Origin of the sequence: Dyadobacter sp. CY345 (assembly GCF_021502725.1) — a bacterium.
GTDB lineage: Bacteria > Bacteroidota > Bacteroidia > Cytophagales > Spirosomataceae > Dyadobacter.
The window spans coordinates 576714-692056 of record NZ_JAKFFS010000003.1 but is presented as its reverse complement, the minus strand read 5'-3'; the positions used below and the strand labels follow the sequence as shown (position 1 = coordinate 692056).

Sequence of the window (115343 nt, the reverse complement as noted above, 5' to 3'; positions counted from 1 at the left end):
GGCAGCATCTTTTGAAATAATCGCTTCGGAGTGACTTGATGAGAAATTATAGATATGATCAATTGCGGCGTCTAGTCCGTCGACAATTTTTATAGAGCATTTATAATCAAGAAATTCTCTTCCAAAATCTTCCGGTTCCGCTTTCTGTAAAAATGGATATTCTGCTTTTTGAAGAATTTCGAACGAAGTTTCATCTGCGAAAACTTCTATGTTCCAGTTTATAAAATCCTCTTTTAGCGTTGGTAAAAACGCAGCAGCAACTTCTCTGTCTACTAATACTGTATCCAGCGCATTACAAGCCGACGGGCGGGAAACTTTTGCGTTTACCACAATATTCTTCGCCTTTTCTAGATCAGCTGTTTTATCAACATACGTATGACAAACACCAGCTCCGGTTTCGATGGTTGGTACCAGGGAATTTTTTCGAACAAACTGAATAAGTCCTTCCGAACCGCGTGGAATAATGATATCCACGTATTTTGTTGCAGTCAAAAGTTCATTGACAAATTTCCGGTCAGTCGGCAAAAGCATCACCGCAGCCTCATCAATACCCATTTCAGCAAGACTTTCATGGATTAAACCTACCAGATAAGTATTTGAAAAATGCGCTTCTTTTCCACCTTTCAAAACACAGGCATTTCCTGAACGCAAACAAAGCGACGCTACGTCAAGCGTAACATTCGGCCTGGATTCGTAAATAACGCCGACCACGCCAAGCGGGACAGTCAATTTTTGTAATGACATTCCCTGCTCTATTGTTTTTTCCAACAAAACTTCTCCCGTCGGATCCGGCAAAGCGGCCACATCACGTAAACTTTGGGCTAAATCAATAATCCTTTTTTCATTCAAAAGCAGTCGATCTTTCTTGGGGTCGGCATCATCCATTAACACCAGATCCTTTTGGTTTTCTGAGATGATGTTAGCTTTATTTGCCAAAACTTTGTCCGCCAAAGCATTAAGCAAATCCGCTCTCTGTTTGTCAGATAATTTCCGAACCGCCACCGAGGCATCTTTCGTTGCTTTTAAAAGAGGTATTATAGATTCCAATTTCATTATAATAAAACGATATCGTTGGCGTGTGCCACTTCAAAATTCAATGTTTTCAAATTCACTTTTATAGCACCAGAAGTTTCTCTTGCACGTGCTACTGCGATCATTTCCTGCTCCGGAGAATAAATTTCAATTATTTCTCCCGCTTCAAAATCTCCGGTTACTTCTGTGACACCAACGGCCAATAAGCTTTTTCTTTTCAATAATGCCTTGGTTGCGCCTTCGTCCACCTGCAATCTTCCTGAAACCAATCCTCCGCTTCCTAGCCAGCGGTTTCTTGCGGATAATGTACTTTTTTCAGGACTCATTTCCGTACCGGCTTTTCCTTCCAACGCTTTCAATAATTCGTCCTGTTGTTTCATTCCAAAAATGAAAACCTTGATGCCCATACGGGTAGCAAGTTTGGCGAAAGTCAATTTGGAAGCCATTCCGCCTAAACCAAGAAAAGATTTATCAGTTCGTACGAATTTAAAAACCTCATTAACATTGGATACGTTCCCGATAATTTTCCCCTCTTCGTCCAGCAATCCGCCAACCGAAGTACAAAACATCAATGTTTCAGCTCCAAAACCAACGGCTAGTAAAGTTGCCAACTCATCATTATCCGAAAATTTCAACTCACGATCACTGACAACGTCATTCTCATTAACAATGGGAATAATATTGTTTTGCCACAATTCTTCAAACGTATTTTTCAACTGCAAAAACTTATTGCGGTTGGCAAAATGCTGACGTTCACAAAGACTTTGCGCAATAAAAATGCCATTGGGCGCGAAATAACTGGCATATAGTCCAACCAATAACGGATTTCCGACAGACGCTGCCGCTTTCCGCTGCGTCATCGTTCCTTTATAATCATTGATATAAGCTTTTCCGGCCCCCACCGCTCCTGATGAAACGATGATGATGCGATAGCTGGGATGTAGCAAAGAAACCTGACGGGCAACTTCTGAAATAATCGTAACATCGGGCTCACCGGAAGGAAGCGTGATAGACGCCGTCCCGAACTTGATAACAAGAATTGATTTTGACACTTTGAGAATACTTAAAATACTTCTTACGCCAGGAACGGCTTTTCAGGCTAAAATTACTGAGTTAGCCGGTTATTAAAAAGCGGAATGTTTGGGCGGTGAGGTTTGCGGCGGATTCAAAAGGAATTTCCTGTTCAGTTGCAGCGCTTTTTTCAGCTTTTCCATATAGTCGGTTCGCGGAATTTCGATGGCGCCGTAGCGCAAAACATTATCGTTTATGAATTGCGTGTCCAGTAATTGATACCCGTTCGCCCGAAGAATTTCGATCAGATAATGAAAAGCAACCTTGGAAGAATTTGGTTCGGTATAAAACATGGATTCTCCAAAAAATACGCCACCTATTGATACACCATATAAGCCACCGACCAGTTTATTTTCCCGGTAAGCCTCAACACTGTGTGCATAACCGAGTTTATGTAAATTGGTATAAGCAAAAATGATGTCGTCAGAGATCCAGGTTCCATCTTCCTGGGAACGAGGCGCTGCACAACCACGCATAACACCTTCAAAATCAAAATCGACCCTGATTTCAAAAGTTCTTTTATTAATGACTGATCTCAGTGACTTGTGTGGTTTGTAAGAGTCTATAGGAATAACAGCCCTGGGATCGGGGGAATACCAATAGATTGTTCCATCCGGCTCAGCCATAGGGAAAATTCCATTGATGTATCCGTAAAGAAGGTCGTCAGCTGTCAGGGTTGTCATTCCAAAAATTCATTCAAAATTATAAGACCGATGCAAGCTAGAAAATTTGTTGTTATGCCCGAATATTTTTTCCATAGGACGAACTATAAAAATATAATGCATGTTTCTTTCAAGTAACATTTTTTTTTACAAAATTTGCATCCTCTTAGACGGACCAACCAAGTCAAATGAATAGCAACGGAATACATACTGTTCTTCATACTACACCTTTCAGGTTTAGGTCCCCCAGGACCGTCTAACTCTTGTTTACCTATGTGGTAAAACTTCTATCCCCGTCTTTTTTAAATTTTTGAAACGTCCCATCGTAGTTTTCTGGGAATTTAATTTTTGTTTCGAACAATTTTTCGTCAGTACATTCATAAATGAAAAATACCGAAGTAGTAGGCTGTAAGTTTATTGTACAAGCTGCCAATGAAAATCATCTCCATTTTGCCGAAACTATTTGTGCAGAAATGGAAGAGAGTGCCAAAAAACGTGGTACTGGTATAGCAAAACGCTCTCCTGTTTATATCATGGAAAAAATGGTAGAAGGAAAAGCGATTATTGCCACTACTGACACGGGAGAATGGGTAGGTTTTTGTTATATCGAAACCTGGGAACACGGCAAATTTGTCGCCAATTCCGGTCTGATCGTACATCCGAATTTCCGTCAGAGCGGGATGGCAAAAGCGATTAAGCAAAAAGCATTTGAACTTTCACGTAAAAAATACCCTGATGCCAAAATTATTGGTATCACCACCAGCTTGCCGGTAATGAAGATCAACTCCGATCTGGGTTACGAACCTGTTACTTTCAGCGAACTTCCTGCGGATGACGCGTTCTGGAAAGGCTGTGCGAGCTGTGTAAATTATGATGTACTGAGTCGTACGGGCAGAAAACACTGCTTGTGCACCGGCATGATGTACAATCCTGAAGATCACAAGGAAGTCGAGGCGAAACATGAAAAAGATTCATGGGATTTCTTGAAAGAATCGAGTCTTTACGAGCGCTGGATGCGTATTAAACAACGTATTTTGCTGCGAAGGGAAGAACGTGCCAAAAAGAAAAATGCCGAGGCGATGCTCGTACACTAAGTACAGCACTCATATTATTGATTATTATATCATTCTAAATACCTCGCCCGGCAGCTTTTAAACTCCGATGCGAGGTATTTTTCGTTACATACTGAATTAAAATAGCGATAAAGGAATAAGCTTTTCCCAATTCGGGAATACTTGAGTACTTTTACACACACAAAATGAGAATTTTTACTAGAAGCACACTTAGAGATTTTTGGGATAGATCGCCAGATGCAAGGCCTGCTTTGGAATTTTGGTACGATACCATTGAAAAAACGCACTTTAAAAGCCCTAATGAGGTAATTAAGTTTTTCAAAAATGCCGATACAATTGGAAATGGAAGAATAGTATTTAATATAACTCATAATAAATACCGACTGATTGCCAAATTTGAATACGATAAGCAGTTTGTTTTTGTTAGGTTCTTAGGTACTCATATTGAATACGATAAAATTGAAAATATTAAGAACATATAATCATTCAAAGCAATATGAAAACACTTGCAATAAATTTGGATGACATTGTTATCAGACCAATTACCAATTCAGTAGATTTTGAGGAGGCATCTAAAATAATTGATGCTTTAATAGATGCTGACCTATTGGAAGATTTGAAACTACGCAAAAGAGCCTTGGATATTTTAGAAGCAGTTACGGTTTTGGCTATTGACTATGAAAAAAGGCATTTCCCAATTCCAAAACCAGATCCAATTGAAGCAATTAAGGAACGAATGAGTCAACTGCATTTGACGCGGAAAGATGTTGCTCCTTACTTCGGTGGGGAGAATAGAGTTTCTGAAGTATTGAATAAGAAAAGGAACCTGACAATTAAAATGATTAGGGAATTAAATAAGAACTTAGGAATACCCGTAGATACGTTACTAACAGTTAGTTAGTCAACAATTAATGAAAATTTAAAATAGTACAAGAATCATATTAATAAATATAATGTCACAGCCCAAAGTAGTATTAGCGTTTAGTGGAGGATTGGATACCTCATTTTGTGTAAAGTATTTAGCCGAAGATAAAGGCTATGAAGTTTATTCAGTTTTGGTTGACACCGGTGGTTTCACAGAAGAAGACCTTAAAACTATTGAAGGGAATGCCTATTCGTTAGGTGTGAAAAGTCATGCTACTATATCAAAAACAACAGATTACTACAACGATTGTATTAAATATCTGATTTTTGGTAATGTTTTAAAAAATAACACGTACCCACTTTCTGTAAGTGCTGAGCGCATTTTTCAGGCCGTTGCTGTTGCTGAATACGCAAAAGAAATTGGTGCTACGGCGATTGCGCACGGAAGTACCGGGGCCGGAAATGACCAGGTTCGTTTCGATATGGCGTTTCGTATAATCATTCCGGAAGCTGAAATTATCACACCGATCCGTGACCTAAAACTTTCACGTGAGGCTGAAATTGAATATCTGACTAAAAAAGGAGTTGGTCGCGAATGGGCCAAAGCTGCATATAGTATCAACAAAGGTCTTTGGGGAACTTCGGTTGGTGGTAAAGAAACTTTGACATCCGAAAAATACCTTCCGGAAGAAGCATGGCCAACGCAGGTTTCTAAAACTGAACCTGAAACGATCACGCTGGAATTCGTTGAAGGTGAATTGAAAGGTGTTGCTGGCGAATCTTTTGAAAATCCGGTGCAGGCAATTCAGAAATTGGCAGCCATCGCGCAGCCATTTGGAATCGGCCGTGATATTCATGTGGGTGATACGATTATTGGTATTAAAGGTCGCGTTGGTTTCGAAGCCGCTGCTCCTTTGATTATCATTAAAGCACATCATACGCTTGAAAAACACGTTTTGAGCGAGCAGCAACTTTACTGGAAAGAACAACTTTCTAATACTTACGGGACGCTACTTCACAAAGGACAGTTCACGGAACCCGTTATGCGTAATATTGAGGCGTTTTTATCTGATACGCAATCTCATGTTACCGGAAAAGTACACGTACATCTTGCGCCATACCGTTTCTACGTAGAAGGAATCGAATCTCCATTTGATCTAATGTCTTCGAAATTTGGGAGTTATGGTGAAATGAATAATGCCTGGACAGGTGACGACGTAAGAGGATTCTCAAAAGTCGCTTCGAATCAGGTGATGATTTATCAGAAAGTTAGCGAGAGTAATGGTTAAGGGTTAATTGTTAAGGGTTAATTGTTAAGGGTTAATTATTAATGATTGGGAAGTGAAAAAATCAAGTATTGCTGAAAAGTAATTTCCATAATGGGTTAAAACGCATTTCAGCAATATTTTCTAAATACTTTTAAGATGAGCAAGAGCGAACTTCAAAATGAGATTGTTAAAGCAACCGAAGAATTACCAGAATTGCTGGTAAAGGAAATTCTTGATTTTGCAGAATTCTTGATAAACAAGCAAGCAAAATCGTCCAATGAACAAATAAGATTGGAACTAGATAGCTTGTCTCAATCAGAAATCTCTCACTTAGAAGAGGAATTCACTGGATATAAATTAACTTATCCCAAAATAAATGACTGACATTCCTCGGGAATATGTTGCCGATACTATGGCGGTAGTAATTTGGTTAGAGCAAAGAAAATTACCGCTTACAATTACCGAAATATTTGAAATGTCAAATCATATTGATAGTAACATATCAATTTGGATTCCAGCTATTGTCTTGGCAGAAATTGGATATTTGTTTGAAAAGGGAAGAATTGAAACTTCGCTTAAAGATGTCCAGTCGCTAATAGAATCTTGTAATAGCTTTAAAATAGCTGAGCTAACAAATGAAATTATTCTCAAATCTTTTGAAATAAAAGATACTCCGGAACTGCACGATCGGCTGATTGCTGGAACGGCATATACATTTAATTGCCCTTTTTTAACAAATGATCCTAAAATTGAAAAATCGTCATTTGTAAAAACAATGTGGAAATGAACAAATTATGGACAAAAAAATAAATATAGGCATCATCGGTGCTGCTGGTTACACAGGAGGAGAATTATTGAGAATTGTCATAAACCATCCGAATGTAAATATTGCCTTTGCGCATAGTAAAAGCCAGATCGGGAAGCCGGTTTATGCAACGCATACAGAGTTATTGGGTGATACAGAGCTGACTTTTTCAGGAGAGGATATTCAAACCTTATTGAATCAGGAAAGTCTGAACGCGATTTTCTTGTGCTCAGGTCACGGAGAATCAAAGAAGTTTTTGGATGAATATAACGTTCCAGAAACTGTAAAAATCATTGATTTGAGCACTGATTTCCGTGATGAATCAAATGGGTTCACGTATGGTTTACCAGAACTTCAAAAAGAAAAAATAAAGACTTCGACCAAGATTGCTAATCCTGGTTGTTTTGCGACGAGTATTGAGCTGGCGATTTTACCGTTGGCGAATGCTGGTTTATTGAAGGACGACGTCCATGTAAGTGCTGTGACAGGAAGTACCGGTGCTGGTCAGTCGCTAAGTGCAACGACACATTTTTCATGGAGAAACAATAACCTGTCTATTTACAAGGCTTTTAGTCACCAACATTTGACTGAAATAAAAATGAGCCTAAAGAAATTGCAGGCTGGTTTTGACAAGGCAGTGAATTTCGTTCCTTATCGCGGTGATTTTACCCGTGGAATCATGGCTAATGTTTACACGCCGTATTCAGGAACAATTGAAGAAGCGAAAGAATTATATAAAAACTATTACGCAGAACATCCATTCACGCATGTAAGCGATTCGCCTATTGATGTAAAGCAGGTTGTTAATACCAATAAATGTTTCATTCATTTGGAAGTTCATGATGGTCAATTGTTGATCAGCAGTATCATTGATAATTTAACAAAAGGTGCTTCCGGACAAGCGGTTCAAAACCTGAACCTGATCTTCGGATTACCTGAAGATGCAGGATTAAGGTTGAAGGCACCATCATTTTAAGAAATTTTTGTTATTGCAGGAAGTTGAAATGATTAATTTTCATTATTATGAACGATTTACTCCTGGCCTATAACCAGCTTGACGAGATTCAGCGGAGGCAATTAATTACTTATGCCGATACCTTATTGGCGCAGCAGAAAGCCAAGCAGTCCGAGGGAAACCTTGCAGGATGGAAGGAAAAAATTAAGTCTGTTTCAACCTGGAATGATGATGAAATTAAGATTATTGAAGAAAATAGTAAAAAATTAAATCAATGGGAAATTCCGGAATGGTAATCGATACCGGCATATTCATTGAATATCTTAGGAAACAAGATAAGTCAAAAACAATTTTAGCGTCTTTACCAAACAACGCGGTGCTTTTTGTATCAGCAGTAACTGTTTATGAATTAATGATGGGAGCAACCGATTTGCAAAAGAAAAGTGACGTTGAAATATTATTAGATGGTGTATCGGTGTTGCCATTTACAGCCGAAGTTTCATTAAAAGCTGCTGAAATTTACCATAGCCTGCGAAGGCAAAACTTATTGATTGAGTTCCGGGATATTTTCATAGCAGCAACTGCCTTAACTTTTCAATTACCTGTAAAGACCTTAAATCAAAAACATTTTCAAAGAATCGATTCTTTGGAATTGATCTGATAAACAATATTACTATGTCACACTTATTTGATGTATACCCCCTTTACGATATAGAACCTGTAAAAGCTGAAGGCAGTTATTTATGGGATACGAATGGTACAAAATACCTGGATCTTTATGGCGGTCACGCTGTGATTTCCGTTGGACATTGTCATCCGTATTATGTCGATATGTTAAGCAAGCAGCTTCATGCGATTAATTTTTACTCGAATTCTGTAAAAATTTCTTTACAGGAAGAATTGGCTGAGAAACTTGGAGACCTTTCTGGTTATCCGGATTACAAACTTTTTCTGGTAAACTCTGGTGCAGAAGCGAATGAAAATGCTTTAAAATTGGCGTCATTTCATACAGGTCGTTCGAAAGTAGTTGCTTTTACAAAAGCGTTTCACGGACGTACCGCCGGCGCTGTTGCGGCAACTGACAATCCGTCGATCGTTGCTCCTGTGAATTATAATAAACATGTTACTTTTCTTCCTTTCAATGATATTGAGGCATTGGAAGAAGGTATTACTGACGAAGTTTGTGCAGTAATTGTGGAAGGAATCCAGGGTGTTGGCGGAATTCAAGTTAGCAGTGATGAATTTCTTCAGGCTTTGCGTAAAAGATGTGACGAAACCGGAGCTGTTTTGATTCTGGATAGTGTGCAGTGTGGTTATGGCCGTACCGGGAAATTCTTCTCGCACCAGTTCAGCGGAATTGATCCGGATCTGATGACAATGGCGAAAGGTATGGGTAATGGTTTTCCAATCGGTGGTGTTTTAATTTCTCCGAAATTCAAAGCCAGCTACGGTTTGCTTGGTACAACTTTTGGTGGAAATCATATGGCTTGTGCAGCGGGAATTGCTGTGCTTGACATTATGAAAAACGAAAACCTTTTGGATAATGCTTCCGAGATTGGCGAATATCTGATGAATGGTATCAAGGAAATTGGTGGATATAAAGAACTCCGCGGCCGAGGTTTGATGATCGGAATTGAATACGATTTCCCAGTGAAAGATCTTCGGAATAAATTGTTATTTGAGCATAAGATGTTCACGGGCGTTGCGGGAGCTAATACGATTCGGTTGTTGCCTTCGCTTGCACTTGGTAAGGTCGAGGCTGATTTGTTTTTGGAAGCTTTAAGAACAGAAGTAACTAGCCTTTCTTAACCGCAATAGGCGCAATAGGTGTTCGCAATGGACGCAATGGATATTTTTGAGAATAGAATTGCAAAACAAATCTATTTTTGTGCCCTGAAAGTACATAAGACATTGGGGCTAGGTTTACTGGAATCTGCTTATGAAGAATGTCTATACTATGAAATTAAAAAAGAGGGGCTTTTAGTTAAAAAGCAAAAAGCACTTCCTCTTTTATATGAAGATATCAGACTTTAAGTCGGATATAGAATAGATTTATTGGTAGAGAATTGTGTAATCGTTGAAATAAAAGCTGTTGAAGCATTGAACGATGTGCATGTTGCTCAATTATTAACTTATCTAAAACTAACGAATTGCAAACTCGAACTATTGATTAATTTCAATGTCGCATTAATAAAAAACGGTGTCAAAAGATTGGCAAACGGATTATAATTTATTGCGTCCATTGCGAAAACAATTGCGTCCATTGCGGTTAAATACAACATTAATGAAACATTTCCTTTCCTTTGCCGACGTCTCAGATCTGAATCAGCTCATCAACAGTGGGATTGAAGCGAAACGTAATCCCTTTGCTGACGAAACACTTGGCAAACACAAGACCATCGGTTTGATGTTCTTCAATTCAAGTTTACGTACCCGTATAAGTACCCAAAAAGCGGCGGCGAACTTAGGCTTGAACGTCATTGTCATGAATGTTGGGCAGGATAGCTGGGGACTTGAAATGGAAGAAGGTGTCATCATGAATGGTACCAAAGCCGAACACGTAAAAGAAGCAGCAGCAATTATGGGTCGCTACTGCAACATCATCGCTATCCGGTCCTTTGCCGAGCTTGAAGATCGTGATAAGGACTACGCAGAAACTGTTTTTCAACAATTCAAAAAATACGCCGAGGTTCCGATCGTAAACCTGGAATCGGCAACACGCCATCCGCTGCAATCTCTGGCCGACTGTATCACCATTGAAGAATTCAAGATTAAAGAACGTCCAAAAGTAGTTCTAACCTGGTTACCCCATTTTAAAGCACTACCCCAGGCCGTAGCAAATTCCTTCTGCGAATGGATGAATCCTATGAATGTCGAACTGGTGATCACGCACCCGGAAGGATATGATCTTGACCCTAAATTTGTTGGTAAAGGACAAGTGATTTATGACCAGGATAAAGCCCTGGAAGGAGCCGATTTTGTTTATGGAAAGAACTGGTCGTCCTATACATATTATGGTCAGGTTTTAACCCAAGACCCTTCCTGGATGATCACAGAGGCAAAAATGGCCCTAACAGACAATGGAAAATTCATGCACTGCCTTCCGCTGAGACGTAACATGAAAGTGGCTGACGAAGTACTGGACAGCCCTCGTTCACTGGTTATTGAGCAGGCAGCCAACAGAGAGTGGTCGGCTCAGGCTGTTTTGAAAGAAATTTTATTGGGCCTGAACGTATAAAAAAATATCATCCCCTGAACTTTGTAGACGCAGGATATAGTTATATAATTTAATAACGAATCCCGCTGTAAAACATATAAAAATGAATACCGAAACGCTGACAACTCCATCTTTATTAAAAGAAAAACCTGTTGGAAAAACAGGCGTTTTGATTGTAAACCTGGGCACACCGGATAGTCCTTCCGTTCCCGACGTAAGAAAATATCTGCGTGAATTTTTAATGGATGAACGTGTAATTGATATACCTTATCTAAATCGCTGGTTACTGATCAATTTAATCATCGCACCTTTCCGCGCACCAAAATCCGCAAAAATTTACCAGGAACTTTGGACACCGGAAGGATCGCCGTTGAAGATTTATGGAGAGTCTGTTGAAAAAAAATTACAAAAGGTTTTGGGTGATGACTTCGTGGTGAAACTAGCCATGCGTTATCAAAGTCCAAGTATTGAAAATGGTTTGAACGAGCTCAGAAAACTTTGTCTTTCTGAAATTATCGTTGTTCCTTTTTTCCCTCAATATGCTTCCGCTTCAACGGGTTCTGTTTACAAGAAAGTAATGGAAGTTGTGAAAGACTGGGAAGTTTTACCAGAAATTAAATTTATCAATCGTTTTCTGGATCATCCAAAATTTGTTGAGGGTTTTGTGAATCTTGGCAAAAAATATATGGCCCAGCGCGAATATGATCATTTTGTTTTTAGTTATCACGGCATCCCCGAAAGACAAATTACAAAAGGCGATGTCGCTAATTATTGTCAGTTCGGTACTTGCTGTGATACTCTAAACGAGAAGAACCAGCATTGTTATCGAGCTCAGTGTTACGAAACAACCCGACTTTTTGTAAAAGGTATGGGAATTCCGGAAGGAAAATATACTGTTGCTTTCCAATCCAGACTTGGAAAAACGCCTTGGATCAAACCTTATACGGACGAATTGATTCCTGAGCTTGTGAAAAAAGGAGTAAAAAGTGTACTCGCATTTTCCCCGGCTTTTGTATCCGATTGCCTGGAAACAACGATTGAGGTTGGTGAAGAATATAAAGAGATCTTTGAAAAAGAAGGCGGCGAACACTGGCAATTGGTGGAAAGTCTGAACGATAGTGATATCTGGATTGAGGCGTTGGAGGATATGGTTCGGAAGGCGTAATTTTCCTGGTCAGGTTTTGTCAGGAAATTGTCATTTGTTGTCAGGGGTTGTCGTGGCTTGATTGGTGATTTGTAGGATAAATATTTCAAAAAGAGTCTATAAAGAAAAAGAAGTCAACTTTGGGGTTGACTTCTTTTTGTTTATAGTCTTAATTATTTTATCAGCTTTTACAGCATAACCGATTCTTTACGGTAAAGTTCTGCTAGTGTTTCCACTGCATAATCAACTTCTTCTGCTGTATTATATTTTCCGAAAGAAAAACGAACATTTGCTCTATCCGGATTGATCTGGATTTCGGTTAAAACGTGAGATCCAACATCTGTTCCGCTTGCACAGGCACTTCCCCCGGAAACTGCTATGCCGGCAATATCCATATTGAAAAGCAGCATATCACTTAATCCCGAAGGAGGTAAACTGACACTTAAAACAGTATATAAACTTTCATCAAGTGACGACGATTTTCCGTTGAATGAAACACCTTCGATATTTTCACGAAGCTTGTGAATCATTCTTGTTTTAAGGTTTTCAATATGCGCACGATGCTGATCCATATCCCGGTAAGCTATTTCAAGTGCCTTCGCCAAACCTACAATTCCGTATACATTTTCAGTACCGCCTCGCATGTTACGCTCCTGAGCACCGCCGTGTACGAATGGAAAAATCTTAGTTCCCGGTTTCACGTATAGAAATCCGATACCTTTTGGACCATGAAACTTATGAGCCGAACCAACGATGAAATTGGTTTTCAATTGCTGCAAGTCATGTTTATAATGACCCATGGTTTGTACCGTATCACTATGAAATATCGCGTCGTAATGTTTGCACAAATCACCAACAACATCAAGATCAAGTAAATTTCCAATCTCATTATTTCCATGCATTAAGGAAACAAGTGAGCGGGAATTTGTTTGCAAAAGTGTTTCCAGATGTCCCAGATCCACATCGCCTTTTTCATTCAGATTGACAAAACTTAATTCAATCTGTCCGGATTTTGCCAAATGCTCCAAGGTGTGAAGCACGGCATGATGTTCAATTTTCGAAGTGATGGCATGTTTCAGGCCAAAAGTTTCGATGCTTGAACGGATCGCTGTGTTATCTGCTTCTGTTCCGCCGGAGGTAAAAAATATTTCGGCAGGTGCTGCATTTAATATGCCTGCTACACTTTTCCGTGCTCTTTCCACCGCGGAACGAACTGCACGTCCATAAGAATGGATTGAAGAAGGATTACCATAAGTCTCTGTCATCAGAGGCAACATGGTTTCCAAAACTTCCTGATCCAGACGGGTCGTGGCAGCGTTATCAAAATAGGCTTTCATTATTTGTTTTTCGGTTCTGAAATTATTTCCTTGATATCGGAAATGATTTTATTTGCCAGATTAACAGCCGTTGTCAATGTTTCTGATTCTGAATAGATACGGATAATCGGTTCTGTATTCGATTTACGCAAATGAACCCATTCCCGGTTAAATTCAATTCTTACTCCATCAATAGTACTCAATGGCTGCTTGGAATATTTTGTCTGAATACGGCTCAGAATATTATCAACATTAATATCCGGCGTTAATTCAATTTTATTTTTTGAAATATAATAACTTGGATAAGATTTCCGGAGTACAGATGCAGTCTTTCCAAACTTGGCTAAATGCGTTAGAAATAATCCAATTCCTACCAGAGCATCCCGGCCATAATGACTTTCAGGATATATAACTCCGCCATTTCCTTCACCGCCAATGATTGCATTATTTGCTTTCATTGTTGTAACCACATTCACCTCACCGACAGCAGAAGCAAAATATTCGCCTCCCGCTTTTAACGTGACATCTTTTAAAGCCGCCGTAGAAGATAAGTTTGAAACTGTATTTCCTGGTGTATTTTTAAGAACGTAATCAGCAACTGCAACCAGAGTATATTCTTCACCAAACGGCGATCCATCCTCACATATCAGAGCCAGACGGTCGACATCAGGGTCAACGACAATACCAAGATTAAACGCACCATCCTTTAATTCTTTGCTGATATCCCGCAAATGTTCGGGGAGTGGTTCTGGGTTATGTGCAAAATTACCCGTTGGCTCACAATGTAACTTTTTAATATTTTTTGTTTCAACACCTAATGCTTCAAGCAACATCGGAACCACAATTCCCCCTGTTGAATTCACAGCGTCGACAACTATTTTGAAATTGGCAGCCTTGATCGCTTCAACATCCACAAGTGATAATGAAAGGATATGATCAATGTGTTTTTGAAGATAAGTATCGTCGGCACGATAACTTCCGAGTTTTTTAACATCAGGAAAAAGAAAATCTTCTTCATCAGCGATTCTCAAAATCTCTGTTCCTTCTTCTTCCGAAATAAATTCTCCGTCGTGATTAAGCAATTTTAAAGCATTCCACTGAATAGGATTATGGCTTGCGGTAAGGATAATTCCTCCCGCTGCTTCCTCGGCCGTAACCGCAATTTCGACCGTAGGAGTCGTGGAAAGCCCTAAATCGATAACGTTAAGACCTACACCTTGTAGGGTACCCGCCACCAAACGGCTTACCATTTCGCCCGAAAGCCTGGCATCACGTCCGATAACTACTTTTAAATTTTGTGGATTTGTCCTCCTCAACCAAGTGCCATATGCAGCAGCAAACTTAACAACATCAATTGGAGTCAGTGCATCTCCGGATTTCCCTCCTATTATCCCTCTGATTCCTGATATAGATTTGATTAACGTCACGATCTAGTATTCCTCTGTTTGTTACGATACAAAAATAACAAATTTCCCGCGGTCTACCGGATTATTTGACAAAACAATCCAAGATTTGACTACCGGATTTATTTAAATTATACCAACTCAATGTCTACATGGGTTACAAGCGTCGACTGAGCCGAACCTCTGAAAAATCCCATAACCGGTGCCAGCTGATTAAAATCCGCAGAAGCGCCCAGACTGATATGGTTATTAGCAATTACTTTTCCCTCCGTCGGATCAAAACCACGCCACCCGGCGCCAGGCAGATATACTTCAACCCAGGCATGCAGTTCGTGGGCCTGCATTAGATTTCCATACAGATAACCGCTCACAAAACGGGCTGCTATCCCCAAACTTCTGCATGCCGCAATAAACAGCCTGGAATAATCGCGGCAGGAACCAATTTTATCTCTTAACGTAGCATCTGGCGGATATGCCACTCCGAATTCCCTGTTTTGGTACGTAAAAGTTTCTGCGATAAATTTACTGAGTTCCACAAGAAAAGGAACCGTTTCCCAGTTCACTTCAGCTGCTATTTTTCGGGCGAACTGTTCCACATAAGTTGTGACATCGTCGCGATTCAGGTAAGGAATCAGATATTTATAAATTCGATTATCATATAAAAACGGAATGTTTTTTGTGATAAATGGGAAAAGTACAAAATCGAATACGTTAACGAAATCAGAACAAACCGTCATCTCAGCCTGTACCGTCAACCTGTTTACCGATCCCTGGAAAAAGTGAACTACCTGCTCAACATTTCCTTCCGCGTCAACATTTTTTATAACGTTGGAGGGAATAGGATTTATCACCAGCGAGTAATTCAATACGCGCTGGTGGGGATATGCCTTGGGATATAGATAAAGTGTATGAGAATCCAGTTCAACTGGGAAATCGTAACTATAATCAAGTGAATGACGAACTTTAAGATTCATGGAGTTTTCCGGATTATAGCAAAAAAGACAATGCTATGAAGTAATTATAAAACCCCTGACCAACTGCGATTGGTTCAATTCATCCACTGGCTTTTGAAATGGCCGGAAGTCTGGCTCATTGACTGACTCTGTGACTTTTCCGTTTCGAGTCCAAAATACATGTCAAAAATAGCTTTGTCTACTTCATTATTATTTGTCTGAAAACGATCCAGATACTTATGAAGGCCCATTTTAAATACATCTTCAACCTCGGTGAATTCCAATTCGCTGCGCATTTTGCTTAACGCCCGCTCAGCAGCATTTGTGTGTCCGCGTTCAGGAATAGAACCTGCAATCGCATACAGAGAAAGCTCAGCCTGACGAACAGAATATGCTATGGAACGCGGAAATAATTTATCAAGAATTAAAAATGCAACAATGTTCATTGGCGTCAAAGCGCGGTGTGTCTGGCGATACATGTTGTAGGCACTGACCGACTTCAAAACTGCCGTCCACATCATCAGGTCCAATGTTGAACCGTTTGTTCCGTTATCCTGTAAAAGTGTAAAATATTTTACGTCAAGAAATCTCGAGCATTTATCTGCGCGTTCAATATGGCGGCCTAAGCGACCAAAATGCCATGCTTCATTACGCGTGATGGACGAATCCACGACACCGTGAAAAAGCTGGCAATTTTTACGAATATCCGTAAAAAAGGATTGCATGTGATCCATATTCCTGAAATCATCAGGTGATGTTCCACGGATTGTCAGATAAAATGTATTAATACTTTCCCACATTTCCTTTGAAATTGTCTCACGAATCGTCCGGGCATTTTCCCTTGCTTCATATAAACAACTTACGATAGAATTCGGATTGCGCTTATCGAAAGTCATGAAATGGATCACATCTTCCTTCGTTGGCTTATCATAATGCTTGTAAAAAAGAAAGTGGTCGGCAGTGGCAATAAGAAGCGGCTCCCATTGCTCATCCACGTCAGGAGGAAGGTCAAGTGCTAGGTTAAAATTCACTCCGACAAAACGGGCATAATTTTCAACCCGTTCCATATAACGATTCATCCAATAGATTGAATTAGCAACTCGACTAAGCATAGGCGGCAAATAATTGTATTTAAATTAAGTTATTTCAGAATATTAGCATAGTGTTAAAGTCAAAATACCTAATAATATTTCGCAAAAACAAACTACTACGAAAAATAATAAAATTCCTTGACAGAGTAATATTTTGCTATAAAATTCACCAAGCAGGCGTATAGTCCCAGCAAAATATTTAATTTTAGTAAATTAGACCATTATTAACAATAACTACATACACCTGTGTCAAAAAGAGAGCAATTTATAGCGGCAATCCAGAAATCGTATAAAACCGATAAACCGGCAATACATCTGGGTTCGGCGATTCTCGACGGAGAAATAATTACTGAGGCAAAAGTTAATTTGCCGCTGCGCATGATGAACCGACATGGATTGGTTGCAGGTGCGACGGGCTCAGGAAAAACACGCACACTTCAGGTCTTGGCTGAACAGCTTTCGGCGGCCGGCGTTCCGGTTTTCATGTCGGATATTAAGGGGGATTTATCAGGCATTGCGAAACCAGGTACTTCAAACGCTGCGATTGAAGAACGCTCGGCTATTTTGGGAACTCCATTTGAAGCAAAAGGTTTTCCGGTTGAGCTTTATTCTTTGAGTGGCGAAAAAGGTGCGCAAATGCGGGCCACAATTCTTGAATTTGGCCCGATCTTACTATCAAAAATATTTGAATTGAATGATACCCAGTCGGGAGTTCTGGCAATTCTTTTTAAGTATGCAGATGACAAGAAACTGCCGATGGTCGATCTTAATGACTTAAAAAAAGTTTTAAGTTATCTTTCAGAAGGGCCTGGCGCTGCTGAAATTAAATCCGATTATGGCTCAATTTCTTCATCAACTGCCGGCACAATTCTACGCAAAATCGTTGCTTTGGAGCAGCAAGGCGTAGGGACTATATTCGGAGAAAAATCTTTTGACATCTCAGATCTGATCAATAAGGTCGACGGCCAGGGCATAATAAGTCTTTTGAATATTTCGGATGTGCAGGATAAACCTGCGCTCTTCTCAACATTCATGCTGAGCCTTCTTGCGGAATTATACCAAACTTTGCCGGAAGCAGGAGATCTTGACAAGCCAAAACTGGTATTTTTCCTTGATGAAGCACATTTATTATTTAAAGATGCGCCGAAAGCATTTTTGGATCAGATCGAGCAGGTTGTACGTCTGATCAGGTCAAAAGGTGTAGGTATTTTCTTTTGCACGCAGATGGCGCAGGATATACCAGTTTCTGTTCTTTCTCAATTGGGAAACCGTGTCCAGCACGTTCTTCGTGCTTTTACGCCGCAAGATGCCGATGCATTGAAACAAACTGTAAAAACTTATCCGCGATCAGATTATTATTCAATAGATCAGGTTCTGACAACTTTGGGTATCGGCCAGGCGCTAATTACTGTTTTAAATGATAAAGGTATCCCAACGGAAGTGGCCGCAACACATTTACTTCCGCCAACGTCGGTAATGGGACCATTAACGCAGGCTGATTATGAAAATCATGTTCGTCAGTCGGATGTTTATCTGAAATATAAAGATCCGATCGACCCTGAAAGCGCCTATGAAATTTTAACCAAACGCCTGGAAGAACAAACAAGACAGGAGGCTGAGCTAAAAGAACAAACAACTGTTGCTAAAACGGGTGGAAAGCAGGAAAAAGGGATGTTTGAAGAGGCTCTTGCGTCTCCTTTGGCAAAACAGATCGGCCGCGAAGTAGTGAGAGGCGTATTCGGTATGCTCTTCGGTAAATCAACTTCAAGATCAAAAAAAGGAGGCCTATTTGGTTTTTAAACATATAGTTTGCTACCATCTAAGACATATTAGGAAAGCTAAGTTTATTTAGACAAGTTTTTGGATTCGAACGCAGACGATGACTGTATTGTCATTTTTAAAATCTAAAAGCTAAAAATTTGATACACATTTTTTAATTGAAGGTGATGCTAGTATCGCTTTCAATTAAAAATGTGCACAAACTAAAACTTAGCTTTTCTTATATGTCTTAGGTGGTAAATGATAATATGGTTACCAGCCAATGACGCATCTTTGGGTAGCGAGTTTATCCAGATTTTCGTCCAGGGCGATACGGTTCTTCTCGTTGTCGAACGCGTCTTTATATTGTTCTCTAAGTTCCCTGCGCTTCATTGCCTCCAGAAACCGTCTTGCGTCTGCTTCGCTTTCCAACAGTAATGGCGGAACTACGGCCGGTTTATCATCATCTCCTTTGGCAACCATGGTAACATATGAGGTATTGGTATGGCGCTGAATGCCGTTTCTGACATTTTCAGCAATCACTTTAATACCAATAACAAGAGAAGTGCGGCCTACATAATTGACCGAGGCCATCAGTGAAACGAGATCTCCCACTTCCACAGGCTGTAAAAAATCCACTCCATCTACCGAAACAGTAACGCAATACGTGGCTGCGTGCCTTGAAGCACATGCATATGCAACCTTGTCGATCAGAGAAAGTAAAATTCCGCCGTGGATTTTCCCACCAAAATTGGCGTAAGACGGAATCATTAGTTCCGTGAGCGTAGTTTGGGAAAAGCTGACGGGTTTTGGCGCGGGCGAAGAGGGATCTTTTTGCACTGATATGTATTTAAAAAATTATTTTAACATGACTGTCTTTCCGGATTTGGCGGACGCTTTTGCGGCTTCCAAGATTTCTACTACCGTCACATTAACCGGCAACTCATATAAATCGTTTTTATCCATTGTCAATCTACCCTGTACTACATCTGACAAAACTGAAAAAGGATCTGTAAAAGGAGCAGGCCTTGGGTCTATCTTTTTTCTTTCTTCGGGCGTTTTTTCCTGAAGACGTTCTCTTATTGTCGTTGGATCAACTGCTATCGCATATCCTTTTGTTCCGTATACCTCCATGTCTTTTCTAGCAAAAGACCAGTTCCATGAACCTTGGATGATACATTGCGCTTTCGGGTATTGCAAGATTATAGATGCTTCGTCGTCTACTTTTTGGTAAATGTCCGGTTTGTTCTGGTGAGTTACAGCGGTTACAGAAACTGGTCTTTCTCCCTTCATTAACCAGGTCATCAGGTTTGCCCCGTAACAGCCAAAATCAACCAAAGCGCCAGCTCCGTTTTTTGCCGGATCCGTAAGAATATCGAAAAACTCCTTTCCTACTCCAATTTCTTTTGGCCCCTGATGTCCGTCATTCACCATTACTTTTCTGATTTCACCAAGTTTCCCTTCCTGCACAAGACCGTTCACATATTGATTACTGGCGTACCATGAAGTTTCAAAATTGGTCAAAACCTTTATATTATTTTTCGTCGCAAGCGTTTGAATTTCCTTTGCATCCGCGAAAGTTGTTGCCAACGGCTTTTCAACCATCACATGAATTTTCCTTGGTGCACATGCTCTGACAATTTCTATATGCTCACTTATCGCTCCAAAAGCAGATACGGCGTCCGGTTTGGTCTGGTCCAGCATTTTATTCAAATCAGTAAAAAACAGTTTTTTGTCTAATTTGTATCGCGTTGCAATACGATCGGCGAGTTCCTGATTGGGCTCGTAAATCCCGACAATTTCAGTGTCTTTTTTATCCTGACGACTGAAAGCCCAGCCAAAATGTCCGTGGCTAAGTCCGGCAATGGCTAGTTTCATTGGCGTTTGTGAACTTGCTGAGTTGACAAAAAAAGCACACAATAATAAGCTTAAAAGATACTTCATTTGTTAGCGGTTTTGTTAAGGTTTTAGTTAACAGCGGTTATCAAAATTGTCTTTACAAACCTTTATAATATCAAGAATTGATTTGGGTAATTCCCTGAAACATTTACTTCACACTAAAACTTATCGATCAAATCTTTGATAACCTCCTGGAAATATACTCCGTTATAAGGCCCGAACCAACTCATGGTTGTTGTCTCATACAGGTCTCTATCAAAGAACTTATCATTGGTAATATACCCAATATAACCGCCATTGAAACTTGTAACCATTAAATGCAAACCTTTTTTTGCAGCATAGGCTGTCAGCTCAGGCATCAATTCGCCGGAAAAATCACAGGGAACGCCAACCATTAAAACATTGCCGACACGAAGGGCTTTTACGTAGGAAGGTACGTCGCCAAATGCCCAGCGAAATACCCAGCTTCTTAATGCAAACTTAGGTGTCAATTTCGGTGTTGGATCCCTGAGCGGCAACGGAACAGTAATGGAACGAATGATATCCGGCTGTTTCTCAAATGATCCAAGGATAGATTGAATCGCTTTTTCGATACCGCCAGCCTGGTTTTTAACTTCATCAAAATCATCCTGGCCCTTTTCAATCGGTCCCATACTACCGACTGCGCCAGCCATATAAACAGCGAAATTTGCTTCTCCATTTTCCAGATCATCCACCAAAGCACCGGCATAATCCCGCGACAACTCCATGGTTTTTGCATTCAGGACCGTTGAATGTGCAGCATAAGAAGTAATTAAGGCTTTCTTTCCGTCTGTTTTTACAAATTCAATATTTCTGACCCATGGATCAAGAATTCCCTCCGCGCCAACCAGACGGTTTCTGATATCCAGCGTGTCTTTTACTTCTCCAAATCCAATTGTGGCAGGTTGAATATTTTTCTGCGCCTCTCCTATTGATTTAATGATAGCCTGCGAAATCCTCTCGACCGTTTCGGCATCATAAGTGCCTGCAAAAAGTTTTCCGGTGATGGTATTATACCACCCGCCCAAACTATTATGACTATGAATGGCCCCAAAATAAACCTGGTCAAAAGTGAAACCAACTTTCGGAAGTAATGATTTTACGCGCTCGGTAATATTTGGCGGTACGATAAGCATGTCAGCCGTGATGATCGCAGCTTTTGAAATTCCGTTATCAACCACAACAGTCCTTATATAAATCGAATCATGAACTGCTTCGTAATGCGCTCCCCGTCTTTTTCCATAACCCGCCATTGGCCCAGGCGTTTCCGGGGTAATATTTACTTTTGCCCATCCCGCACTTAAAGTTTTTGAAGTAGTATCAGAAGCAGGTTCGTTACTGATCTGACCAATATTTTCTTTCCATTGTTTATAATAAGCCATTTCCTTATACGGAGTCCGGTCAACTGTGGTAACCATCGTCGCGACCATTATTAGTAAAATAAATAATATCGAACCGATGATGTAAAGAAAAATTTTGAGGAATTTCATGAAGACGGAATGGATGATTTTAAGCGGTAAATATATAGTAAATCGATTGGAATCAACTACCGTTATGATGCAGCATTTTATTTATCCTCAACAAATCCAGATCAAAAAATATGTGGATTGTCCGAATCTTACGGCCGAAAAATGGTGGTAGTATAACTGTAAGATGACTGAGGCGCTCCCTTTATACCGGTAATTTTAACTGCATAGGAAACATCAGCCGTATCCGTCAGGCTTATAGTTGGCTGGTAAACAATAGTGTTATCACCATATCCATTAACGTTCGCTGAGACAATTGAGACAGGGACATTGCCTGAAATACCTGCAACTGTGACCGACGCATTGCTAAAATCTGCTGCTGGAATACTAAACGACCAACGCTCAGGAACCAAAGGATGTGGCATATACCCCTTTGCAGGGTAGGCTATAAATTCAGGAATTTTGGTATTGTTATCCTGAGAAAAAACATAAAGTGCCATAGCGTTAGCAGTGCTCCCATAGCTGAATTTTTGTTTTGTTGAATGTAAAATCCATCGTCTGTGACCAACATCCGCATTATTACTCCCATTGTCAAACATAAACAAAGTAATTGCCGAGGCAGAACCTGCGCCTAATGCAATGTTACTGGTTCCAGCGCCTGATTTGCCAGCTGAGGTATAACATTTCCAGGATGCAGGCGGGTTATGACTTAGCTGATTGTTTGCAGTCATCATTAGCGCAGCTTCCTGTAATTGAGAAAACATGGATGGTATCAAAACGCAATCATCATTCAAACCCACTAAGTGGCGGAAATAATTTATCCTTTTAATGACAGCGTCATGCGATGCTTGCGAAACGGTGCCTGGCAAACAATTTTGACTATTCCCAGTCCATTGCGGATTAGAAATATTACTAGCCAAGTATTGGTTCTTATAATTTTCAACCGCTGCAAGTCTTTCATTTAAATCCGGGGTATCGGGTTTGATTTGCTCAACAAGATCATCTTTACAACCAAAAAAGAAAAACACTGAAAATAAAAAATAGGCACATTTTGTAGAATAGAAGGGCTTCATTAAAATTAAATTAGGTGATCAATCAATCAGAGCAAAGATCGTCCTTTTATCGTAAATACAAATTCATTATATCTACGTCAGCGTCACAAATCTCTACAAAATCAAAGTGTTAACAACACGCGGTTGTTGGTTTTTGGGCTTTAAAACAGGTTTAATAAAAAAATGCCTGTTATGCTTAAAGGCTTAACAGGCATTTCGGTCAAAATCTGTTTTATTAACTCTGTTTCACCAACTGAATATTTGCCATTAACTTAACATCCTCTCCAATAAGCAAACCACCGGTTTCAGTTAATTGCATATAATTCAAGCCAAATTCCTGACGGCTAATTCTACCTTCTACTTCAAATCCGATTCTGATATTTCCTTCCGAATCTCTTTCTGATCCTCCATATTCCGCATCAAGCTCAATCGGTTTCGTAATGCCTTTCAAAGTCAGTAAGCCCGAAAGTTTATAATTGTCTCCTTTAGCTTTATGGAAATAATTCGACTGAAAAGTAATATGCGGAAATTGCTCAGCATCGAAGAAGTCAGCCGATTTAAGATGTGCATCACGCATATCCTGATTGGTATCAATACTATTCACATCCAGCGAAAAATGAATTTCAGCATTTTCAAAGTTATTCAGATCAGACGTTGCCCCTCCTTCGAAGTTGTTGAAAGAACCCGTGATCGTCGAAATCACCAGATGCTTGATTTTGAATTGTACCTCAGAGTGTACCGGGTCTACTATCCACTTTGTAACTGCCATAAGAATAATCTTTAAATTTTAACCACTTGACAAAAGGACATTAAAATCTTGCGAAATCATGCCTTTTTGTATTGACAAACGGAAATCTAGTAAAATTAGATCATGTCTCAAAGAAATTAATTTTAATCTAATATGCGCCGGTTCCGAACGCTGATTTTCGGTAGAATATGAATTTATTGATTACTAATTTAAAGTAATTGATGATTCTGTCCGGTTCTTCAAAAACGTATCACACGCTATATTAATCTGGCACAGTTGTTTAAGAGGCCATATTAAGAATTTTTTAAAATTCATTTTTGGTACTGAGTTCCGACAGGAAAGCTTTCTATCTTTACTAAACTTTACTTAAACGATTATTACATGAAAATGAAGGGACGCAGCATATTTACGTACGACGTATATGCGCCCACAACAGTGACAACAATGCTACGTCCGCGGCGTCAGGAAGGACAATCGATTATCAGGGAAGGTTTTGATATTAATCCTCCTGTATCATTTTCAGAATATACAGACATTTACGGCAACCCTTGCCAACGTACGATTTTGCCAGTAGGCCAGGTCACAATCACGACAGAGGTTGAAGCTCAGGTTAACCCAACCAAAGTAATTCCAAATCCGGCTCCGAAATTTATGCTTGTCGGCGATCTGCCTGATGATATCATGCATTACATTTTGCCAAGCCGTTATTGCGAATCAGATTTGCACGAAATTAATATGCTGGCAATGGAAATTGCAGGAAATCTGGCTCCGGGATATGAGCAGGTGGAAGCGATCAGAAGCTGGATACACAAAAGCATAAAATACCAATATGGCGTTACCGATGCCAGCACGACGGCTTTGGATGTTGCTAGAAACAGGATTGGTGTTTGTCGCGACTTTACACATTTAGCGATCGCGCTTTGTCGTAATCTTTGTATCCCAACGAGAATGACGGTCGGGTATTTGGATAAATTAAAAGAAATGGATCTGCACGCCTGGTTTGAGGTTTATATCGGCGGCGATTGGTATACATTCGATGCCGTCCAGGAAAAAACGGAAGGTTATCGTATCGAAATCGCGCATGGCCGTGATGCAGCCGATGTTGCTATGATCACGCAATATGGTAATGCAACCTTACAGTCTCTTCACGTAGAAGTACAGCTTTTAGAGCCAGAGCCAACGCAGCAAAATAATCAGTAGTATAAAATTTATTATAATATAGAATAAGCCGGACACTGTCAGTATCCGGCTTATTCATTTTTACCAGTAAATTTTACTTGATCACGCCTAATTCCTTACCCACTTTCGTGAAAGCGGCAACTGCTTTTTCAAGATGCTCCTGCTCATGTCCTGCCGAAATCTGAACACGGATCCGCGCTTTTCCTTGCGGAACAACCGGATAGAAAAATCCAATGACATAAATACCTTGATCCAGAAGTTTAGCCGCAAATTCCTGAGCCAATTTTGCATCATACAGCATGATGGGCACAATCGGATGTTCTCCCGGAAGAATATCAAACCCGGCTTTGGTCATTTCTTCGCGGAAATATTTCGTACTGTTTTCAAGTTTGTCACGAAGTGCTGTCGAACTCGTCAGCAAGTCAAGCACTTTTATAGAAGCACCCACGATAGATGGCGCAAGTGTGTTTGAGAATAAATAAGGACGGGAACGCTGACGAAGAATTTCAACGATTTCTTTTTTTGCAGCTGTGAAACCACCCGAAGCACCACCCAAAGCTTTTCCGTACGTACCGGTAATGATGTCAATTCTTCCCATGACATTACGGAATTCATGTGTTCCACGACCTGTTTTTCCTATAAATCCAGAAGCGTGACATTCATCGATCATAACCATTGCGCCGTATTGGTCCGCCAGGTCGCAGATCTTATCCAGCTGTGCGATCGTTCCATCCATTGAAAAAACTCCGTCCGTTACAATCAGAATACGACGGCTGCCCTGTGCATCCTTCAATTGTTGTTCGAGGTCTTCCAGGTTGTTATGCTTGTAACGAAAACGTTTTGCTTTACACAAACGAATACCATCAATCAATGAAGCATGATTTAATTCATCGGAAATAATAGCATCCTGTTCTCCAAGCAACGGTTCGAAAACGCCTCCGTTTGCATCAAAAGCTGCCGCGTACAAAATACAGTCTTCGGTACCCAGAAACTCAGCGGTTTTGCGTTCAAGTTCTTTATGAATGTCCTGCGTGCCACAAATAAAGCGAACTGACGACATCCCAAAACCATGCGTACGGATCGTTTCAATACCTGCTTCAATTACGTCTGGATGTGAGGACAAACCCAGATAATTGTTCGCGCAAAAATTTAATACTTCAATGCCATTTGCTGTCGCAATCTGTGCTGCCTGGGGCGTGACAATGATACGTTCCGTTTTGTAAAGTCCGGCTTCTTTTATTCCGTCAAGTTCGCCTTGAAGTTGTTCTTTAATATTTCCGTACATCTTGTTTTAATTTGGATGAATTAATGAAGAAGATCAGCTTCTAACTATTTCATATTTTTTTCTCAATTCCTGAATCATTTCCTGTGTCATTTTATCCAGAGAATATGCCGGCCGCCATCCCCAGTCTTTTCTGGCTTCGGAGTCATCAATTTCTGACGGCCAGGATTCTGCTATTGCCTGACGATAATCCGGATTATAACTGATCTCAAACGCTGGAATAATTTTGCGGATGCTGTTATAAATTTCCTTTGGAGAAAAGCTCATACCAGCCAGGTTATATCCCGTTCGTACACTTATCTTTTCCGAAGGCGCTTCCATCAAACGAACTGTTGCATCGAGCGCATCACTCATATAGATCATTGGAAGCGTTGCGTCTTCTTTCAAAAAACAATCGAAATGTTCGCCTTTAACGGCTTTGTGATAAATGTCTACGGCGTAATCCGTCGTTCCGCCACCGGGCAAAGATTGGTAACTGATGATTCCCGGATAACGCAGAGAGCGGATATCCATTCCATATCTCATAAAATAGTAATTCGACCAGTTTTCCCCAGCAGCCTTACTAATTCCGTATACCGTAGAAGGATCCAGATATGAAAACTGGTTCGCAGCTCCCTGCACATGAGCTCCGAAAACTGCGATGGAACTCGGATAAAATATTTTTTTAACCCCGTTTTCACGTGCCGTTTCCAGTACATTAAAATAAGTCTGCATATTGATCTGCCACGTATTCAGAGGGTCCTGCTCTCCTTTTGCCGATAATATTGCAGCCAGATGATAAATCTGAGTTATTTTATGACGCTTTACAATCTGCTGTAAAGCTTTTCCATCCGTTGCATCAAGCACTTCAAAATAATCCTGACGATCCGGATTAACCCGAAGATCCGACGCAATCACTTTGTTATCACCATAAATACCACGCAAATATTCTACCAGAACGGACCCGATCTGACCATTTGCTCCGATAACTAATATGCTTTCAGTTTTCATTTCACAAGGCATTTATAAAGTATAAATCACTTGCAATTTTGCATTTTAAGACAATTATTTAAATATTTACAGACAAAGTCGATAAATATTATTGCCATTTAGCAAATCCTAAGTAAAATTTACTTTTCAACGACATTCTGTTTTACAAAAGCAGGAAATATTAGGCCACCATGGAGGAGATAGATAAAATTGACACTAAAATTCTGCGCATTCTGCAAAAAGACGCGAAGAAAACGACCAAAGAAATTGCCATATTATTAAATCTAACCATTTCTCCAATTTACGAGCGGATCCGACGCCTGGAAAATCTGGGTTTTATAAAACAATATGTAGCAATCCTGGATAAGAAACTGATCAACCGGCCCATTACGACGATATGCCAGGTATCCATGCGTTATCATAACGAAGCTTTTATTGAAAAATTTGAGCAGGAAATCCAGAACCTGGATGAGGTGCAGGAATGTTATCACATGGCCGGACAAGTAGATTTTCTTCTAAAAATCAATGTAAGAAGCCTTGACGAATATCATGATTTTGTAAAATATAAATTATCCAAAATAGATAACATCGGGGTTTTGAACAGCACTTTCGTTTTGAAAGAAATTAAACATACGTCTGAGTTTTATATATGAGGTAAAAAAAGAAAAACCCGAAGAAGAATCTCCAGGTTTTCAAATTGGGACATAGCACTGCACTATGTTTGGGTGGACGACACTGTAAGATCTATACTTATAAATTTCTGCGTGTTACCTCAAAACTAAAAGTTTTACTGCCAACCAAACCATTTTTAGTCATTCCCTGCACTATAACCCTGTAATGTCCTACCTGATCGGATGTATAAAAACTAATTTGTGACTTACCCTGTGCGTCTGTTTTTACGTCCGGAGCCCAGTGCAGCAGATTCCTGAAATCAGGTATTCTGCTTTGCATATTTGCCGGCGTATCATACTTTGGCGCGTAGAACTCCCGCTTGATCTGCGGTCCTTCATATGGCATCACTAAGATACGAGGATCCAGCTCAAAACCAGCAAGATCGCCCCGATAAGTTGATAAACTTACAATTCCTGTAAATACTCCAAATCCCAGAAAATAGCGGGCGCTCATTAATTCGATTTTTTTGACTTTCAAAGGATCGAAGGCCATAATCTTATCGGTATTAAAAATAGGAATACCGTCGAGCAAAATCAAAGGATCGTCGTTAAAAAATGTTTGCGGAAATAACTTGTCCATCATGATAAAATGAAATTCCTTTTGGCGACGCCTTACCATAACACCCCGCACATATTCCCGCATGACTTCCTCCATCGTTGGGAAACGGGTGAAATCGTCCAGGAAATACTTTTCATCAGGCACTCCGAAAAAAGCCAGAGAATCAGAAAATACATATTTTGTTTCTTTATACCATTTCGGCAAAAACGCATTGGTCGTCTGCATGTTTACAGAGCGGGTTAACAGCGTATTTTCAAGATTTTTATCAAATTTGAAAGAAGACAATCCAGAATTCAAAGGTGATTTGGAAAATGGATTCGCCATTTCGAAACGATACGTACTATCCTGGCGAAGGTTTGTCTGGACTGTAACTTCTTTTGGCCCAAAAAATTCTTTCACCTCAAAACGAACTAATCCTTTATCATCGCTTCTTGCAAAATATAGTCTGGCGGGAGAATCGGGAGCTGCCAGATAAGCACCAATATTTTCCGCCGGTTCGCCGGTTACGGTATTGATCATTTTTCCGAAAATAAAATGACCATCAAATTCCGGCAGATTTGGAAATGTAGTGTTTTGTTTAAAAATATTGTCCCACTGAAATCTCCGCCACCCATGGGTTAGCATAAGATTATCCAAGTCAATATCAACCTGCTTGTTATTTCTCTGCGCATAATATTCCGGCGACTCGACGTTTCCTTTTAAATCCGAACTTAAAAACAAATAACTGCTGATACTTTCCTGATCTTTCGTCTGTATAGAATCGGCAAGAAAAACTGAAACCGACAAGTCTGAAAATGCTTCAATTCCGGCATCAGAACTTGTGCTCAGGTCCATCACCACACGGTCGCGCGTGGCGTAATTGTCCTTACTAACTTTTCCATCAATCGTCAAATCTTTCAACGGACGTTTAAAATATAAACGCTCGCAAACTGGATTTCCGGAAGCACTGAAAACAGTGATATGGCTGATTCCATCTCCCAGTTTATTTTTATCAATCTTGAAAGTAGCTTTTCCGTCAACCAAAGTTTTTGTTTCGGTATATCTGTTTTCCTGACGTGTGTGCATGAAAATACTGACATTTTCATTTCCTGCACCTGCAACCGAAACTTCAATTTCAGTCGCAGAAAGATCTTTTACCTGCATCACATAACCATTTTCCATAATTTCCGGAAGTTGGTATGTGCTTTGTTTTCCTTTCTGATCCCTGATAACTGCCTTGTAAGTATTTCCTGGTTCCGGTTTAAATGTAAAATTTCCTATACCAAATTTTCGTGGCTCAAATCTTGCCAAAGTATCGTTATTCTGATTAATCAGCGCACCCTTGAAATCAAACCCCTTTCCATCACTTGCAACTGCACGGAATCCAACTTTGCTTTCTATATTTTTAACCAAATGACCGCCTTCCGGAAAAAATTGAACATCGTAAGTCAATTCAGCATTTTCGTCCGGATTTGGATCAAATTTTACAAATGGGTTAACAACTGAAATCTCTGTTTCAAAGAAAAAGTCTGAGCTGAAATTTTTCATCCAGTTGGTATAACACCGCACTTTGTAGTTTCCGCTTATCAACGCCGATGGCAACACCAGCGACCCGTTTCCTTTCCCATCCAGCAGCGAAAACTTAGTTTGAACCAGCGCATTTTGCTCCTTATCCATCACTTCCAGATAAGCAACTTTGCTCAGATCCATATACTTATTTGTCCCTGCATTCACAGAATAAGCCTTATACCACATGGTTTCACCGACCAGGTAAAAACTGCGATCGATATGCAGATATAATTTTTCCTGCACAGCCCGCTGACTATACTGCTGGAATTTTTGAGAAAGGGCATCCGTGGGATTATTTTGCGCCTGTCCTGCTGTTGTCGCAAAAACAAATCCGATCACAGATAGTATCCTGCGGCCGAATTTTAGGATTTCGTGATATGGATTCATATTCTTCATTATTCCCAGAAAGAAGGTTTCGAAATAGTACCGCCCTGAGCTCTGCAATCGGCACAAAACTGGCTTGTTGTAAGCACAAATTCAGATCTCGGCCCGAAATAATTTGTAAGTATCGAGCCAGGAACTTCCAGAGCCTCGGCAATTGTAAGTGTATCGGGCGCATTACACCTCGGAAAAGTGCCGAGATTTGGAGTTAGAAAAATTCTCTTTTTTTGCTCAACAGATGCGCTGAAATACCCAAAAACCAAATCTTGAGCATCAGTGGTATTTTTAATATTTCCCGTAATCTGAGAGGGTAAAGGATCAAATAAGCTACCGGTTCCCTCGGTTGTTTTGGCCAGGCCTGTCCAATATTCAAAAGCATCCTGCGTCAGCCCATATTGTTTGACCAGAATACTGTACTTAATATATAACTTGTTCGAAGCAATCGGAACCGCAGTCAGCGGTAAATCCTTGATGACATCCTGAGAAAGTTTTACTGTTGAACCAAGCAATATGTTGGCAGATTTCAAGGTCCGCCAGCACAGATTTACATCTTCTCTGCGGGATACAATCTCATACCCCTCACCTACCGGCTTTTTTACAATTTCGATACTGGAATAAAAAGCTGATCTGTATTGCCAGGTTTCTTCAAATTTCCAACGGTAAAAACGTGTCTGATTTGCCGGATCATGGGTGTTGACCTGCATAACCATCGCATCCTGCCGAGTATCTACTTTTCCTTCAATGTTATCGATTGGAGGAGTATCTTTGACTTCCACATAATCCGAAAGATATTCTTTTCCAAAAGCTGTCTTTACCCGCAGCCGGTATTTTGAAGTCTTGTTAAATTGTTGAGGCGGCAAAAAGTAAGCTCCATTTCCACTTTCAACGAAGTCGTAAGTTACTCCATTTTCTTCCTCAACACTTACCGCTGCCGACGATTCTTTTATCACAGGCGTTGTCGCATTTGCATTCTGCGTATGGCTCAGCTCAATTCTGCTCGTGTCGGTGCCTACATTTAGAAATCCGTCAATAACAAGATAACCTTCGTCCGTATTGACTTCGGGAGGAGAAAATGGTTCTACACACCCGTTTATAAAAAACGCGAAACACAAAAACCCAGCTATTATTGCACAATATCGTTTCATAACAATTCCATTAAATCACTACCAAAAAGAAGGACGTTTCAGAACGCCTCCCTGTGCCCGGCAATCGGCGCAGATTTCACTGGCAACAAAAACCGAATCCGGTCGTTCACCAGAAAAATTTAGTAGTATAGCCGATGTCTTCATAGCATCAGATAAACTAATCTTTTGAGATTCACAATAGGGAAAAGAGCCCAAACCTGGTGTAAAGAACACGCGTTTCTTCTGTTCAACCGCAGCACTGAAATACCCAAAAACTAATTCCTGATTATCAGTCACACATTTGATATTGCCAGTTACCTGTGATGGCAGCGGATCAAAAAGACCTCCTGTCCCTTCTGTTGTTTTGGAGAGGCTTGTCCAGTATTCAAAAGCATCCTGAGTCAACCCGTATTGTTTTACCAATAAGCTATATTTAATGAGCAGCTTCCCGGTACTATACTGAACGGTTGTCAAGGGCAAATTTTTAATAACATCCTGCGTCAGTTTAATCGTAGAACCCAGCAAAATATTACCAGATTTGACTGTTCGATAACAGGTGTTAATGTTTTCTTTTCGGGATACGATCTGGCCATTGACCAATTCGAGCGAAGAATACAACGGTGCGCGATATTCCCAGGTTTCTTCAAATTTCCACCGGTAAAACCGGGTTTTGTTTTGCGGATCATGGGCGTTGACCTGCATCATTGCCGCTTCCTGCCGGGTATCCACGACAAGTGCTACGCTATCAATCGGAGGCGTATTTTTAGCTTCTACAAAATCTGAGAGATACTCTTTCCCATTTGTTGTGTTAATTTTCAACCGGTATTTCCCTGACATATTTAACGTTACGGGTGGCAAAAAGTAAGAACCATTTCCCTTTTCCGTGAATGTAAAAATCGCACCGTTTTCCTGCTCGACAGTAATTTTCGCGCCTGGTTCCATGACAACACTTGTTTTGACACTGGCGCTTTGGGTATGACTTAATACGATCGTACTGGTATCAGCACCCATATTCAAAAATCCATCGACAACGAGGTATCCCTCATCTGAATTTACTTCTGGCGGCGAAAACGGTTCAACGCAAGCATAAAGTAAAAGCGACAAAGTGAAAAAACTTATCACCAGAAGACAGAACCCGTTTCTCATCTTATCCTAAAATCTAAAATTGTATGTGATTGTCGGTATCGGCTGTCCGAAAATAGAAAGCTGGTAACCGTTCACCATTCCGTTCTGCGTCTGAAAATATACTGACGACGGATTTTTTCTCCCCAGAAGATTATATACCGCCAAAGTCCAGGAGCTATGCGCCAGTTTTTTAACCCTGTGATTTCCTTCTATATTAACTGCCAAATCGGTCCGGTAATAATCCGGAATTCTAAACTGATTCCGGTCGGCGTAATAAACCCGTTGCGCACCATCGATGATATATTTCCCGATCGGCGGTGTATACGGGCGGCCAGTACTGTAAGTAAAATTAAATGAAATGCTGAATCGATGCGATAAGCGATAATTTGTGATCATCGTGAAGTCGTGCGGCTTATCATAATTGCTTGGATAATAATTTCCCTTATTCGGCGCGTCAGGCGACTCCCGGTCCAGCGCGCGAAGAAGTGTCCGCGAATAAGTATACCCAAGCCAGCCGTTCAGTTTTCCTGTCAATTTTTTAACCATAAACTCCACGCCATACGCTTTGCCTCTTGTTCCCAACACGGCTGCTTCAATACGCGGATTCATGATTAGCGAGTCGCCTCCTTTGTAGTCAAGGAAGTTTTGAATGTTTTTATAATAACCTTCCAGCGAAACCTCAATTTTATTCCCACGAAGATTTTTATACAATCCGACCGAAATCTGATCGCCCGTTTGTGGCTTGATAAACTGATCGCTCAATTTCCAGATATCGGTTGGAGAAACCGTCATGGTGTTGGTCAGTAAGTGAATATACTGCCGCAATGTGTTGTAACTGACTTTAAGAGCCAGATTATCATAAATGGTATAACGAAGTGAAAGACGATACTCGGGTCCGCCATAACCTTTGATCTTCTTCCCTGCGGCGTATTCCTGTGTTCCGTCTTCATATATTTTATCAATCGGAAAACCAGGCACATATTTATTTACCGTTCTTGGCCCTAGATATTGATAAAATGAATACCGTAAACCAGCCGTAATGGAAAGTCTGGGATTTACTTCAAATTTATCTTCCAGGTAAATTGCGCTTTCAAGAGCCTGTTCCTGCTGCAATTCCTCCTGGATCACCAGCGACTCCCCGCCTTTTGGCGAAAAAAGTCCTGGGTGCAGTTTGTAATAAATTGAGCTTACCCCGAAATCCAGCGTGTGTTTTGGGTGCAGAACATAATTAAAATCCGCTTTGAACTGCGACTGGTTGATATCAAATTTCAGATCAAAAGCATTCAACGGAAGTCCCTGGCTTTCCATCTGGTAGTTATATTTACTATGAGATGCTGTAAACTCCCCATATAACTTCGTATTGAACGTATGCTTCCATTTTATTGAAGCGAGCTGATTTTGGTAAGAATAAGTGGTATCACCAAACAATTTAAATCTGTCTTTGCTCATGTACCCTGTCAGGTATATGCTGTTTTTTTCATTTATCTCGTGGCTTATGTTGGCATTAACATCATAAAACGACGCTGAACTATTATTGTATTTAGCATCGTCCAACCGCCCCAGAAGCCAGCTTGAATAGGTTGACCGCCCTCCGATAATGAAGGAAGTTTTGTCTTTGATAATTGGGCCTTCCACAGTAAGCCTACCCGTGACAAGACCGATACCACCAGACGCAACGAATTTCTTTTTATTTCCATCCCGGCTGTTTATATCCAGAACAGATGACAATCTGCCGCCAAATTTAGAAGGAATTGTACTTTTATATAATTCAACATCTTTCAGGATATCAGGATTAAAAGCGGAGAAAAAACCAAAAAGGTGGGACGGATTATAAATGACCGCATCATTGAACTGAATAAGATTTTGATCTGTCGAACCGCCTCGAACATTTAATCCTGTACTGTTTTCCCCGACAGATTTTACACCAGGAAGCGTCAAGACCGTTCTCAATAAATCAGTTTCTCCAAAAACCGTTGGTACCTGTTTGAGATCTTTGATCGTTAACTTTACCTGCCCCATCTGCGTACCTACAACGTTTTTATCCATACCAGCCTTCACCGAAACTTCTTTCAGTGCGATCACACTTTCGCGCATCTCAATATCCAGTTTGCCATCGGAATAAAGTATGACCTGGCGTTGCGTTTCCCGCATACCAAAACTTTTGATTTTCAGTTTTTGCTTGCCCCGCGGAATCGTTAAAGAGTAAAAACCCAGCGCATCGGTTGTTACGCCGATAGACGGTGACTCAATGAAAATAGCCGCGCCGACAACTGGCTCGCCTGTAACAGCACTTCGGATATAACCTGTGATCGAAGAATTTCCTGGCGTGATCTTGTACCGTTTTATTCCAATGTCATGAACCTTACTTTCAGCTGTGGAAAGCAATTTTTCTTGCGCCGCATTATCCGGAGTGGCGTACGTTATTGCCTCATTTCCGTCACCGCTGTTCGGATTAAATAATCCAGGTTGAAATTGCGTAATAATTTTTTGTCCTTCTGTGATGTATACACGCTTGTACGCATCTATGGCATACGTAAAGTCGGAACCTCGAAAAACCTGCTCCAAAACGGTACGGATCGTTTGATCTTTTACTTCCAGATCAATGGTAAGGCTATCAAATCTTGCTGCGTCGTAGTAGAAGAAATAACCGGTTTGCCTTTCTACATCCTTCACAAAATCATTGAAACGTGCAGAATCCAGGCGCATGGAAATACGTGGCTCCGTGACAGATTGTCCCCAGCTTAACTGTGATAAAAGAACGAAAGAAAGTAGGAGCGTAAAGTTTCTGAATATTTTCATTGTTTAGTTAGTTCATCATAACGGGCAACCATGGTAATGATAGCAGCTTCACGATTCTTACGGAACTTGATCCTGTTTTCACGTAGTTCTTTACGCAGTTCTTTTTTCTGTTCCGGAAACAAAGCAAAAAAAGACTTCTTGGAATGTACCGAATAGTACCTTCCGTCCTTTTTGACATAGTAAAAATTCTTTCCGGGAAACAACGCTATAACTTTTTTCTCAACAATTTTCTCCTGCCGTTGTTTGATTCGCCGTACCAGTATTTTTGTTTTTCCGGTATATACCTGATCATAAAATCCTGTTTTCATGTCAGCATTAATTTCCTGACCGGACTCAAAACGCTTAAAATTATGATCATGAAGCGAGAAGTATTTTACCTTGGGAGATTGCAGTAAAATATTTTCATAACCATTCGCATGCGTTATTACCAATTCATCGGAAACAATGTCATACATCATTGGAATGTTTTCATATCGCTGTCCATCGTAATATACGGTCCCCTTTACCAACTTCCGGCTATCAAAAAATTGAAATTCTTCTTCCCGGGAATCGTAGATATTGTAAAGTCTTCCGTTATATAAATTCTGCGCTTCAAAAGTTGCTTCTTTGTAGAGCGACAGCGGATATTCGGGAACATTGTCGGGAACTGTATTTTTGGCATCAGCGACCTGCCCGAAACCATTGCCGACGATACCTGCAAGAAGAAAAAAACAGGGAGTAAAAAATCTCATATGTGATTCAGGAATTTTAACTCTGTACGAACAAATACAAGTGATCGTTGCAAAGAATCTACTAGGTGTTAAAGTTACCTATTTTAGTTACTTACTATATACTTGTAAAGTTTATTTCAGCAAATAGTTAGCGTTTGGTGATTTTAGACCGGTTACATTAAAAAACAACAAGTTATCCCATCAAATTTGCTGAATGATCCTAACTTTGATCTTTCAAGCGGACACACATTCACTCAATCTTTCATATACTCAAATTTATCCATGAAAATTCTTATTACCGGTGGTGCCGGATTTGTTGGATCGGCTTTGGCGATTTCACTAAAATTAAATTATCCTGATTACCAGATTTTCGCATTAGACAACCTGAAACGTCGCGGTTCTGAACTGAACCTGAGCCGTTTAAAAGAAGCCGGGGTTGAATTTGTCCATGGTGATATCAGAAATAAAGAAGATTTTGACGCATTTCCAGCGGTCGATACGGTCATTGAGGCTTCGGCAGAACCGTCGGTATTGGCAGGTCTGGACGGAACGCCGGATTATCTGATAAACACAAATCTTGTCGGGACAGTGAATTGTTTAAACTATGCTTTGAAACATAAAGCCGGTTTCATCTTCCTCTCAACCAGCCGTGTTTATCCTATAAAAACAATTGAAACACTTAATTTCGTTGAAGAAGAAACCCGCTTCTCACTGGCTGATGATCAACCAGTTCCAGGCGTTTCATCAAAAGGAATTGCAGAAGATTTCCCTTTAAATGGTGCTCGTTCATTATACGGAACTACGAAGCTTGCTTCTGAACTGATCATTCAGGAATACAATGAATTTTACAATTTACGCACGGTTATAAATCGTTGCGGCGTGATCACCGGTCCATGGCAAATGGGAAAAGTGGATCAGGGCGTTATGGTGCTCTGGATTGCTAAACATTATTTTGAGCAGCAATTAGGTTACTTTGGATATGGCGGAACAGGAAAGCAAATGCGCGATATGCTGCATGTTGCCGATCTTTACCGTTTGATCGACTGGCAGCTTCACAACCTTGACAAAGTAAACGGAGAAATTCTGAATGCCGGCGGTGGTTTGCAAAGCAGCGCTTCGTTGCAGGAATTGACAAAAATTTGCCAGGAAGTAACCGGAAAGACGATTCCAATTAAGGTTGTTCCGGAAACACGTACGGCTGATATACGTCTTTATTTGACAGACAATACGAAAGTTACGGCAATGACCGGATGGGAGCCAAAAATTGGTATCCGTCAGATCGTTGAAGATATTACTGCCTGGCTTGCTGAAAACGAAAAGGATCTAGCTCCGATTTTAAAGTAAATTATTCAGAGCTTATCAGATGATGTTCAACAGAAAATTATCTGGTAAGCTTTGTTTTCAATCTCCACTCATAGCATTTTGTAATCCAATTGCCTATGAAACTCATCGAATGTCCCCGCGATGCCTGGCAAGGCCATCACCCGTTTATCCCAACGGAACAGAAAATTGATTATCTGAACAAACTGCTTCAGGTCGGTTTTGACACCCTTGATTTTGGAAGTTTTGTTTCAGCTAAAGCCATGCCTCAGGTAAGCGATACAGCTGAGTTGATTCCCAAACTTGATCTTTCCGCAACTTCAACCAAATTATTAGCAATCATTGCCAATGAGCGCGGGGCAGAAGAGGCTTGTGCTTTTGAACAGATTACCTATTTAGGTTACCCGTTTTCAATTTCTGAAACATTCCAGTTGAGAAATACGAATGCAACGATTGAGGAATCACTGAAACGGGTAGACGCCATTCAGTCTTTATGCAGAAAAAACAATAAGGAGCTGGTCATTTACATCTCGATGGGCTTCGGCAATCCTTATGGAGACTTATGGAACACTGAGATTGTTTTATATTGGGTAAAGAAATTATCTGAGTCAGGAGTACAAATATTTTCATTATCAGATACTGTTGGTCTGGCAAAAAATGAAGACGTTAAATCGCTTTTCGAACATTTAATTCCGGCATATCCCGGTCTGGAATTTGGAGCTCATTTTCATACGAAACCTGAGGAATGGAGAATCAAAATTGAGGCGGCTTATCATGCAGGTTGCCGCCGTTTCGACGGTGCTTTGCTCGGTTACGGCGGCTGCCCGATGGCGCAGGATGACCTCGTTGGAAATATGCCCATGGAAAAACTGCTTGATTTCGTAAAAGAAAAAAACGAATTGACTTTCCTGGATATGGATGCTTCTAGCGAGGCAAGAGCAATATTTCTAAACCTTATCAAAAATTGAAAATAATTTTATTTCAATCGTTTTTCTTTTTATCCCAAAAAATATAACCCAGAGAAACGTGATGCGACCATCCTAATTGCGGATGTGTATGCATTGCATAATCGAGATGGAATTGATTTCCTTTAAAACCTATTCCAAAATGATTGGTCTGAGGTTTTGAATTTATTCCGGTGCGAATGAAAAATCTTTTCACAATTTCATATTCCAGACCTACTCTGAGCGTCATTGGATATGCGGTTATTTTTTCAACTTCTGCACTCAATTCGACGGTTTTTGAAGGTTTATATAAAAATCCCGTCCGCAAAGAGGTATCCACAGTTTCATTCGAGGCGTCTGAATAAGAAGACTGCGTAACGTTATACATATGCGCGCCAAAATAAAGTTTTGAAGATATCATGACAATTCCTCCAAACTCAACAACAAACGCTTTTTTGCTAAAACTGATGGCGGAAGAATGAATAGCGGTTTGAAGATAATTGAGTTTTAATCCAAGACTAAATCTCCCGATTCTATGTCCGGCGCCCGCTCCTGCCGATATCTGGTTATAAACCTTATCTCCAAAGCGCTGAATAGTAAGGCCTATACCCAAATCATCAGTTACCGGCATTGCGGCACCGATACCCAAAGTATTTATTCCATCAAAATTATAATGAGAACTATATGTGGAGAACATGGCAGCGGTTTTTATTCCACCCAGTCCTGCAACATTATTGCCGGTTGCGTAATAATCAAAACGTGCGATTGTAGCATTTGCAAGGCCCCAGTTTCTTGCGCCGACGGGAAACGGAGTCCCGTCGGCGAAGCTCTTGGATGATATTATCAGAAAGATAACGAAAGATCGAAGGAAGTTTTTCTGTCGAGATAAATGTCCAGATTGCTCTTTCATTTAACCGCCAGTATGTTTATTTCAAAATTTATCTCACGATGTGAATTTGCGTTTGACAATCGCCAGCAAAGCCTGAACAGCTTCGCCATTTACATCCCAGGCATATTTAGAGGCGTAACGATGCCAGATTAAATTTTCAGCTTCTTCATAACTTTTCACAAGGTCCAGTTCATAAATCGCCTTATCAAAATGCTCGGCATTTTTACTGAAAAGCTGGTTAACAAACATAAAGCGCTGCCCAAGTGGAATAGAGCCGGCAATGTTTTCAACTTTCACCTGAACATTTCCATAACGATTTTCCTCAGAAGCTTTTGGAATGTCAACTTTGAACCGGTTGTTCAGCGTTTCTTTTTCCGTCGAATTTGTTTTTGAAACAATTTCTGAAAGAATCGCCAATCCGGGTTCAGCACGCTGAGGAACGGACGGCGCAGTCGGAATTGAAACCGGCTTCTTGGAATCGATTTCTGAAAATGCCGAATCAAAGAAAGATTTTGGCTCATTTTTACCTGTCGCCTGCGACGCAAAACTTACTGTCGGCGTTACAGGAAGCAACTCAGATGATTCCAAAGTTAGTACTTCCGAAAACTGGCTGACAAACGGCGTTATGTCGTCCATCAACTCTGAATTATTTTTTATTTCATACAACCAGCCGATAACCTGCGTCATATAAACAGAGTCGGAGCCGCTATCTTCCAGCCTCTGCGACAAAGCCTGGGCAATACCGTTATGAATCTGGGTATATTTAATCAGCTGCTGAGCCTTTTCCGCCGTAAAAGTTGACTCCGGCATTGCTCTAAGCTTTTCTTCAAAATAGCTTTCCGGCGTATACAAAAGTGTGATCGTATCTTTTACCGATTCAATAAAAAGCGGTTCAAGATCGTTGCGTTTGACGGCGATATGCTGAGATACCGTATTCATGAAATTTTGAAGCGATGTTTTCACCTCTTCACTTTCAAAATCAAAATATATGCTTCGAAAAGCTAAGGCTGAATTTTTCCATTGGTCAAACAGACGGTTCAGGATACCAAGATTTACCTGACGAACTGGTGTAAGTTTAAGTAATTCAGGACCTTTTATAACAGCTTGGTTACGATACGCTTCATTCAGGACGGTAGCCGTAAATCGCGCTGCATATTGGTTGAGTGCATTTGTGTTCAAACTATTCGGCATAACGAATAAGAGCTTTGTAACAAGAGTGTTTAAAAAATGTGTTTGTTTTGTAAAGATAATTAAAAAATGGCTGTTCAGGCAGTCGAATACAGATTCACTTATTTCACGGCTATCATGTTCATTGAGCCTTCTCATACAAGAAACAACCAATACCCTCGCGCCGGATGGATTGAGGTGATCTGCGGATCCATGTTCTCCGGAAAAACCGAAGAATTAATTCGCAGACTCAACCGCGCCAAAATTGCCCGCCAAAGAATAAAGATCTTCAAACCTGCTTTGGATAAACGCTATCATGTTGAGAACATTGTTTCGCACAACGAGAATTCCATCGAAGCAATCCCGGTTAACTCATCATCTGAAATTATTTCATTATCAGGAAACGCCGAGGTTATCGGGCTTGATGAAGCCCAATTTTTCGATGAATCAATCATGTCCGTATGTGATGCGCTGGCAAATTCCGGAAAGCGCGTGATCATCGCCGGTCTTGATATGGATTATTTGGGCAAACCTTTTGGATACATGCCGCAACTGATAGCACTTGCAGAATATGTCACAAAAGTTCACGCGATATGTATGGTTTGCGGAGAAGTTGCTTCGCACTCTTACCGACTATCTGCTTCAAACGAAAAAGTACTTTTAGGAGAAACCGATCTTTATGAAGCAAGATGCCGCAGGTGTTTTAATTTGGGAGAGGAGGCATATGATCAGCCTTGCTAAAACAAAGTTTTCAGTCTGGCAAAGCAAATAACAGGAACCGATGAAAATCAGACTTTCACTTTTTATTTCATTGTTGTTCAATATTGTCTTCCTGTTCACCTGCGCCTATATTTTCCGGGATAAGCTGCTTCAAAAATTCGTATCCATGAAAGGTGATTCAAAAATTGTCATGTTCGGAAACTCTCTGACGGCTCAGGGGAAATGGGTTGAATTGTTGGGAAGAACGGACGTGCTCAACAGCGGTTTTCCAGGACTTTGCACCTATCATTTTTTAGGTTTATTGCAGACACATGTCATCGACAGGCACCCTGAAATTTGTTTCGTCGAAGCGGGGATCAATGATATTACCGTCGGTGTGTCGCAAGAAAAGATTCAAAAGAACTATCAGGTTATTTTGGAGACACTTTTGAAAAATAATATAACGCCCGTTGTGACGCTCACTTTATTCGAACAAAACGATCCTTTCAGCAAAGCCGAGGTAATAAAATTAAATGATTTTCTGATCGGGTATTGTCAGCAAAACAAAATAGATTATCTGGACTTAAATCAACATCTATCAGATTCTACGGGTCTCAAAAATGAATTCGCAATTGACAAAACGCATTTAAATTATAAAGCGTACCAAATTTGGGCAAGAGAAATTGCTCAGGTGCTGACGAACAAAAGTATCTGAATATTTCGTATGATTTAACTTATTGACAAAAGACGAGTAATTCAAAAGCGCATTTGTAAAAATTACACCAAAAACGGGGCACCTTCATCAAGAAAGTGCCCCGTTTATATTTCAAAAAATCTATCAACAATTAAGCGTTGATTTGATTCATAACTTCTGTTTGTTTACGGATAGACTCCATGTGAACCAACTTGAAAAGCTCGTCAACAAGGGCTGGGTAAAGATTTAAGCTTTTTCCCCATGCCGCACGTGTATCCAATACTTCACGGAAACGATCTACCTGGTAAGCTGCAACGTTATTATCACGTTTGTACTCAGCAAGTTTTTCAACCAATGACATACGGTTTGCAAGATTTTCAAGCAATTCACGGTCAAGGTTATCAATTTTACCGCGAACTACTTCCAGTTGAGACTGGTAGTCTGTTGGGTAAGATTCCTTGCGAACGTGAAGTTCATGCAACATTTCAGCCAAAGCAGGAGGTGTCAATTGCTGCGAAGCATCAGACCATGCTTTATCCGGGTCACGGTGAGATTCAATGATCAAACCGTCATAGTTCAAGTCAAGCGCGCGTTGTGCAATTTCAAACAACAATGAACGCTTTCCAGCCATGTGGCTAGGATCGCCGATCACTGGAAGTTCAGGGAACAAAGTTTTCAATTCGATCGCAATATTCCACATTGGAGAGTTACGATATTTTGTTTCCTGCGCGTTAGAAAATCCACGGTGAATAGCACCCAATTTCTTAACACCTGCCTGGTTCAAACGTTCCAAAGCACCAATCCAAAGCTGCAAATCCGGGTTAACAGGATTTTTTACAAGAACAGGCACATCCACACCTCTAAGCGCTTCTGCCAATTCCTGAACATTGAACGGGTTAACCGTAGTACGGGCACCAACCCAAAGAATATCTACACCATATTTCAACGCCAATTCTATATGCTGAGGATTTGCAACCTCAATAGCAACAGGCAATCCAGTTTCTTTTTTCGCAGCCTGCAACCATGGCAAAGCAGCTTCGCCCATCCCTTCAAAACTTCCAGGACGAGTTCTTGGCTTCCATATTCCCGCACGTAATACGTGTGCAAATCCTTCTTTCTTGATCTGGCTTGCGGTTTCCAACATTTGTTCCTCGGTCTCTGCACTGCAAGGTCCGGCGATTACTAAAGGTTTCCCTTCAGTATTAATCCAACTACTTAGCGGAAGGATATCTAGAGAAGCATTCATATTCAAAAACTTGTCCTTAATAAAACAATAAGATAACTATAATATTTCGACTTGGTATTATGCGTATTTAACGGATTGCCGTACATTTGGTCCTCCAAAAGCAAGCGGCACAATGTTTGTATTACTTTTGTCCAATTAGGTTTACTTAAACCTGTGCGGAAACCCACTTATGATAAACTTAAAAAATGGCTTACGCGTCACAAAAAGATCAAATACCTGTATTTTTTGAAGACACTTCGATAGCATTTGCTTCAAAATCCAATTCTCAGCTCAGGAAAACATACTGGCTATTCAGCTTAATGAATCAGGCTCGGATGGTAAATTTAGGCACTTTTTTTATAAAGATCGCTCTAAAGCTTCACTTACCTATAAAAAATCTTATTCGGGCTACCATTTTCGAACAATTCTGTGGCGGTGAGACGATTAGTGACTGCCAGCATACCATTTCTACATTGGCCAATTCAGGCGTCGGAACGATACTTGATTACTCGGTTGAGGGTGAAGACGATGAAAAAAGTTTTGATTCAACGGCAGACGAGATTTTACGGACTATTCAAAAAGCTTCCGAATCAAAAGATATTCCCTTTTCAGTTTTTAAGGTTACCGGAATTGCTTCTACGGATCTTTTAGAAAAAGTACAGCGCAAAGATGAATTGTCTGAATCAGAAACCGCTGCCTATGTACGTGTAAAACAACGCCTTGAAAAACTTTGCTCACTTGCGCATAAACTTAATGTCCGCATTTTCGTTGATGCCGAAGAGAGCTGGGTCCAGGGCGTTATTGATGATCTTGCGTATGAAATGATGGAAAAGTACAATAAGGAAGGAGCCATCGTTTATAACACCTATCAGTTTTACAGACACGAAACGCTGGCAGCTTTAAAAAGTGCTTATCTGACTGCAAGACAAAGAGGATATGTACTGGGCGGAAAACTTGTTCGTGGTGCATACATGGAAAAGGAACGAATTCGTGCGCGAGAGCAGGAATATTTCAATCCGATCCATACTTCGAAAGAGGCTACAGACAAAGATTACAATGCTTCCATCGACTTCTGTCTTGAAAATGTGGAGCATATATCGATTTGCCTCGGAACCCATAATGAGTACAGCTCGCAATACTGTACTTGCAAGATGAAAAAACTCGGAATCAAAAATGACGACAACCGTATCTGGTTTGCCCAACTTTTAGGGATGAGTGATAATATTTCTTACAACCTTGCAAAGGTCGGATATAATGTTGCGAAGTATGTTCCTTATGGCCCGATTGATGCGGTAATGCCCTATTTAATTCGCCGTGCAGAAGAAAATACTTCCATTGCAGGTCAAAGCAGCAGAGAATACCTTCTGGTAAAAAGTGAAATGCAGAGAAGAGGATTGAGTTCTTTGTAAGGAACTTCCTATTTTTGCAGTCACATCGATATTAATTGTAATAATTCCGGAATGAATCAACCAAAAAATCCTAGTCGGTATTTATTGTTCAGTATTTTTTTAATTGCAGTTGACCAGGTGTCAAAACTTTTGGTCTATAAATATATGGAACCAGGTTTTTCGGGACAAATCCCGCTAATTGGAAACTGGTTGAAACTGCATTATGTACTGAATCCCGGCATGGCTTTTGGCATGCAGCTCGGCCACGAATATGGCAAGTTATTCCTGACATTGTTTCGTCTTCTGGCGATGTGCGCTATCGGCTGGTATCTGGTACATCTGGCACGTAGCGGTGCTTCAAAAGGTTTGTTATGGGCGCTGTCCATGATTCTTGCTGGCGCAGTTGGAAATGTCATTGACAGTACATTTTACGGCGTTTTTCTTGACAATGCTCCCTACGGCTCGCCAACGCCTTGGTTTCACGGTCAGGTTATTGATATGATTTTTGTCGATTTTTGGGAAGGATTTATCCCGGAATGGGTACCTCTCTGGGGCGGGCAATATTATTCTACGCCAATTTTCAACATTGCTGATTCCTGCATATTTGTAGGTGTGTGCAGTATATTAATCTTTCAGGGGCATTTTTATAATCTTGAAGACGAGACACATCAGACAACGGGTAAGTCGTCTGATGATTCCATTGATTCCGGCAATAACCCTGAGCCACATTTACCACTCGATACTGAACCGTCGGTTCCAACGCAAATAGTACCAGAAAATCAATTCGATGATTCAGGCGACTTTGCCGTATCGGACACACACGGAGAAAGCGATTCACAAGATACTTCTCCGCCACCTATTGATCCAATTAATTCTGATATCAGTGAGGAAGAAAACAAAAAAGAGAGCCTTTAAGCTCTCTTTTTTGTTTATCTGTTACTATATAATTCCTACTAAATTATTCATCCTTCTCCAATGGCATAAAATCTTTAAATGCCTTTTTGATCGCAGCGTCTATCTTCTTATCATCATAACCAGCTGCCTTCTTATTTTCCCAGTTTGCGTCAAGTTCAAGTGCAACCAAACCACTAAGATTCATCAGCGCTTTAAATTCATCCAGTCTACGAACAAAATCTGGTGAACGTCTGGCGGATTTCTGAGCATATTCACGGGCAAAAACATCACCCTTGTTCTGCAATTCATTTTTCTTCTGCATTACATAATTGAAGCGGTCAAGCAAGCCATTCGTAGACTTACCGATAACCTCAGTTGCTTCCAGCGTTCCGAGCGTCGCAACCGTTGTTCCGCCTAAGGTTGTAATATACCCGCGCGTATCCTGGTTCGTTTTGGCAATTACAGGCGCAAGACCAGTTGTTGCCCCAAGAGAAGCATTGATCAACGACCGGCTTCTCTTTCCTCTTTTAGCTCTGCCATATGCTTTTTTGAGCTCTCCTTCCTTTTCTTTCATTTGTTCCAACAAACTCCATGCGTTAATCAATCCACCGCGGTAGAGGCCGTAGACGTATGCATCTCGCTCTGCCTCATTTACCGTGTTTTCAATCAAAAAACGTAAGGTTCTTTCCTTCTTGTTTTGGGCTTTGTCCAAGACATAAAAGGTAACGTTAAAAGCAAGTGAATCGAAAGGATCTTTTACAAAATCATAACCCGGTTCCCAGATAAATTCATAACTCGTCGGCGCATTTTTAACAAGAGCGGACGACGGTACATTTTTATTCTCTGAAACAAATCCAAACTCTGCGATATCATCGTCTCCATTTGGATCAGACAACGTAAATTTCAGATTTATACGATTATTTTCTTTGCTACGAACCAGTTGGTTCTGTGGTACAATCTTAAAATCCGGCTCCAAATCCATCTGCGTTACTTCAAGCTTCAGGCGACCTTGTGTGCGGGCTTTTGAAGGCTGATCTTCCACATAGAATTCAATATACCTCGGACCCTTCTTCAATAAATTAAACTGCGTTATGGAAGGATCCCATATAATTTCCCCTCCTGCTGTCATTTTCATTGTTTCCGGCATTCCATCCAAAACTGGAATAAACACAACCGGATCTCCGTCCAGATCGCGAATAGAGTTCATATCGATCTGATACGTATTTTGCGTTTTGTATTGAACGTAAAATGGTTTCAGTTCATCAACTTCCGGCGCACGGTTAACATGCATGATTTTAAAAGCGACTTGCTGGGAAACTGTCTCTCCAGCTTGATTAGTTGCCTCAAAAACAATCGGCCAGAGTTTTACTGTGTTAATACGATCAGCCATTTCAAAGGTTGGCGTCCACACAAAATGACCGAGGGAATCAAACTTCATATCTTTTCTGTATCCGCTGGAAATGCTGTACCGAATAGAATCGTTTTTCCCTCCTTTAACCTGTAAATGAAAGTTTATCTCCTTACCCTCCTCCAAAGTGTTCCACTCGGCTTCCTTTGGAAAGACCAGTTGAAACGACGAACTACTTCCATTATTCTGTGCATTATCTTGTGCTACAACCGGATAAGTAAAGAACGCAGCTAACGAAAATATGAGAAAGTAAGAGATATTTTTAAAAACCATAATCGCAGAAATATAATTTATTTTATGAGCTTAGGGATGTCGATTCCATAACGCAAATTTAACAAATCCTGTATGCTTAACGTTCTGAATACTTATGTTTTTTTAAATGCTCGTTTTTTGGGCCTTACATCCTTGTCTCCGTTTTGCATTTTTTGAATACGAGCACAATTAAAAGCGTAAAAGTCATTTGGACGGAACCAGAATAGTCAAACCTGTTAAAAAAAATACCGGGGAACAATCCATATAAGACTATTCCCCGGTAGCAAAAATTTCAAAAACCTCTAAACTATTTCTTTTTAGGAGTAGTCGCAGGCGTTGTTGCAGCTGGCTTGGTGGCTGCTGGTGCCGCAGTAGTTGTCGCTGGTTTAGCAGCAGGAGCAGCAGCTTCTACTTTGTCAGGATCAACTCCCAATTTTCTTAAAATCAAATTGGTTGCATTGTTTTCTTCAGACGCAGCGAACAAAATGATAGGTGTTGTACCTTGTCCGGCATCCATATTCAGGATATAAAGAAATCCGTTTTCTTTTCCTACATCCTGGATTGCAGTATTAACCTTAGTCAAAATTGGCTCTAGCAATTGCTGTTGTTTTGTCTGTAAAGACTGCTGTGCATTTGTTTGCATTTCCTGAATACGAGTCTGAAGGTTTTGCAACTCTTTTTCTTTATCAGCACGGATTACGTCAGTCATCTGAGCTCCGTTTTTTTGATAAGCCTCGTATTTTTCCTGAGCTTCTTTATAGGTTTCGCCAATCGCTTTGTCAAGCTGTGCTTTTGTTACTTCAATCTGGTTTTGCATTACTTTGCTCTCAGGCAATTTGCTGATCACGTAGTCTACATTGGTGTATCCAATTTTAGTAAGACCGCTTGCAGCAGGAGTTGTTTGTGCTAAAAGAGGCGTACTAAGCATGGCCATTGCGACCATAAACACTATTAATTTTTGTTTCATTGTTTTGTTACTATTTAAGTTTATTGGTTGTACTTTTTTGTTTAGGGGAGCTCTCTTTTGGCGCTACCGTGGTTTCTTCTTTCACTGTCTTTTCCTTCGCAATACCTTTTGCAGGCTGGGCGTCAATTCCCAATTCCTCCATTATGTAGTCGGAATAATCATGCTTGGGATTTGAATAAATCATGCCGACATCGCTGGATTTGTCAAACATAAAGTCAAGCCTTTTTTGCATACAGATTTTTGAAACTGCCCTTTGCACTTTCTCCATCGCGGGTTTCATCAGCTCCTTTTTCTTCTGGAAAAGTAAACCTTCCATACCGAATATCTTGCTGTTGTATTCTCTTGCTTCCAGCTCTTTTTCTTTAATCTCCGACTGGCGTTTTCTTTTCAGATCATCCGTCAGCAAAACTTCCTCGGCCATATAGGCACGCTGCATTCTGTTGACTTCTGCAAACTTGTCCTGAATTTCTTTCGCCCACTTCTCGGAAAACTTTTTCATTTCCGTCTGTGCCTGCTGATATTCGGGCATTTTACTGGTAATATACTCCATATCGGTATAACCGAATTTCTGAGCCATCCCCTGTCCAATCGAAATAACGGACAAAACTAGTAAAATTATAATGTTCTTCATGCCAAGCCGCTAATAATTTAAACAGTTTTAACGAAAAGCGATCTATAATATTATCTTATCTGCTGACCGATTGTAAAGTGGAATTGTGCACCACTTTTTTGCGTCGAGCCCTGGATGGTGTCAAATCCGTAACCCCAGTCGATACCTAAAAGACCGAAAGCAGGCATAAAGATACGGGCACCCACACCAGCAGATCTCTTCAGATCAAAAGGATTAAACTCTTTATAGTCTCCCCAGTTATTACCCCCTTCTGCAAAACCAAGAATAAAGATCGTGGCCTGTGGATTCAGAGAAACCGGATAACGAAGCTCCATTACATATTTATTGTAAACGATACCTCCACCTGATGCCGGGTAACCAGTCGAAGTTAACGGACCAACTTTTTGATCCTCATAACCACGAAGACCGATAATATCCTGATCAGCCAGTGAGAACGAACCTTGTCCCGCCAAACCTGAACCACCGACAATAAAACGTCCGAACTTACTGTAATCAAGTTTTTTGTTATATCTACCCAGATAACCCATGTGTGTTCTTGCGCTCAATACCAATTTCCCGGTAATGGTAGCATAGTATGTCGCATCAAACATCCATTTATGGTATTCTACCCATCGGTATGTATCGCTGATATCCTTGTAATCATTCTTGCGAAGTGCAGAATAAGGAGGCGTCAACGTCATACTTAAAGAGATATTCGAACCGCTTCTCGGGAACTGGAAATCACTTAATGTATTTCTTGAAATCGTGGTATTGAATGATACGTTGTTCGAAACTCCATTGTTATAACCAATACGGAAGATATCCAAACTATCCAGACGATAACGCTGGTATGACAAAGAATGCGTCAAAACAAGGTTACGATCCGGCTCTTTCAGACGGCGGCCCAGAGAGAATGTTACACCCGTATTGTAATAACCTCCACGGTAACTCACATTTCCATTTCCGCCGGATGAATAAATACTGTTAAAATTGGCTACCCGATAAACCGTGTGCTGCAAAGAAACACCAAAATTGATTGGTTTTTTCCCTCCAAGCCATGGCTCACTGAACGACATCGAATAAGTTTGATATTGCTTACCATTTGCCTGGAAACGAAGAGATAATTTCTGTCCGTCACCCGATGGAAGCGGCCTCCATGTTTCTCTATTAGGAATGTTACGCAACGAGAAGTTATTGAAAACAAGACCCAGCGTACCTACAAAACCAATGTATCCACCCCAACCTCCGGAAAGTTCGATCTGATCAGACGGCTTTTCCTCCACATTCCATTCGATATCCACTGTTCCATCCTGAGGATTCGGAATCGGATTTGGAGCAATTTTCTCAGGGTTGAAATAACCCATCTGAGATAACTGACGCTGCGTGTTGATAATTTCTGTTTTACTGAATTTCTGACCAGGCAAAGTGAAAAGTTCACGCAATACTACACGGTCACTTGTTTTAGTATTACCATTCAGAATAATGCGGTTAATCGTCGCCTGCTTACCTTCGAACATTCGAAGTTCAATATCAATAGAATCACCTTCCACCGCTTTTTCAGTCTGCTCGATACGGAAATATAAATAACCGTCATCCATATATATGGAGCTGATATCATTACCCGGGATTCCGTTAATTTTCTTGTCAAGTTCTTCCGGATTATAAACATCACCTTTGTTGATACCTAACTTTTCTCCCAATGCTTTTGAAGGATATAAATAGTTACCAGTCCAGGTAATGTTCCGATAATAGTATTTTTTACCCTCATCAATTTTCATGTCAATACTGATCGTTTCTCCGTTACTTTTAATCGTATCGAATTCAATCGTCGCATCACGGTATCCGTTTTTACGGTAGTAAGCGATAAGTTTTTCCTTATCCTCGTCGTATTTTTTAGGGATATATTTTGAAGGATTAAACAAACGGCCAATACGTTTCTGCTTGGTTCCCTTCATTTTACGTTTCAGCGTGGTGCTGCTGATATCCGTATTTCCCTCGATATTAATCTTTTCAATTTTAACCTTACTTCCTTTGTTAATTGTAAAGTTAAGCGTTGCTTGTCCACGCGTAGAGTCAGGAATTTGCACCACCTTTACCTTGGTGTTGTAAAAACCCTTATCCATATAATATTTCTTGATAACCAGCTGCGTATTTTTAATAACAGTAGGCGTAATTACGCGCCCTTTTATCAGCTTAACTTTATCGTTCAGTGTTTCTCTTTCTCCTTTACGAACTCCGGAAAAAGACACTTTGTAAAGTCTCGGGCGTTCTTTGATATGAATATTCAGCCAGATTTTTTCTCCTTCTACTTTGGTTGCAGCAATTTCCACATCATCCAAAGTACCGAAATCCATCATTCTTTTGATCGAAGACGGAATTGCCGGACCCGGAACTCGGATTTTGTCACCAGGTTTTAATCCTGAGATAGAAACCATAGAATTCGGATCCAGAAACTGTGTTCCTGAAACCGTTACTTCTGCAATAGTATATTCTTTTGGATTGGCAGGATCGATTCCTAAATTGGCCGATGAAGGAGTAGGTTTCGCATTACTTCCTAATCCTATTTTTTGCGCCTCAACCGAAAAACACCAGCATAACAAAACGCCTGTTAATGCCCAATTACTCTGTACGAATGTTTTAATAAAGTTTCTCACCAGGTTCATATTATTCTACTTAGCTCCATTCGCTTTTACTTGTTCACCGGTTTTACCAAAACGTCGTTCCGTTTTCTGGTATGCCAAAATTGCCTGATAAAGATGATCCTTGCGGAAATCGGGCCAAAAAAGGTCTTCATAAAAATACAACTCTGCATATGCGAGCTGCCACAACAGGAAATTACTTATCCGGTGGTCGCCACCAGTCCGCAACATCAGATCCACTTCTGGCCTGTCTTCTGTGGAAAGATTTTTATTCAACAAAGTTTCGTTGATGTCTTCCGGCTTAATATTTCCGTTTTGTACCTCCGCCGCGATTTTTCTGGTCGCCTGCAAAATATCCCATTTTCCACTGTAACCCAGTGCGAGAATAAGATTAAGCCCTGTATTTTGACGGGTGGCGTCGATTGCCTCGGCAAGTTGATTCTGACAACTTCCCGGCAAGCTCGCCATATCACCAATGGTATCCAGGCGCACGTTATTTTTCTGCATGGTTGGAAGCTCATTACGGATAGACTGTACCAGCAATTCCATTAAAGCGCGAACTTCAAACTGAGGACGAGCCCAATTTTCCGTTGAAAATGCGTAAAGCGTCAGATAAGAAACTCCGAGCTCTGCACAACCTTCGGTAACCTCTCTCACTGCCTTAATCGCGTTACGATGGCCGAAAACACGTGCGGCACCCTGGTTCTGTGCCCACCGGCCGTTACCATCCATGATAACGGCTATGTGCTTCGGCAGATTGCCCGAATCAATGAGTTCTTTCATTATATCTGAACTCTTTTAACCTTTTTTAACAAAAACAAACGAACCATTATACGCCGATCTTATAAATTCTATTTGATGTTTTTTCAAATTCGACATGTAATGCATACCATCTGCTCCACTCAGGTACGCAGTTTGTGATGCAATTGTGTCGAGAAATATTAAATTTCAACAACAAAAATTTGAGCTTAGAACACAAATGTACTGATAAACAGTACATTAAAGCAATTACTCAGACGTCGGATTTTAACAAGGGCGCAATTTAGGAATAAGTAAGCCGTCTTCAAAATCAATATTCTAAACAGCACACCCGGTTGCAAGGTTATTAATTATCAAGAAGATGGCGAATTACTTCGCCATAAGTGCTCCCGCTTTGAAGCTGAGACACCTTCTTATCACGCATTACGACTACAAATTTTCCGTTAAAATGTTTCTGGATTTCTTTGATATGGTGAGAATTTACGATGCCTGCGCGGCTGATTCGCAGGAAATGCGCAGGCAATTTCTCTTCGAGCGAAGTCAGCGTATAAATTAGGAGATACTTTTGGCCGTCCAGTGTATTAAGAAAAACATACTTTTCCTCAGCCTCGAAATGTGTAATTTCAGTAAGCGGGATCAGTAAAATTTTGTCACCTGATTTAACAGATAAGGAGAATATTTCTTTTTTCGGCTTCATCTCTTCAAGCAGGCGCAGTAGATTGTCCGAGTAAGGATTATGACTTTCTCCCGTTTTGAAACCAGCATGAAGAATATTCCTGATCTTTTCAATTGTTTTTAAAAGGCGTTCATTCTCAACGGGCTTCAATAAGTAATCAACTGAATTTTCCTCAAAAGCCCGGATCGCATATTGATCGTAAGCAGTTGAAAATACGACGAGCGGCATTTTGGTTAACTTTGATAACATTTCAAAACCGTTCAAAAGAGGCATTTCAATATCCAGAAAAATCACATCCGGATTGTGTTTATCAATTTCAAGCAATCCTTCTGCACCGTTTTTTGCTTCGGCCACAATGACAAAAGTATCCTGATGTTTTTCAAGTAATCTTTTAAGCCGACTTAACGCCAAAGGTTCGTCGTCGATCAAAATTGTTTTAAGAGGGAAATTCATTTTTTAGTAATATTTCGTAACAAAACGATGTGTGGAATTAACAATTATTTTACACCCTGAACCCTAAATTTCGGACTATTCAGTCTGCTCAGTGCCTTTTTCAATAACAGCTTTCAAGATTGAAATGTTGACTGATTTGCTCGGCTCATTATGCAGTTCAAGTTTGGCGTCGTCAGCATATAACAGTTTTAGCTTTTCCTGAATGCTGCGTATGCCATAACCCGCGCCCATGGTATCGGCAAATAAAGGACCATTGTCATGAACGCAAAGATGCAACCAACCTTCCTCCTCATAAATTTTCACAACAATTTTCCCCTGATCAGCCAGTTTTGCAATTCCGTGTTTAATCGCATTTTCAACAATCGGCTGCAAAATAAATTTCGGCACCTGAAGATTTTTCAGTTCTGGATTTGTTACTGCTACTTCAAATTGCAGCCGGTCGCCAAATCGTACCTTTTCAACTTGCAGATAAGTCTGCACCATTTCCAGCTCATTGTCGATCGTATCAAAATAATCACGGTTTTTCCGGCCCGTGGTATATCGGAAAAGTTTGGATAGAAGCAGCGTCATTTCCTCTGCTTTGTCAGGATCCTCATGCACGAGACTGGCGATACTGTTGAGCGCATTGTATAAAAAGTGTGGGTTAATCCGCGCTTGCAATGCATCCAGCTCGGCGCGGGTTTTCATCTTTTCAAGGTTCAGAAGCTGAAATTCCTGATCTGATATTTTCCGGGACAATTGGCTTCCTTGTCGGGCGATATAGTAAAATACGTTTGCAACAATAATTGGCCCGATCGTATACCAATACCAGGCACTGTTTTGAGCTGCTTCCATTGGATACTGGATTCTCAGTGCGCCAAATATTTTATGACCCACAAGAAAATACATTCCAATTGATAAGCCGAGATAGAATAAAGAAATAATGAAACTGAGTGCAAGATGGCGCAGGAAAATTTTTTCAATCATCGTATCGAGCCAACCACCCATATGCTGAACGATCAATACTGTAAATACGCCGCCAATGATATTTTGAGCAATCAGATACTGGTTGAGCTGAACACGTACCGGATTTGAAGTATAAACGATTTCTAGCGTAAAATATAAGATCGCGCTTGTCCCGTACAACATGAGCGCGCCGATGATCACTGCGACCAGCGTTCCGACCCAGCTCTGGCTCTGGATCAAACCGATCAGTTTTAAGTCCTGCCAGTTAAATGATTTGCCTTGTGAAGAAAAACTGAAATTTGCACCTTCAATTTTGGCACCAGTCATGTCCGTATCCGTCAGACTGCTGAAACTCATATCAGCATTCCTCAGATCAGCATTTCGAAACGTGGCTTTTTCAAGTGTGGAGAAACGAATTTTTGCGTTACGCAAATTCGATCCGTCAAAATTTATTCCTTCGAGACTGGAAAAACTAAAATCAGCTCCTTCCAGATCCATATTACTAAAATCTCTTCCTTCAAGCGAAGTGCCCGTCATCCGCAAAGGCTTTTTCTTGTCTTCCATGGGTTATTCAAAAATCCTTTGTTTCCGTTAATTTGTTTGTGAAAGCATCCATTCGGCTTCCATTTTCCCCCACTGCGGAGAAATCGAACTTTGTGGCTTGAAGGTCGCAAATTTTGCAACTGCTTTTTCTAAAAAAGGTTTTGCAGCTTTTTTACCTCCGCCATACTCTTCCGGCGTAAAAAGCAAACTTGAACCTTCAAGATAATAAATTCGCGGATTATCAGCATTTACCGCCTTGGCAGCCTCAATATTTTCAGCGAACAAAGCTCCATATTTCTGCCAGCGATTCATACCATCAGCCGCCAGCCTGATTTGCGCAGCGTATGCTTTCATGATCAGTATTTCGTCAGAAGGTTTTCCAACCAGGTTTTCAGATTCTTTTATCAAGCCGTCCGCTTTGTCCAGATATTTGTCCTTTTCAACGATTGAATTTCCTGACAGTCCCATCAGGGTATAACAATAGGCTGCATAATATCTAGGAAGCCATTCCTTGGTCTCAGCGGTGGCAATACGTTCAAAACGGTTTGCGATTCCCTGCAACTCGACAGGATCATTTTTTGCTTTGTCCACTTTATCCAAAAGCGCTATTGAAGAAGTCATGGCCTCTACATATTTTTCATTTTGTGCAAAAATACTTGCCAGCGAAAGCAGTGTCAGAAGGGATGTTGTCAGCAGTTTTTTCATAATATAGTTTAGTTTTAATTGATCAGGAAAGTCGTTTTTATTAAAGATCGTTTTTGTCAACTTTTGCCTTTTTAGATAACATAATCTGGGTACCCACGAAGAAGCTGCGGTAATTCTGCGGCCCGACAGCATATCTGGTTTTTCCATCTGCTGTGTAGCGGTAGGTGAAGACATTTTTAGTGTTCAATATATTGTCGACCGAAACATAAAATATGACAAGATTTCCTTTGAAACTTGTGAGCTTACTGGACTGAATACTCACATTATGTACAGCGGGCGTGCGATCCGCCAGAAATATTTTGTTGTCTGGATTGTAATAAGGCCGGCCGCTCGTAAATGCATACGTCATATTAAAACTGGTCTGGATTTTATCAAACCAGTTTTTAGTAATCAGGCTGACGTTATGATTAGAAATAAAAGTCGGCGTGGCGGATTCGCTAAACTGTTGAAATAATCTTTTGGAATCGACATAACTGTATGTTATCCAATAATCGAAATTTTTAATTGTTTTCTGATCGCGCCAGAAAAAGTCAAAACCTTTTGCATAACCATCGCCGCCATTATTTGTGGTTCCCCAAGGAAAACGATAGGGATCAGCGTCAAATGCAATCCCGGTAAATTCACGAACGAGTTGTGCGTAGTTTTTATAAAATGTTTCAAAACGGAAAGTGCGTTGATTTTTAATAATCTGATAATTCAGGATTAAATGATCTGCTCGTTCAAAATTCAGGTTCTTGCTCAGATAGGAATACCGATAATCCGGATTTTGATAGAACTGCCCCGCCGCGAGAGAAACCTGACTAAATTTTCCTGTTTTGTAAGCAAAGGATAATCTTGGTGCAAAATTGAACCGGTTCAATAAAGAAGAATATTCACCGCGCACACCAACGCGCCCCGCAAGCAGCCGGGTCACATAAATTTCACTTTCCGCAAAAACCGCGGTATAGCGGTCTTTTAAGTAATACAACTTTCCATCAACGCCATTTTGAAGATTGATTGCATGTGCCTCACCACCGAAAAGAACAGAATTATTACCTGAAAGCACTCTGGTCAATACCAAACGCGCTTGTGTTCTTTCATCAAAACGATCAAAATTTATGGCATCGAAAGTCATGTTGTCTTTATTCCTGCTGTAAGAGAAGCCGGAATTCAAAAGCCATTTCCCATCAGCCGATTGATCGGTGTAGGTGCTTGTCATAAAAGCATTACGGTTATTCAGATCGAGTTTTGTAGTTCCTGACTCAGTCGATGGATTTTTTGAATTCATGCTTAGGCGACTATCGGAATACATGCCATACACTTTTAGAACGCCATTTTTTGTCGGTCTCAAACGGTATGTAAGTGATGAACCCTTGAATTCCGGTTCGTGCAGCCAGTCTACATTTTGTTTCACTAACGCAAATAGAGGTTTCAGATTTCCGTAATATGCAACGGCTGAAATGGATTGATTTTTCGTAGCATAATCATAATTCAAACCGGCACTAGCCAGGTTCAGGCTAATTCCCAGACCATTATTGCTGACCTTATCCGTTGTATTGAGCAAAAGTACAGATGATAGCGCCTGACCATATTGCGCAGAATAACCGCCTGTACTAAAAGACGTTCCCTTAAACATAAAGGGATTGAAACGCCCCCGCTGCTGCACATCAGGCAAAGAACTGAAAAACGGATTCTGGACGATCATTCCATCAATAACAATTTTCGTTTCTTGTCCGGAGCCGCCGCGCACGAATAAACCTTCCTGCTCTCCTACCCGCTGTGCGCCCGGGAGAAACTGGATCGCGCCGGTTATGTCGGCGGCGGCGCCTGCGGTAGTGACAATATCCAGCGGTTTCAACATAGCCATTCTTTTTTCATCGGAGGCCTCGAATGCGCCCGCAGTAATGACAACCGTATTTAATTCATTCGCCGATTCATTCAAAAAAAAGTTATGTGAGACCTCCTTGCCATTCAGTTCTACTTTCTTTTCTGAAATTTCAAATCCAACATAAGTTGCAGCAAGTGTGGCAGTATCTTTTTCCGCAGTTTTGAAATAAAACACTCCGTCCTGATCGCTGGTTGTACCATCGTAGGTACCTTTCAAAAATACATTTGCACCAGGAAGTGGTTTCCCTTTTTTGTCCATCACTTTTCCGCGGATCACGGTTTGTCCGTAAGTGACGGTGGTTGAAAAAAACAGGAGATAATAAAAAAGCTTCATGGCTAACAGATTTGTGATTTTGTTGACACAAATCTATCGGTCATGAAGCCCTTATGTAATTGAATTCCGACGAACTGCATATTAATGCGGCATGAACTTCGGAACTATGAAAGTGAATATAGAATCAGAATTCTACAATTCTTCCAAGATTAAATCTTTCCAACGAACTTTGATACCGCCGCCTGAGTGAATTTGAAGCGCGATAGAGCCATTTGCAGCACCAATTTTTGCATCATCAAAATCAACCATTGCGTTTCCGTTTAACCAGGTTTGCACCTTTGGACCGACCACACGGATTCTCAATGTATTCCATTCACCCATTTTAAGGAATCCTTCTTTTTCGTCCGGAATTTTCACGAGCCATTCGCGGCCATAAGATTCGTAAACACCACCTGTATCATGATTTGGCGGAGCAACCTCAACCTGCCATCCTGCTACCTTTGTCCCTTCAACCGTTGACCGGAAAAACACGCCACTGTTTCCATTTGCTTCCTGCTTAAATTTCAGAGACAGGTCAAAATCTTTGTAAAATTTGTCCGTCGTCAGGTAGCCATATTCTTTATCAGGGCCACTTTCACAAATCAGCTCGCCTTTTTCGGCATACCATTTTTCGGTGCCATTGATTTTCCAACCGGTTAAATCTTTACCGTTGAACAATTTTACCGTCTTCTTTTTAGTTACATTTCTGTCTTCCCGAATGACGAGAAAGGCGGAACTTGTGAACAGAATTACCGCACAGCATGCGGCCAAAAACTTAAACTTTAACATGTTGTCTTGGGGTTAGGATTAAAAAATTTCAGTTTAAAAATTCACCAAACTACATTTTCAATTAGTTTTACAAAAATTAAACCAATTCGAAGCTATGAAAAAAATCAACTTTATAGGGCGTTACATGGCAATTTTTTTGTCCGTTATCGTATTTACCAGTATAGTAACATCCTGCAAAGAAAATGATGATGATATTGTAAAGCCGAAAACAATAACGGATGTTATCATGCAAAACGATGAATTTTCGATCCTTAGAGAAATAATATTGGACAACGGTCTGGGTGATGCATTCAGAACGGAAAATGTAACTTTTTTTGCTCCAAATAATGCAGCATTTATTAATTCCCAGGTAACGGCGGCGATGGTCAATGCATTGCCGGATACGCTCGCCAGAAAATTTGTATTTAAACATACACTGAAAGGGAAGATAAAATATGAAGAGCTGGTAGCAAAAACGTATAGTAGTTATATTGAGGGTGATAGCATTATTGTAAAAACGGCATCGGCATCGGATCCAGCGTTGCTAATTAATGGCGCATCCGTAAGCACTAAAAATCTGAATGCAGACAATGGGATAATCCAGGTTGTGAGTAGAGTTTTGGTACCCTTACCTACAAAATAAATCACTAACAGAAAAAATAATGGCCAGATGTAATTCAACATCTGGCCATTATTTTTTTGAAGTACTTAAAATCAAAACTGTTCTGTATGCGCGAAAAAGAAGTTTCCTTCAATTTGAGCGTTCTCATCAGAATCAGAACCGTGAATTGCATTTGCTTCAATCGATTTTGCAAACAATTTACGGATCGTTCCATCCTCAGCATTTGCAGGATTGGTTGCACCGATCAACGTGCGGAAATCTGCCACAGCGTTTTCTTTTTCAAGAATCATCGGAACAATAGGTCCCGACGACATGTATGCACATAAATCGTTATAGAAAGGTCTTTCTTTATGTACTGCATAAAATTCTCCTGCACGCTCCGGAGTCAATTGCGTTTTCTTCAAAGCTACCACGCGGAATCCAGCAGCCTCAATCATTTTGATAATTGCGCCCGAATTTCCGTCTAATACGGCATCAGGCTTGATCATCGTGAAGGTTTTATTGGTTGACATACAGTTTGCTATAATTTATTTGGATGCAAAACTACAATTTTCATTTTATATACTCATCAATTCTGCCCGGAACGTCGTTTCATCGTAAAAACATTGAGGGCAGAATAAGGCTTTCGTACGCAACATTAAACAAATCCCAACAGTTTTGTTAATTTTGTCATCGAATTGCCGGGTCCAAGTTTTCTTTTTGAATTAAATAACTGTGAATCAAACCATTGAAGAGCTTGTCGCTTTTCTGTCTACTCCTCAAAAAATCGTCATCACGATGCATAGGGATCCTGACGCCGACGCGTTGGGCTCTTCGCTTGGGTGGGGAAGTTATTTATCCAAAAAAGGCCATACTGTCACCGTTATCAGCCCAACCGATTATGCCGCAAATCTTCGCTGGCTTCCCGGAATGAGCGAAGTAATGGTGTACGAAAAGTCTGGTGAGATGGGAAAAGCGAAGAGAAAAATTGACGAAGCTACATTAATTTGCTGTCTTGATTTTTCCGCCTTGTCACGTTTGAAAGATCTTGGAAAAGTTGTTCAGGACGCGAAGGCTCCAAAATTAATGATTGATCATCATTTAGAGCCTGAACATTTTGCAAAATGGATGATCTGGGATACCGGCGCAGCCGCAACAGCTCAGCTCGTTTATGCGTTAATAAAGGAAATTGAAGGTGATGTCCCGACGACGGATATTTTTGATATCCCGATGGCAGAATGCCTCTACGCAGGCATTATGACGGATACAGGTTCTTTTCGACATGGGAATGTAACTTCTGATGTGCATTTGGCTGTTGCCGATCTGATGCGTACAGGATTCGATTCCAGCAGAGTTCACAGGCTGATTTATGACAATTCGCCGCTTTCCCGTTTACAGTTTTTGGGATATGTTTTGTCACAAAAATTGATAGTGTTACCTGAATATCGTACCGCCTATATGGTACTCACTGAGGCGGAATTGCAGCGGTTCAATTCAAGCACCGGCGAAACAGAAGGTATCGTGAACTATGGCTTGCAAGTGGAAAACGTCGTGATGTCAGCTTTGTTTATTGAAAGAAAAGGTGAGGTTAAAATATCTTTCAGATCAGTTGGTGGATTTTCTGTCAGAGATGTTTCAAGCACATATTTTAACGGCGGCGGGCACAAAAATGCATCCGGCGGCAGAACTGAGACCTCGATTAACGAAACTGTTGAATTATTTTTATCCATTCTTCCAAAATATAAGGACGAACTTTTACGGGTTGACTAATCCTATTATAATATTCACATAAATATTTTTTAATTAATACATTCCAATGAATCTTAAAACAATCGGTTGTGTACTAGGCATAACTATTCTCGCAACAGCCTGCGACAAGTATAAGACAAAAGTGACTGATACGGGTTTGAAATATCAGATTTTTGAACACGACGACGAAGCGCGCAAAGCGAAACTTGGTGATATCATGTCATTTCATCTGGTACTTAAAAATGGAGCTGACTCGACACTTCGTGATACTTACAAGGAAAAAACGCCGGTGAAACTTGTTCTTCAGGCGCCTCCTTTCAAAGGAAGTTTCGAAGAAGGTTTGGCTATGCTTGCAACAGGTGACAGCGCTAAGTTTTTCATCAACGCAGATACTTTGTTTGCAAAAATGATGCAGCCTTTGCCTCCGATGATCAAAAAAGGTTCAGAAATCACTTTTACTGTGAAAGTTTTGAGCGTTCTTACTTCTGAGGAATTCCAGAAACAACAGTCTGAAGCTGGCGTAAAACAAAAAGCAGTTGACGAAAAAGTAATTCAGGACTATCTTACTAAAAATAACCTGACAGCAAAAGCACAACATACAGCTTCTGGCCTTTATTATATCGACGACGTTGTAGGTACAGGTGAAAATCCATCACAGGGCGATAATGTGAAAGTTCACTACACTGGTAAACTTTTGGACGGAAAAGTTTTTGACAGTTCTAAAACCCAGGGCAAACCAATCGATTTTCAGGTTGGCGTTGGTATGGTTATTCCAGGTTGGGAAGAAGGAATTATGTTGATGAAAAAAGGCGGAAAACGCACTTTGATCATTCCATCAGGATTGGCTTACGGTGTTGATGGTTCTCCGGGAGCAATTCCTGGCAACTCAGTGTTATTGTTTGACGTTGAATTGTTAGACTTCACGAAAGGTGCTAAACCTGCTGCTGCTCCAACACCGGCACCAGCAAGATAATTTTAAAAAGATAAATTTGAAAAACGGCTGCCTCTTCTGGATGTAGCCGTTTTTTGTTGATTATTAAAAACATTACGGATTATGAAACTTTGTTTTGCAACCAACAACGCCCACAAGTTAGAAGAGATTCAGGATCTGCTCGGTGATTCATTTTCATTGACGACACTTCGTGAAATTGGATGTGAAGAAGAAATACCGGAAACGCATGACACGATCCCAGAAAATTCTTTTGAAAAAGCTGAATACGTCTGGAAAAATTATCACATCAATTGTTTCGCAGATGATTCGGGACTTGAAGTAGATGCGCTCGATGGAGAGCCGGGTGTGCATTCCGCATATTATGGCGGACCAGCGCGGGATGCAGATGCGAATATGGATATGCTTTTAAAAAATCTTGAAGGTAAAGAGAATCTGACTGCACGCTTTGTCTGCGTGATTACGCTTGTGCTGGATGGAGAATTTCGTCAGTTTGAAGGAGTTATTGAAGGCTCGATCTCGACGGAGAAAAGAGGAAATCATGGTTTTGGCTATAACCCTATTTTTATTCCGGAAGGCCATACCAGAACTTTCGCAGAAATGACAATGCAGGAAAAAAGTGAGTTTAGTCACAGAGGGCGAGCATTCGCAAAACTGAAACAGTATCTGCTAAATTTATAGATTTCTTGCCCTGGAAGCGAAAAATCGTAAATTGAGAATCTTATTGACAAGTCATTTCACTAACTAAATCCAGGAACATGTCTAATTTCAAATCGGGGACATTCCGTATTGACGGTACCGAAAAATTCGATATCAAGAAAGCTGTTACAACTTTCAAAGATATTTATGATGATAAAGCAGAATATGAATCAATGCTTGCAGAATTTGTCAGGCAACTTGATGAACTTCAAAGTAAAATGTACGCTCATAACCGATATGGGCTGCTGATAATTTTTCAGGCTATGGACGCAGCGGGAAAAGATGGGACGATCAAACACGTTCTTTCAGGCGTTAATCCCGTAGGCGTTAAAATTCATTCATTTAAGCGCCCGACTGAGACTGAACTCAGTCACGATTTTCTTTGGCGAACCAATAATGTGCTGCCTCAGCGTGGGACGATTACTATTTTCAACCGGAGTTATTATGAAGAAGTGCTGGTAGTCAAGGTTGATCCTGAAATTCTGACAACTTCACAACGACTGCCCGCTGAACTTACCCAGGATCTTGACCAGGTCTGGGAAAAACGTTATTCCGACATTAAGAATCTGGAAAAGTATCTATACAGAAATGGAATACGGGTAATTAAGTTCTTTTTAAATGTTTCAAAGAAAGAACAGGCAGATCGCTTAATTGAGCGCATTGAGGATCCTAATAAAAACTGGAAATTTGAAGAGCAGGACGTAAAGGTTAGGGACAAATGGGATGAGTATCAGCAGGCATATCAGGATGCTATCAATGCAACGGCGACCAAAAAATCGCCTTGGTTCGTTGTTCCGGCTGACGATAAAAAGAATACCCGCCTGATTGTGGGAGAAATTATCATTGAAGAATTAAAAAAAATGGATATGAATTATCCGGAAGTAAGCCCGGAGCGGGCAGAAGAGTTACAGCGTTTTATACAGATCATTCGTGATCAGAATGAAAAATAAATCTAGTATCTATATCAATAAAAATGGAGTCCAACTTTCGTCAGACTCCATTTTTATTGATCTAAAACACTGTCAGAGTTATTACTTGATCGTGAAATTTGTTCCACCGATTTTATAACCTTCTGAATAAAGTTCAACGCTATATTTTCCAGGACGAAGTTGAGCGTTATCATAAAGCATCTCAACCTTCTGATTGTTGTTTTGGTAAGCAACTGATTCACGTGCTGTGAATTTTGATGGAGTACCGTCAACCTCAAACTCACCAGAACCTGTTGCATCGTCAGCAACTACCGCTCCCTGTGGATCAAGAACTCTCAAATAAATATCTTTTGATTCTTGTGCAGTTAGCGCATTTTCAGGAAGATTGAAAGTTAATTTCAACTTATCAACACGTTTCGCTTTGTACTCTTCTTTATCCTTAGTTTTACCTCTTGAATTTACTGTAAGCACTTTCAGGTTCTGAGCTTTTAGAGACGCCGCCTGACTAACCTTTGCAGAGAGCTCTTTATTGGCTGCTGTAAAAGTTACAACTGAATCCGTTAACTCAGCCTGACGCTGTACTAATCTCTGGCGCTCGTTTGTCAATGTTCCAACATGTGTACTTAAAGAATCATTCGAAGCAGTCAATTGCTCATTTTCTAATCTTAACTGAGCAATAACTTCATCTTTTTCAGCAAGAAACTTTTCGTATTCTTTGATTTTTGCAAGGTATTTACCTGTTTCAACCTTGTTACTTCTACGGAATGCCAGTTTGTCTTTTTCCAGTTGTTCTTTAACTTTCGTAAGCTCTGAAACATCACCGCCTAATTTTTCAATCTCAGCAATTTTAGCGTCCAATACGGTGGAAATAGAATCAAGTTTAGTCTTAGTAAGTGCCAACTCTCTGGCCTTTTCTACTACCATTGATTCCTGCTGAGTCAATTCGTTTTTCTGTGTGGTGAAAAGATAGCCAAACATGGCTGTCGCAAGACCTAGGACAACGACCATTGCCCATGCTATGGTCTGCTTGTTCTTCTGTTGTTCTGGTTGTGATTGCATTGAGAATAGGTTTATTAAATTGTGTAAAGTTTGATTTATCTAGATTTCAGTTAGACTCTAAATTCGATCACACCAATATCGTTCCTCACTCAGGAAGTGTCTTCATCACACGTTACAAATTCGCGAAAGCTAGTTCTACAAAAATAAAAAATACGCTGGAACAGCGTATTTTAAGAGATTTCGTACATTCTAAGGATATTTTTCAAGACTTTTAGACGGCAAATATGTCACTAAATTATACTTCAAAAATTTGTGGTGCCCATCCACAAAGTAGGGCAAAATAGGACAAAATGTTTCATGTAAAAAGTCTTAATATTTTACGTTCGCAGAAATGTCAAAATCCTTTTTATCCATCGTCGCCAGTTTTTGATATCCTCTTATAGAATAAGATGTTAACTTCCATTGCGCACGGCTTCCACCACAATGAAGCTCAATATTTTTTTCAGATTGATACAACTTATTTTCTGACCGCAGCAACGCTTTAATGATAACAGGATCGCCGGTGTTCTTATCCATCCGAATCATGACAGATTTTACTGGAATATTCTCCTCCGTTTTCAATGTATATACCGTAGTAAGAGAATCAGGTTTACTAATTGCATAACTTTTGCTGTAAGCGGGTTTATTAATATCAGCCTGAACAAATAATTCCATCTCCTTTTTCCAGTCAATTTGACGGGTCGACCGGCTTTCATTTTTGCCAGAAACGCTCATCGTTTTATCTACTGTCGGTTTTTGTTTGGAAAGAGAGCTAATTTTTGTTTCAATAAAACCTTTCAAATCATAATAAACTTTTTTCTCAGTCGATTTTTCCTGGGACTGATCACAGCCCATTAGAAATAGCAAGAACAGGAAAGAAAAGATTTTGACAGAAAACAATAGAACAGAGCATTTATACCTGGTATTCATATCTATAACAACAGCATTAGACTGGGATGGATTAAATTAGGGAAACCCTTATAAAAAATCAGAGAGTCTGAACCAGACTCTCTGACAAAACTAACACCTTTTATACTTGTATAGTTTACAAAATGCTTTCACCAGTCATTTCCACTGGTTTTGTGATTCCCATCAAATCCAGGATCGTTGGAGCCATATCGGCCAATTTTCCGTTTTTAATTGGCTTTTGATAATCGTTGTCAACCAAAATACATGGAACCAAATTCAGCGAGTGGGCTGTGTTTGGTGATCCATCATCATTGGCCATATAATCAGAATTTCCATGATCCGCGATGATGATTGAAGTATATCCATGTTCCAAACCTGTCGTTACCACTGACTGAACACACTGGTCGACAGTTTCACATGCTTTTACAGCAGCTTCAAAAACCCCGGTATGACCTACCATATCCGCATTGGCAAAATTCAGACATACGAAATCAACCTCTTCTTTTATTAGTTCAGGAACGATCAGATCGCGAAGTCCAAACGCAGACATTTCCGGTTGTAAATCGTAAGTCGCCACTTTTGGAGAAGGACTTAACAAACGGCTTTCACCTTCAAATGGTTTTTCACGGCCTCCTGAAAAGAAGAAAGTAACGTGAGGATATTTTTCGGTTTCAGCAATACGGATTTGTTTTTTACCGGCACCTTCCAAAACTTCTCCCAAAGTATTGTTCAGATTGTCTTTATCAAAAATTACAGAAACACCCTTATAGGTATCGTCGTAATTTGTCATTGTGATATAACGCAGGTTCAGCTTATGCATATTCTGCTCGTGGAAGTCTTGCTGTGTGAGCGCTTCCGTAATTTCGCGTCCACGGTCAGTACGGAAATTGAAACACAAAACAACGTCATTTTCTTCTATCAAAGCCAGCGGCGTACCGTCAGCATTTGTTGCAATAATCGGCTGAATAAATTCATCAGTAACGCCTTCTTCGTAGGATTCTTCAATCGCACTTAGTATCCCGTCAGCACTCACGTGTTTTCCTTCACCGTGAACCATGGCGTCATAGGCAAGCTTGACACGCTCCCAACGCTTATCCCGATCCATAGCATAATAACGCCCGGTTACACTGGCAATTTGTCCGGTTGTAACTGCCATTGTCTCCTGCAATTCCGTTAGGAAAGCTAAACCGCTTTTTGGATCTGTGTCGCGGCCATCGGTAAAAGCATGAACAAAAACATTGCTTAGACCTTTATCCGCGGCAATTTTACAAAGACCTTTTACGTGATCGATGTGGGAGTGAACGCCACCGTCAGAAACCAAACCTATAAAATGTACCTTTTTATTATTTTCTTTCGCATATGTCAACGCCTCAGCTAATACCGGTTCGTTTGCCAATGTTCCCGAAGAAACAGCGAGATTTACTTTTACAAGATCCTGGTATACCACGCGTCCTGCACCCAGATTGGTATGCCCAACTTCCGAGTTCCCCATTTGTCCGTCTGGCAGACCCACGGCCAGGCCGCTTGCTTCCAGTTTGCTATGCGGATATTTCGTTAAGAGGCTGTCATAAAACGGAGTACTGGCAGCCAGAATCGCTGAACGATTTTCCTCTCCGGCTTTGGCGATTCCCCAGCCGTCCATGATGATAAGAATTACTTTCTTTCCCAATGTATTACTTGTTTAAAATTCAACCTTTATATTTCTAAATCTGAATCCGACACGGGTATGAGCCTGTCAGCCAGATTGTGTTTTTCAATCAAAAAATCAAGAAACGTAGTACCGCATCTTTTTACAATTTCGAAGACATTATCAAATGCAGAAAGCTCGTCGTAATAAGGATCCGGAACAATAACGGCTTCCCCGCGCTCTGGATCAAACATTCTGTATAAATATAACTGATCTTCGGGCAAATAAAATCCGTGCGCACGAAAGCTTTCCTTCCGAATATTTTCGAAATTTGCTTCGTCCATGGCAACAATATAATTGAAATTGATAAAATCCTCGAAGGATAATTGTCTAGCCTTGTGTGTAAGCGTGATACCGTTAGCCGAAGCAACGGTTCGCATACGTTTATCGGCCAGACTTCCGATATGATAAGCTCCTGTTCCTGCCGAATCGCAGTGAATCAGATGATCCAGTCCTTTTTCTTTGACAAGATCTTTAAAAACACCTTCCGCAACAGGGGAACGGCAAATATTACCTAAACAAACAAAAAGTACGTTAATCAAAGTGAGGCGGTAATAAACAGTTTAAGAGTGAACAGCAATGCCGGCGAGTCTGTTTGCTCCTGTTATAAAAGTTTCCGATTGGCTCGGACAGAACTTCTATTCCTCCTTCCGGCTTTCAATTGGTTGATTATTTTCATCCACGATGACATAAACATCTTCGTGGGGTTTTCGCATGTAGTATTTTTCCCGTGCCCATTTTTCCAGCATTTTCGGGTTTCCGAAAACCTCGTTGCGTTCACGAACTACCTGCTTTATTTTATCCTGCAAAATCGCTTTTTCCTTTTCCAGCTCTTTCATTTTGACACGGTTTGACAAAACTACTTTGAGATTATTGTTATCCAGAAATAATATCCACACGAGCCATACCACAAATGTTGCGGTATAGAATTTACGCATGTGCGGTATAAGACTTTTAAAATCGATCATGCCGGGAAAAGAGAAAACCGGAGCCTGAGCTCCGGTTTTATTATACTTAAATTAGAATTTCAATCCTGGGAAGTAAGCGCTTTCTCCCAATTCCTCTTCAATACGAAGAAGCTGGTTGTATTTCGCCATACGGTCAGAACGAGAAGCAGAACCAGTTTTGATCTGTCCTGTGTTCAACGCTACGGCAAGGTCAGCAATTGTAGAATCCTCAGTTTCACCAGAACGGTGAGACATGATTGTTTTGTAACTGTTTCTTTTCGCAAGGTTAACAGTATCGATTGTTTCAGTTAAAGAACCGATTTGGTTTACTTTAACCAGAATTGAGTTCGCGATCTGAGATTCGATTCCTTGTTGTAGACGAGTTACGTTTGTTACGAACAAATCATCTCCAACTAACTGACATTTAGAACCAACTGATTCAGTAAGTGTTTTCCAACCTGCCCAGTCATCTTCGTCCATACCATCCTCGATAGAGATAATTGGATATTTAGCAACCCACTGAGTCCAGTAGTCAGCCATTTCTGGAGAAGTCAATTTACGGCCATCTGATTTTTTAAAGTGGTAGAAACCATCTTCGTAGAATTCAGAAACGGCAGCATCCATCGCGATGAAAATATCTTCGCCTGGTTTGTAACCTGCTTTTTCGATCGCCTGAATAACGATTTCGATCGCTTCTTCATTTGATTTAATGTTTGGAGCAAAACCACCTTCGTCACCAACGTTGGTAGAATATCCTTTGCTTTTCAATACAGTTTTCAAAGTGTGGAACACTTCAACACCCATACGAAGAGACTCAGAGAAAGTATCAGCTTTCGCAGGAAGGATCATAAATTCCTGGAAATCGATTGAGTTATCTGCATGGCTACCACCATTCAAAATGTTCATCATCGGAACCGGAAGTGTATTTGCATTAACACCACCGATGTAACGGTACAAAGGAAGACCAGCTTCCTGAGCAGCAGCTTTGGCAACTGCCAGAGAAACACCAAGGATTGCGTTAGCACCCAGCTTGCTTTTGTTTGGCGTACCATCCAATTCAAGCATTATTTTATCAATCAGGTTTTGTTCGAAAACAGAAGCGCCGATCAATTCAGGGAAAATGATATCGTTAACATTTTCAACAGCTTTCAAAACTCCTTTTCCAACGTAAACGCTCTTGTCGTCATCGCGAAGTTCTACTGCTTCGTGTTTACCGGTTGATGCTCCGGACGGCACCGCAGCGCGTCCTAAATAACCATTTTCGGTACGAATATCTACTTCTACTGTAGGGTTTCCTCTTGAATCCAGAATTTGTCTTGCATGTACTGACTGAATCGTACTCATTTGCAGCTTTGGGTTTGATTTGAAATTGGATATATTAACAGTACAAAATAACACAAAAAAAATGTCATACGTGAGCCGCTAATCTATTTTAAGGTAAATTTACATTATCACAGAATTAAATTTTACAACATGAAAAGTATTCTCATATCATTTCTGGGCATATTGCTAACGGCCTCAATGGCAGTGGCGCAGACGCAATTAAGCACTAATGATTTTCAAAATAAGCTGAATGCAACCAAACAAGCGCAGTTACTGGATGTAAGAACGCCAGAAGAATTTAGTCAGGGCCATCTGGAAAGTGCAGAAAACTTCGATTACAAAAACGCTGCGTTTAAAGATCAGATTGAAAAACTTGATAAAAATAAACCTGTATTTGTCTATTGTCTTTCAGGCGGGCGCAGTTCTGCAGCAGCCAAAGTCCTTTCTGAAAAAGGTTTTACCGATGTTTATGAAATGCAGGGCGGTTTTATGAAATGGACTTCATCCGGGAAATTGATTGATGCGCCGAAAGATGCTGGTGCCGTGAACAAAGGCATGAGCTCAGCAGATTTCAAAGAACTAATCAACTCTGATAAACTTGTTATGGTCGATTTTTACGCACCGTGGTGTGCTCCCTGTATCAAAATGCTTCCAACTGTTCATAAACTGGCGGAGGAATATAAGTCAAAAGCTAACATTGAAACAATTCATTACGACCAGAATAAAGCACTGGCAAAGGAGCTTGGTATTGATGAAATCCCTGCTTTCCTTTTTTACAAAAAAGGTAAATTGATTCTTCGGAAAAACGGCCTAATGGAAGAAGCAGAATTTAAAAAGTTGATTGAAGAGAATATTTAAATATTATTTAACAACAAAAAATCCCGTCGAAATTCGGCGGGATTTTTTGTTGTATTTATATTTTGTTCTAAATCTCTGACAAAAGCTTGGCAAACTCGTCAAACAAGTAGCGTGAATCATGCGGTCCTGGTGAAGCTTCCGGATGATACTGTACCGAGAAAGCAGGATAATCTTTACGACGAATTCCTTCAATCGTTTTATCATTCAGGTTAACGTGTGTAATCTCAACGTCTGGGTGACTCTGGATTTCGTCAGGATTTACCGCAAAACCATGATTTTGAGATGTGATCTCGCACAAACCCGTGATCAGGTTTTTAACCGGATGATTTAAGCCACGGTGGCCGTGGTGCATTTTATATGTATTAATTCCGCTTGAAAGAGCCAGCAACTGGTGACCAAGACAAATACCAAATAATGGTTTGCCTGTTTTTACCATTTCGTCCACAGTCTTAATTGCGTATGGCATCGCTGATGGATCGCCTGGTCCATTCGAGATAAAAAATCCGTCCGGGTTCCAGCTCATTACTTCTTCAAAAGACGCTTGTGCAGGGAAAACCTTGCAGTAACATCCGCGCTGTGTAAGATTGTTCAGAATGCTTTTCTTGATACCATAATCCATTACCGCAATTCTCCATTTGCTTCCAGTTTCAGTGCCCATGAAATAAGGCGTGTCCGTGGTTACAAGAGACGATAATTCAAGACCATCCATGGAAGGCACTTTGTGCAATTCGTCCATCAATTCTTTTTCATCCAGGATCTGGGATGAAATGATGGCGTTCATTACTCCCCTTTCACGAACGTGGCGAACAATATGTCTGGTGTCAACATTACTAACACCAACAATTTTCGCCCTTTCAAAATATTCCTGTAAAGAGAAGTCTGCCGTGTCGCGTGAGTAGACTGATGAGAAAGTATTACATACCATTCCCTTAATTTTCACAGAATTCGACTCTTCTTCATCTTCCAGCTGAACGCCATAATTTCCGATATGGGAATTGGTATTCACTATGATTTGTCCAAAATAGGAAGGGTCAGTATAAATTTCCTGATACCCCGTCATTCCCGTGTTAAAGCAGATCTCGCCACCGGTTGTGCCGTCTATCCCTAAAGCTAACCCTCTATATGCTGTTCCGTCTTCCAGCAGTAATAAAGCCTCTTTCTTTTGATTCATATATGGTTAAATCGATTTGCTAATTATAACGCTCTTACGGTTAAAGCAGTTCAATTCATGAACTGTAAGAGACAAAGCACCATCTTGCTATTGAATTTGGCGCTGCAAAAGTATATATTTTTAGTCAAAAAAAAGGGCTAAACGAAAACGTTTAACCCTTTTAATTAATATTTATCGGATGCTGTCCACTAAATTATTCGCTTTTAGCATCATTTTGAGTTTCATCAGACTCAGCTTTTGGAGCTTCTGGTGTTTCGTCTTCAGCAACGATCGGGAAATCAGCTTTCGGTGCAGCTGGTGCTGCTTCTACTGCTGGTGTTTCAGATCCGCCTTCTTTTTTACCACCACGACGGCTACGACGAGTTTTCACAGGTTTGTCTGCGTTAGCAAGTAATAATGCGTCGTTGAAATCAACAAGTTCCATCAAAGACATTTCAGCGGCATCACCCAAACGGTTACCCAATTTGATGATACGCGTGTATCCGCCCGGACGGTCAGCAATTTTATCAGAAATAGTACCAAAAAGTTCTTTAACTGATTCTTTGTCATTCAAATAACCAAAGATCACACGACGATTGTGTGTCGTATCTTCTTTGGCGCGAGTCAACAAAGGCTCAACAAACTTTTTAAGTTCTTTCGCTTTTGCAAGCGTTGTCTCAATTCTTTTGTGAAGAATCAACGAGGAAGCCATATTCGCAAGCATTGCTTTTCTGTGTGAATGCGTTCTTCCCAGGTGATTTACTTTTCTTCCGTGTCTCATTTTGTTTTTGTTTAGTTGCTTCGAGCTGCGCATTTCTACGCGCTACAGAATACATACTTATTATGGAATTTATTTTATTCTTCGTCCAAACGATATTTGGCAACATCCATTCCAAATACGAGTTGTTTGTCAGCAACAAGTTGCTCCAACTCAGTCAGAGATTTTTTACCGAAGTTACGGAACTTCATCATGTCCGAAATTTCAAGTCTTACTAAATCACCCAAAGATTTCACGTCAGCTGATTTCAAACAGTTGTATGCACGAACTGAAAGATCCAACTCTGACAATGAAGTTTTAAGCAATTTCCTCATACGCAACATTTCTTCATCAACCTGATTATCTTCCTCAGCTTTCTGCTTCTCAAACGTCATCGTCTGATCAGAGAATAGCATAAAGTGTTGAATCAAAATATTCGCAGCTCCTTTAAGAGCATCTTCAGGGTGGATTGACCCGTCAGTTTGAATATCAATTAAAAGACGTTCGTAATCGGTACGTTGTTCAACGCGCGTATTTTCAACGCTGTATTTAACATTTTTAATCGGCGTATAGATCGAGTCCATTGCGATGTATCCAAAAGGCAATTCATTTGCTCTTGGCTCATCAGCAGGAACGTATCCTCTTCCTTTATCCAACAAAAGTTCCATTTCGAACTCCTTGTTGTCGTCAATATGACAAATTACTTGATCAGGATTTAAAACTTCAAAAGCGCTGGTAAACTTGCTGATGTCACCGGCTGTGATAACCGAAACATTTTTAAGATTAACAACTATTCTGCTTTCGTTTAAATCCGATACTTTTTTAAATCGAACCATCTTAAGGTTCAGGATGATTTCTGTTACATCCTCAACAATACCTTCAATGGACGAAAATTCATGAAGCACACCAGGGAACTTCACGCTCGTGATGGCATAGCCTTCCAAAGATGAAAGAAGAATCCTGCGTAATGCATTACCGATTGTTACGCCATACCCTTTCTCTAAAGGCTTAAATTCAAACAACCCGTGAAAGTCGTCTGCTTTTTCCATGACGACCTTATCAGGCATTTGGAAAGCTAATATTGACATAGTCCTTGCTCCTTTTATAGTAGTAAATGATAGTTGATCACGCTACCGTTACCTTTGCGATCGCAAATATTGCCGTTTTTCGGCTACAAGCACGCTCCAAGAATGAAGCGTGCTCATAAAATTTTGAAGATTACTTATTATTTCGAGTACAACTCAACGATAAGTTGCTCGTTGATGTTTTCAGGAATCTGCTCGCGGTCAGGGAAAGTTATGAACTTACCTGAAAGCTCTTGTCCATTCCATTCCAACCAGTTGAATCCTTTTGAACTGTGGCCAGCTAAGCTTTCCGAAACAGCTTCAAGAGATTTAGATTTTTCACGAACTGTAACAGTTTGTCCAGGACGTAAAGAATAGGAAGGAATGTTAACGATTTCTCCATCAACAAGGATGTGTTTATGAGAAACCAACTGACGAGCTGCACGTCTTGTAGGTGCAATACCTAAACGATAAACTGTGTTATCAAGACGAGCTTCGCAGAAACGAAGTAAGTTTTCACCAGTAAGACCTTCTTTTACAGACGCTTTTTCGAATAGATTACGAAACTGTCTTTCAAGAATACCGTAGATAAACTTAACTTTTTGCTTTTCCATTAATTGTAAAGCGTATTCCGATTTTTTGGAACGACGACCCTTACCGTGTACTCCGGGTGGGTAATTTTTCTTTGCAAGTGCTTTGCTAGGGCCTAAAATTGGTTCTCCGTAGCGTCTTGCAATCTTGGATTTGGGACCTGTGTAACGAGCCATTTGATACTAATTGTTTGTAATGTTAATGATAACCATTCTGTAACCCCAGTGTCCAAATTACGAATGAAGGAATCATTGGATAAAAAATAAACTAAACTCTTCTTCTTTTCGGAGGACGACATCCGTTGTGAGGAAGTGGAGTAATATCACGGATCGTGGTTACTTCAATTCCTGCATTTTGAATCGTACGGATCGCAGACTCACGACCTGAACCAGGTCCTTTAACAAAAATTTCAGCTTTACGCATTCCAAGATCAAACGCTACCTGAGCACAGTTCTGTGCCGCAGTCTGAGCTGCATAAGGTGTGTTTTTCTTAGAACCACGGAATCCCATTTTACCAGCCGAAGCCCATGAGATCACCTGTCCATTGCTGTTAGTGATAGAGATGATGATGTTGTTGAAAGAAGCTCTGATGTGTACCTGACCCACCGATTCTACTACAACAACTCTCTTCTTTGCCTTGTCTTTTCTTTTATTTTGTGCCATTGCTTATGGAATAAGAAGTGGCTGTGATGCCACACTCATTGTTTATTTAGTAGCCTTTTTCTTGTTCGCGATTGTCTTGCGTTTACCCTTACGAGTACGAGAGTTATTCTTAGTTCTCTGTCCGCGCAATGGCAATCCCTTACGATGACGAAGGCCACGGTAACAAGCAATATCCATTAAGCGTTTGATACTCAATTGAACCTCCGACTTTAGTGCTCCCTCTACTTTATATTCGCCTGTAATTACAGAACGAATAGCCCCTGACTCTTCATCTGACCAGTCAAGTACCTTTTTATCCAGATCCACACCTGCTTTGTCCAGAATTTTCTTCGCAGTACTGCGACCAATTCCAAAAATGTAAGTTAAGGCAATTTCGCCTCTTTTACGGTCGGGGATATCAACTCCTGAAATACGTGCCATAATTATTAACCTTGTCTTTGTTTATACCGTGGGTTCTTCTTATTAATTACGTAGACTTTACCCTTCCGGCGTATGACTTTGCAGTCTACACTGCGCTTTTTTACTGATGCTTTAACTTTCATGTTACTTACAATAGTTATTTCCTAAACTAATCTATTCAAATTCTTAGCTTATTTGTATCGGTATACAATTCTCGCTTTTGATAAGTCGTATGGAGACATTTCAAGCTTTACACGGTCGCCAGGTAAAATTTTAATATAGTGCATCCTCATTTTACCTGAAATGTGTGCTATTACCTCGTGCTTATTTTCTAATATTACACGAAACATTGCATTCGAGAGCGCTTCTAAAATGACCCCGTCTTGTTCAATTGATGCTTGTTTTGCCATTCGTAGCTTTTATTACTTTACTTCAACCATTAGGCTGGTATTCGCCGTGACTTGTTCTATATAATCAAAAGTGGTAAGAATTTCAGCTTTACCTTTACGCACAACAACCGTATGTTCAAAATGAGCTGAGTATTTACGATCCGTTGTCCTGATTGTCCAGCCGTCTTTTTCCTGCATAACTGACTTAGTACCTAAGTTAATCATCGGTTCGATCGCCAGGACCATTCCTTCTTTCAAACGTAATCCTTTTCCTCTTTTTCCGTAATTTGGTACTTCCGGACTTTCGTGAAGTTCTCTTCCCACGCCATGTCCAACAAGTTCGCGAACCACGGTGTAACCTCTTTGTTCACAATAGTGTTGTACCGCAAATCCTATATCACCTATTCTTAATCCGTCAACTGCTTGTTCAATTCCCTTATAAAGAGATTTTTTTGTGGCAGTTAAAAGATCCATCACTTCTTTTGATACTTCGCCCACAGGATATGTATAAGCACTGTCGCTGTGGAATCCATTTAACTTAACACCGCAATCAATTGAAACAATGTCTCCGTCTTTTAGTTCATAACTCCCGGGAATTCCGTGAACTACTACTTCATTTACAGACATACAAAGTGAAGCAGGGAAATTGTTGAAGCCTTTAAATGAAGGTATTCCTCCATAACTCCTGATATAATCCTCAGCGACAGTGTCAAGCTTTTTTGTAGTGATACCTGGTTTAATCCATTGTGCCACTTCGGCGTGAGCCTTACCTAAAACCTGTGCACTTTCTTTAATGAGGTTTATTTCCTCCTCTGTTTTCAAATAGATCATTCCAAATCAGATAGCAACACTTTCAGTCCTACCTTTTACACGTCCTGATTTCATTAGTCCTTCATATCTTCTCATCAGCAAGTAACTTTCAACTTGTTGCAAAGTATCCAAAACAACACCTACCATAATAAGTAAAGACGTTCCTCCGAAGAAATGCGCGAAGTCCGTTGATACACCAGCCATACTAGCAAAAGCAGGCAAGATAGCTACAAGAGCTAACATAAGTGAACCAGGGAAAGTGATGCGGTCAAGAATAGAACTGATGTATTCAGAAGTTTGCTGACCTGGTTTAACACCAGGGATAAAACCGCCTCCTCTTTTCATATCATCTGCAATTTGCTGGGGATTAACCGAGATTGCAGTGTAGAAGAAAGTGAAAACGATGATAAGGAAAGCAAACAATAAATTGTACTGCCAGGTTGTATAATTTGCGAATATCGTGGCAACGTTACTAGCGAAGTCACTTTTTTCAGCAAAATAAGAGGCTCCAAGAGAAGGAATGAACATTAACGCCTGAGCGAAAATAATTGGCATAACACCAGCTGCGTTCAATTTCAATGGAAGGTACTGACGCTGGCCACCCATAACCCGGTTACCAACTACCTGTTTTGCATATTGTATCGGAATACGACGTACTGCTTGCGTTAACATTACAGCACCCATAATTACGAAATACAAGGCAACGATTTCCAGAACGAAAAGCAAAATTCCACCCGTTCCTCTTGATTGAAACTCTTTAAGAATTGCACCCGGAAAACGGGAAACAATACCAATCATAATCAACATAGAGATACCATTTCCGACACCCTTATCCGTAATACGCTCTCCCAACCACATACAGAACATAGTTCCGGCTGCAAGAACAAAAACAGATGATATAGAAAACAAGCTGCGGGAAACAAGCAATGCTTCATCAGGAACCGTTGTATTTAAATACGCAGTTCCTTGTACCAGTGTTACAACAATCGTAAGAACCCTTGTAATTTGATTTAACTTCTTACGCCCGGACTCTCCTTCTTTTTGCATCTTCTGGAAATACGGCAGCGCCATAGTCAAAAGCTGAATAGCAATGGAAGCAGAAATGTAAGGCATGATACCAAGAGCAAAGATGGAAGCTTTACTAAAAGCTCCACCTAAGAAAGTATCAAGAAGACCTAATAAACCCTGTGATGAAAAATTCATCTGATCCGGTTCTACACCAGGCAAAGCTACATAAGACCCTAAACGGAATATTGTTATAAACAAAAGAGTGTTGAGAATTCTGGTTCTCAACTCCTCAATCGAAAATATATGTTTTATCGTCTCAAAAAATCGTTTCATGTTATAGGGCTTACATTATCTGTTCGATAATCAAACATACACGGTTTAGAACTGAACCAACAAGGTTACAATTTAACTGCCTTACCACCTGCTTTTTCAATTGCTTCGATGGCCGATGCAGAAAAACCATTTGCCTGAACTTCAACAGCAGATGTAATCTCTCCACGGTTAAGAATTTTCACAAGGTCTTTTTTCGCACAAAGTCCGTTTTCACGAATCAATTCAAGCGTAATTACAGTAGCATTTGTTTTCTCAACAAGAGCCTGAATTGCATCAAGATTTAATGCTTTGTATTCTACTCTGTTAATGTTGTTAAAACCGAATTTCGGCAAACGTCTTTGAAGAGGCATCTGGCCACCTTCAAAACCCAATTTACGGCTGTAACCTGAACGAGACTGTGCTCCATTATGTCCACGTGCAGAAGTTCCGCCTAAACCGGATCCCTGACCACGTCCGACACGTTTTCCGACTTTAACGGATCCAGCTGCCGGTTTTAATGAACTAAGATTCATACTTTTAGTATTTATTAGATTTCTTCAACTAAAACTAAGTGACTTACCTTACGGATCATACCCGCAATGGCGTCGGTATTTTCCTGCTCAACCGAACGGTTAATCTTACCCAAGCCTAAAGCTTTGATAGTTAACTTTTGTCTTTCCGGACGATCGATAACACTTTTAATTTGTGTAATACGTACTTTTGACATAATTACTCTCAGATAAAAGGATAATCCCTTGTAAGGATTATCCGTTGAATACTTTGTCCAATTTAACTCCACGTTGGAAAGCAACCTGGTGAGGAGCTCTCATTTTCAAAAGAGCGTCAATTGTAGCTTTAATAACGTTGTGCGGATTCGAAGAACCTTTTGACTTAGCAAGGACGTCTTTGATACCGGCACTTTCAAGAACGGCGCGCATTGGGCCACCGGCAAGAACTCCTGTACCAGGAGCTGCTGGTTTGATCAATACAAATCCACCGCTGAATTTACCTTCCATCGCATGAGGGACAGTGTTTTTCAGCATAGGAATTTGAATCAAATTCTTTTTAGCATCGTCAATTCCTTTGGCAATAGCATCTGTTACTTCATTTGCTTTGCCTAGTCCATGACCTACCACACCTTTTCCGTCACCCACAACCACAATGGCAGAGAAACTAAAACGACGACCGCCTTTTACTACTTTTGCTACCCGATTGATCGCAACAACGCGTTCTTTCAGATCCGATTCGTTAACCTTTGAAGGTTTTGTATTTGTAGACATAGTCTTTGCTTATTCTTAGAATTTCAGGCCACCCTCGCGAGCTCCTTCGGCCAATGCTTTAACTTTACCATGGTACAAATATCCGTTACGGTCAAATACTACCGCAAGAATACCTGCTGCCTGCGCCTTTTCGGCAATCTTCTTTCCAACTGCAAGAGCTGCCTCTACGTTAGAACTTTCTTTTCTCTCACCAAGGTCAAGCGTCGACGCACTTACCAGGGTTATACCTTGAATATCATCAATGATTTGAGCATAGATGCTAGTGTTTGAACGGAAAACCGAAAGACGGGGACGTTCAGCACTACCTTTCACTTTCTTACGAATGTGATATTTAAGGCGTTGTCTTCTATCTACTTTTGAGGTAGCCATTTTAAATCTTATCTAAACTTAGTTAACAAAATCATCCTGTGGCTACGCACTATTTCTTAGCAGACTTACCAGCTTTGCGGCGAACGATCTCACCAACAAAACGGATACCCTTACCTTTATAAGGTTCTACTTTACGTAGAGACTTAATTTTAGCAGCAACAGAACCTATCAATTCCTTGTCAATACCTTCCAAAATTACTTTTGGATTCTGACCCTTTTCGGAAGTGGTTGTAATTTTTAGTTCATCAGGTATAGACATAAAAATATTATGTGAATAACCCAATTGCAACTCTAAAACGTTACCAACGGCGCTGGCTTTGTAACCCACACCGATGATTTCCATTTCCTTTTTGTATCCGGCTTCAACACCAATTACCATATTGTTAATTAGTGAGCGGTACAAACCGTGCAACGCTTTGTGGCGCTTTTGTTCGCTAGGACGTTTTACTTTCAATTCGTTTCCTTCGATTTCGATTGCGATATCGGTATCAACAGACTGAGTAAGCGTTCCTTTTGGACCCTTAACTGATACCAGGTTATCGTCAGATACAGAGATCGTAACGCCTGCTGGTATAGTGATTAATTTATTTCCTATTCGTGACATTTCCTGAATAACTTTAAAATATTAGTACACGAAACATAACACCTCTCCACCTACATTCAGTGTTTTGGCTTCCTTATCTGTCATAACACCTTTCGATGTCGAGATAATTACAGTTCCAAGACCACCCAAAACGCGAGGTAGTGTAGATGTCCCGGAGTACTTGCGTAACCCTGGCTTACTAACACGCTGCAATTTCACAATTGCATTTTGCTTCGTAACAGGATTGTATTTCAAGGCTATCTTGATCACACCCTGAGGGCCGACTTCGTCAAATTTATAACTCTGGATATACCCTTTATCAAAAAGTACCTTCGTTATTTCTTTTTTTATGTTGGATGCAGGTATCTCAACAACCCTGTGCTTCGCTTTGATGGCGTTTCTGAGTCTCGTCAGATAATCTGCTATGGGATCCGTTAACATTTTTTATGCCTAGTTTAAACACTCCCTTAAAACGGGAGTGCAAAGTTAAGTAATTGAAATCAGAATTGAAAGTATTCCTACCAACTTGATTTTGTAACACCCGGAATTTTACCATCAGAGGCCATTTCCCGGAACAGAACTCTTGAGATTCCGAATTTGCGCATATATCCACGAGGTCTTCCTGTGATCTTGCAACGATTGTGCAGACGTACAGGCGATGAGTTACGGGGTAATTTATCTAGGCCAACCCAATCCTCAGCAGCCTTTAATGTTTTACGCTTTTCAGCATAACGAGCTACTAAAGCTTGTCTTTTTCTTTCCCGTGCTTTTACTGATTCTTTTGCCATTGTCGGTAAATATCTTAATCTTAAGAATTATCCTTGTTTGTTCGCATTAGTGAAAGGCATACCAAGTGCTTTCAACAATTCGTAACTTTCTTCGTCAGAATTAGTTGAAGTAACAAATGTGATATCCATACCTGTGATCTTGTTTACCTTTTCGATAGAGATCTCAGGGAAGATGATTTGTTCTTTCACACCAAAAGTATAATTTCCACGACCATCAAATCCTTTGTCGCTGATTCCTTTGAAATCACGTACACGAGGCATCGCGATAGAGGTCAAACGGTCAAGGAATTCGTACATACGGTCTCCGCGTAGTGTAACTTTTGCTCCAATCGGCATGTTTTCACGCAACTTAAAGTTGGAAACCGCCTTTTTAGAAATGGTAGCAATTGCTTTCTGTCCTGTAATCAATCCAAGCTCTTCAACTCCTGTATCAACCAATTTCTTGTCAGATACGGCTGCGCCGATACCTTTGTTGATAACAATTTTAGTCAAGCGAGGTACCTGCATTACAGACTTGTACTCAAACTTTTCTTTCAGTTGCGAAACTACTTCGCTAACGTACTTTTCTTTTAATCTTGGCTGTGCCATCTTTCTGAGTTAATTATGTGGATTGCCGACCCACGCGCTTCGTATATAAAACTAACAACTGGTCCGGAAACCGGGAGACCTATAAAAAGTCTCCTGATTTTTTAGAGAACCGTTGTAACTTTCCTTTATCGTTTGCTTTACGGCCCGTACGAGTCGCTTCGCCAGTTTTAGGATCTACTACCATCAGGTTACTGATGTGAATAGTACCTTCACGTTTTTCGATGCTTCCCTGTGGGTTCTGTGCATTTGGCTTTACGTGTTTCGTAATCAAATTAACACCTTCCACAGTTGCTCTTGATTTCTCAATAAGCACAGTTTTGATAACCCCTGTTTCACCTTTCGCGTTTCCGGAGATTACTTTTACAGTATCTCCTTTGCGGATATGCAATTTTGCAGGTACGTTTTTATTTTTGCTTTCCATTTGAGGTATTCTCTAATCGGTTCTGAAGAAATACTTTTGTCTTTATTTCTTACAACACTTCCGGTGCCAGGGAAACAATCTTCATAAATTGTTTTTCACGCAATTCACGCGCTACTGGACCGAAGATACGTGAGCCACGTGGTTCGTCGTTGTTGTTAAGTAAAACGGCTGCATTATCCTCAAAGCGAATGTATGTACCATCCTTGCGGCGTACTTCCTTTTTAGTCCGTACAACCACGGCTTTTGAAACCGTTCCTTTTTTCATGCTGCTCGAAGAAAGAGCAGACTTTACTGTTACGACGATCTTATCGCCTACTGAAGCATAGCGTTTGCCAGTTCCGCCAAGTACACGAATAACGAGTACTTCCTTCGCCCCACTGTTGTCTGCTACCGACAGTCTTGATTCTTGCTGTACCATTTGTTACTTAGCTTTTTCAAGGATTTCAATTAATCTCCAACGCTTATTCTTACTAAGCGGACGGGTTTCCATAACTTTGATTGTATCACCGATACCAACCTGGTTATTTTCGTCATGCACCATAAGTTTGGTAGTTTTAGTCATAAACTTACCATATTTCTCGTGCTTAACTTTACGTTCAACAGTGATCACACAGGATTTCTCCATTTTGTTGCTCACTACCTTACCGACTCTTTCTTTCCGTAAATTTCTTTCTGTTGCCTCCATAATTTCTTAAACTGATTTACTGTTGGTTAGTTTTAGCCGACAGTTCGGTCAATAGTTTTGCAATTTCCTTACGCGAGGCGCGAATACGCAAAGGGTTTTCGATCGGCGAAATAGCGTGCGCGAATTTCAAACGAAGTAGGCGCTCTCTTTCTTGTGCGATCTGTTCTTTCAGCTGATCCTGCGACAGGTCTTGTATTTCTTTACTAGTCATTGCTTTTAATAATTAGCGTTCTTAGATAACGTTCGGGGTTGGTCTATTCTTGATAATCCCGACGTACCACGAACTTTGTTTTAACTGGCAGCTTTTGTGCAGCCAGACGCAATGCTTCGTTAGCAGTTTCCAGTGGAACACCGGTTGCTTCGAAGATGATTGTTCCCGGCTTGATTGGTGCAACCCAATACTCAGGAGCTCCTTTACCTTTACCCATACGAACCTCTGCAGGTTTCTTTGTAATAGGCTTGTCAGGGAACACACGAATCCATACCTGGCCTTCACGTTTCATAGCACGTGTAACTGAAATACGCGCTGCTTCTATTTGACGTGCTGTTAGCCAGCCTGGCTCAAGCGACTTGATTGCGAAAGATCCGAAAGCGATTTCAGCACCACGAGTGGCTAGTCCCTTTTCTGAACCTTTGTTTTTTTGTTGCTTGCGAAATTTTGTTCTTTTCGGCTGTAACATGATTCTAATCTATTTGAACCGATTTCACAAAATCGGAAAATGTCTGATTACTTCTTCTTATTTCTACTTCTCTTACGACGATCAGCTTCGCTTCCGCCGCCACCGCCTTCACTACCACCGCCACGGTTACTATCGTTTCCGCCACGACCACCTCTTCTGTCCTTGTTACGGTCGTTTCCGCCGCCAGATCCTGTTCCTCTGTCGCTTCTGTCAGCAGCAGCTGTTGCAGCACTTGGGGTCAAATCACGCTTTCCGTACAATTCACCTTTGAAGATCCAAACTTTGATACCTATTTTACCATAGATAGTTTGTGCTTCCGAGATTGCATAGTCAATATCCGCTCTCAATGTATGTAGAGGAATACGTCCTTCTTTATACTCTTCAGTACGAGCCATTTCAGCTCCACCCAAACGTCCCGCAAGACGGATTTTGATACCTTGAGTTCCTACACGCATAGCAGAAGCGATTGATTGCTTCATAGCACGACGGTAAGAGATACGAGCTTGTAGTTGTTGAGCGATTGCTTCTCCAACCAATTTTGCATCAATCTCAGGACGTTTGATTTCGTAGATGTTAATCTGAACGTCTTTTCCTGTGATTTTTTTAAGCTCTTCTTTGATCTTGTCAACTTCACTACCACCTTTACCAATTACGATACCCGGACGAGCCGTGTGAATTGTAAGCGTGATACGTTTCAGTGTACGCTCGATAACTACTTTAGAGATTGATCCTTTTGGGATACGTGCTTTTATATAGTTACGAATTTTTTCGTCTTCAACTAGTTTGTCAGAAAAATCTTTTCCTCCATACCAGCTAGAGTCCCAGCCTCTAACAATTCCTAGTCTCAGACCTATAGGATTAACCTTTTGTCCCATTCGAAATAGATCGTTTACTTATGATTCGGTGATTACTTTGTTTTCCACGCTTGCGGCAACATCCGTTGTAGCAACTTCCGCTTTGTCATCAACCACAAGTGTAATGTGGTTTGAACGCTTACGGATTCTGTGTGCTCTTCCTTGCGGTGCAGGGCGCAAACGCTTCAACATACGTCCACCGTCAATAAATACGGTTTTAACATAAAGATCAGCGTCTTCCAGCTTTGCATCTTCATTCAATTGTTGCCAGTTGGCAACTGCAGAAAGTAAAACTTTATGCAAAATTGGTGAAGAAGCTCTTGGTTGAAACTTTAACAGCGCCAACGCTTTGCTGACCTTTTGTCCGCGAATCATGTCGGCTACTAATCTCATCTTACGAGGAGAAGTAGGCACATTTCTTAATATAGCTCTTGCTTCCATGTTCTTTCAGATATAGGCTGGTTCCGATTGACGAAACCCAGCTATCGTCGACTAATTATTTTCTACCTTTATCTTTTTTGGCGGTGTGACCACGGAAGTTACGCGTTGGCGAAAACTCTCCTAATTTGTGTCCAACCATGTTTTCAGTTACATAAACCGGTATGAACTTGTTACCGTTGTGAACTGCGAATGTATGTCCAATAAAATCCGGAGAGATCATTGAGCGTCTTGACCATGTCTTTATTACCGACTTACGTGCTGCGCTGTTCATCGTCTGAATCTTGATGTCCAGACGAAAGTCGATGTATGGTCCTTTTTTTAATGAGCGTGCCATATTATTCTAATTATTTTTTACGACGGCTGATAATCAATTTCTCAGAATGCTTATTGCGATCACGAGTCTTAAGTCCTTTTGAGAACTGTCCGTTTCTTGATCTAGGCTGGCCTCCTGATGAGCGGCCTTCACCACCACCCATTGGGTGATCGACTGGGTTCATAGCAACACCACGAACTCTTGGGCGACGACCTAACCAACGTTTACGGCCTGCTTTACCGTAATTCACATTCATGTGACTTGAATTGGAAACTGTTCCAACCGTTGCGATACAAGTTGAAAGAATCATACGCATTTCGCCAGAAGGCATTTTAATAACTGCGTATTTACCTTCACGCGCTACAAGCTGAGCATAAGCTCCTGCGCTTCTTGCAAACTGACCACCTTTACCAGGAGTCAATTCAATATTGTGAACAATTGTACCAATTGGCATTGAACCTAGTGGAAGCGCATTTCCCATTTCTGGTGCTACTGAACTTCCTGAAACAATTACTTGTCCTACTTTCAATCCGTTTGGAGCGATTACGTATCTTTTTTCGTCGTCAGCATATTGTACCAGAGCGATACGTGCTGAGCGGTTTGGATCGTATTCTATTGTAAGAACTGTTGCTGGTGCATCAAAACGATTTCTTTTGAAATCGATAACACGGTATCTGCGTTTGTGACCACCACCTATATGACGCATGGTACGATGTCCGGAGCTATTACGACCACCTGTTCTTTTAACAGGCTCTAATAGGCTCTTTTCAGGTTTTGACGCTGTGATCTCCTCAAAAGCAGGAGCCATGCGAAAACGTTGACCAGCACTTGTCGGTTTTAATTTTTTAACTGCCATTGCTATACTTAACTCTTCTAAGATTTGAATAGATCAACCAAAATTCTAAGCTTCACCGTAAATGTCGATGATCTCACCTTCAGCTACTGTTACAATAGCTTTCTTAATGGTTGACGTTTTTCCACTTACAAACTTTCCACCCGATGTACGGGATTTGCTTTTACCAATGCTACGCATTGTATGAACGCTCTCTACGGTAACCCCAAACAGTTTCTCGATAGCCTTTTTGATTTCAACCTTGTTTGAAGTAAGTGTTACTTCGAAGGCATACTTTCCCTGACCACCCTGAGCCGTTACCTTTTCTGTTATAATCGGTCGTTTCAGTACACTCATCACTATTTGTTTAATAGGGTTTCCAAATTAGACAGAGCAGATTCACTTATTAAAAGGCGGTCTGCATTCATCAGATCATATGTATTTACCAAATCAACAGTAGTAACTTTCGCTTTAGGAATGTTTCTGCTTGACAGGTACACATTGCTATCAACCTCAGGAAGGATCAACAATGTTTTTGTGTTCACTAATGAAAGTGAATTAAGTACAGTCAGATATGACTTTGTTTTTGGGGCGTCAAAAGTAAATGACTCCAAAACAGATATTGCGTCAATTTTCGCTTTCGCAGAAAGAGCAGAAATACGCGCTAACGTTTTCACTTTTCTGTTGATCTTGAAAGTATAGTTACGAGGGCGAGGACCGAATATACGACCACCACCTACGAATACCGGGGATTTAATGCTACCTGCACGTGCTCCACCTGTACCTTTTTGTTTCTTGATCTTACGTGTTGAGTGATTGATCTCAGCACGTTCTTTTGACTTGTGTGTACCCTGGCGCTGATTGGCCAAGTACAATTTCACATCGAGATAGATCGCATGCTCGTTAGGTTCGATTCCGAAAATTTCTTCAGACACACTTACCTTCTTGCCGGTATCTTCTCCTTTTATATTTAATACGGACAGTTCCATGGTACTATTTCTCAATGATTAGAAATGAATTCTTTGAACCCGGTACTGAGCCACTTACAACTAGCAAGTTTTGCTCAGGTATCACTTTCAGAATACGCAAATTCTGAATTTTTACACGATTATTACCCATGCGCCCACCCATACGAATGCCTTTAAATACGCGTGAAGGGAACGAACAAGCACCAATCGAACCTGGGTGACGTGCACGGTTATGCTGACCGTGAGTTTGTCCACCAACCCCTGCGAAACCATGGCGTTTTACAACACCCTGAAAACCGCGACCTTTGGCAGAACCAACTACATCTACGAATTCACCTTCTGCAAAGATATCTTGCACTGATAGTGAAGTTCCAAGTTCATGCTCCACTTCAAATTCCTTGAACTCAACAAGCTTGTGCTTTGGAGTTGTTCCGGCCTTTTTGAAGTGACCTATTAACGGCTGAGTAGAGTTTTTCTCTTTTCTCTCGCCAAAACCTAATTGGAGGGCCTTATACCCATCCTTTTCCTCGGACCTAACTTGTGTAACAACACAAGGACCAGCTTGAATCACAGTACATGCCAGAGCCTGCCCGTCAGCATTGTACAAACTAGTCATTCCGATTTTTTTACCTATTAAACCAGACATCGTAATTAATTTAAATTAGCAGGTAAAACCCTATTCTTTAAAACGGACTGCAAAGATAGAAATTTGAAATTTTATATCAAAGCGGTATTTTATTATTTCTCACTGATAATCAGCAAAAAAGGTCAGATGTACTAAACATCTGACCTCAGTTAATTCCTGGCATTGATCGAACACAAAAAAACATTCGAATTATTACCTGAATGAGCTCAGATGTGGTTTCCAGAATTCCGGACCTTCATCCAATTATGTAATAGGTTTAAATAAATAAACCTGTAAGAATCACTAAACTTTGATCTCTACGTCAACTCCGCTTGGCAATTCAAGCTTCATTAGTGCATCAACAGTTTTTGCACTTGTAGAGAAAATGTCTACCAGACGTTTGTAAGTACAAAGCTGGAATTGTTCACGGGATTTTTTGTTCACGTGAGGAGAACGTAAAACAGTGAATTTTTCTGTTTTAGTTGGCAAAGGAATTGGACCACTAACAACGGCACCAGTTGCCTTAACAGCCTTAACGATTTTCTCAGCTGATTTGTCAACTAAGTTGTGATCGAATGACCGCAGTTTGATACGAATTTTTTGATTCATTTTATTTGCTTATTTCCGGTTCTTGAAAAACTTGATAGGAACTGATCCCGACAATCCACCAGCGAAAGAACCATTTACTTCACTGGCTTAAATATTTTTAGCCACTGCCCTTTTCAGAGCAGTGGCTAATATTTTTATTAAGCTTTAACTAAGCCTTTTGCTTTTTCAATTACTGTATCAGAGATATGCTGAGGTACAACTTCGTAGTAAGCGAATGTCAGAGAAGCAGTAGCGCGTCCTGATGACATCGTACGAAGATCCGTTACATAACCGAACAATTCTGACAAAGGAACGTCCGCTTTGATAACCTGAGCACCATTACGTGAATCCATACCTCTCATGATACCACGACGACGGTTAAGGTCACCTGTGATAGGTCCAGTGTATTCATCAGGTGTAAGTACTTCAACATGCATGATAGGCTCCATCAATTTTGAACCTGCGTGACGTGCTGATTCTCTGAAACCAATTTTAGCAGCTAATTCAAAAGATAGTGCATCTGAATCGACATCGTGGAATGAACCGTGGTACAAACGCACTTTCATCGAATCCAAAGGATAACCTGCAAGGGCACCATTTGACATAGATGCTTCGAAACCTTTCTGGATTGGTGCGATAAATTCACGAGGAATAGTACCACCCACAATCTGGTTAACGAACTGTAAACCAGTTTTTGGCTCTTGTCCTTCTTCGTTGTCGTCTCTCGGTCCGATTTCAAAAAGGATATCGGCAAATTTACCACGACCACCTGTTTGTTTCTTGTAAACTTCACGGTGCTCATAGTTCTTAGTAAGAATCTCTTTGTAAGCAACCTGAGGTGCACCCTGGTTTACTTCCACTTTAAATTCACGACGCATACGGTCGATGATAATTTCAAGGTGAAGCTCTCCCATTCCTTTGATGATCGTCTGACCAGTTTCTTCGTTACTTTCAACTTGTAACGTAGGATCTTCTTCGATCAACTTCGTGATTGCCTTAGAGAAGTTATCGCTATCTGCTGCTTTCTTAGGCTCGATTGCGTAACCAATTACCGGCTCAGGGAATACCATTGATTCAAGAACGATTGGGTTCTTTTCGTCAGATAAAGTATCACCAGTTTTAATATCTTTGAAACCTACTACCGCTCCAATATCACCCGCTTCAAGACGATCAATCTGATTTTGCTTGTTTGCGTGCATTTGGAAGATCCGGGAAATACGCTCCTTGTTTCCTGAACGGTTGTTCAATACATAAGAACCTGAATCCAGATATCCTGAATAAGAGCGGATAAAGCAAAGACGTCCCACATAAGGATCCGTTGCAATTTTAAACGCTAGTGCACAGAAAGGATCTGCATCCGTTGGCTGGCGAGAAATTTCAAGACCAGTACGTGGATCAGTTCCGATAATGCTTTCACGATCCTGAGGAGAAGGCAAAATTGCCATCACGTAATCAAGCATCGTTTGAACACCTTTGTTTTTGAAAGAAGAACCACAAACCATAGGAACGATTTTCATGCTGATTGTCGCTGCGCGCAAAGCTGCAAGAATTTCGTCTTCTGAGATTGAAGCTGGATCTTCAAAATATTTTTCCATCAAAGTGTCGTCAAATTCAGCAACAGCTTCAAGAAGTTTTTCTCTCCATTCAGTTGCTTCTTCCAACATATCTTCAGGAATAGGAACTTCTCTGAAAGTCATTCCTTTATCTTCTTCATTCCATTCGATACCACGGAAGTTAACCAGGTCAACCACTCCTCTGAACGTATCTTCAGCACCGATCGGCAATTGAAGAGGTACTGCGTAGCTACCAAGCATTTCTTTCACCTGAGCACAAACTTTCAAGAAGTCTGCACCAGAACGGTCCATTTTATTTACGAAACCGATACGTGCTACATTATAGTTGTTAGCCAGACGCCAGTTAGTTTCTGACTGAGGCTCAACACCATCAACCGCACTGAACAAGAAAACCAATCCATCCAATACACGAAGGGAACGGTTTACCTCAACAGTAAAGTCAACGTGACCCGGTGTATCGATAATGTTGATATGGTATTTTTCATTACGGTAAGTCCAGTCAACTGTTGTCGCCGCCGAAGTAATGGTAATACCACGCTCCTGCTCCTGCTCCATCCAGTCCATTGTAGCAGCACCATCATGTACTTCTCCAATTTTGTGGCTTACTCCTGCGTAATAAAGGATACGCTCGGTGGTTGTAGTTTTACCCGCATCAATGTGCGCAGCAATACCAATATTTCTTGTTAATCTTAGATCACGTGCCATGGCAAATGGTGCTGTTATTTATATTCGTTGTGCAATTCAATTCTTGTAGGAAGCTCTGAATAATATTAGGGCATTTTCACACCACTGCAAAAAATTCAGAGTGCAAAAGTATAAATAGTTGATTATAAAAACAATGAGTATGGATTATTTTTTGAAGAAAATTTGAAAAATAACTTGATCATTGGCAATCGTTAAACAACGTCATGAACTTACGTAAGAATAAAAATAACAGAACCGGGCACAAAATGTGATCACTGGAAAATTATTTACCAAAAAATATGATTATTTGTAAGTAATATCGCCAAATTATCAGCAAATGATTGATAGAACAATTTCCCCCCGATCTTCTTGACCATCTTAGAAAGCCACAGGTAACTGTTATCACCGGAATGATAAGAGCTGACAATCGGCTACGGCATAAAATGCAGTAGCCGAATAAATAACTCCAATTACGATATCAATTACATACTTGCCATTTAATTGAATCAGAAATAAACCAGTTGTAATCAACACTCGAAACTGGTATTTTATTCACGCAAACTACTGACAAATTTGGGCAATCGTGAACGGAACAAGCCTTCAATTCTGTGAGAGGACGTAAGTCAAGATTATCTATAACCAAGTCAAAAAGATATAGTGCCGTTAGTTGTTTGTTAGTTGTAAAATCAAGTTTCGGCATTTTTGCATTTCTTATTAAAAGCGTATCCAGTTTATTGTTTTTACTCAGGTCCAGATTAACAGGTGTCAAATCATATACATACAACTGACGCAAATCCGTCATACTGCTTAGATCAACAGAGGATAGCTCCTTCCCGATTGTTAATATTCGCATCATTTTGGTCTGATTAAAATCAAACGATGTTAAGGCAGTTCCTCTTATATTCAAAACTTCCAGACCCTGAGGAATTTTTAAACTTGAAATCTTAGCCCCATAACAATCCAGCGATTTCAAGCCTGACAATGCCGCCAGGTCGAGCACTTTTAATCCCGTATAAACACAACTTATTTCTTTAAGCTGAGAATTCTTCGTGACATCTAATGTTATAATATTCGTATTGAAATTTAAATTCAAATTCTCCAAAGCCGTATTATTGCTGATATCAATTGCTTTTAATTGATTGTATTCACAGTTTAAAACCTTAAGATTCACATTATTTGAAACATCCAAGTGCGTTAATAAATTTTTACCGCAATTGAGATCAGTTAAAGCCAAATTTTTAGTCAAATCTAAGGATGACAGAATATTTCCAGAACATTTTAGTGATTGGAGGGACTTGCAGGAAGTGACATTCAAATATTTCAGTGTACCTGCTATACCTTCATCATCGCCTGTATAAATATCGAGTTTCTCTAATTTGATATTCTTATTCAAGTTAAGCGAATCAAGTCTTGGTTTATATACTGTCAATGATTTTAAATTGACAAAAAACTCAATCCCTTTTAAGCTTTTGATATTACTCCCGGCAATCTCAAGATTTTCAACATCTTTAACGTCTGAGTATCTAACTAACCCATCTTCCCTCATTTGTTTATCGATTCCTAATCGAATTAATTCCTTTTGAAAAACCGGGTCAAAACTTACGAGGGTACGGCTGTCTATCGAACCTTCTTCTGGTTCAACCTTTTTGGAACGACAGGAAAAAATAACGATCAGGCAAAAGCCCAGAATGCAAAAATTTTTCATAGCTAAAATTTTCAGGTGAGTTGTTGAGTAAAAGCTTCTTAACTATTTTTGAATATAAAATTAAATACTTAATGCAAACCTTAAATTTAAACTAAAAATCCAAATTGTAACCATTCGTGCATACAATAAAAAATCCGGCTACCGCATAAAATGCAGTAGCCGGATTTAACAGATACGTTATGAAACGCTTTCCTAGAAACGGAAATGCGAGAATGCTTTGTTCGCATCCGCCATACGGTGCGTATCGTCTTTTTTCTTAACAGCAGCTCCTTCACCTTTAGCAGCAGCAACGATTTCGCCAGCCAAACGGTCTACCATAGTTTTTTCTCCACGCTTACGAGCGTAGTTGATCAACCATTTCATACCCAAAGCTTGCTTGCGTTCCGGACGTACTTCTGTTGGAACCTGGAAAGTAGCACCACCAACACGACGGCTTTTTACTTCAACAGATGGAGTTACATTGTTCAATGCTTTTTTCCATGTTTCAAGACCACTTTCGCTGGTTTTTTTCTCAACCACTTCTAGTGCGTCATAAAAAATTGTGAAAGCAATGCTTTTCTTGCCTTGAAGCATCAGGTTGTTTACAAATTTTGTAACCTGTACATCTCTGAACTTAGGATCAGGCAGGATATATCTTTTCTTTGGTTTGGACTTTCTCATTTTTGTACTTAATGTTTTACACGAGGTTTCGTTTTGCAACTTATTCACCCTGAACAGAATCCAGGATTACTTCCCTTTTATTTATCAGAATAGTTCTTTAATAAAAGCAGAGAGAGTTACTTTTTATTTTTTCTTACCTTTTACCGGTGCTGCAACTTGTCCTGGTTTAGGGCGTTTTGCACCGTATTTAGAACGACGTTGTTTACGTCCGTTAACACCAGCTGTATCCAATGCACCACGGATAATGTGGTAACGAACACCTGGTAAATCTTTAACACGACCACCACGGATCAAAACGATCGAGTGCTCTTGCAAGTTGTGGCCTTCACCCGGGATGTAGGCATTCACTTCTTTGTTGTTAGAAAGACGAACACGCGCAACTTTACGAAGTGCTGAGTTCGGTTTCTTTGGCGTTGTGGTATATACACGAGTACATACTCCACGACGCTGAGGGCAAGAATCCAAAGCCGGTGACTTGGATTTCCATGTAATGGTCTCTCTACCTTTACGGACTAATTGTGAAATAGTTGGCATTTAATGAATTGATTTTAATCTAGTTAATCAACTAATCGATTGTTTTACAAACGGTTTTCCCGAAAAATCGGACTGCAAAAGTAACAGACCAAGACTGATTTTCAAAATGTTAATTCTTTTTTTTACAGATTGTTAAATTAATTTGTTCATAATTAATGCTTTCGTATTCATTTTTACCAGCTTGTTAACAACAATAAACACGTATAGACCTGGCCAGTCGTGTTTCGTGGCATCTCAAAATATTTTATTGCAACAAAAATAATTATTCTTATGTACTCCGCTTAGACTCCGAACGAGGAGGAAGAAAGGGAAGGCAGAAGTGAATGCGGTTCCAGATAAATTCAGGATAAAAGACTATCATAAATCAATAATTAATGCTTCGTAACTATTTTATGACAATGAATGACTATTTTGGGAGCAATAATTAACTTATGAATAAAAAATTCTGCTGTCTATATCCAGAATTTTATTTCCAAACGTTGTTTTAGTAGTATTGTCTTTTGTAACCCATAAACGCCTATCAATTCGTTAGCATTTATACTTAATTATATGAAAATATTGCGGTGTAATTTTACCCTCGTTATTAGTTTCCTGATACTGGGAGCATTCCTGACTGGCTGTAATTCTGCTATGCAGGCTTATAAGGACGGCCTGAAGAAGTTCGACAATGGTGAATATGATCTCGCTATTAAAGGTTTGCAAAAAGCAGAACAGGCCAATTACGAACCTGTGCAAACAAGTTTCCTGATTGCTGAATCTTATCGTCTTTCAAACCGCTTTAAAGAATCGATTCCATATTATAAAAAAGCATTGGATGGCGGGATCACTAATCCGGAAGCGCAATTTCAATATGCCTATGCTTTAAAAACAACCGGACAATATCCGGAAGCTTCCAATCAGTTTGCACTTTTTGCAAAGGCTCCGACAAGCCCTAAAATTTTACAGGAACGCGCACTTCGTGAAATTGAAATTCTGAAAATTACAGATAAGCTTCGCATTGAAAAAATGCCGGACGTCCAGTTAAAAGATATTCCATTCAATGGACCTGGTTCAGAATTCTCTCCGACGGTACTTGGAAATGCGCTGGTTTTTTCTTCTTCCAAGAAAGAAAAAATATACAAGAATAACGGCCAGCCAATGCTGGGCCTTTACAAAATTGCGATTGGAAAAGATGCTGGTGAAACACAGGGAACAACAGAATTATTCAGCAAAGAAATTTTAGACCCTGAGGCTAATGAAGGTTCTCCGGCTTTTAGCCCGGATGGCAAAACGCTTATCTTTGCACGCGGAAACACTGGCAAGAAGAAAGGAACAGCCGATGTTGACTTATATCAAAGCCGTAATGTTAACGGACAATGGACAGTACCAGGCATTTTACCTATTAATGATTCGCTTGCCTGGGACGGTTCTCCATCATTTTCCCGTGATGGAAAAACGTTATATTTTGCATCAAATCGTGCGGGTGGTGCAGGTGGAATTGATTTATACAGAACAAATATTGATGCTTCCGGCCGTTTCAGCAAACCTGTGAATATGGGCCGCGATATTAACACTGCCGGCGACGATATGTTCCCGTATGTTGCCGAAGGTGGAGTTCTTTATTTTGCTTCTGACGGACATCCCGGCTTAGGAAAACTGGATTTATTTTCGGCAACACGTACACAAGGTATCATCACGATTGAAAATCTCGGACTGCCATTTAACAGCCCGCAGGATGATTTCGGACTTGTTTTTTATAAAAATAAAGAACAAGGATTTTTCGCCTCCAACCGGGAAGGTGGGAAAGGGGATGATGACATTTATTATTTCTTCAAACCGGAAGCACCGGACAGTACTATTGCCCAAAAAGATCCTATGGATCCTTTGAATCCGCAAAACCCGAATTATATCGAAGGGAAATTAAAATCTGTTCGTTACTTCCTGGCCGGAGATGTGTATGACAACGCCACAAACCCGACACCGATCGATTCGGCTATTGTGCATATTTTACCTGATACTTCCGATACACAAATTGCCCAGCTTAAAACAAATGCTGCCGGCAAATTTGGAACACAACCTGTTGAGGAAGGCAGATCTTATGTCCTGCTGGTGGAACGCAAAGGATTTATTAGCAAAAGAGAACCGTTTTCGATGAATGGCAGAAGCATTCCTCCGATCTTCCTTACAAAGGCTGTTACTGATACGACCTTTCAGGTTTCTATCAAACTCGACAGACTGGAATTGAACAAGACTTTTGTACTGGATAACATTTATTACGATTTAAATAAATACAATATTCGTCCGGATGCGGCAGTGGAACTTGACAAATTAGTTCAGATCCTGAAAGACAATCCAACGATGAATATTGAGCTGAGCTCTCATACGGATGCACGTGCTACGGATGCCTATAACATGACACTTTCTCAGAACAGAGCTGAGTCAGCCATAAAATATCTGAATTTAAAAGGAATCGATGCGGAACGATTGACAGCGAAGGGATATGGTGAACGCCAGCTTATAATTCCAAATGCAAAAACAGAAGAAGAACATCAGCGTAACCGTCGTACAGAATTTACGATTTTGAGTTACTAAGACGAATAGATTGAGACATTTTCGAATCCAGCAAATTAGTTTGAACGACTATTTTGTTGGATTCGTTGTTTTATTGTCTTGTCGTGAAACTCGTAAATAAAGCGACCACTGTTCGCCAGGACGAAATTCAGTATACTTGTAAGAACAAAAGTTTAATTTCTTTTCTATTATTCTCCCCAATGATTCACCGTATTATTTATTGGTTCCGCAACGATCTTCGCCTTCAGGATAACGAGGCTTTTCTTGCGGCCACAGAAATTGCGCAGGAAGTTGTTCCGGTTTATGTTTTTGACCCACGTCAATTTGAAAAAACAAAATTTGGTTTTCGTCGTGCAGGCGCATTGAGAGCTCAGTTTCTTCTAGAATCCGTTTTGGATTTGAGAAATCGTTTGCGGGAAAAAGGAGGAGATTTGTTGATACGTGTCGGTGAACCCGAAAAAGTAGTTGCGGCTCTTGCAGAAGAATATGGTGCCCAATACATTTATACCAGCAAAGAAATAGCGCCCGACGAGACTAGCGTAGAAACTTCTCTCAGTAAAAATATCAAGGTAATGAATGTTGATATCAAGCTATTCTGGATGTCAACATTAGGAGGTGTGCTTGATCTTCCATTTTCTATTGCAAAACTCCCCTTGGATTTCCCGGATTTTCATGAACAGATCCAGGCGCATTTTAAAGTTAAACAGACAGTTCCGTCTCCTGAAAAAGTCAATTTACCACAAGGTTATGAAGCCGGACTTATTCCCTCGTTGCCGATGTTATCGATTGATCCGATGGAAATTAACGTAAATGGCAAACCTTTGGATGTTAGATTAAAGGGCGGAGAAACAACTGCGCTGTTAAGGCTTGATCAATTTGTGGAAGAGATTATCAAACCAGGAAATACTTTAAATTCTGAGGAGCCCCTTGTTGATTATGGTCTGTCTTCCTGGCTTTCTTTGGGTTGCCTGTCGCCAAAATCGATCTATTCGGCATTATTGCCATACCGCGAAAATACCGAAGTACAAAAAGTAATTACGGAGCTTCAACAAAGAGACTTTTCTCACTGGACTTTGCTTCGTCACGGTTCAAGACTATTCAAACCGGGGGGAATCAAACACGAAGTAAACAAACGCTGGCTTAATGAACTGGCAGTTTTTGAAAAATGGACCAGCGGAGAAACTGAGAATGATCAGGTAAATACTGTAATCAATAAACTGGTTTCGACAGGAAATCTGACAGCTGCGGAAAGAACGCTGGCCGCAGATTATCTGGCTAACGAGTTGGGCGTAAACTGGACCTGGGGCGCTATGTATTACGAGAGCTTTTTAACCGATTACAATGTTTCCGGCAACTGGTCACGATGGAATCATATCGCTGGTGTCGGCAGCATTTGAGCCTGTCATCCGAGCTGGCAACGTTATATAAGGCCAAGCTACCGATTGTGTAGTTTTTCTTTAAGATTTTACTAGCTTTGGCCAACTTTGAACCCAATCATTAACACTAAATCAAACAATACAATGTCAAAAGGACTAATCGCAGTTGTTGTCATACTTCTAATTTTCGGATTTGTAGGATGTGGCAAATATAATGGAATGGTAGGCAAGGATGAAGTTGTGAAGGAATCCTGGGCGAAGGTAGAAAGCCAATACCAGCGTCGTGCAGATCTTATTCCCAACCTTGTGAATACCGTGAAAGGCGCGGCGGAATTTGAGAAAAGTACTTTAACCGGCGTTATCGAAGCCCGTGCAAAAGCAACTTCAACAACAATTAATGCTGATCAGCTTACACCTGAAAATATTGCAAAATTCCAGGGAGCCCAAGATCAGCTTAGCGGAGCACTTTCCCGTTTGTTAGTATCTGTGGAGAGATATCCGGAACTAAAAGCGAACCAGAACTTTCTGGAACTTCAGGCGCAATTAGAAGGAACTGAAAACCGTATTACAGTAGCCCGTAACGACTTCAACACTGTTGTGAAAGATTACAATCAGGAAGTAAGAACATTCCCAACAAACTTGTTTGCTGGTATATTCGGATTTGCTCAGAAAGGTTATTTCACCGCTGCTGCAGGTTCAGAAAAAGCACCAACGGTACAATTCTAAAACAGGAATGCAGTATTGGCATTAGTCAATACTGCTTCTTCTAGGTGTTCGCTGCGTACTTTCAACTCTTAACTTTTCAACTTTCAATTCCCTATGCCTACTGATTCACTTTTTTTTGGAGAAGAGGAACAAAAGCAAATTATTGCTGCCATTAAGGAAGCTGAGAGACAAACTTCCGGTGAGGTCAAAGTGCATATTGAAAAGAAATGTGCCTCGGGAGATGCGCTGGAAAGAGCCAAAGAAGTTTTTGGACTTTTAGGAATGCACGCCACGGAAGAGCAAAATGGCGTACTTTTCTATCTCGCTTATGAAGACCGGAAATTTGCAGTTTTGGGAGATAAGGGAATAAATGAAAAAGTACCGGCCGATTTCTGGAACAGTACAAAAGATTTACTCCGCTCCTATTTTTCCCAAAGCAAATATGCAGAAGGACTCTGTGCAGGAATCAAAGAAGCTGGCCTGCAATTAAAAACACATTTCCCATATCGTTCCGACGATGTCAATGAACTGCCTGACGATATTTCGTTCGGGTAAATATTCTTATGAAAAAATACATTATTTTTTCCTGGTTGTTCTTACTGATCCTTTGTCGTGTCGCGGCTCAGGATATACCGGCGAAGCCTAATCCGCCCAGGCTGGTGAATGATTTTGCAAAACAGCTGAACCCGACCGAAGTCAGTGCACTTGAAAAAAAACTGGTTGCGTACAACGACTCAACATCCACACAAATTGTCATCGTGGTTGTGCCAACAACTGGCGAATATCCAATCGCTGATTATGCACTAAAACTTGGCAGAGAATGGGGTGTTGGTGGGAAAGCTAAAAATAATGGTATTGTTATCCTTTGGGCTTCTACGGACAGAAAGGTATATATCAGCACAGGTTATGGTATGGAAGGAGCAATCCCCGATGCCATTGCAAAGCGAATTATCACACAGGAAATTACACCGGATTTTAAAAACGGAATGTACTATCGCGGCCTTAATAAGGGCGTCGATGTGATTTTTAAATATGCGACCGGAGAATATAAAGCGGATCCAAAAGAAGAAGACGGCGGTGGCGGAGGTATGTCATCAATAGCCATCGTAATTGTCGTTTTTATTATCATCATAGTTATTATCGCCCGAAACAGAGGTGGAGGAGGCGGAGGTGGTGGATACCGCAGTGCCGGAGGTGGAATGGGACCGATCTTCTGGCCATATACTACGCATTCGAGCGGTGGAAGCTCATCAGGTAACTGGGGCGGCGGTGGTTTTGGAGGTGGAGATGGCGGCGGTTTCGGAGGCTTTGGAGGTGGAAGTTTTGGCGGTGGAGGTGCTGGTGGAGATTATTAACTGAGGAATTATTCGGCATTCTGTCTGTGCTAATATGTTCCCATCACTATAAAAACCCGTTTAAGTGTACAACTTAAACGGGTTTTTCGATTTTATTACTCCAAAATTTAAAAACGTATAGCATGGCACAGTTCTTTAATGTGACATAAACAAGATTAAGTTTAACCTAAATTAACTGTTATGGAGAATAAGAATAATACTGGCCTGGTAATAGGATTAATTATCATGACTGTTGTGGCAGCCGTTTTTGGATATCTTTATTATCAGGAGCGCGGCATTACAACAAAACAAGAAACCGATTTAGAAGTAAGAGTGAATGAACTGGCCATGAACGAGATCAAACTCGACTCAATCGCCAAACAATTGGATGCTAAAATTATAGAAGTAAAAGGGCTTGGCGGTAACATCGAAGAACTTGAAAAAGCAAAAGCTGATTTGGTTAAAGACCGCGCAGCACTTCGCAGAGGCACAATCACATTAGGAAATAAGATCAAGGAGTATGAAAGCTTCCTGACTCAAAAGGATCAAGAAATCGCACAGCTTCGTGAAGAAAACCAACAGCTGATCAGCAAAACAGAAACATTGACGCAAGAAAAAGCCGAGCTTGAAACAAGCAAACAAGCGGTGACGGACTCTCTTACTGGTGTAGTTACGAAAAACGCAGAACTTGAATCCAAGGTGACGATGGCTGCGGCCTTACGAGCTCGCAGTGTGAAAGTATATGCCATCTCATCAAAAGGAAAAATTCGTGAGGGTGAAAACGTAAAGGCGAAAAGAATTGATAAAGTGCGTGTCGACTTTATTCTGGAGAAAAATCCACTTACGCAGAATGATAATAAGACCATTTATTTGCGGGTAATTGATCCAAGCGGTGCGACGATATCCGACGATGCCACGGGTTCAGGCAAGTTCCAGTACGAAGGACAGGAACAAGGTTACACGATCAGCCAGGATGTTACTTACAGCAATAACAATCAGGATGTAAGTATTCTTTATGACAAAAATAGTCCATTCAAGTCTGGCACATATTCAATTGAATTGTATGCAGAAGGATTTAAAGTTGGAGAAGGATCTTTTTCAGTGAAATAAACGATAGATAGAATTCTCAGATTCCAAGCCGGATAATCAGGTATATGCCTGATTATCCGGCTTTTTTTGTATCAAGAATAATATTAAAATGAGAAAAGAATAATGTGAAAAGATAAGAAATGAAATAATTGTTTAAACAAAGAATTATTTCAAATTCAGGCATATTGCGTTATCTTGCACCATTAAAATCATCTGGCAGAACGTTATTGCCAAATAAACTACTTCTTTTTGCTCTTATGACTTCAACAGTATCCCAGAAGCACCCTCGCGGTCTGTATGTTTTGTTTTTTGCTGAAATGTGGGAGCGTTTCAGTTTTTATGGTATGCGGGCCATTCTTCTGCTTTTCCTTCTTGATAACGTGAGAGGAGGTATGGGATTGGAAGCTGCGGAAGCTGCTGCGGTCTATGGACTTTATACGTCATCCGTTTATCTTTTGACCCTTCCAGGTGGCTGGCTGGCCGATAATATTCTTGGACAAAAAAAAGCAATCTGGTATGGCGGGATTGTCATTATGCTTGGCCATATCATTCTGGCAATTCCAGGCGGAACCTCAACATTTTTCATAGGATTGGTCACAGTGGCCATTGGAACAGGATTATTGAAAGCGAATATCAGCTCGATTGTCGGTGAATTATACCCGGAAGGCGGAGCCAGACGTGACGCAGCTTTTTCCATTTTCTATATGGGGATTAACCTCGGTTCTGTTTTAGGTATCACAATTGTTGGATTTCTTGGCCAGAAAATTAACTGGCATATGGGCTTCGGCGCAGCAGCAATTGGTATGTTACTAGGATTAATCGTGTTTCATTTTGGAAGTAAAAAATACCTGCAAGGATACGGTGAAGTTCCACCTGCGAAAATTAGTACGCCGGAATCCGTAGCTAAGTCAGGTTCGGAAAGAAAACTCGGATATGGTCTTGTTGCAGCGCTGGTCTTATTCCTATCGGTTCTACAATTACAAGGTCTCATCGATATGACCACGGCCCAGGGGCTTGCTCAGGGAGCCGGGATTATTATTGTTACTGTATCTCTTTTTTACTTCATTTATATTTTGGTAGCTGGCGGACTGACGCCCGTTGAAAAGAAAAGAATTTATGTTCTGATCGTTTTCTTCCTGGCCGCTGCCATATTCTGGTCTGGTTTCGAACAAGCCGGATCGTCCCTCCAAATCTTTGCTGAACGTTACACGCAGCGTACCTTTGGCGGCTGGGAAATGCCTTCGAGCTGGTTCCAAAATTTCAATGGAACCTTCATTCTGATTTTCGCTCCGGTTATGGCAAGTTTATGGATTTTCTTATCTACAAAAGGCTATAACCCTGCTACACCTGTCAAATTTGCGATCGCGCTCATCTTGGTCGGAACCGGTTTTTTCATCATGCAAATGGCATCAAATGTCGCGGTGACCGGAGAACTTGCTTCTCCATTATTCCTGACATTTACATACCTGGTTCACACCATTGGTGAGCTTTGTCTCAGTCCGGTTGGGCTTAGTTCTTATACTAAACTGGCTCCCAAACGCTATGTAAGTCAGTTAATGGGAATCTGGTTTGTAGCTGCATCACTTGGAAATCTTATCGCTGGTTTGTTTGCAGGCGGTTTTGATGAAGAAAATTTACAACAAATGCCCGCCCTGTTCCAGCAAGTAACATTGTTCTCTATGGGCTTTGGAGTATTATTATTGATATTCTGGAAACCTGTTAAAAACTGGATGGGTGGAATTCAGTAGTTAGCTGTCGGCTGTCGGCTGTCGGCTGTCGGCTGTCGGCTTAAAATTTCTGATCGAACGTTTAAGTTTCAAAGAAGAGTCAACTTTTGGAAGTTGGCTCTTTTTATTCTTGCAAATATTTTGCTCAACCGATCGTCACTAAGTTGCCAAACATATTTGCCTAAATAATTACATTTGTTTATCTAGAACACCAAACCAATAACATCACATATGAAATCAGCTTTTTTAAAGTGGTCCCTGATGGCATCCGTTGTTGTGATCACCTCCTGCAACAGCGAAAAAGAGAGTACCTCCTCCGCAGAAAAAGTACCAGGCTTCGATTTAAGTTCACTCGATTCTACATCCAAAGCATGCGACGATTTTGACAGCTATGCCAATGGTGGATGGAAAAAGAAAAACCCGATTCCAGGCACAGAAAGTCGCTGGGGCGCATTTGGAATTTTAGATAAAGAAAACAAAGAAGTTCGTCTAAAAGGAATTATCGAAGAAATCACGAATCTGAAAGACCGTAAAAATGGTAGTGATGAACAGCAGATCGCTGATTATTACAAATCGTTTTTGGATACCACAACCGTTGAAAAACGGGGTATTGAACCGTTAAAACCATATCTGGACAAAATAGAATTGGTTCAGTCGCTTAAAGATCTTGCTTCCGTAGCAGGTGAATTACAGAAAGTCGGCGTTTCGAGTGTTATTGGTTTCGGCGTTGAAGGCGATTTGAAAAACAGCAAAATGAATGCTCTCTACGAAGGGCAGGATGGTTTGAGCCTTGGTGAAAAAAGTTATTATGAACGGACAGATTCGAGCACGGTTAAAGTTCGGAATGAGTTTGTAAAACATGTGGATAACATGTTTGGTTTTGCAAACTTTAAAGATGCGAATCCAGGAAAAACGGTTTTGGATTTTGAAACAAAACTTGCGAAACTTCAACTAACAAATGTTGAGCTGCGTGATCCTAATAAAACGTATAACAAGACATCGTTTGCTGATTTCACAAAACTTGCTCCTGACTTTGACCTGAAAACATTTGCAGACAAACAGGATATCAAAACAGATACCATCATTGTTCAGAATGTTGCGTATGTTAAAAATATGAATGCGTTGCTTAAAGCTACACCGCTTGCAACATTAAAACTTTATACCCGCTGGCAGCTTCTTTCAACTTTTGCAGGTTACCTGCCAAAAAGTTTTGATCAAGAAGACTTTCGCTTTTTCAGTACCGTTATGCGCGGAACAAAACAACAACGAGCACGTGTAGAAAGAGCAATTCGCTCGACGGACGGTTTGCTGGGTATGCCGTTGGGAAAACTTTTCTCTAAAAAATATTTCCCGGAAGACGACAAGAAAAAAGTGTCTGAAATGATCGAAAACGTGCGCACAGTTTATGGTGAAAGAATCGACAAACTTACCTGGATGAGCGACTCGACAAAGGCAAGAGCACATAAGAAATTGAAAGCTTTCACATATAAGATCGGTTATCCTGACAAGTGGAAAGATTATTCTTCGATTAAAATTGAAGGTGACAAATTATTTGAAAACGTCATTGCTGCTTCTTTGTTCCAGAATGAAGAAAATGTCAAAAAAATCGGTAAGCCGGTGGACAAAAGCGAATGGCATATGACACCTCAAACGGTGAATGCTTATTATAATCCGCTGAACAATGAAGTCGTATTCCCGGCAGGTATTTTACAGCCTCCTTTCTACAACCGTAATGCTGATGATGCTATTAATTACGGAGGGATCATTGCTGTAATCGGCCATGAGTTTACCCACGGATTCGATGATCAGGGTTCGCAGTTCGATGAAGAAGGAAACCTTAAAAACTGGTGGACTGCCGCAGACCGTGCCAATTTTGACAAGCTGACCAAAAAATACATCGATTATTTCAGCGGAATAGAAGCATTGCCAGGTTTCAAAATCAACGGAGCATTGACAATCGGAGAAAATGTTGCGGATTTGGGAGGATTAACCCTGGCTTATTACGCTTTGGAAAAGTCACTAAAAGGAAAACCTGAACCAGCACCGATAGACGGCTTCAACTGGAAGCAACGTTTCTTCCTGGGTTGGGCGCAGGTTTGGCATATGAATACAACGGATGAAGCTTTGCGTAACCAGGTACAAACGGATCCGCACGCACCAGCAAAAGATCGTATCAACGGTCCGCTTCCACATTTGAAAGAATTTCAGGATGCGTGGAGCTGTGGCGCTGGGAATAAAATGGTTTTACCGGAAGCTTCAAGAGTAGTAATCTGGTAAGATCTTTGGTATCGTTATAATTGTTTTTCAATATAAAAATAGGAGTCAGACTAAATCCTGACTCCTATTTTTATACATGATCACTTTTATTGTGTCAAAATTACTTACCCGCCAAATGCTGATTTCGATATTCACTTGGACTACATCCTTTAACCTGCCGAAACTGACGGGCAATATTTTTACTATCCGACAAACCCATATCCAGAGCAATTTCAAAAACGGACATATCGGTATCTAGTAATTTCTGCGTGAATTTTTCAATCCGAAGATTATAAATGTATTTGTAAATCGGATAACCCATCACTTCAAGAAAACGCTTTTCGAGTGCTCTTCTCGACAAAGGCACCTGTTTTACAACTTCGTCTACATGCAGATTTTTATCAATATTTTGATGAATATATTTTAGCGAAGTTGCGATATGATCATCATTGGTAGCATAAATGTCTGTCGAATGCCTGGTGATCACCTGCGTTGGCTTAACTATAATGTCATGGAAATCATACATCCCATTTTTAATCAGGTGATCCAATAATCGGGCTGCATCATATCCTCCCTTTTCAGCATCCTGACTAATACTTGATAAAGGAGGATCCGAAAATTCGCAGATCATTTCGTCATTATCAACGCCTAAAACCGCCATTTCTTCCGGTATCCGGATACCATAAAGCCGGCAGGCTTCGGTAATGTGCTGTCCCTGATTATCGTCACAGGCCATCAGAGCAATGGGTTTGGGCAGCGACTTCAACCATTTCCCTATGGAAGCCGGGCGGTAATACCATAACTCAGATTGACGCGCCATTTTATGTTCAAAATAATGCACTTTATACCCTGCCTGCGTGACGCGATCCTCAAAGCCTTCCGCCCTTTCCTGCGACCAGACGATATCTTTAAAGCCGTAAAAGGCGAAATTCTTGAAACCCTTTTTTAAAAAATAATCCGCACCCATTTCTCCTGCCTCACGGTGTGCGCCGGTAATATTTGGTATTTCATCAAAACGTTTTTTAAAATCCTGCGCGATCACTGGTATACCTGCATTTATGATTTTTCCAATATTAGGATCATTATAAAACTGTCCGATAATTCCGTCCGCACCCCATTCTAATGCCCACTTCAGGATTCCTTCAATACCGACCGTTTCACGATGGAACAATGGCATACGGCAAAATATCCACGGCCCGTGTTCTCTGGAATATTTAGCAATTCCTTTAAGAAGCGCCTTACTATATTCTTCGGCAAAATCGATTAGTAAAATTATTTTATACGTATCTAACCGGGCCATGATAAAGTTGGGAGAAATTAGAAGGGTAAATAGATTGTCAGGCAAACAATTCTTTGAGATTTTTCACCGTATCATTATTGACCAGCGGTTTGGCCCACATACCAATACTCAGAATATAACCCAGCGTTACCAAAAGGAATAACATCGCTAATTTCAGACCAAATAATTCTCCTAAACCGCCAATAATCAAAGGCACGACTGCACCTCCGGCAATACCCGCACAAAGAATTCCTGAAAATGTTCCATGATGGTTTGGTACCGAATTCAGCGCAAGAGAAAAAATGACCGAATACATAACGGATGCGAAAAAACCGGTCAGCGGAAAAGCATATAAGCTTATTTCTTTCGATCCGAATAATGCCAGTAATAATGAAACGATAGCACCCAGCGTGAAAACGAGAAGTACTTTTTTGCTATCGATCAATTTTAAAAGTATAAGACCGAGGAAGCAACCGATCGTGAGCAAACCCCAAAAATATGAGATCACGGAGGCTCCTGTTGTAGCAGGATCTACGTTGTGATAAGTTTGAAGAAACTTTGAAATCCAATTGGCTATCCCTTGCTCGGTTCCTACGTACGCGAAAATTCCCAGAAAAAATAACCAAACTGATCGGTTTACAGAAAGTTCTTTGAACGCTCTGCCTACATCAATTCTTTCGTCTTCTTTTAATTCCACTTTTGGAAATTTTACCAAGGCAATGACGACTACCATCAGGATTGAGATAACAGCAAACACCCAGTACAAAGAAACCCATTTCAAGTTTTGGGGTACCAGTTTGTTGAGTGTTTCAATTAAAAACCCGGATTGTTTGGAATGGACATTTAATACGAGATAACTATACAGCAGCGGGCTCATAAATGACGCCGCTCCGAAAAATAATTGGGCGAGTACCGAATTAAAGGCAAATTTCTCCTCCCCTCCTGCAACCCTCAGCAACGGGTTTATTACAACCTGCAACATGGCCATTCCTACGCCTATCAAAAATAAAGACAGCAGGGCAATCTTAAATCCGGGATTTACAGCAAAAAGCAAAGCACCCGCGAAAGCAAGAAAAAATGCGATTAACAAAACCGTTTTTTCACCATATTTCTCTACCATCAATCCAGCTGGAATGGACATAACGCCATAGGCAACAAAAAATGCAAAAGGAAGAAACCCAGCCAAGCCGATGCTAAGATCAAAACTTTGGACAATGTCAGGGATAATCGGACCGAGAATATTGGTCAAAAAGGATATTACAAAAAAGATCAGTAATATCAGGATTACGATAAAAATGTTTCGCTTCATGAGAGGGTTTGGAGGGCGGGATATATCTAGAATGATTCGTTAATCAGCGAATTCCCAAAAGCAACTTTTACAGGATCATAATTTCATCGGGCGCTTTTTATCAAAACAAAATTTGTATTTCCTGGCGAGCCCGAAACTGTGCTCGCCAGGTGTTAACAATTCAAATCTTCGATCTTTAATTAAATCGTTTTAAGGATTACTTAGCTTCTACGATACTCGTCCGGCTTGATTTTCCAGCTTTATCAAAAGTTTTCAATTTGATAGTACCTGAAACTTTTACCGGATTGGCGTATAACGCAGATTGAGCGGTCGGTTCCGAGCCGTCTGTTGTGTAACGAATCGTTAGTCCCGGCATATCAACATTGGCTTTCAGCATACCATTTTCAACAATGGCACCAGGTAATGGAAGCCGGTAGTTGTAACCGCCGTTAAGATAACTCAATCTTGGAATTTCTTTCTGCGCGATAGAATTTGCAAATATATTCCAGCCAGCGGCGATCGATTTTTCTCTTGCGGTTTTGTCTTCAATTGTTTCCCAGCTTCTTTGCGGTGACCAGGCACTTTCCGCGAAACCGAAAAGTTTTGGGAGGATCATATATTCCATCATATCACGCCCCTTAACCGTTTCACTCCAGAGCTCAGCTTCCAGACCGAGAATATTTTTCCGTGCTTCCGGTTTTAATTTTTCCTTTCCTACAAATTCCTCGACCATCGGTTTTCCCATCGCGGTGGTATAAGTGGTCTTAAACATATCAAACGGCGCGAAAGCCCAGTTGTCCCAGGTATTCACAAATCCTCCCCAATAAAGACCCGGTTCTTTCGGATCATTATTGTAGGACATATCAAAATACAAATTCGTGACGTTGCAAAGAATAACCTGATAACCTGCATTGGCCATCCTGTTACCCAAATCCACATCAAATACGTTGTTCCAAATATAAGGCACAACTTGTTTTCCGATAAATTCCGGGTTTGGCAGGTATTTCCCCTCCGAAGTTTTTGTCAGGGCGACTTCTTCCCAGCCATGGATTTTCAGGTTACGTTTTTCCAGTCTTGGCACCAGTCTGCGGACGAAATAAGATTGAAGATTTTTAGCACTTTTTATTTCAGGATTTTCTTTCAGCAATTTTGCTGCCATAGGTGATTTTTCCCAAACCCCGTCCGCAACCTCGTCGCCGCCGGTATGAAAAGTATCCATCGTCAGGCCTGCCTCCTTGTACATTTTCGCCATTTCATCTACCACTTTTTCAAAGAAATGATAGGTAGATTCACGTGCTACACTGACCACATTGTCCTTATATCCCTGTGCAGAAATATATACGGATTTGTCGTCAGGATCAATCAATCGATATTCATTCGCTTCTTTTTCTTTTCCTTCCTTCATCAAACGATCATAACGCGCTTCCATTGATTTGATCGCAGCACGCGCGTGACCGGGGAAATTCAGTTCAGGAATCACGTTGACATGTCTTTCCTTCGCATATTTCAGAATTTCAATAAAATCTGCCTTAGTATAATATCCAGCGCCAAACTTTCCTTCATCGTTAGCGATCGGACCGGATCCATAGGAAGGATGCAAAACCGAATTATTCATATTGCTGGTATGCTCGCGCTGTGCTCCTACTGTCGTCAATTCCGGCAAACCATCAATTTCGACACGCCAGCCTTCGTCTTCTGCGGTGTAAAACAATAGCTGGTTAATTTTATACGTAGCAAGTAAATCAATGATGCGTTTTACAGATTCCTTGGTCTGGAAATTTCTGGCCACATCCAGATGTAAACCACGGAAATAAAATCTTGGCGCATCTTCAATTTGTGTAAAACCTAATGAAATTACCGCCGCTGGTTTTTGAAATGCTTCGAGCGGAACAAGTGCCATCAGACTTTGCACACCATAAAATACGCCTGCTGCATCACTTCCGGTAATTGTAACTCCGTTTCCATTTATGCCAAGCGTATATGCCTCTTTGGAAACACCGTTGACCTGGACTTTGCCTGATTTCAGGATAATACTATTTGCAGTTGCTGCTTCCGGTAAACCACTTTTTGCCTGATATGCTTTTCCAGTAACCGTTTTTAAATTTTCACTAAGATATTTCGCTTCACCTTCCAGTCCTGTTTCGTAGTAAATAGCAGTTTCAGTGTTAAGTGTGAAAGTCCCGGGGCTGTTCGTAATTTTTACGGGTGCAGGAATAATCTTCTGCAACTGACCAGAATCAATCGGCGACATAACCAGATTTTGTTTATATCGCAATTCAGCCGTTTGAATAGCTTCCAGATCTCCTTTTCCACGTAAGATCTGCTCTTTTGTTGTAAAAGGCTCGATTGTATAATCTGCTACCTGAACGATATCTTTCTCCTTACCTTCTTCATCATAAAACACAAAATATAACCCAAGCGGCGCATCAGTTTCTTTGATCACGCCACTTGTTCCGAAGTAATTAATCGTGATTGAATCACCAGCATTCAGCTTGAAATCCTTTTCCGGCACCAACTTATACCAATCTCCGTTGATATGTTCAACCTTCGCAGGCTCAGGAGATTTATTAGCCTGGATCGGACGTGGCGACATATTAAAAAACAAGGTCCAGTTTTTGTCGTTTAATGCGACATCGCCGCCATTTTTCAGTGTAAATTTTGCCTTAAACGTACCGTCAACTTCTGTGAAATTGGTAATCAGTTTCCAGGAAACACCAATCTTCTGCGCTTCTTCTTTCGAAAATTTGCCGGAAGGACTGCATGCCGCAAGCACAAAAAACGAGGCAATTAATAATAAAAAGGATTTCTTCATCAGGAACAATAATTGGATTTTTTAAGAGTTTTCGAAGTTGTTTTCAAGAAATAAAAACATCCTGACTATCTGTATTTATAGTACTGCAAGATGGTCAAAACATACCATTTAAAGAAAGGAGATATCATTTATCTTCGCTCATATGCATCATCAGCGTTTCGATAATCATGGATAAATCTTTGAAAGACATTTCCTCCGTCAAATAGGCATGTTGCCCCATAGGATCATCGCGCCACTGATTATTACCTCCATTAATAATTATTTTTCCCCGTTTTAAATCAAAATAATGTTGAGCACCACGAACCGCTACCAACACGGCCGTCTGATCCCAACTCATTCGTCCCTCCTGATCATCTTTACTCAAAGGCATGGCCAAAGCGTAAACATCTTTAACCGGACTTTCAAGATTTTTATTTGCGATAACTTTCAAACCTGTTTTGATACCATTTCCAATTTCAAAACCACTGAAAGTTATTTGTGTCGGCCAATTTGTGAACACATTTTCCGAAGCAACTGAATCAATCAAAACATTAAACTCGCGTCCCTTAGGAAATCCTCCCGCCATGGAAACAACTTCTTTTACTTTTCTTTTGATCAGATCCATTCCGGACAATTTAGATATTTCGTCAGGTCCGGATTCCAGCAAATTGGAAAGATTGGTCAAAAAACCGATGGTTACGATCGTTACACTCTGATCCGGCTGTGCAGCCAGAACTTTCCTGTAAGTCTGAACCGCATCCGGAACTTCCTCGGTTGACTTAATTTTATGAGGATATTTCTGCAACAAAATTTCCGGCCATTTTTGAGACGCTCCCATATCCGGAGCTTTTCCTTTCGGCGCAGCAATCGGCAAGTCCGGGCGGCCAAAATAATTATTCATGATTTCGATTGTTGGCGCAACCAGCGCATTTTTATTGCTGGCAATAACCGCCAGCGGCCTTACCTCGCCCCTGTCAGCCAATGCATGCATAACGGCCATCGCACCTACGTCGTCATAATCCGGACCAATATCCGTATCCAAAATTAAAGCGACCTGCTTTGTACGGGAAATTTGTGCAGAGGTATATAAACTAAAAAAAAGCAAAAAAGCTGATAGCAGGTATTTCATAGGGTGATGATTTTGTAGGGTTTGTAAAGCACTTGTGCTGTAAGCCGAAATTCACTGATTACATCTTCGAAATACAAAGATTTTTTGTTGCAAGTTTCATGAATAATCCGCGCTGTAAAGTTATATTTAGCATCACTCATATTACTAACAACTTATGCATCGCAGAAAATTTATTCATACAGGATCATTGGCGGGTTTATCATTATTCGGAATTTCAGCATTGGGTTTTAATATAAAATCCGAAAATGGTCTTTCTAAACTGGAAAATGGTTTTAAACTGGATGAGTTAAGTATCGACGACTTGCAGAAAATGATGAAAAGCGGCGGGACGAGTTCACAGCAAATTGTGAAATTATACCTCGACCGCATCAGTGAAATTGATAAAAAAGGACCTCTTATTAATTCTATTATTGAGCTTAACCCGGACGCTCTAAAAATTGCCGCAGAACTCGACAAAGAACGGGCTGCGGGTAAAATCCGTGGACCTTTACACGGAATTCCGATCCTGATCAAAGACAATATTGATACTGCTGACAAAATGCAGACGACAGCCGGCTCCATTGCTATGGAAGGCAATATCGCAAAAACCGATTCTTTTGTAGTAAAACAATTACGAAAAGCGGGCGTCGTAATTCTTGGAAAAACCAACATGAGTGAATGGGCAAATTTCCGTTCGACCAGGTCTTCGAGCGGATGGAGCAGCCGCGGCGGACAAACCAGAAATCCGTATGTGCTTGATCGCTCGCCTTGCGGATCGAGTTCGGGATCGGGCGTTTCAGTGGCGGCTAACTTGTGCGCAGTGTCGGTTGGTACTGAAACAAACGGCTCTATCGCTTGTCCAGCTTCGATGAATAATGTTGTTGGAATAAAACCTACGGTCGGTCTTGTAAGCAGAACAGGTATTATCCCCATTTCGAAAACGCAGGATACTGCCGGACCAATGGGCAGAACTGTAAAAGATGCAACGTTATTATTAGGGGCCATGACAGGCGTCGATACTGATGATGCAGCGACGTCAGCGAGCCAGGGGAAATCACTTTCTGATTATACCGCTTTTCTTAAAGCAGACGGATTAACCGGCAAGAGAATTGGTATCGAAAAAGGTTTTCTTAAAAAACATGAGGGAATCGATATACTGTTTAAGGATGCCATTGAGGTGTTGAAAAGTAAAGGTGCAACAATTGTCGAGGTGGAATTTATAAAATTTAGAAGTCTGGGCAGCGCCACTGGCGAAGTGCTCGAATATGAATTCAAGGATGGATTAAATGCTTATCTAAGCAAGGCAAATGGTAAAGTAAAATCTTTGGAAGAACTGATCAGATTTAATAACGATAACGCTGCAAGGGCGATGCCGATTTTTCAACAGGAACTCCTGGAAAGCTCTCAAAAAAGAGGTGATTTGAAAAGTCCGGGATATCTGGAAGCTTATGCCAAAGTAACCGGCGTCAGAAAAATGATCGATGATTTGTTGACCGAACAAAACCTAGACGCCCTTTGTGGACCAGCAACCGGACCGTCGTGGTGCATTGATCCCGTCAACGGTGATTTCGGAACAGGCTACGGATCTTATGGACCGGCAGCATTGGCCGGTTATCCATCTGTGACTGTGCCGATGGGATTTGTTAGTGAAATTCCGGTTGGGTTATCCTTTTTGGGGAGAGCTTATGACGAAGGAAAATTAATTACAATCGCATACGCTTACGAACAGTTTTCGAAAAAAAGGAGAGCTCCTAAATTTATCAAAAGTATTTAATGATTGATCTGAAAGTCGACCAGGAAGTTGCTAAATTTTCAAGATTATTATAATCAAAAAATCAGGAAGTCCACACAGTCATAACAGTGTAGACTTCCTGATTTTTTTGTTCAACTGCTTTAAAGTTTAACCAGTCGAAAAATCTCTCTCCTGCTTCCTGCAACCACTTCAACCATATACAAGCCAGGCGCGAAAATAGCACCACCGAGATCGATCTGATATTTCTGAACTGATCCCGAACCTGGGAATTTCCCCTTAACTGATGTTTTTCCGGTCAGGTCTATAACATTAACCTGTACCTCTTCGCCTGCATTTGCCTGGTATACTACGTTGAACACATCTTTCGATGGGTTCGGATAAATCTGCCAGTCTGTTTTATCACGGATTTCAACCGGGCGAATCATGGAATATTCGAACGTTTCATCTTTATCTACCATTTTAAGACGATAGTAACGGATATCCGTTTTGTCCTTTTCATAATCGATAAAAGAATAACGCTGGCCTTTACCCGTGCTGCCATCTGCCAATATCTCGCCAATTTTATTAAACTGACCTCGTTTTAAAGCATCATTACCTTTGGCAACTTCGAGTTCAAAATGACTAAAATTGACCTCGGATGTTGTTACCCATTCCGTTATAACATCAGGAGAAGCTTCCGTGCCCTCTTTTCTTTTGGCCGTAAAACTCAGAAGTTCAACAGGAAGAGGTGTTGCGGCACCCATTGCATCCCTGCTAAGCCAGAATTCCGATAAGTTTTTCACTTTAAATTCAGCATAATACCCCTTATCAAACGGCACCTTTTTCGTCTTATCAGCAGGAATGAATAGCCAGCCTGTTGTACTATTATTCACCACAGTTCCATCTTCGTTGACATCATTTGCGTCGCTATACTTGGAAATGCCCAGTTCCGCCACGGACGAAGGCTTTGCACAAGAACCACAGCCAGTGGCAGCAATGAGCCTTTCAACATCAGAATCCAGGAAAAACAAACGAACGGTTACTGAGTCCGCAAAATTATAATTGGCTGGTTTTATAGTCGCATTTCGGTTTAAATAATATTGTCCATTGGTATTACGAACAGCACCAGAATTGACATAAATACGTACATCCGTATTTCCCAGATCCTGGTTATTATTGTAAAGAGACGCTACCAACGCGCCGTTGTTTGTATAATTTGTCCATTGCTTCCCGGCGTCAGAACCCTGAGCAGCGGCTGACATGCTGTTGCCGTCATAAATCCCGTTCCGGTTATCGTACACGTGAATATCATCAATAGCAATCCCTTCGCGCATTTCGGTTTCGTCAGTCCGCAGTACAAACCGTAGACGAATGCTGGCGCTACCAGCCGGTAATGCCATCGTGGCCACATGCCAGCGGGTATAATCCTGCGCGCTCCATCCGTTGTCGTTGGCGTTGGATTTATTATACCAGTTTGTTCCCTGGCCGTTCGCTCCCAAACGCCTCCATGCTGACCCGTCCGTTGAGTATTCCATATACGCGATGTCGCAAATATTTCTTCCGCAATCTTCAATATCCAGCGCCACATTAAAACTGATCGTCGGCACCAGCATTTCGCGTAAATCAAAACATGGCGAATATAAATACGACACCTCATTGGCGTTATACTTTCCAGTCAAACTGGTTTTCCAGGCTTTACTGCCACTCGCGGCCCTGTTTATTTTGGTTGCATTCGGCGTTCCAAATCTCCAGGAATTGTTAGTACCGCTGCTATACCAGAAGCTGGTTCCGTTTTCAAAATTTTCCAGGTAAGGAAAAGAAGAAATCAGGGGCGAATTGAAAATTTCTGCGGTAAGAGTATTGTTCGAAAGATTTGAATCAGAGGGCAGATCAACCCACACCTTTAACGTATGCGTTCCAGGCACAGACAGATCTGCTCTGGCCTGGAAGGTATATTCACTGGTGGCATTTCCTCCAATCAATGCGATGTTTTCAGCAAAAACCGCTCCGTTGTCAACCTGAAATTTTACAGGAATGTTGGTAAGCGCGGAGGGCGAATTGTTACGTACTACCACGCTCACAATTTCAGCACTTCCTATTCCGCATCCTGATAGCGCAGGGCTGGTTAAGCTTACGGCCTGCACGTCATTTGCAATTGCAGTCAACCTGATATCATCAAAACTGTAACCAGCTCCGCTGTAAGAATCGGCTACCATGACTTTTCCATACTGACCAAAACGAACCTGAAAACTCGACGAGAAATTTTTAGCGTTAGCATTTAAGATTTTACTAATCTCTATATCCGAAGTCAACTTATAGGAGCCCGTAACTCCGTTTTGATTTGAGTAAAGATTATAAACTTCAATCCACGGATCGCTGTCTTTTCCCCGGATCCAGACACGGTTATCGGAATTGCTGGACTGCCCATGATTTTTATATCTGAAGTTTAACCTGATATCATCGTTTCCTGCGTTAAATGCGGAAAGATTAAAGGTTGCTACTAAAAAATTGGTATTCCCATTTTCAATGTATCTGTCCGCATCCAGGATCAGTGCGCGCTCACCCGAGCCAGCCGCTCCGGAACTGGCAAAAGTCCTGATGCGGCCGAAAGCAGTATTACTCGAAAAGTCATATCGGTCAGACGCATCAAGACCAGTCTGGTTTCCGAGAAATTCTTGCTTTGGAAGTGATTCCATATCGTCCAAAAATGGCATCGCAACAGGATTATTACCCAGCTGTTTGAAGACTGATGTAATACTATTGTTTGCAGCAACGACGTCACCGGGTTTATCAACTTCAACTTTCACAGTATATGATCTGACTTCTGACAGATCTGCAAGTGATGAAAAAGTAACTTCATGTGTACCTCCACCTGGAATTGATGTGCCAACTGTTTCTTCCCCTTTTAAAACATCATTAATAAAATACCTGACCGTAAAATTTCCGGAAGAACTGACATCGTCAAGATTTTTAATTCTCACCTTGATCGCTGAGGAGGCAGACAACTCAGTTCCCGTAAATTTCCTTCCGGAAGAGGCAGGAGAAACTATGGCATCAACCTTAAAGTCATTATCGGATATTGTTCCGCTGCAATTTCCATTGTCCGGTTTTCTTGACAAAGCAGTAGCCCGTCGACCTGGATTACCATTCAATCTTGCACGCACAGTTATCCAGTATGTCAGGTCTTTCGACAAGCCGGTTAAATTATAGTTTGTTGAAGTAGTTGTAGCAACGGAAACCATTTCCTCTCCTTGCAGCATCATCACTTCATAGTCCGTAGCGCCAGCAACGGCATCCCATTGAATGCCTGCATATCCTTCACATTGCACCGGAGAAAGTGTTACGTTAGGAACTCCCAATATGGTAAATGGTTCACTTATGCTCACATTTCCAGTTCCATTCTGGGAAATTTTAACTCGCGCTTGAGAGGTGGTAATGTTCGGAATTGTCCAGCTCAATTGGCGAAGATTTGCCGCTACCGATCCATTGATATCGGTCCAGGAACCGCCGTTATCTGTCGAATATTGAATGGTAAATCCGTTTGCATCATTTCCAAAAGAATCCCAGCTAACGTTAATCACATCTCCCTGCTGCACTTTCTCAGTTCCGATTGGATATGTAATTGTCGTTTCAACAGGAATTGCATCGTATACTACAAAATACTCCTGCTCCGGATTTTTGTTGATTGCAGTGCCTTTTATTACAATATTATAACTACCCGCTACCGGACTATCAATAACAACCTGTTCGATATTATTGATATGATCCGCACCAGTTGTTGCAGGATTATCAACATTTAACGGAGCTGCATCCAGAATTTTCGGTAGGATTTTTG

General features: G+C 40.7%; 115 protein-coding genes and 1 pseudogene (2 of these 116 cut by a window edge). 37 read left to right on the top strand and 79 right to left on the bottom strand.

The features are described 5' to 3' along the window. The 3 genes from L0657_RS16840 to aat form a co-directional block, all read right to left on the bottom strand. Positions 1-1047, bottom strand: partial view of a glutamate-5-semialdehyde dehydrogenase gene (locus tag L0657_RS16840; protein WP_235151918.1) — the 5' portion only. The gene continues 204 nt to the left of window position 1, outside the view; only the first 1047 of its 1251 coding nucleotides appear in the window; its start codon is at positions 1045-1047; its stop codon lies off the left edge, out of view. A gap of 5 nt (positions 1048-1052) precedes the next feature. Then, the gene (gene proB / locus L0657_RS16835) at positions 1053-2084 is read right to left on the bottom strand and encodes a glutamate 5-kinase (protein ID WP_235151917.1); all 1032 of its coding nucleotides are present in this window, start codon (positions 2082-2084) and stop codon (positions 1053-1055) included. A 72-nt stretch (positions 2085-2156) separates the two neighbouring features. Then, complete coding sequence (gene aat, locus L0657_RS16830; RefSeq protein ID WP_235151916.1) at positions 2157-2786, bottom strand: leucyl/phenylalanyl-tRNA--protein transferase; 630 nt, start codon at positions 2784-2786, stop codon at positions 2157-2159. Between the two features lie 362 nt (positions 2787-3148). Here aat and L0657_RS16825 point away from each other — a divergent pair, with 362 nt between their 5' ends. The 13 genes and pseudogenes from L0657_RS16825 (at position 3149) to hemH (ending at position 12112) form a co-directional block, all read left to right on the top strand. Further along, a complete protein-coding gene (locus L0657_RS16825; protein ID WP_235151915.1) occupies positions 3149-3859 on the top strand; it encodes a GNAT family N-acetyltransferase in 711 nt (236 codons plus the stop codon). Positions 3860-4023: 164 nt separating this feature from the next. After that, the gene (locus L0657_RS16820; protein ID WP_235151914.1) at positions 4024-4320 is read left to right on the top strand and encodes a type II toxin-antitoxin system HigB family toxin; all 297 of its coding nucleotides are present in this window, start codon (positions 4024-4026) and stop codon (positions 4318-4320) included. A 14-nt stretch (positions 4321-4334) separates the two neighbouring features. After that, complete coding sequence (locus L0657_RS16815; protein ID WP_235151913.1) at positions 4335-4739, top strand: type II toxin-antitoxin system HigA family antitoxin; 405 nt, start codon at positions 4335-4337, stop codon at positions 4737-4739. Positions 4740-4791: 52 nt separating this feature from the next. Beyond that, entirely contained in the window at positions 4792-5991 is a 1200-nt protein-coding gene (argG, locus tag L0657_RS16810; protein ID WP_235151912.1) for an argininosuccinate synthase, read from the top strand. Positions 5992-6126: 135 nt separating this feature from the next. Then, complete coding sequence (locus L0657_RS16805; RefSeq protein WP_235151911.1) at positions 6127-6354, top strand: DUF2281 domain-containing protein; 228 nt, start codon at positions 6127-6129, stop codon at positions 6352-6354. Next, complete coding sequence (locus L0657_RS16800) at positions 6347-6757, top strand: type II toxin-antitoxin system VapC family toxin (protein WP_235151910.1); 411 nt, start codon at positions 6347-6349, stop codon at positions 6755-6757. The genes L0657_RS16805 and L0657_RS16800 overlap by 8 nt, the downstream gene beginning before the upstream one ends. A 7-nt stretch (positions 6758-6764) precedes the next feature. Continuing rightward, positions 6765-7751 carry an N-acetyl-gamma-glutamyl-phosphate reductase gene (gene argC / locus L0657_RS16795; protein ID WP_235151909.1) on the top strand — a complete coding sequence of 329 codons (987 nt, stop codon included), beginning with the start codon at positions 6765-6767 and terminating at the stop codon, positions 7749-7751. Positions 7752-7798: 47 nt separating this feature from the next. Continuing rightward, entirely contained in the window at positions 7799-8026 is a 228-nt protein-coding gene (locus L0657_RS16790) for a hypothetical protein (RefSeq protein WP_235151908.1), read from the top strand. Then, complete coding sequence (locus L0657_RS16785) at positions 8005-8391, top strand: type II toxin-antitoxin system VapC family toxin (RefSeq protein ID WP_235151907.1); 387 nt, start codon at positions 8005-8007, stop codon at positions 8389-8391. Before L0657_RS16790 ends, L0657_RS16785 begins: the two co-directional genes overlap by 22 nt. A 14-nt stretch (positions 8392-8405) precedes the next feature. Continuing rightward, a complete protein-coding gene (locus L0657_RS16780) occupies positions 8406-9539 on the top strand; it encodes an aspartate aminotransferase family protein (protein WP_235151906.1) in 1134 nt (377 codons plus the stop codon). A gap of 27 nt (positions 9540-9566) precedes the next feature. After that, a pseudogene (locus L0657_RS16775) lies at positions 9567-9959 on the top strand (GxxExxY protein). A gap of 55 nt (positions 9960-10014) precedes the next feature. After that, the gene (locus L0657_RS16770) at positions 10015-10968 is read left to right on the top strand and encodes an N-acetylornithine carbamoyltransferase (RefSeq protein ID WP_235151905.1); all 954 of its coding nucleotides are present in this window, start codon (positions 10015-10017) and stop codon (positions 10966-10968) included. An 82-nt stretch (positions 10969-11050) separates the two neighbouring features. Then, entirely contained in the window at positions 11051-12112 is a 1062-nt protein-coding gene (hemH, locus tag L0657_RS16765; protein WP_235151904.1) for a ferrochelatase, read from the top strand. Positions 12113-12279: 167 nt separating this feature from the next. On the opposite strand, the gene L0657_RS16760 is transcribed toward hemH, so the two are convergent. The 4 genes from L0657_RS16760 to L0657_RS16745 form a co-directional block, all read right to left on the bottom strand. Next, positions 12280-13428, bottom strand: a complete 1149-nt coding sequence (locus L0657_RS16760; protein ID WP_235151903.1) for a cysteine desulfurase family protein — start codon at positions 13426-13428, stop codon at positions 12280-12282. Beyond that, on the bottom strand, positions 13428-14834 hold the full coding sequence (glmM, locus tag L0657_RS16755; protein ID WP_235151902.1) for a phosphoglucosamine mutase: 1407 nt from the start codon (positions 14832-14834) through the stop codon (positions 13428-13430). Before glmM ends, L0657_RS16760 begins: the two co-directional genes overlap by 1 nt. Positions 14835-14941: 107 nt before the next feature. Then, the gene (locus L0657_RS16750) at positions 14942-15784 is read right to left on the bottom strand and encodes a transglutaminase family protein (protein ID WP_235151901.1); all 843 of its coding nucleotides are present in this window, start codon (positions 15782-15784) and stop codon (positions 14942-14944) included. 74 nt (positions 15785-15858) lie between these two features. After that, on the bottom strand, positions 15859-16875 hold the full coding sequence (locus L0657_RS16745) for an alpha-E domain-containing protein (RefSeq protein WP_235151900.1): 1017 nt from the start codon (positions 16873-16875) through the stop codon (positions 15859-15861). 225 nt (positions 16876-17100) lie between these two features. On the opposite strand from L0657_RS16745, the gene L0657_RS16740 reads away from it, so the two are divergent. Then, complete coding sequence (locus L0657_RS16740) at positions 17101-18654, top strand: helicase HerA-like domain-containing protein (RefSeq protein ID WP_235151899.1); 1554 nt, start codon at positions 17101-17103, stop codon at positions 18652-18654. Positions 18655-18885: 231 nt separating this feature from the next. On the opposite strand, the gene L0657_RS16735 is transcribed toward L0657_RS16740, so the two are convergent. The 5 genes from L0657_RS16735 to L0657_RS16715 form a co-directional block, all read right to left on the bottom strand. Further along, complete coding sequence (locus L0657_RS16735) at positions 18886-19383, bottom strand: acyl-CoA thioesterase (protein ID WP_235151995.1); 498 nt, start codon at positions 19381-19383, stop codon at positions 18886-18888. 87 nt (positions 19384-19470) lie between these two features. Further along, positions 19471-20556: a Gfo/Idh/MocA family protein gene (locus L0657_RS16730; RefSeq protein WP_235151898.1), complete on the bottom strand. Its 1086-nt coding sequence runs from the start codon at positions 20554-20556 to the stop codon at positions 19471-19473. A gap of 113 nt (positions 20557-20669) precedes the next feature. Next, entirely contained in the window at positions 20670-22022 is a 1353-nt protein-coding gene (locus L0657_RS16725; RefSeq protein ID WP_235151897.1) for a neutral/alkaline non-lysosomal ceramidase N-terminal domain-containing protein, read from the bottom strand. 128 nt (positions 22023-22150) lie between these two features. Then, positions 22151-23071, bottom strand: coding sequence for a hypothetical protein (locus L0657_RS16720; protein ID WP_235151896.1), 921 nt, complete (start codon positions 23069-23071; stop codon positions 22151-22153). A 214-nt stretch (positions 23072-23285) separates the two neighbouring features. Continuing rightward, positions 23286-23819, bottom strand: a complete 534-nt coding sequence (locus tag L0657_RS16715) for a YceI family protein (protein ID WP_235151895.1) — start codon at positions 23817-23819, stop codon at positions 23286-23288. A 360-nt stretch (positions 23820-24179) separates the two neighbouring features. Between L0657_RS16715 and L0657_RS16710 the strand changes: the two genes are divergently transcribed. Beyond that, positions 24180-24998, top strand: a complete 819-nt coding sequence (locus tag L0657_RS16710; RefSeq protein ID WP_235151894.1) for a transglutaminase family protein — start codon at positions 24180-24182, stop codon at positions 24996-24998. Positions 24999-25071: 73 nt separating this feature from the next. Here the strand turns inward: L0657_RS16710 and kbl are convergent, their stop codons facing one another. Together kbl and L0657_RS16700 are read right to left on the bottom strand one after the other, a co-directional pair. Further along, positions 25072-26262, bottom strand: coding sequence for a glycine C-acetyltransferase (kbl, locus tag L0657_RS16705; protein WP_235151893.1), 1191 nt, complete (start codon positions 26260-26262; stop codon positions 25072-25074). Positions 26263-26295: 33 nt separating this feature from the next. Next, a complete protein-coding gene (locus L0657_RS16700) occupies positions 26296-27249 on the bottom strand; it encodes an NAD-dependent epimerase/dehydratase family protein (RefSeq protein WP_235151892.1) in 954 nt (317 codons plus the stop codon). Between the two features lie 170 nt (positions 27250-27419). Between L0657_RS16700 and L0657_RS16695 the strand changes: the two genes are divergently transcribed. Further along, positions 27420-27881 (top strand): Lrp/AsnC family transcriptional regulator, encoded by a 462-nt coding sequence (locus L0657_RS16695; protein WP_235151891.1) that lies wholly within the window; start codon positions 27420-27422, stop codon positions 27879-27881. 97 nt (positions 27882-27978) lie between these two features. On the opposite strand, the gene L0657_RS16690 is transcribed toward L0657_RS16695, so the two are convergent. From L0657_RS16690 to L0657_RS16670, 5 genes are read right to left on the bottom strand one after another with little or no spacing between them, the layout of a single operon-like run. Then, positions 27979-30393: a hypothetical protein gene (locus L0657_RS16690; RefSeq protein WP_235151890.1), complete on the bottom strand. Its 2415-nt coding sequence runs from the start codon at positions 30391-30393 to the stop codon at positions 27979-27981. An 8-nt stretch (positions 30394-30401) separates the two neighbouring features. Continuing rightward, complete coding sequence (locus L0657_RS16685; protein ID WP_235151889.1) at positions 30402-31532, bottom strand: DUF4249 domain-containing protein; 1131 nt, start codon at positions 31530-31532, stop codon at positions 30402-30404. Positions 31533-31550: 18 nt separating this feature from the next. Further along, positions 31551-32657: a DUF4249 domain-containing protein gene (locus L0657_RS16680; RefSeq protein ID WP_235151888.1), complete on the bottom strand. Its 1107-nt coding sequence runs from the start codon at positions 32655-32657 to the stop codon at positions 31551-31553. 6 nt (positions 32658-32663) lie between these two features. After that, positions 32664-35435: a TonB-dependent receptor gene (locus tag L0657_RS16675; protein WP_235151887.1), complete on the bottom strand. Its 2772-nt coding sequence runs from the start codon at positions 35433-35435 to the stop codon at positions 32664-32666. Further along, on the bottom strand, positions 35432-36166 hold the full coding sequence (locus L0657_RS16670; RefSeq protein ID WP_235151886.1) for a hypothetical protein: 735 nt from the start codon (positions 36164-36166) through the stop codon (positions 35432-35434). Before L0657_RS16670 ends, L0657_RS16675 begins: the two co-directional genes overlap by 4 nt. Positions 36167-36427: 261 nt before the next feature. Between L0657_RS16670 and L0657_RS16665 the strand changes: the two genes are divergently transcribed. Then, positions 36428-37489, top strand: a complete 1062-nt coding sequence (locus L0657_RS16665; protein ID WP_090341263.1) for an NAD-dependent epimerase/dehydratase family protein — start codon at positions 36428-36430, stop codon at positions 37487-37489. Positions 37490-37584: 95 nt separating this feature from the next. Continuing rightward, entirely contained in the window at positions 37585-38433 is an 849-nt protein-coding gene (locus L0657_RS16660; RefSeq protein WP_235151885.1) for a hydroxymethylglutaryl-CoA lyase, read from the top strand. 13 nt (positions 38434-38446) lie between these two features. On the opposite strand, the gene L0657_RS16655 is transcribed toward L0657_RS16660, so the two are convergent. Together L0657_RS16655 and L0657_RS16650 are read right to left on the bottom strand one after the other, a co-directional pair. Beyond that, positions 38447-39319, bottom strand: coding sequence for a hypothetical protein (locus L0657_RS16655; protein WP_235151884.1), 873 nt, complete (start codon positions 39317-39319; stop codon positions 38447-38449). Positions 39320-39352: 33 nt separating this feature from the next. Then, positions 39353-40489, bottom strand: coding sequence for a hypothetical protein (locus L0657_RS16650; protein WP_235151883.1), 1137 nt, complete (start codon positions 40487-40489; stop codon positions 39353-39355). A 114-nt stretch (positions 40490-40603) separates the two neighbouring features. On the opposite strand from L0657_RS16650, the gene L0657_RS16645 reads away from it, so the two are divergent. Next, the gene (locus L0657_RS16645) at positions 40604-41206 is read left to right on the top strand and encodes a thymidine kinase (RefSeq protein WP_235151994.1); all 603 of its coding nucleotides are present in this window, start codon (positions 40604-40606) and stop codon (positions 41204-41206) included. Between the two features lie 40 nt (positions 41207-41246). Beyond that, positions 41247-41879: a GDSL-type esterase/lipase family protein gene (locus L0657_RS16640; protein ID WP_235151882.1), complete on the top strand. Its 633-nt coding sequence runs from the start codon at positions 41247-41249 to the stop codon at positions 41877-41879. A gap of 130 nt (positions 41880-42009) precedes the next feature. Here the strand turns inward: L0657_RS16640 and L0657_RS16635 are convergent, their stop codons facing one another. After that, positions 42010-43104, bottom strand: coding sequence for a chorismate mutase (locus tag L0657_RS16635; protein WP_235151881.1), 1095 nt, complete (start codon positions 43102-43104; stop codon positions 42010-42012). Positions 43105-43289: 185 nt separating this feature from the next. Here L0657_RS16635 and L0657_RS16630 point away from each other — a divergent pair, with 185 nt between their 5' ends. Then, the gene (locus tag L0657_RS16630; protein WP_235151880.1) at positions 43290-44492 is read left to right on the top strand and encodes a proline dehydrogenase family protein; all 1203 of its coding nucleotides are present in this window, start codon (positions 43290-43292) and stop codon (positions 44490-44492) included. 51 nt (positions 44493-44543) lie between these two features. After that, positions 44544-45386, top strand: coding sequence for a lipoprotein signal peptidase (locus L0657_RS16625; RefSeq protein WP_235151879.1), 843 nt, complete (start codon positions 44544-44546; stop codon positions 45384-45386). A 43-nt stretch (positions 45387-45429) separates the two neighbouring features. Here the strand turns inward: L0657_RS16625 and L0657_RS16620 are convergent, their stop codons facing one another. The 10 genes from L0657_RS16620 to L0657_RS16575 all read right to left on the bottom strand — a co-directional run bounded on the left by L0657_RS16620 (position 45430) and on the right by L0657_RS16575 (position 58290). Next, on the bottom strand, positions 45430-47046 hold the full coding sequence (locus L0657_RS16620; protein WP_235151878.1) for a hypothetical protein: 1617 nt from the start codon (positions 47044-47046) through the stop codon (positions 45430-45432). A gap of 286 nt (positions 47047-47332) precedes the next feature. Then, entirely contained in the window at positions 47333-47992 is a 660-nt protein-coding gene (locus L0657_RS16615) for an OmpH family outer membrane protein (protein WP_235151877.1), read from the bottom strand. 10 nt (positions 47993-48002) lie between these two features. Further along, a complete protein-coding gene (locus L0657_RS16610) occupies positions 48003-48623 on the bottom strand; it encodes an OmpH family outer membrane protein (RefSeq protein ID WP_235151876.1) in 621 nt (206 codons plus the stop codon). A gap of 50 nt (positions 48624-48673) precedes the next feature. After that, on the bottom strand, positions 48674-51265 hold the full coding sequence (gene bamA / locus L0657_RS16605) for an outer membrane protein assembly factor BamA (protein ID WP_409015071.1): 2592 nt from the start codon (positions 51263-51265) through the stop codon (positions 48674-48676). 6 nt (positions 51266-51271) lie between these two features. Further along, a complete protein-coding gene (locus tag L0657_RS16600; RefSeq protein ID WP_235151875.1) occupies positions 51272-52024 on the bottom strand; it encodes an isoprenyl transferase in 753 nt (250 codons plus the stop codon). 322 nt (positions 52025-52346) lie between these two features. Continuing rightward, entirely contained in the window at positions 52347-53129 is a 783-nt protein-coding gene (locus tag L0657_RS16595) for a LytTR family DNA-binding domain-containing protein (protein WP_235151874.1), read from the bottom strand. A gap of 75 nt (positions 53130-53204) precedes the next feature. After that, positions 53205-54638, bottom strand: coding sequence for a histidine kinase (locus L0657_RS16590; protein WP_235151873.1), 1434 nt, complete (start codon positions 54636-54638; stop codon positions 53205-53207). Positions 54639-54665: 27 nt separating this feature from the next. Next, positions 54666-55322, bottom strand: coding sequence for a hypothetical protein (locus L0657_RS16585; RefSeq protein WP_235151872.1), 657 nt, complete (start codon positions 55320-55322; stop codon positions 54666-54668). 40 nt (positions 55323-55362) lie between these two features. Beyond that, positions 55363-57522, bottom strand: coding sequence for a TonB-dependent receptor (locus L0657_RS16580; RefSeq protein ID WP_235151871.1), 2160 nt, complete (start codon positions 57520-57522; stop codon positions 55363-55365). A 132-nt stretch (positions 57523-57654) separates the two neighbouring features. Further along, positions 57655-58290: a DUF1080 domain-containing protein gene (locus L0657_RS16575; RefSeq protein ID WP_235151870.1), complete on the bottom strand. Its 636-nt coding sequence runs from the start codon at positions 58288-58290 to the stop codon at positions 57655-57657. Positions 58291-58384: 94 nt separating this feature from the next. On the opposite strand from L0657_RS16575, the gene L0657_RS16570 reads away from it, so the two are divergent. Continuing rightward, positions 58385-58912, top strand: a complete 528-nt coding sequence (locus tag L0657_RS16570) for a fasciclin domain-containing protein (protein WP_235151869.1) — start codon at positions 58385-58387, stop codon at positions 58910-58912. Between the two features lie 71 nt (positions 58913-58983). On the opposite strand, the gene L0657_RS16565 is transcribed toward L0657_RS16570, so the two are convergent. Further along, on the bottom strand, positions 58984-59403 hold the full coding sequence (locus L0657_RS16565; RefSeq protein WP_235151868.1) for a nucleoside-diphosphate kinase: 420 nt from the start codon (positions 59401-59403) through the stop codon (positions 58984-58986). Positions 59404-59605: 202 nt separating this feature from the next. Here L0657_RS16565 and L0657_RS16560 point away from each other — a divergent pair, with 202 nt between their 5' ends. From L0657_RS16560 to L0657_RS16545, 4 genes are all read left to right on the top strand, one after another. Further along, positions 59606-60640, top strand: a complete 1035-nt coding sequence (locus L0657_RS16560; RefSeq protein ID WP_235151867.1) for a bifunctional oligoribonuclease/PAP phosphatase NrnA — start codon at positions 59606-59608, stop codon at positions 60638-60640. A 46-nt stretch (positions 60641-60686) separates the two neighbouring features. Next, on the top strand, positions 60687-61592 hold the full coding sequence (locus L0657_RS16555) for an FKBP-type peptidyl-prolyl cis-trans isomerase (protein WP_235151866.1): 906 nt from the start codon (positions 60687-60689) through the stop codon (positions 61590-61592). 81 nt (positions 61593-61673) lie between these two features. Beyond that, positions 61674-62249 (top strand): RdgB/HAM1 family non-canonical purine NTP pyrophosphatase, encoded by a 576-nt coding sequence (rdgB, locus tag L0657_RS16550; protein ID WP_235151865.1) that lies wholly within the window; start codon positions 61674-61676, stop codon positions 62247-62249. A gap of 77 nt (positions 62250-62326) precedes the next feature. Continuing rightward, positions 62327-63217, top strand: a complete 891-nt coding sequence (locus tag L0657_RS16545) for a polyphosphate kinase 2 family protein (RefSeq protein WP_235151864.1) — start codon at positions 62327-62329, stop codon at positions 63215-63217. Between the two features lie 81 nt (positions 63218-63298). On the opposite strand, the gene L0657_RS16540 is transcribed toward L0657_RS16545, so the two are convergent. The 6 genes from L0657_RS16540 to eno all read right to left on the bottom strand — a co-directional run bounded on the left by L0657_RS16540 (position 63299) and on the right by eno (position 69121). Continuing rightward, complete coding sequence (locus L0657_RS16540; RefSeq protein ID WP_235151863.1) at positions 63299-64255, bottom strand: hypothetical protein; 957 nt, start codon at positions 64253-64255, stop codon at positions 63299-63301. Between the two features lie 309 nt (positions 64256-64564). After that, entirely contained in the window at positions 64565-65134 is a 570-nt protein-coding gene (locus tag L0657_RS16535) for a hypothetical protein (protein WP_235151862.1), read from the bottom strand. A 145-nt stretch (positions 65135-65279) separates the two neighbouring features. Further along, the gene (gene gpmI / locus L0657_RS16530) at positions 65280-66812 is read right to left on the bottom strand and encodes a 2,3-bisphosphoglycerate-independent phosphoglycerate mutase (protein ID WP_235151861.1); all 1533 of its coding nucleotides are present in this window, start codon (positions 66810-66812) and stop codon (positions 65280-65282) included. Positions 66813-66838: 26 nt separating this feature from the next. Then, complete coding sequence (locus L0657_RS16525; protein WP_235151860.1) at positions 66839-67372, bottom strand: low molecular weight protein-tyrosine-phosphatase; 534 nt, start codon at positions 67370-67372, stop codon at positions 66839-66841. A 96-nt stretch (positions 67373-67468) separates the two neighbouring features. After that, a complete protein-coding gene (locus L0657_RS16520; RefSeq protein WP_235151859.1) occupies positions 67469-67768 on the bottom strand; it encodes a septum formation initiator family protein in 300 nt (99 codons plus the stop codon). A gap of 81 nt (positions 67769-67849) precedes the next feature. After that, a complete protein-coding gene (gene eno / locus L0657_RS16515) occupies positions 67850-69121 on the bottom strand; it encodes a phosphopyruvate hydratase (protein ID WP_235151858.1) in 1272 nt (423 codons plus the stop codon). Positions 69122-69250: 129 nt separating this feature from the next. On the opposite strand from eno, the gene L0657_RS16510 reads away from it, so the two are divergent. Continuing rightward, complete coding sequence (locus tag L0657_RS16510; protein ID WP_235151857.1) at positions 69251-69958, top strand: thioredoxin domain-containing protein; 708 nt, start codon at positions 69251-69253, stop codon at positions 69956-69958. A 67-nt stretch (positions 69959-70025) separates the two neighbouring features. Here L0657_RS16510 and carA read toward each other — a convergent pair whose 3' ends face one another. The 35 genes from carA to rpsL all read right to left on the bottom strand — a co-directional run bounded on the left by carA (position 70026) and on the right by rpsL (position 92273). After that, a complete protein-coding gene (carA, locus tag L0657_RS16505) occupies positions 70026-71129 on the bottom strand; it encodes a glutamine-hydrolyzing carbamoyl-phosphate synthase small subunit (protein WP_235151856.1) in 1104 nt (367 codons plus the stop codon). 193 nt (positions 71130-71322) lie between these two features. Continuing rightward, positions 71323-71889, bottom strand: coding sequence for a 50S ribosomal protein L17 (gene rplQ / locus L0657_RS16500; protein WP_235151855.1), 567 nt, complete (start codon positions 71887-71889; stop codon positions 71323-71325). Between the two features lie 74 nt (positions 71890-71963). Further along, the gene (locus L0657_RS16495) at positions 71964-72953 is read right to left on the bottom strand and encodes a DNA-directed RNA polymerase subunit alpha (RefSeq protein WP_090341206.1); all 990 of its coding nucleotides are present in this window, start codon (positions 72951-72953) and stop codon (positions 71964-71966) included. Positions 72954-73090: 137 nt separating this feature from the next. Next, on the bottom strand, positions 73091-73696 hold the full coding sequence (rpsD, locus tag L0657_RS16490; RefSeq protein WP_159469530.1) for a 30S ribosomal protein S4: 606 nt from the start codon (positions 73694-73696) through the stop codon (positions 73091-73093). Between the two features lie 91 nt (positions 73697-73787). Further along, positions 73788-74183 (bottom strand): 30S ribosomal protein S11, encoded by a 396-nt coding sequence (gene rpsK / locus L0657_RS16485; protein WP_159469528.1) that lies wholly within the window; start codon positions 74181-74183, stop codon positions 73788-73790. Positions 74184-74225: 42 nt separating this feature from the next. After that, positions 74226-74603 (bottom strand): 30S ribosomal protein S13, encoded by a 378-nt coding sequence (rpsM, locus tag L0657_RS16480; RefSeq protein ID WP_234648033.1) that lies wholly within the window; start codon positions 74601-74603, stop codon positions 74226-74228. 5 nt (positions 74604-74608) lie between these two features. After that, a complete protein-coding gene (gene rpmJ / locus L0657_RS16475; RefSeq protein ID WP_090341197.1) occupies positions 74609-74725 on the bottom strand; it encodes a 50S ribosomal protein L36 in 117 nt (38 codons plus the stop codon). Positions 74726-74773: 48 nt separating this feature from the next. After that, on the bottom strand, positions 74774-74992 hold the full coding sequence (gene infA / locus L0657_RS16470; protein WP_235151854.1) for a translation initiation factor IF-1: 219 nt from the start codon (positions 74990-74992) through the stop codon (positions 74774-74776). Between the two features lie 12 nt (positions 74993-75004). Next, a complete protein-coding gene (gene map, locus L0657_RS16465) occupies positions 75005-75802 on the bottom strand; it encodes a type I methionyl aminopeptidase (RefSeq protein WP_235151853.1) in 798 nt (265 codons plus the stop codon). 6 nt (positions 75803-75808) lie between these two features. Further along, positions 75809-77122 carry a preprotein translocase subunit SecY gene (gene secY, locus L0657_RS16460; RefSeq protein ID WP_235151852.1) on the bottom strand — a complete coding sequence of 438 codons (1314 nt, stop codon included), beginning with the start codon at positions 77120-77122 and terminating at the stop codon, positions 75809-75811. 65 nt (positions 77123-77187) lie between these two features. Beyond that, positions 77188-77634 (bottom strand): 50S ribosomal protein L15, encoded by a 447-nt coding sequence (gene rplO, locus L0657_RS16455; RefSeq protein ID WP_159469521.1) that lies wholly within the window; start codon positions 77632-77634, stop codon positions 77188-77190. Positions 77635-77648: 14 nt separating this feature from the next. After that, complete coding sequence (gene rpmD, locus L0657_RS16450; protein WP_159469519.1) at positions 77649-77828, bottom strand: 50S ribosomal protein L30; 180 nt, start codon at positions 77826-77828, stop codon at positions 77649-77651. A gap of 37 nt (positions 77829-77865) precedes the next feature. Then, on the bottom strand, positions 77866-78381 hold the full coding sequence (gene rpsE / locus L0657_RS16445) for a 30S ribosomal protein S5 (protein WP_090341189.1): 516 nt from the start codon (positions 78379-78381) through the stop codon (positions 77866-77868). Between the two features lie 15 nt (positions 78382-78396). Continuing rightward, positions 78397-78750, bottom strand: a complete 354-nt coding sequence (rplR, locus tag L0657_RS16440) for a 50S ribosomal protein L18 (RefSeq protein WP_137342285.1) — start codon at positions 78748-78750, stop codon at positions 78397-78399. Positions 78751-78799: 49 nt separating this feature from the next. Next, on the bottom strand, positions 78800-79354 hold the full coding sequence (gene rplF / locus L0657_RS16435) for a 50S ribosomal protein L6 (protein WP_234648035.1): 555 nt from the start codon (positions 79352-79354) through the stop codon (positions 78800-78802). Between the two features lie 21 nt (positions 79355-79375). After that, entirely contained in the window at positions 79376-79774 is a 399-nt protein-coding gene (gene rpsH, locus L0657_RS16430; RefSeq protein WP_090341180.1) for a 30S ribosomal protein S8, read from the bottom strand. A 77-nt stretch (positions 79775-79851) separates the two neighbouring features. Beyond that, positions 79852-80121 carry a 30S ribosomal protein S14 gene (gene rpsN, locus L0657_RS16425; protein WP_090341179.1) on the bottom strand — a complete coding sequence of 90 codons (270 nt, stop codon included), beginning with the start codon at positions 80119-80121 and terminating at the stop codon, positions 79852-79854. A gap of 27 nt (positions 80122-80148) precedes the next feature. Continuing rightward, positions 80149-80709: a 50S ribosomal protein L5 gene (rplE, locus tag L0657_RS16420; protein ID WP_090341178.1), complete on the bottom strand. Its 561-nt coding sequence runs from the start codon at positions 80707-80709 to the stop codon at positions 80149-80151. Positions 80710-80788: 79 nt separating this feature from the next. After that, a complete protein-coding gene (rplX, locus tag L0657_RS16415; RefSeq protein WP_234648036.1) occupies positions 80789-81130 on the bottom strand; it encodes a 50S ribosomal protein L24 in 342 nt (113 codons plus the stop codon). A gap of 49 nt (positions 81131-81179) precedes the next feature. Beyond that, complete coding sequence (rplN, locus tag L0657_RS16410; protein WP_090341176.1) at positions 81180-81548, bottom strand: 50S ribosomal protein L14; 369 nt, start codon at positions 81546-81548, stop codon at positions 81180-81182. A gap of 3 nt (positions 81549-81551) precedes the next feature. Beyond that, entirely contained in the window at positions 81552-81815 is a 264-nt protein-coding gene (gene rpsQ, locus L0657_RS16405) for a 30S ribosomal protein S17 (protein ID WP_090341174.1), read from the bottom strand. Positions 81816-81831: 16 nt separating this feature from the next. Then, positions 81832-82026, bottom strand: a complete 195-nt coding sequence (rpmC, locus tag L0657_RS16400; protein ID WP_137342289.1) for a 50S ribosomal protein L29 — start codon at positions 82024-82026, stop codon at positions 81832-81834. 43 nt (positions 82027-82069) lie between these two features. Then, a complete protein-coding gene (rplP, locus tag L0657_RS16395; protein ID WP_090341168.1) occupies positions 82070-82495 on the bottom strand; it encodes a 50S ribosomal protein L16 in 426 nt (141 codons plus the stop codon). Between the two features lie 47 nt (positions 82496-82542). Further along, the gene (gene rpsC, locus L0657_RS16390) at positions 82543-83370 is read right to left on the bottom strand and encodes a 30S ribosomal protein S3 (RefSeq protein ID WP_137342291.1); all 828 of its coding nucleotides are present in this window, start codon (positions 83368-83370) and stop codon (positions 82543-82545) included. A gap of 18 nt (positions 83371-83388) precedes the next feature. Then, entirely contained in the window at positions 83389-83790 is a 402-nt protein-coding gene (gene rplV, locus L0657_RS16385; protein ID WP_090341163.1) for a 50S ribosomal protein L22, read from the bottom strand. 55 nt (positions 83791-83845) lie between these two features. Beyond that, complete coding sequence (rpsS, locus tag L0657_RS16380) at positions 83846-84124, bottom strand: 30S ribosomal protein S19 (protein ID WP_137342292.1); 279 nt, start codon at positions 84122-84124, stop codon at positions 83846-83848. 10 nt (positions 84125-84134) lie between these two features. Beyond that, positions 84135-84959 carry a 50S ribosomal protein L2 gene (rplB, locus tag L0657_RS16375; protein ID WP_090341157.1) on the bottom strand — a complete coding sequence of 275 codons (825 nt, stop codon included), beginning with the start codon at positions 84957-84959 and terminating at the stop codon, positions 84135-84137. A 45-nt stretch (positions 84960-85004) separates the two neighbouring features. Then, a complete protein-coding gene (gene rplW / locus L0657_RS16370; protein ID WP_090341154.1) occupies positions 85005-85292 on the bottom strand; it encodes a 50S ribosomal protein L23 in 288 nt (95 codons plus the stop codon). A gap of 2 nt (positions 85293-85294) precedes the next feature. Next, positions 85295-85924 carry a 50S ribosomal protein L4 gene (gene rplD / locus L0657_RS16365; RefSeq protein WP_090341152.1) on the bottom strand — a complete coding sequence of 210 codons (630 nt, stop codon included), beginning with the start codon at positions 85922-85924 and terminating at the stop codon, positions 85295-85297. 4 nt (positions 85925-85928) lie between these two features. Continuing rightward, positions 85929-86549 carry a 50S ribosomal protein L3 gene (rplC, locus tag L0657_RS16360; RefSeq protein ID WP_234648037.1) on the bottom strand — a complete coding sequence of 207 codons (621 nt, stop codon included), beginning with the start codon at positions 86547-86549 and terminating at the stop codon, positions 85929-85931. 282 nt (positions 86550-86831) lie between these two features. Beyond that, positions 86832-87137, bottom strand: a complete 306-nt coding sequence (rpsJ, locus tag L0657_RS16355; RefSeq protein ID WP_015813787.1) for a 30S ribosomal protein S10 — start codon at positions 87135-87137, stop codon at positions 86832-86834. Positions 87138-87274: 137 nt separating this feature from the next. Further along, a complete protein-coding gene (gene fusA / locus L0657_RS16350; RefSeq protein ID WP_234648038.1) occupies positions 87275-89395 on the bottom strand; it encodes an elongation factor G in 2121 nt (706 codons plus the stop codon). A 457-nt stretch (positions 89396-89852) separates the two neighbouring features. After that, positions 89853-91079, bottom strand: coding sequence for a hypothetical protein (locus tag L0657_RS16345; RefSeq protein WP_235151851.1), 1227 nt, complete (start codon positions 91077-91079; stop codon positions 89853-89855). A gap of 192 nt (positions 91080-91271) precedes the next feature. Continuing rightward, positions 91272-91739: a 30S ribosomal protein S7 gene (gene rpsG, locus L0657_RS16340; RefSeq protein WP_090341140.1), complete on the bottom strand. Its 468-nt coding sequence runs from the start codon at positions 91737-91739 to the stop codon at positions 91272-91274. 123 nt (positions 91740-91862) lie between these two features. Then, positions 91863-92273: a 30S ribosomal protein S12 gene (gene rpsL, locus L0657_RS16335; protein WP_090341137.1), complete on the bottom strand. Its 411-nt coding sequence runs from the start codon at positions 92271-92273 to the stop codon at positions 91863-91865. Between the two features lie 630 nt (positions 92274-92903). Between rpsL and L0657_RS16330 the strand changes: the two genes are divergently transcribed. The 8 genes from L0657_RS16330 to L0657_RS16295 all read left to right on the top strand — a co-directional run bounded on the left by L0657_RS16330 (position 92904) and on the right by L0657_RS16295 (position 103331). Further along, the gene (locus tag L0657_RS16330; RefSeq protein WP_235151992.1) at positions 92904-94844 is read left to right on the top strand and encodes an OmpA family protein; all 1941 of its coding nucleotides are present in this window, start codon (positions 92904-92906) and stop codon (positions 94842-94844) included. A 179-nt stretch (positions 94845-95023) separates the two neighbouring features. Then, the gene (locus L0657_RS16325) at positions 95024-96220 is read left to right on the top strand and encodes a deoxyribodipyrimidine photo-lyase (protein ID WP_235151850.1); all 1197 of its coding nucleotides are present in this window, start codon (positions 95024-95026) and stop codon (positions 96218-96220) included. Positions 96221-96343: 123 nt separating this feature from the next. Further along, on the top strand, positions 96344-96925 hold the full coding sequence (locus L0657_RS16320) for a LemA family protein (RefSeq protein WP_235151849.1): 582 nt from the start codon (positions 96344-96346) through the stop codon (positions 96923-96925). Positions 96926-97018: 93 nt separating this feature from the next. Beyond that, a complete protein-coding gene (locus tag L0657_RS16315) occupies positions 97019-97459 on the top strand; it encodes a TPM domain-containing protein (RefSeq protein ID WP_235151848.1) in 441 nt (146 codons plus the stop codon). 8 nt (positions 97460-97467) lie between these two features. Next, positions 97468-98259, top strand: coding sequence for a YgcG family protein (locus L0657_RS16310; RefSeq protein WP_235151847.1), 792 nt, complete (start codon positions 97468-97470; stop codon positions 98257-98259). A 180-nt stretch (positions 98260-98439) separates the two neighbouring features. Beyond that, the gene (locus L0657_RS16305) at positions 98440-99348 is read left to right on the top strand and encodes a hypothetical protein (RefSeq protein WP_235151846.1); all 909 of its coding nucleotides are present in this window, start codon (positions 98440-98442) and stop codon (positions 99346-99348) included. A gap of 236 nt (positions 99349-99584) precedes the next feature. Next, positions 99585-101075 carry a peptide MFS transporter gene (locus L0657_RS16300; protein ID WP_235151845.1) on the top strand — a complete coding sequence of 497 codons (1491 nt, stop codon included), beginning with the start codon at positions 99585-99587 and terminating at the stop codon, positions 101073-101075. 210 nt (positions 101076-101285) lie between these two features. After that, the gene (locus L0657_RS16295) at positions 101286-103331 is read left to right on the top strand and encodes a M13 family metallopeptidase (RefSeq protein WP_235151844.1); all 2046 of its coding nucleotides are present in this window, start codon (positions 101286-101288) and stop codon (positions 103329-103331) included. Positions 103332-103431: 100 nt separating this feature from the next. On the opposite strand, the gene L0657_RS16290 is transcribed toward L0657_RS16295, so the two are convergent. The 4 genes from L0657_RS16290 to L0657_RS16275 form a co-directional block, all read right to left on the bottom strand. After that, positions 103432-104610, bottom strand: a complete 1179-nt coding sequence (locus L0657_RS16290) for a DNA-binding transcriptional regulator (RefSeq protein ID WP_235151843.1) — start codon at positions 104608-104610, stop codon at positions 103432-103434. A 37-nt stretch (positions 104611-104647) separates the two neighbouring features. Beyond that, positions 104648-105898, bottom strand: coding sequence for a sugar MFS transporter (locus L0657_RS16285; protein ID WP_235151842.1), 1251 nt, complete (start codon positions 105896-105898; stop codon positions 104648-104650). Positions 105899-106094: 196 nt separating this feature from the next. Then, entirely contained in the window at positions 106095-108689 is a 2595-nt protein-coding gene (locus tag L0657_RS16280) for a family 20 glycosylhydrolase (RefSeq protein ID WP_235151841.1), read from the bottom strand. A gap of 124 nt (positions 108690-108813) precedes the next feature. After that, the gene (locus tag L0657_RS16275; RefSeq protein ID WP_235151840.1) at positions 108814-109797 is read right to left on the bottom strand and encodes a nucleoside hydrolase; all 984 of its coding nucleotides are present in this window, start codon (positions 109795-109797) and stop codon (positions 108814-108816) included. A 154-nt stretch (positions 109798-109951) separates the two neighbouring features. On the opposite strand from L0657_RS16275, the gene L0657_RS16270 reads away from it, so the two are divergent. Beyond that, the gene (locus L0657_RS16270; RefSeq protein ID WP_235151839.1) at positions 109952-111550 is read left to right on the top strand and encodes an amidase; all 1599 of its coding nucleotides are present in this window, start codon (positions 109952-109954) and stop codon (positions 111548-111550) included. Between the two features lie 119 nt (positions 111551-111669). Here the strand turns inward: L0657_RS16270 and L0657_RS16265 are convergent, their stop codons facing one another. Further along, positions 111670-115343 carry the 3' portion of a S8 family serine peptidase gene (locus L0657_RS16265; protein WP_235151838.1) on the bottom strand. The gene runs 1705 nt beyond the window's last position, so the window shows 3674 of its 5379 coding nt (coding positions 1706-5379); its start codon lies off the right edge, out of view — the gene reads right to left on this strand; the stop codon is at positions 111670-111672.

Coding starts and splice junctions, on each gene's coding strand:
- aat (WP_235151916.1), bottom strand. CDS start 2,786: ATGACAACCCTGACAGCTGACGACCTTCTTTACGGATACATCAATGGA.
- L0657_RS16825 (WP_235151915.1), top strand. CDS start 3,149: ATGAAAAATACCGAAGTAGTAGGCTGTAAGTTTATTGTACAAGCTGCC.
- L0657_RS16820 (WP_235151914.1), top strand. CDS start 4,024: ATGAGAATTTTTACTAGAAGCACACTTAGAGATTTTTGGGATAGATCG.
- L0657_RS16815 (WP_235151913.1), top strand. CDS start 4,335: ATGAAAACACTTGCAATAAATTTGGATGACATTGTTATCAGACCAATT.
- argG (WP_235151912.1), top strand. CDS start 4,792: ATGTCACAGCCCAAAGTAGTATTAGCGTTTAGTGGAGGATTGGATACC.
- L0657_RS16805 (WP_235151911.1), top strand. CDS start 6,127: ATGAGCAAGAGCGAACTTCAAAATGAGATTGTTAAAGCAACCGAAGAA.
- L0657_RS16800 (WP_235151910.1), top strand. CDS start 6,347: ATGACTGACATTCCTCGGGAATATGTTGCCGATACTATGGCGGTAGTA.
- argC (WP_235151909.1), top strand. CDS start 6,765: ATGGACAAAAAAATAAATATAGGCATCATCGGTGCTGCTGGTTACACA.
- L0657_RS16790 (WP_235151908.1), top strand. CDS start 7,799: ATGAACGATTTACTCCTGGCCTATAACCAGCTTGACGAGATTCAGCGG.
- L0657_RS16785 (WP_235151907.1), top strand. CDS start 8,005: ATGGGAAATTCCGGAATGGTAATCGATACCGGCATATTCATTGAATAT.
- L0657_RS16780 (WP_235151906.1), top strand. CDS start 8,406: ATGTCACACTTATTTGATGTATACCCCCTTTACGATATAGAACCTGTA.
- L0657_RS16770 (WP_235151905.1), top strand. CDS start 10,015: ATGAAACATTTCCTTTCCTTTGCCGACGTCTCAGATCTGAATCAGCTC.
- hemH (WP_235151904.1), top strand. CDS start 11,051: ATGAATACCGAAACGCTGACAACTCCATCTTTATTAAAAGAAAAACCT.
- L0657_RS16760 (WP_235151903.1), bottom strand. CDS start 13,428: ATGAAAGCCTATTTTGATAACGCTGCCACGACCCGTCTGGATCAGGAA.
- L0657_RS16750 (WP_235151901.1), bottom strand. CDS start 15,784: ATGAATCTTAAAGTTCGTCATTCACTTGATTATAGTTACGATTTCCCA.
- L0657_RS16745 (WP_235151900.1), bottom strand. CDS start 16,875: ATGCTTAGTCGAGTTGCTAATTCAATCTATTGGATGAATCGTTATATG.
- L0657_RS16735 (WP_235151995.1), bottom strand. CDS start 19,383: ATGATTCCGTCTTACGCCAATTTTGGTGGGAAAATCCACGGCGGAATT.
- L0657_RS16730 (WP_235151898.1), bottom strand. CDS start 20,556: ATGAAGTATCTTTTAAGCTTATTATTGTGTGCTTTTTTTGTCAACTCA.
- L0657_RS16725 (WP_235151897.1), bottom strand. CDS start 22,022: ATGAAATTCCTCAAAATTTTTCTTTACATCATCGGTTCGATATTATTT.
- L0657_RS16720 (WP_235151896.1), bottom strand. CDS start 23,071: ATGAAGCCCTTCTATTCTACAAAATGTGCCTATTTTTTATTTTCAGTG.
- L0657_RS16715 (WP_235151895.1), bottom strand. CDS start 23,819: ATGGCAGTTACAAAGTGGATAGTAGACCCGGTACACTCTGAGGTACAA.
- L0657_RS16710 (WP_235151894.1), top strand. CDS start 24,180: ATGAAAATGAAGGGACGCAGCATATTTACGTACGACGTATATGCGCCC.
- kbl (WP_235151893.1), bottom strand. CDS start 26,262: ATGTACGGAAATATTAAAGAACAACTTCAAGGCGAACTTGACGGAATA.
- L0657_RS16700 (WP_235151892.1), bottom strand. CDS start 27,249: ATGAAAACTGAAAGCATATTAGTTATCGGAGCAAATGGTCAGATCGGG.
- L0657_RS16695 (WP_235151891.1), top strand. CDS start 27,420: ATGGAGGAGATAGATAAAATTGACACTAAAATTCTGCGCATTCTGCAA.
- L0657_RS16690 (WP_235151890.1), bottom strand. CDS start 30,393: ATGAATCCATATCACGAAATCCTAAAATTCGGCCGCAGGATACTATCT.
- L0657_RS16685 (WP_235151889.1), bottom strand. CDS start 31,532: ATGAAACGATATTGTGCAATAATAGCTGGGTTTTTGTGTTTCGCGTTT.
- L0657_RS16680 (WP_235151888.1), bottom strand. CDS start 32,657: ATGAGAAACGGGTTCTGTCTTCTGGTGATAAGTTTTTTCACTTTGTCG.
- L0657_RS16675 (WP_235151887.1), bottom strand. CDS start 35,435: ATGAAAATATTCAGAAACTTTACGCTCCTACTTTCTTTCGTTCTTTTA.
- L0657_RS16670 (WP_235151886.1), bottom strand. CDS start 36,166: ATGAGATTTTTTACTCCCTGTTTTTTTCTTCTTGCAGGTATCGTCGGC.
- L0657_RS16665 (WP_090341263.1), top strand. CDS start 36,428: ATGAAAATTCTTATTACCGGTGGTGCCGGATTTGTTGGATCGGCTTTG.
- L0657_RS16660 (WP_235151885.1), top strand. CDS start 37,585: ATGAAACTCATCGAATGTCCCCGCGATGCCTGGCAAGGCCATCACCCG.
- L0657_RS16655 (WP_235151884.1), bottom strand. CDS start 39,319: ATGAAAGAGCAATCTGGACATTTATCTCGACAGAAAAACTTCCTTCGA.
- L0657_RS16650 (WP_235151883.1), bottom strand. CDS start 40,489: ATGCCGAATAGTTTGAACACAAATGCACTCAACCAATATGCAGCGCGA.
- L0657_RS16645 (WP_235151994.1), top strand. CDS start 40,604: ATGTTCATTGAGCCTTCTCATACAAGAAACAACCAATACCCTCGCGCC.
- L0657_RS16640 (WP_235151882.1), top strand. CDS start 41,247: ATGAAAATCAGACTTTCACTTTTTATTTCATTGTTGTTCAATATTGTC.
- L0657_RS16635 (WP_235151881.1), bottom strand. CDS start 43,104: ATGAATGCTTCTCTAGATATCCTTCCGCTAAGTAGTTGGATTAATACT.
- L0657_RS16630 (WP_235151880.1), top strand. CDS start 43,290: ATGGCTTACGCGTCACAAAAAGATCAAATACCTGTATTTTTTGAAGAC.
- L0657_RS16625 (WP_235151879.1), top strand. CDS start 44,544: ATGAATCAACCAAAAAATCCTAGTCGGTATTTATTGTTCAGTATTTTT.
- L0657_RS16620 (WP_235151878.1), bottom strand. CDS start 47,046: ATGGTTTTTAAAAATATCTCTTACTTTCTCATATTTTCGTTAGCTGCG.
- L0657_RS16615 (WP_235151877.1), bottom strand. CDS start 47,992: ATGAAACAAAAATTAATAGTGTTTATGGTCGCAATGGCCATGCTTAGT.
- L0657_RS16610 (WP_235151876.1), bottom strand. CDS start 48,623: ATGAAGAACATTATAATTTTACTAGTTTTGTCCGTTATTTCGATTGGA.
- bamA (WP_409015071.1), bottom strand. CDS start 51,265: ATGAACCTGGTGAGAAACTTTATTAAAACATTCGTACAGAGTAATTGG.
- L0657_RS16600 (WP_235151875.1), bottom strand. CDS start 52,024: ATGAAAGAACTCATTGATTCGGGCAATCTGCCGAAGCACATAGCCGTT.
- L0657_RS16595 (WP_235151874.1), bottom strand. CDS start 53,129: ATGAATTTCCCTCTTAAAACAATTTTGATCGACGACGAACCTTTGGCG.
- L0657_RS16590 (WP_235151873.1), bottom strand. CDS start 54,638: ATGGAAGACAAGAAAAAGCCTTTGCGGATGACGGGCACTTCGCTTGAA.
- L0657_RS16585 (WP_235151872.1), bottom strand. CDS start 55,322: ATGAAAAAACTGCTGACAACATCCCTTCTGACACTGCTTTCGCTGGCA.
- L0657_RS16580 (WP_235151871.1), bottom strand. CDS start 57,522: ATGAAGCTTTTTTATTATCTCCTGTTTTTTTCAACCACCGTCACTTAC.
- L0657_RS16575 (WP_235151870.1), bottom strand. CDS start 58,290: ATGTTAAAGTTTAAGTTTTTGGCCGCATGCTGTGCGGTAATTCTGTTC.
- L0657_RS16570 (WP_235151869.1), top strand. CDS start 58,385: ATGAAAAAAATCAACTTTATAGGGCGTTACATGGCAATTTTTTTGTCC.
- L0657_RS16565 (WP_235151868.1), bottom strand. CDS start 59,403: ATGTCAACCAATAAAACCTTCACGATGATCAAGCCTGATGCCGTATTA.
- L0657_RS16555 (WP_235151866.1), top strand. CDS start 60,687: ATGAATCTTAAAACAATCGGTTGTGTACTAGGCATAACTATTCTCGCA.
- rdgB (WP_235151865.1), top strand. CDS start 61,674: ATGAAACTTTGTTTTGCAACCAACAACGCCCACAAGTTAGAAGAGATT.
- L0657_RS16545 (WP_235151864.1), top strand. CDS start 62,327: ATGTCTAATTTCAAATCGGGGACATTCCGTATTGACGGTACCGAAAAA.
- L0657_RS16540 (WP_235151863.1), bottom strand. CDS start 64,255: ATGCAATCACAACCAGAACAACAGAAGAACAAGCAGACCATAGCATGG.
- L0657_RS16520 (WP_235151859.1), bottom strand. CDS start 67,768: ATGCGTAAATTCTATACCGCAACATTTGTGGTATGGCTCGTGTGGATA.
- eno (WP_235151858.1), bottom strand. CDS start 69,121: ATGAGTACGATTCAGTCAGTACATGCAAGACAAATTCTGGATTCAAGA.
- L0657_RS16510 (WP_235151857.1), top strand. CDS start 69,251: ATGAAAAGTATTCTCATATCATTTCTGGGCATATTGCTAACGGCCTCA.
- carA (WP_235151856.1), bottom strand. CDS start 71,129: ATGAATCAAAAGAAAGAGGCTTTATTACTGCTGGAAGACGGAACAGCA.
- rplQ (WP_235151855.1), bottom strand. CDS start 71,889: ATGAGACACGGAAGAAAAGTAAATCACCTGGGAAGAACGCATTCACAC.
- L0657_RS16495 (WP_090341206.1), bottom strand. CDS start 72,953: ATGTCAATATTAGCTTTCCAAATGCCTGATAAGGTCGTCATGGAAAAA.
- rpsD (WP_159469530.1), bottom strand. CDS start 73,696: ATGGCTCGTTACACAGGTCCCAAATCCAAGATTGCAAGACGCTACGGA.
- rpsK (WP_159469528.1), bottom strand. CDS start 74,183: ATGGCACAAAATAAAAGAAAAGACAAGGCAAAGAAGAGAGTTGTTGTA.
- rpsM (WP_234648033.1), bottom strand. CDS start 74,603: ATGGCACGTATTTCAGGAGTTGATATCCCCGACCGTAAAAGAGGCGAA.
- rpmJ (WP_090341197.1), bottom strand. CDS start 74,725: ATGAAAGTTAAAGCATCAGTAAAAAAGCGCAGTGTAGACTGCAAAGTC.
- infA (WP_235151854.1), bottom strand. CDS start 74,992: ATGGCAAAACAAGCATCAATTGAACAAGACGGGGTCATTTTAGAAGCG.
- map (WP_235151853.1), bottom strand. CDS start 75,802: ATGATCTATTTGAAAACAGAGGAGGAAATAAACCTCATTAAAGAAAGT.
- secY (WP_235151852.1), bottom strand. CDS start 77,122: ATGAAACGATTTTTTGAGACGATAAAACATATATTTTCGATTGAGGAG.
- rplO (WP_159469521.1), bottom strand. CDS start 77,634: ATGAATCTTAGTTCATTAAAACCGGCAGCTGGATCCGTTAAAGTCGGA.
- rpmD (WP_159469519.1), bottom strand. CDS start 77,828: ATGTCAAAAGTACGTATTACACAAATTAAAAGTGTTATCGATCGTCCG.
- rpsE (WP_090341189.1), bottom strand. CDS start 78,381: ATGTCTACAAATACAAAACCTTCAAAGGTTAACGAATCGGATCTGAAA.
- rplR (WP_137342285.1), bottom strand. CDS start 78,750: ATGGCTACCTCAAAAGTAGATAGAAGACAACGCCTTAAATATCACATT.
- rplF (WP_234648035.1), bottom strand. CDS start 79,354: ATGTCACGAATAGGAAATAAATTAATCACTATACCAGCAGGCGTTACG.
- rpsH (WP_090341180.1), bottom strand. CDS start 79,774: ATGTTAACGGATCCCATAGCAGATTATCTGACGAGACTCAGAAACGCC.
- rpsN (WP_090341179.1), bottom strand. CDS start 80,121: ATGGCAAAAGAATCAGTAAAAGCACGGGAAAGAAAAAGACAAGCTTTA.
- rplE (WP_090341178.1), bottom strand. CDS start 80,709: ATGGCACAGCCAAGATTAAAAGAAAAGTACGTTAGCGAAGTAGTTTCG.
- rplX (WP_234648036.1), bottom strand. CDS start 81,130: ATGGAAAGCAAAAATAAAAACGTACCTGCAAAATTGCATATCCGCAAA.
- rplN (WP_090341176.1), bottom strand. CDS start 81,548: ATGGTACAGCAAGAATCAAGACTGTCGGTAGCAGACAACAGTGGGGCG.
- rpsQ (WP_090341174.1), bottom strand. CDS start 81,815: ATGGAGGCAACAGAAAGAAATTTACGGAAAGAAAGAGTCGGTAAGGTA.
- rpmC (WP_137342289.1), bottom strand. CDS start 82,026: ATGACTAGTAAAGAAATACAAGACCTGTCGCAGGATCAGCTGAAAGAA.
- rplP (WP_090341168.1), bottom strand. CDS start 82,495: ATGTTACAGCCGAAAAGAACAAAATTTCGCAAGCAACAAAAAAACAAA.
- rpsC (WP_137342291.1), bottom strand. CDS start 83,370: ATGGGACAAAAGGTTAATCCTATAGGTCTGAGACTAGGAATTGTTAGA.
- rplV (WP_090341163.1), bottom strand. CDS start 83,790: ATGGAAGCAAGAGCTATATTAAGAAATGTGCCTACTTCTCCTCGTAAG.
- rpsS (WP_137342292.1), bottom strand. CDS start 84,124: ATGGCACGCTCATTAAAAAAAGGACCATACATCGACTTTCGTCTGGAC.
- rplB (WP_090341157.1), bottom strand. CDS start 84,959: ATGGCAGTTAAAAAATTAAAACCGACAAGTGCTGGTCAACGTTTTCGC.
- rplW (WP_090341154.1), bottom strand. CDS start 85,292: ATGAGTGTACTGAAACGACCGATTATAACAGAAAAGGTAACGGCTCAG.
- rplD (WP_090341152.1), bottom strand. CDS start 85,924: ATGGAACTGTCCGTATTAAATATAAAAGGAGAAGATACCGGCAAGAAG.
- rplC (WP_234648037.1), bottom strand. CDS start 86,549: ATGTCTGGTTTAATAGGTAAAAAAATCGGAATGACTAGTTTGTACAAT.
- rpsJ (WP_015813787.1), bottom strand. CDS start 87,137: ATGAATCAAAAAATTCGTATCAAACTGCGGTCATTCGATCACAACTTA.
- fusA (WP_234648038.1), bottom strand. CDS start 89,395: ATGGCACGTGATCTAAGATTAACAAGAAATATTGGTATTGCTGCGCAC.
- L0657_RS16345 (WP_235151851.1), bottom strand. CDS start 91,079: ATGAAAAATTTTTGCATTCTGGGCTTTTGCCTGATCGTTATTTTTTCC.
- rpsG (WP_090341140.1), bottom strand. CDS start 91,739: ATGAGAAAGTCCAAACCAAAGAAAAGATATATCCTGCCTGATCCTAAG.
- rpsL (WP_090341137.1), bottom strand. CDS start 92,273: ATGCCAACTATTTCACAATTAGTCCGTAAAGGTAGAGAGACCATTACA.
- L0657_RS16330 (WP_235151992.1), top strand. CDS start 92,904: ATGCAGGCTTATAAGGACGGCCTGAAGAAGTTCGACAATGGTGAATAT.
- L0657_RS16325 (WP_235151850.1), top strand. CDS start 95,024: ATGATTCACCGTATTATTTATTGGTTCCGCAACGATCTTCGCCTTCAG.
- L0657_RS16320 (WP_235151849.1), top strand. CDS start 96,344: ATGTCAAAAGGACTAATCGCAGTTGTTGTCATACTTCTAATTTTCGGA.
- L0657_RS16315 (WP_235151848.1), top strand. CDS start 97,019: ATGCCTACTGATTCACTTTTTTTTGGAGAAGAGGAACAAAAGCAAATT.
- L0657_RS16310 (WP_235151847.1), top strand. CDS start 97,468: ATGAAAAAATACATTATTTTTTCCTGGTTGTTCTTACTGATCCTTTGT.
- L0657_RS16305 (WP_235151846.1), top strand. CDS start 98,440: ATGGAGAATAAGAATAATACTGGCCTGGTAATAGGATTAATTATCATG.
- L0657_RS16300 (WP_235151845.1), top strand. CDS start 99,585: ATGACTTCAACAGTATCCCAGAAGCACCCTCGCGGTCTGTATGTTTTG.
- L0657_RS16295 (WP_235151844.1), top strand. CDS start 101,286: ATGAAATCAGCTTTTTTAAAGTGGTCCCTGATGGCATCCGTTGTTGTG.
- L0657_RS16290 (WP_235151843.1), bottom strand. CDS start 104,610: ATGGCCCGGTTAGATACGTATAAAATAATTTTACTAATCGATTTTGCC.
- L0657_RS16285 (WP_235151842.1), bottom strand. CDS start 105,898: ATGAAGCGAAACATTTTTATCGTAATCCTGATATTACTGATCTTTTTT.
- L0657_RS16280 (WP_235151841.1), bottom strand. CDS start 108,689: ATGAAGAAATCCTTTTTATTATTAATTGCCTCGTTTTTTGTGCTTGCG.
- L0657_RS16275 (WP_235151840.1), bottom strand. CDS start 109,797: ATGAAATACCTGCTATCAGCTTTTTTGCTTTTTTTTAGTTTATATACC.
- L0657_RS16270 (WP_235151839.1), top strand. CDS start 109,952: ATGCATCGCAGAAAATTTATTCATACAGGATCATTGGCGGGTTTATCA.